At 70.9% G+C, this 113732-nt stretch carries 99 protein-coding genes, 1 tRNA gene and 1 pseudogene (2 of these 101 only partly in view); 51 read left to right on the top strand and 50 right to left on the bottom strand.

Going from position 1 to position 113732, the window contains the following annotated elements:
- The 6 genes from pknB to ACFXOA_RS00750 form a co-directional block, all read right to left on the bottom strand.
- Positions 1-1650, bottom strand: the 5' portion of a protein-coding gene (gene pknB, locus ACFXOA_RS00775; RefSeq protein ID WP_385020368.1) for a Stk1 family PASTA domain-containing Ser/Thr kinase. It extends 336 nt beyond the left edge of the window; 1650 of the gene's 1986 nt are visible here — the first part of the coding sequence; it begins with the start codon at positions 1648-1650; its stop codon lies beyond the left edge, outside the window.
- A 171-nt stretch (positions 1651-1821) separates the two neighbouring features.
- Positions 1822-3276 carry a peptidoglycan D,D-transpeptidase FtsI family protein gene (locus tag ACFXOA_RS00770; protein ID WP_385020363.1) on the bottom strand — a complete coding sequence of 485 codons (1455 nt, stop codon included), beginning with the start codon at positions 3274-3276 and terminating at the stop codon, positions 1822-1824.
- On the bottom strand, positions 3273-4682 hold the full coding sequence (locus tag ACFXOA_RS00765; protein WP_385020360.1) for an FtsW/RodA/SpoVE family cell cycle protein: 1410 nt from the start codon (positions 4680-4682) through the stop codon (positions 3273-3275). The genes ACFXOA_RS00770 and ACFXOA_RS00765 overlap by 4 nt, the downstream gene beginning before the upstream one ends.
- Before the next feature lie 21 nt (positions 4683-4703).
- Positions 4704-6176, bottom strand: coding sequence for a Stp1/IreP family PP2C-type Ser/Thr phosphatase (locus tag ACFXOA_RS00760; RefSeq protein WP_385020357.1), 1473 nt, complete (start codon positions 6174-6176; stop codon positions 4704-4706).
- Positions 6177-6305: 129 nt separating this feature from the next.
- Positions 6306-6821: an FHA domain-containing protein gene (locus ACFXOA_RS00755; RefSeq protein WP_385020354.1), complete on the bottom strand. Its 516-nt coding sequence runs from the start codon at positions 6819-6821 to the stop codon at positions 6306-6308.
- 10 nt (positions 6822-6831) lie between these two features.
- Positions 6832-7689, bottom strand: a complete 858-nt coding sequence (locus ACFXOA_RS00750) for an FhaA domain-containing protein (RefSeq protein ID WP_385020351.1) — start codon at positions 7687-7689, stop codon at positions 6832-6834.
- A gap of 315 nt (positions 7690-8004) precedes the next feature.
- Here ACFXOA_RS00750 and ACFXOA_RS00745 point away from each other — a divergent pair.
- A tRNA-Leu gene (locus tag ACFXOA_RS00745) sits at positions 8005-8087 on the top strand.
- Between the two features lie 509 nt (positions 8088-8596).
- On the opposite strand, the gene ACFXOA_RS00740 is transcribed toward ACFXOA_RS00745, so the two are convergent.
- Positions 8597-9208, bottom strand: a complete 612-nt coding sequence (locus ACFXOA_RS00740) for an FMN-dependent NADH-azoreductase (protein WP_385020348.1) — start codon at positions 9206-9208, stop codon at positions 8597-8599.
- A 152-nt stretch (positions 9209-9360) separates the two neighbouring features.
- On the opposite strand from ACFXOA_RS00740, the gene ACFXOA_RS00735 reads away from it, so the two are divergent.
- The 4 genes from ACFXOA_RS00735 to ACFXOA_RS00720 all read left to right on the top strand — a co-directional run bounded on the left by ACFXOA_RS00735 (position 9361) and on the right by ACFXOA_RS00720 (position 12947).
- Positions 9361-9705: a winged helix-turn-helix transcriptional regulator gene (locus ACFXOA_RS00735; protein ID WP_385020346.1), complete on the top strand. Its 345-nt coding sequence runs from the start codon at positions 9361-9363 to the stop codon at positions 9703-9705.
- A 288-nt stretch (positions 9706-9993) separates the two neighbouring features.
- Positions 9994-11448, top strand: coding sequence for a DUF2252 domain-containing protein (locus ACFXOA_RS00730; RefSeq protein ID WP_385020343.1), 1455 nt, complete (start codon positions 9994-9996; stop codon positions 11446-11448).
- An 83-nt stretch (positions 11449-11531) separates the two neighbouring features.
- The gene (locus ACFXOA_RS00725; protein WP_385020340.1) at positions 11532-12557 is read left to right on the top strand and encodes a J domain-containing protein; all 1026 of its coding nucleotides are present in this window, start codon (positions 11532-11534) and stop codon (positions 12555-12557) included.
- Positions 12558-12602: 45 nt separating this feature from the next.
- On the top strand, positions 12603-12947 hold the full coding sequence (locus ACFXOA_RS00720) for a rhodanese-like domain-containing protein (protein WP_385020337.1): 345 nt from the start codon (positions 12603-12605) through the stop codon (positions 12945-12947).
- 288 nt (positions 12948-13235) lie between these two features.
- Here ACFXOA_RS00720 and ACFXOA_RS00715 read toward each other — a convergent pair whose 3' ends face one another.
- From ACFXOA_RS00715 to paaA, 5 genes are read right to left on the bottom strand one after another with little or no spacing between them, the layout of a single operon-like run.
- A complete protein-coding gene (locus ACFXOA_RS00715; protein WP_385020334.1) occupies positions 13236-14297 on the bottom strand; it encodes a 2Fe-2S iron-sulfur cluster-binding protein in 1062 nt (353 codons plus the stop codon).
- Positions 14298-14798 (bottom strand): 1,2-phenylacetyl-CoA epoxidase subunit PaaD, encoded by a 501-nt coding sequence (paaD, locus tag ACFXOA_RS00710; protein WP_385020331.1) that lies wholly within the window; start codon positions 14796-14798, stop codon positions 14298-14300. It abuts the gene before it with no gap.
- On the bottom strand, positions 14792-15493 hold the full coding sequence (gene paaC, locus ACFXOA_RS00705) for a 1,2-phenylacetyl-CoA epoxidase subunit PaaC (RefSeq protein ID WP_385020328.1): 702 nt from the start codon (positions 15491-15493) through the stop codon (positions 14792-14794). Before paaC ends, paaD begins: the two co-directional genes overlap by 7 nt.
- Positions 15490-15780, bottom strand: coding sequence for a 1,2-phenylacetyl-CoA epoxidase subunit PaaB (gene paaB / locus ACFXOA_RS00700; RefSeq protein WP_385020325.1), 291 nt, complete (start codon positions 15778-15780; stop codon positions 15490-15492). The genes paaC and paaB overlap by 4 nt, the downstream gene beginning before the upstream one ends.
- A complete protein-coding gene (gene paaA / locus ACFXOA_RS00695) occupies positions 15777-16796 on the bottom strand; it encodes a 1,2-phenylacetyl-CoA epoxidase subunit PaaA (protein ID WP_385020323.1) in 1020 nt (339 codons plus the stop codon). The genes paaB and paaA overlap by 4 nt, the downstream gene beginning before the upstream one ends.
- 105 nt (positions 16797-16901) lie before the next feature.
- On the opposite strand from paaA, the gene ACFXOA_RS00690 reads away from it, so the two are divergent.
- Genes ACFXOA_RS00690 through ACFXOA_RS00680 form a run of 3 tightly spaced genes read left to right on the top strand, consistent with a single transcriptional unit; the run spans position 16902 to position 19803 of the window.
- The gene (locus tag ACFXOA_RS00690) at positions 16902-17786 is read left to right on the top strand and encodes a DUF5819 family protein (RefSeq protein WP_385020320.1); all 885 of its coding nucleotides are present in this window, start codon (positions 16902-16904) and stop codon (positions 17784-17786) included.
- Positions 17783-19096, top strand: coding sequence for an HTTM domain-containing protein (locus tag ACFXOA_RS00685; protein ID WP_385020317.1), 1314 nt, complete (start codon positions 17783-17785; stop codon positions 19094-19096). Before ACFXOA_RS00690 ends, ACFXOA_RS00685 begins: the two co-directional genes overlap by 4 nt.
- Complete coding sequence (locus ACFXOA_RS00680; RefSeq protein ID WP_385020314.1) at positions 19093-19803, top strand: TrmH family RNA methyltransferase; 711 nt, start codon at positions 19093-19095, stop codon at positions 19801-19803. The genes ACFXOA_RS00685 and ACFXOA_RS00680 overlap by 4 nt, the downstream gene beginning before the upstream one ends.
- A gap of 54 nt (positions 19804-19857) precedes the next feature.
- On the opposite strand, the gene paaN is transcribed toward ACFXOA_RS00680, so the two are convergent.
- Complete coding sequence (paaN, locus tag ACFXOA_RS00675; RefSeq protein WP_385020311.1) at positions 19858-21558, bottom strand: phenylacetic acid degradation protein PaaN; 1701 nt, start codon at positions 21556-21558, stop codon at positions 19858-19860.
- Positions 21559-21680: 122 nt separating this feature from the next.
- Here paaN and ACFXOA_RS00670 point away from each other — a divergent pair, with 122 nt between their 5' ends.
- Positions 21681-22271 carry a TetR/AcrR family transcriptional regulator gene (locus tag ACFXOA_RS00670; protein WP_385020308.1) on the top strand — a complete coding sequence of 197 codons (591 nt, stop codon included), beginning with the start codon at positions 21681-21683 and terminating at the stop codon, positions 22269-22271.
- 116 nt (positions 22272-22387) lie between these two features.
- Here ACFXOA_RS00670 and ACFXOA_RS00665 read toward each other — a convergent pair whose 3' ends face one another.
- On the bottom strand, positions 22388-22909 hold the full coding sequence (locus ACFXOA_RS00665) for an Lrp/AsnC family transcriptional regulator (RefSeq protein ID WP_385020304.1): 522 nt from the start codon (positions 22907-22909) through the stop codon (positions 22388-22390).
- Positions 22910-23120: 211 nt separating this feature from the next.
- Here ACFXOA_RS00665 and pdhA (ACFXOA_RS00660) point away from each other — a divergent pair, with 211 nt between their 5' ends.
- From pdhA (ACFXOA_RS00660) to ACFXOA_RS00630, 7 genes are all read left to right on the top strand, one after another.
- Positions 23121-24281 (top strand): pyruvate dehydrogenase (acetyl-transferring) E1 component subunit alpha, encoded by a 1161-nt coding sequence (gene pdhA / locus ACFXOA_RS00660; RefSeq protein ID WP_385020301.1) that lies wholly within the window; start codon positions 23121-23123, stop codon positions 24279-24281.
- Entirely contained in the window at positions 24278-25309 is a 1032-nt protein-coding gene (locus tag ACFXOA_RS00655) for an alpha-ketoacid dehydrogenase subunit beta (RefSeq protein ID WP_385020298.1), read from the top strand. The genes pdhA (ACFXOA_RS00660) and ACFXOA_RS00655 overlap by 4 nt, the downstream gene beginning before the upstream one ends.
- Complete coding sequence (locus tag ACFXOA_RS00650; RefSeq protein WP_385020294.1) at positions 25309-26652, top strand: dihydrolipoamide acetyltransferase family protein; 1344 nt, start codon at positions 25309-25311, stop codon at positions 26650-26652. Before ACFXOA_RS00655 ends, ACFXOA_RS00650 begins: the two co-directional genes overlap by 1 nt.
- 474 nt (positions 26653-27126) lie before the next feature.
- Positions 27127-28002, top strand: coding sequence for a DUF6457 domain-containing protein (locus ACFXOA_RS00645; protein WP_385020291.1), 876 nt, complete (start codon positions 27127-27129; stop codon positions 28000-28002).
- Between the two features lie 476 nt (positions 28003-28478).
- Positions 28479-30017, top strand: a complete 1539-nt coding sequence (locus ACFXOA_RS00640; RefSeq protein WP_385020702.1) for a molybdopterin molybdotransferase MoeA — start codon at positions 28479-28481, stop codon at positions 30015-30017.
- Complete coding sequence (locus ACFXOA_RS00635; RefSeq protein WP_385020288.1) at positions 29975-31120, top strand: potassium channel family protein; 1146 nt, start codon at positions 29975-29977, stop codon at positions 31118-31120. The genes ACFXOA_RS00640 and ACFXOA_RS00635 overlap by 43 nt, the downstream gene beginning before the upstream one ends.
- A 563-nt stretch (positions 31121-31683) precedes the next feature.
- A complete protein-coding gene (locus tag ACFXOA_RS00630) occupies positions 31684-32670 on the top strand; it encodes an NAD(P)H-quinone oxidoreductase (protein ID WP_385020285.1) in 987 nt (328 codons plus the stop codon).
- Between the two features lie 464 nt (positions 32671-33134).
- Here the strand turns inward: ACFXOA_RS00630 and ACFXOA_RS00625 are convergent, their stop codons facing one another.
- The 3 genes from ACFXOA_RS00625 to ACFXOA_RS00615 all read right to left on the bottom strand — a co-directional run bounded on the left by ACFXOA_RS00625 (position 33135) and on the right by ACFXOA_RS00615 (position 36489).
- Positions 33135-33680 carry a bacterial proteasome activator family protein gene (locus tag ACFXOA_RS00625; RefSeq protein WP_385020282.1) on the bottom strand — a complete coding sequence of 182 codons (546 nt, stop codon included), beginning with the start codon at positions 33678-33680 and terminating at the stop codon, positions 33135-33137.
- A gap of 105 nt (positions 33681-33785) precedes the next feature.
- Positions 33786-34025, bottom strand: a complete 240-nt coding sequence (locus tag ACFXOA_RS00620; protein WP_385020279.1) for a hypothetical protein — start codon at positions 34023-34025, stop codon at positions 33786-33788.
- Between the two features lie 847 nt (positions 34026-34872).
- Positions 34873-36489 (bottom strand): protein kinase, encoded by a 1617-nt coding sequence (locus tag ACFXOA_RS00615; protein ID WP_385020276.1) that lies wholly within the window; start codon positions 36487-36489, stop codon positions 34873-34875.
- Between the two features lie 295 nt (positions 36490-36784).
- On the opposite strand from ACFXOA_RS00615, the gene ACFXOA_RS00610 reads away from it, so the two are divergent.
- Positions 36785-38401 (top strand): protein kinase, encoded by a 1617-nt coding sequence (locus ACFXOA_RS00610; RefSeq protein ID WP_385020273.1) that lies wholly within the window; start codon positions 36785-36787, stop codon positions 38399-38401.
- A 170-nt stretch (positions 38402-38571) separates the two neighbouring features.
- Here the strand turns inward: ACFXOA_RS00610 and ACFXOA_RS00605 are convergent, their stop codons facing one another.
- The 3 genes from ACFXOA_RS00605 to ACFXOA_RS00595 form a co-directional block, all read right to left on the bottom strand.
- A complete protein-coding gene (locus ACFXOA_RS00605; RefSeq protein WP_385020270.1) occupies positions 38572-39627 on the bottom strand; it encodes a phosphotransferase in 1056 nt (351 codons plus the stop codon).
- Position 39628: 1 nt separating this feature from the next.
- Positions 39629-40156 (bottom strand): pyridoxamine 5'-phosphate oxidase family protein, encoded by a 528-nt coding sequence (locus ACFXOA_RS00600; protein ID WP_385020267.1) that lies wholly within the window; start codon positions 40154-40156, stop codon positions 39629-39631.
- 297 nt (positions 40157-40453) lie between these two features.
- On the bottom strand, positions 40454-41113 hold the full coding sequence (locus ACFXOA_RS00595; protein ID WP_385020264.1) for a response regulator: 660 nt from the start codon (positions 41111-41113) through the stop codon (positions 40454-40456).
- A 344-nt stretch (positions 41114-41457) separates the two neighbouring features.
- Between ACFXOA_RS00595 and pdhA (ACFXOA_RS00590) the strand changes: the two genes are divergently transcribed.
- The 3 genes from pdhA (ACFXOA_RS00590) to ACFXOA_RS00580 are packed head-to-tail and all read left to right on the top strand — an operon-like array spanning position 41458 to position 45021.
- Positions 41458-42606: a pyruvate dehydrogenase (acetyl-transferring) E1 component subunit alpha gene (pdhA, locus tag ACFXOA_RS00590; RefSeq protein ID WP_385020261.1), complete on the top strand. Its 1149-nt coding sequence runs from the start codon at positions 41458-41460 to the stop codon at positions 42604-42606.
- Positions 42607-42608: 2 nt separating this feature from the next.
- On the top strand, positions 42609-43589 hold the full coding sequence (locus ACFXOA_RS00585) for an alpha-ketoacid dehydrogenase subunit beta (RefSeq protein ID WP_385020258.1): 981 nt from the start codon (positions 42609-42611) through the stop codon (positions 43587-43589).
- 10 nt (positions 43590-43599) lie between these two features.
- Positions 43600-45021, top strand: coding sequence for a dihydrolipoamide acetyltransferase family protein (locus ACFXOA_RS00580; protein ID WP_385020255.1), 1422 nt, complete (start codon positions 43600-43602; stop codon positions 45019-45021).
- Positions 45022-45201: 180 nt separating this feature from the next.
- On the opposite strand, the gene ACFXOA_RS00575 is transcribed toward ACFXOA_RS00580, so the two are convergent.
- On the bottom strand, positions 45202-46104 hold the full coding sequence (locus tag ACFXOA_RS00575; protein ID WP_385020253.1) for a D-alanyl-D-alanine carboxypeptidase family protein: 903 nt from the start codon (positions 46102-46104) through the stop codon (positions 45202-45204).
- 309 nt (positions 46105-46413) lie between these two features.
- On the opposite strand from ACFXOA_RS00575, the gene ACFXOA_RS00570 reads away from it, so the two are divergent.
- Positions 46414-47106, top strand: a complete 693-nt coding sequence (locus ACFXOA_RS00570; protein WP_385020250.1) for a GntR family transcriptional regulator — start codon at positions 46414-46416, stop codon at positions 47104-47106.
- Positions 47103-48410 (top strand): nitrate/nitrite transporter, encoded by a 1308-nt coding sequence (locus ACFXOA_RS00565; RefSeq protein ID WP_385020247.1) that lies wholly within the window; start codon positions 47103-47105, stop codon positions 48408-48410. Before ACFXOA_RS00570 ends, ACFXOA_RS00565 begins: the two co-directional genes overlap by 4 nt.
- A 72-nt stretch (positions 48411-48482) precedes the next feature.
- Here ACFXOA_RS00565 and ACFXOA_RS00560 read toward each other — a convergent pair whose 3' ends face one another.
- Positions 48483-49307 (bottom strand): maleylpyruvate isomerase family mycothiol-dependent enzyme, encoded by an 825-nt coding sequence (locus tag ACFXOA_RS00560; RefSeq protein WP_385020244.1) that lies wholly within the window; start codon positions 49305-49307, stop codon positions 48483-48485.
- Positions 49308-49506: 199 nt separating this feature from the next.
- Here ACFXOA_RS00560 and ACFXOA_RS00555 point away from each other — a divergent pair, with 199 nt between their 5' ends.
- Positions 49507-50304, top strand: a complete 798-nt coding sequence (locus ACFXOA_RS00555) for a carbon-nitrogen family hydrolase (protein WP_385020241.1) — start codon at positions 49507-49509, stop codon at positions 50302-50304.
- An 80-nt stretch (positions 50305-50384) separates the two neighbouring features.
- Here the strand turns inward: ACFXOA_RS00555 and ACFXOA_RS00550 are convergent, their stop codons facing one another.
- Positions 50385-50876, bottom strand: coding sequence for an LURP-one-related/scramblase family protein (locus tag ACFXOA_RS00550; protein ID WP_385020238.1), 492 nt, complete (start codon positions 50874-50876; stop codon positions 50385-50387).
- Between ACFXOA_RS00550 and ACFXOA_RS00545 the strand changes: the two are divergent.
- The 3 genes and pseudogenes from ACFXOA_RS00545 to ACFXOA_RS00535 all read left to right on the top strand — a co-directional run.
- Positions 50875-51057 (top strand): annotated as a pseudogene (locus tag ACFXOA_RS00545) (hypothetical protein); the annotation flags it as partial. The gene ACFXOA_RS00550 and the pseudogene ACFXOA_RS00545 overlap by 2 nt on opposite strands.
- 48 nt (positions 51058-51105) lie before the next feature.
- Positions 51106-51396, top strand: a complete 291-nt coding sequence (locus tag ACFXOA_RS00540) for a recombinase family protein (RefSeq protein ID WP_385020699.1) — start codon at positions 51106-51108, stop codon at positions 51394-51396.
- Positions 51389-51571: a hypothetical protein gene (locus ACFXOA_RS00535; RefSeq protein WP_385020235.1), complete on the top strand. Its 183-nt coding sequence runs from the start codon at positions 51389-51391 to the stop codon at positions 51569-51571. Before ACFXOA_RS00540 ends, ACFXOA_RS00535 begins: the two co-directional genes overlap by 8 nt.
- A gap of 164 nt (positions 51572-51735) precedes the next feature.
- Here ACFXOA_RS00535 and ACFXOA_RS00530 read toward each other — a convergent pair whose 3' ends face one another.
- A complete protein-coding gene (locus ACFXOA_RS00530; protein ID WP_385020232.1) occupies positions 51736-52452 on the bottom strand; it encodes a hypothetical protein in 717 nt (238 codons plus the stop codon).
- A 74-nt stretch (positions 52453-52526) separates the two neighbouring features.
- Here ACFXOA_RS00530 and ACFXOA_RS00525 point away from each other — a divergent pair, with 74 nt between their 5' ends.
- Positions 52527-54377, top strand: a complete 1851-nt coding sequence (locus tag ACFXOA_RS00525) for an NHL domain-containing thioredoxin family protein (RefSeq protein WP_385020229.1) — start codon at positions 52527-52529, stop codon at positions 54375-54377.
- A 52-nt stretch (positions 54378-54429) separates the two neighbouring features.
- On the opposite strand, the gene ACFXOA_RS00520 is transcribed toward ACFXOA_RS00525, so the two are convergent.
- The 3 genes from ACFXOA_RS00520 to ACFXOA_RS00510 form a co-directional block, all read right to left on the bottom strand.
- On the bottom strand, positions 54430-54651 hold the full coding sequence (locus ACFXOA_RS00520) for a DUF6458 family protein (protein ID WP_327116942.1): 222 nt from the start codon (positions 54649-54651) through the stop codon (positions 54430-54432).
- Positions 54652-54752: 101 nt separating this feature from the next.
- Entirely contained in the window at positions 54753-56051 is a 1299-nt protein-coding gene (locus tag ACFXOA_RS00515; protein WP_385020224.1) for a M18 family aminopeptidase, read from the bottom strand.
- A gap of 162 nt (positions 56052-56213) precedes the next feature.
- Entirely contained in the window at positions 56214-58040 is a 1827-nt protein-coding gene (locus ACFXOA_RS00510; protein ID WP_385020221.1) for an acyl-CoA dehydrogenase, read from the bottom strand.
- A 172-nt stretch (positions 58041-58212) separates the two neighbouring features.
- On the opposite strand from ACFXOA_RS00510, the gene ACFXOA_RS00505 reads away from it, so the two are divergent.
- Entirely contained in the window at positions 58213-58653 is a 441-nt protein-coding gene (locus tag ACFXOA_RS00505; protein ID WP_385020218.1) for an SseB family protein, read from the top strand.
- Positions 58654-58814: 161 nt separating this feature from the next.
- Entirely contained in the window at positions 58815-59771 is a 957-nt protein-coding gene (locus ACFXOA_RS00500) for a pirin family protein (protein WP_385020216.1), read from the top strand.
- A gap of 37 nt (positions 59772-59808) precedes the next feature.
- Here the strand turns inward: ACFXOA_RS00500 and ACFXOA_RS00495 are convergent, their stop codons facing one another.
- Entirely contained in the window at positions 59809-61755 is a 1947-nt protein-coding gene (locus ACFXOA_RS00495; protein ID WP_385020213.1) for a serine/threonine-protein kinase, read from the bottom strand.
- 277 nt (positions 61756-62032) lie between these two features.
- Between ACFXOA_RS00495 and ACFXOA_RS00490 the strand changes: the two genes are divergently transcribed.
- The gene (locus ACFXOA_RS00490) at positions 62033-63133 is read left to right on the top strand and encodes an AI-2E family transporter (protein ID WP_385020210.1); all 1101 of its coding nucleotides are present in this window, start codon (positions 62033-62035) and stop codon (positions 63131-63133) included.
- Here ACFXOA_RS00490 and ACFXOA_RS00485 read toward each other — a convergent pair.
- Entirely contained in the window at positions 63128-65251 is a 2124-nt protein-coding gene (locus ACFXOA_RS00485; protein WP_385020207.1) for a SpoIIE family protein phosphatase, read from the bottom strand. The genes ACFXOA_RS00490 and ACFXOA_RS00485 overlap by 6 nt on opposite strands.
- Before the next feature lie 186 nt (positions 65252-65437).
- Here ACFXOA_RS00485 and aspS point away from each other — a divergent pair, with 186 nt between their 5' ends.
- From aspS to ACFXOA_RS00470, 3 genes are all read left to right on the top strand, one after another.
- Positions 65438-67255: an aspartate--tRNA ligase gene (aspS, locus tag ACFXOA_RS00480; protein ID WP_385020204.1), complete on the top strand. Its 1818-nt coding sequence runs from the start codon at positions 65438-65440 to the stop codon at positions 67253-67255.
- Positions 67256-67564: 309 nt separating this feature from the next.
- A complete protein-coding gene (locus ACFXOA_RS00475; protein ID WP_385020201.1) occupies positions 67565-68329 on the top strand; it encodes a hypothetical protein in 765 nt (254 codons plus the stop codon).
- Positions 68330-68522: 193 nt separating this feature from the next.
- Positions 68523-68690 (top strand): hypothetical protein, encoded by a 168-nt coding sequence (locus tag ACFXOA_RS00470; RefSeq protein WP_385020198.1) that lies wholly within the window; start codon positions 68523-68525, stop codon positions 68688-68690.
- Positions 68691-69010: 320 nt separating this feature from the next.
- Here the strand turns inward: ACFXOA_RS00470 and ACFXOA_RS00465 are convergent, their stop codons facing one another.
- The 3 genes from ACFXOA_RS00465 to ACFXOA_RS00455 all read right to left on the bottom strand — a co-directional run bounded on the left by ACFXOA_RS00465 (position 69011) and on the right by ACFXOA_RS00455 (position 73198).
- The gene (locus tag ACFXOA_RS00465) at positions 69011-69478 is read right to left on the bottom strand and encodes a hypothetical protein (RefSeq protein ID WP_385020195.1); all 468 of its coding nucleotides are present in this window, start codon (positions 69476-69478) and stop codon (positions 69011-69013) included.
- Between the two features lie 148 nt (positions 69479-69626).
- On the bottom strand, positions 69627-71240 hold the full coding sequence (gene metG / locus ACFXOA_RS00460) for a methionine--tRNA ligase (protein WP_385020192.1): 1614 nt from the start codon (positions 71238-71240) through the stop codon (positions 69627-69629).
- A 209-nt stretch (positions 71241-71449) separates the two neighbouring features.
- Positions 71450-73198 carry a VWA domain-containing protein gene (locus tag ACFXOA_RS00455; RefSeq protein WP_385020189.1) on the bottom strand — a complete coding sequence of 583 codons (1749 nt, stop codon included), beginning with the start codon at positions 73196-73198 and terminating at the stop codon, positions 71450-71452.
- Between the two features lie 279 nt (positions 73199-73477).
- Here ACFXOA_RS00455 and ACFXOA_RS00450 point away from each other — a divergent pair, with 279 nt between their 5' ends.
- The 3 genes from ACFXOA_RS00450 to ACFXOA_RS00440 all read left to right on the top strand — a co-directional run bounded on the left by ACFXOA_RS00450 (position 73478) and on the right by ACFXOA_RS00440 (position 77969).
- The gene (locus tag ACFXOA_RS00450) at positions 73478-75535 is read left to right on the top strand and encodes a PhoX family protein (protein WP_385020187.1); all 2058 of its coding nucleotides are present in this window, start codon (positions 73478-73480) and stop codon (positions 75533-75535) included.
- Positions 75536-75826: 291 nt separating this feature from the next.
- Positions 75827-77527 carry a hypothetical protein gene (locus tag ACFXOA_RS00445; RefSeq protein ID WP_385020184.1) on the top strand — a complete coding sequence of 567 codons (1701 nt, stop codon included), beginning with the start codon at positions 75827-75829 and terminating at the stop codon, positions 77525-77527.
- A 37-nt stretch (positions 77528-77564) separates the two neighbouring features.
- A complete protein-coding gene (locus tag ACFXOA_RS00440; protein WP_362549750.1) occupies positions 77565-77969 on the top strand; it encodes an RNA-binding S4 domain-containing protein in 405 nt (134 codons plus the stop codon).
- Positions 77970-78083: 114 nt separating this feature from the next.
- Here the strand turns inward: ACFXOA_RS00440 and ACFXOA_RS00435 are convergent, their stop codons facing one another.
- From ACFXOA_RS00435 to ACFXOA_RS00425, 3 genes are all read right to left on the bottom strand, one after another.
- Positions 78084-78329, bottom strand: coding sequence for a DUF2630 family protein (locus ACFXOA_RS00435; RefSeq protein WP_385020181.1), 246 nt, complete (start codon positions 78327-78329; stop codon positions 78084-78086).
- 97 nt (positions 78330-78426) lie between these two features.
- Positions 78427-79368, bottom strand: a complete 942-nt coding sequence (locus ACFXOA_RS00430) for an NADP-dependent oxidoreductase (protein ID WP_385020178.1) — start codon at positions 79366-79368, stop codon at positions 78427-78429.
- Positions 79369-79453: 85 nt separating this feature from the next.
- Positions 79454-80341 (bottom strand): hypothetical protein, encoded by an 888-nt coding sequence (locus tag ACFXOA_RS00425; RefSeq protein WP_385020175.1) that lies wholly within the window; start codon positions 80339-80341, stop codon positions 79454-79456.
- Positions 80342-80462: 121 nt separating this feature from the next.
- Between ACFXOA_RS00425 and ACFXOA_RS00420 the strand changes: the two genes are divergently transcribed.
- From ACFXOA_RS00420 to ACFXOA_RS00410, 3 genes are all read left to right on the top strand, one after another.
- Positions 80463-80873 (top strand): hypothetical protein, encoded by a 411-nt coding sequence (locus tag ACFXOA_RS00420; protein WP_385020171.1) that lies wholly within the window; start codon positions 80463-80465, stop codon positions 80871-80873.
- Between the two features lie 266 nt (positions 80874-81139).
- A complete protein-coding gene (locus tag ACFXOA_RS00415) occupies positions 81140-82111 on the top strand; it encodes an ATP-binding cassette domain-containing protein (protein WP_385020168.1) in 972 nt (323 codons plus the stop codon).
- On the top strand, positions 82108-82968 hold the full coding sequence (locus tag ACFXOA_RS00410) for an ABC transporter permease (protein WP_385020165.1): 861 nt from the start codon (positions 82108-82110) through the stop codon (positions 82966-82968). Before ACFXOA_RS00415 ends, ACFXOA_RS00410 begins: the two co-directional genes overlap by 4 nt.
- Before the next feature lie 49 nt (positions 82969-83017).
- Here the strand turns inward: ACFXOA_RS00410 and ACFXOA_RS00405 are convergent, their stop codons facing one another.
- The 3 genes from ACFXOA_RS00405 to ACFXOA_RS00395 form a co-directional block, all read right to left on the bottom strand.
- Positions 83018-83440 (bottom strand): universal stress protein, encoded by a 423-nt coding sequence (locus tag ACFXOA_RS00405; protein ID WP_385020162.1) that lies wholly within the window; start codon positions 83438-83440, stop codon positions 83018-83020.
- 88 nt (positions 83441-83528) lie between these two features.
- Positions 83529-84188, bottom strand: a complete 660-nt coding sequence (locus ACFXOA_RS00400) for an FMN reductase (RefSeq protein WP_385020159.1) — start codon at positions 84186-84188, stop codon at positions 83529-83531.
- Positions 84189-84193: 5 nt separating this feature from the next.
- Entirely contained in the window at positions 84194-85288 is a 1095-nt protein-coding gene (locus ACFXOA_RS00395) for an LLM class flavin-dependent oxidoreductase (RefSeq protein WP_385020697.1), read from the bottom strand.
- Positions 85289-85727: 439 nt separating this feature from the next.
- Between ACFXOA_RS00395 and trpS the strand changes: the two genes are divergently transcribed.
- Complete coding sequence (trpS, locus tag ACFXOA_RS00390) at positions 85728-86786, top strand: tryptophan--tRNA ligase (protein ID WP_385020694.1); 1059 nt, start codon at positions 85728-85730, stop codon at positions 86784-86786.
- A 111-nt stretch (positions 86787-86897) separates the two neighbouring features.
- Here trpS and ACFXOA_RS00385 read toward each other — a convergent pair whose 3' ends face one another.
- From ACFXOA_RS00385 to ACFXOA_RS00370, 4 genes are all read right to left on the bottom strand, one after another.
- Positions 86898-88898 carry a potassium channel family protein gene (locus ACFXOA_RS00385; protein WP_385020156.1) on the bottom strand — a complete coding sequence of 667 codons (2001 nt, stop codon included), beginning with the start codon at positions 88896-88898 and terminating at the stop codon, positions 86898-86900.
- Between the two features lie 34 nt (positions 88899-88932).
- Complete coding sequence (locus ACFXOA_RS00380) at positions 88933-93852, bottom strand: DNA repair ATPase (RefSeq protein ID WP_385020153.1); 4920 nt, start codon at positions 93850-93852, stop codon at positions 88933-88935.
- 148 nt (positions 93853-94000) lie between these two features.
- Positions 94001-96148, bottom strand: a complete 2148-nt coding sequence (locus ACFXOA_RS00375; protein ID WP_385020150.1) for a flotillin family protein — start codon at positions 96146-96148, stop codon at positions 94001-94003.
- A gap of 150 nt (positions 96149-96298) precedes the next feature.
- Positions 96299-96937 carry a hypothetical protein gene (locus ACFXOA_RS00370; RefSeq protein WP_385020147.1) on the bottom strand — a complete coding sequence of 213 codons (639 nt, stop codon included), beginning with the start codon at positions 96935-96937 and terminating at the stop codon, positions 96299-96301.
- Positions 96938-97238: 301 nt separating this feature from the next.
- On the opposite strand from ACFXOA_RS00370, the gene ACFXOA_RS00365 reads away from it, so the two are divergent.
- Positions 97239-98303, top strand: coding sequence for a PucR family transcriptional regulator (locus tag ACFXOA_RS00365; RefSeq protein ID WP_385020144.1), 1065 nt, complete (start codon positions 97239-97241; stop codon positions 98301-98303).
- 23 nt (positions 98304-98326) lie between these two features.
- Here the strand turns inward: ACFXOA_RS00365 and ACFXOA_RS00360 are convergent, their stop codons facing one another.
- Both ACFXOA_RS00360 and ACFXOA_RS00355 read right to left on the bottom strand, forming a co-directional pair.
- Complete coding sequence (locus tag ACFXOA_RS00360; protein ID WP_385020141.1) at positions 98327-99580, bottom strand: cation:proton antiporter; 1254 nt, start codon at positions 99578-99580, stop codon at positions 98327-98329.
- Between the two features lie 2 nt (positions 99581-99582).
- Positions 99583-100053, bottom strand: coding sequence for a TrkA C-terminal domain-containing protein (locus ACFXOA_RS00355; RefSeq protein ID WP_362549800.1), 471 nt, complete (start codon positions 100051-100053; stop codon positions 99583-99585).
- A 181-nt stretch (positions 100054-100234) separates the two neighbouring features.
- On the opposite strand from ACFXOA_RS00355, the gene ACFXOA_RS00350 reads away from it, so the two are divergent.
- Together ACFXOA_RS00350 and ACFXOA_RS00345 are read left to right on the top strand one after the other, a co-directional pair.
- Entirely contained in the window at positions 100235-100798 is a 564-nt protein-coding gene (locus ACFXOA_RS00350; protein ID WP_385020138.1) for a Uma2 family endonuclease, read from the top strand.
- A 49-nt stretch (positions 100799-100847) separates the two neighbouring features.
- Positions 100848-101276, top strand: a complete 429-nt coding sequence (locus ACFXOA_RS00345) for a DUF6892 domain-containing protein (RefSeq protein WP_385020135.1) — start codon at positions 100848-100850, stop codon at positions 101274-101276.
- A 22-nt stretch (positions 101277-101298) separates the two neighbouring features.
- Here the strand turns inward: ACFXOA_RS00345 and ACFXOA_RS00340 are convergent, their stop codons facing one another.
- Positions 101299-102051, bottom strand: coding sequence for a type 1 glutamine amidotransferase (locus ACFXOA_RS00340; protein ID WP_385020132.1), 753 nt, complete (start codon positions 102049-102051; stop codon positions 101299-101301).
- 248 nt (positions 102052-102299) lie between these two features.
- On the opposite strand from ACFXOA_RS00340, the gene ACFXOA_RS00335 reads away from it, so the two are divergent.
- Complete coding sequence (locus ACFXOA_RS00335) at positions 102300-103400, top strand: hypothetical protein (RefSeq protein ID WP_385020129.1); 1101 nt, start codon at positions 102300-102302, stop codon at positions 103398-103400.
- Positions 103401-103471: 71 nt separating this feature from the next.
- Here the strand turns inward: ACFXOA_RS00335 and ACFXOA_RS00330 are convergent, their stop codons facing one another.
- The 3 genes from ACFXOA_RS00330 to ACFXOA_RS00320 all read right to left on the bottom strand — a co-directional run bounded on the left by ACFXOA_RS00330 (position 103472) and on the right by ACFXOA_RS00320 (position 106118).
- The gene (locus ACFXOA_RS00330) at positions 103472-104920 is read right to left on the bottom strand and encodes a flotillin family protein (RefSeq protein ID WP_385020126.1); all 1449 of its coding nucleotides are present in this window, start codon (positions 104918-104920) and stop codon (positions 103472-103474) included.
- An 85-nt stretch (positions 104921-105005) separates the two neighbouring features.
- Positions 105006-105527: a hypothetical protein gene (locus ACFXOA_RS00325; RefSeq protein ID WP_385020124.1), complete on the bottom strand. Its 522-nt coding sequence runs from the start codon at positions 105525-105527 to the stop codon at positions 105006-105008.
- Between the two features lie 105 nt (positions 105528-105632).
- A complete protein-coding gene (locus ACFXOA_RS00320) occupies positions 105633-106118 on the bottom strand; it encodes a peroxiredoxin (RefSeq protein WP_385020121.1) in 486 nt (161 codons plus the stop codon).
- A 162-nt stretch (positions 106119-106280) separates the two neighbouring features.
- Between ACFXOA_RS00320 and ACFXOA_RS00315 the strand changes: the two genes are divergently transcribed.
- From ACFXOA_RS00315 to ACFXOA_RS00305, 3 genes are all read left to right on the top strand, one after another.
- Positions 106281-107021: an alpha/beta hydrolase gene (locus ACFXOA_RS00315; protein ID WP_385020118.1), complete on the top strand. Its 741-nt coding sequence runs from the start codon at positions 106281-106283 to the stop codon at positions 107019-107021.
- Between the two features lie 66 nt (positions 107022-107087).
- Positions 107088-108776 carry a SpoIIE family protein phosphatase gene (locus ACFXOA_RS00310; protein WP_385020115.1) on the top strand — a complete coding sequence of 563 codons (1689 nt, stop codon included), beginning with the start codon at positions 107088-107090 and terminating at the stop codon, positions 108774-108776.
- 52 nt (positions 108777-108828) lie between these two features.
- Positions 108829-109230: a hypothetical protein gene (locus tag ACFXOA_RS00305; RefSeq protein WP_385020112.1), complete on the top strand. Its 402-nt coding sequence runs from the start codon at positions 108829-108831 to the stop codon at positions 109228-109230.
- A gap of 31 nt (positions 109231-109261) precedes the next feature.
- On the opposite strand, the gene ACFXOA_RS00300 is transcribed toward ACFXOA_RS00305, so the two are convergent.
- Entirely contained in the window at positions 109262-109480 is a 219-nt protein-coding gene (locus ACFXOA_RS00300; RefSeq protein WP_385020109.1) for a hypothetical protein, read from the bottom strand.
- A gap of 242 nt (positions 109481-109722) precedes the next feature.
- A complete protein-coding gene (locus ACFXOA_RS00295) occupies positions 109723-110307 on the bottom strand; it encodes a hypothetical protein (protein ID WP_385020106.1) in 585 nt (194 codons plus the stop codon).
- Positions 110308-110775: 468 nt separating this feature from the next.
- Here ACFXOA_RS00295 and ACFXOA_RS00290 point away from each other — a divergent pair, with 468 nt between their 5' ends.
- The 4 genes from ACFXOA_RS00290 to ACFXOA_RS00275 all read left to right on the top strand — a co-directional run.
- Positions 110776-111120, top strand: coding sequence for a MerR family transcriptional regulator (locus ACFXOA_RS00290; protein ID WP_385020103.1), 345 nt, complete (start codon positions 110776-110778; stop codon positions 111118-111120).
- 305 nt (positions 111121-111425) lie between these two features.
- Entirely contained in the window at positions 111426-111629 is a 204-nt protein-coding gene (locus tag ACFXOA_RS00285) for a cold-shock protein (RefSeq protein ID WP_018522223.1), read from the top strand.
- 288 nt (positions 111630-111917) lie between these two features.
- Complete coding sequence (locus ACFXOA_RS00280; RefSeq protein WP_385020100.1) at positions 111918-113489, top strand: DEAD/DEAH box helicase; 1572 nt, start codon at positions 111918-111920, stop codon at positions 113487-113489.
- Positions 113490-113685: 196 nt separating this feature from the next.
- Positions 113686-113732, top strand: partial view of a hypothetical protein gene (locus ACFXOA_RS00275; RefSeq protein WP_385020097.1) — the beginning only. 154 nt of this gene lie beyond the right edge of the window; the window shows 47 of its 201 coding nt (coding positions 1-47); it begins with the start codon at positions 113686-113688; the stop codon falls past the right edge of the window.

Below are 113732 nucleotides of genomic sequence, written 5' to 3'. Positions count from 1 at the left end.
TTCCTGCGAGTCGACGTCGGTCCTGGAGACGTTCTCGAAGCCGACACCCTTGATCTGGGCCTCGGCGTCGGCGAACTGCTTGCCGACCACACCCGGGACGTTCTGGGTGGCCTTCTTGGCCACGGTGATCGTGATCTCGCTGTCCTTCTCCACCTTCGAACCGCCTTCGGGGTCCTGGGAGATGACGGTGTTCTCGGTCTTGTCGGACTCCTCGGTCTTCACGTTGACCGTGAAGCCCTTGTCCTCGAGTGCCTGGCGGGCGCTGTCCGCGGACTTCTCCAGGACGTCCGGAACCTCGACCTTGGGGGCGCCGGTGGAGACGACGACGGTGACGGTCCCGCCCGTCTCCATCCGGGCGTCCGGCTCAGGCTGCTGGCTGCAGATCTCGCCCTTCGCCTGGTCCTCACACGGCTCCTTGGAACCGACTGCGAGGGTGACCTCGGAGTTGTCCGCGAGCCTCTGTGCCTCGGCGACCGTCGAGCCGACCATGTTCGGGGTGTCGATCTTGCCGTCCCCGCCGTCGGAGGAACTGAAGACCGCCTGGCCGATGAGGATCGCGCCGATGAGCACCAGGACGCCTGCGACGACCAGGAGGATCGTCGAGGTGTTGCTCTTCTTCTGACGCCGGCGGTCGGGCCGGTCGTCGTAGCCGCCGTAGCCGCCGTCGTCCGGGTTGACGGGGGGCAGCATCGACGTCTGTGCTCCGCCGTGGTCCGCTGCGCGCAGAGCCGTGGTGGGCTGGTCGTTGTTGTAGCCGTCGTACCCGCCGCCGTAGCCGGCCGCGCCCATGGCGGCCGTCGCCGCGACCGGCCTGCCGTCGAGGCAGGCCTCGATGTCGGCGCGCATCTCGTCGGCCGACTGGTAGCGGTAGTCGGGGTCCTTGGTCAGCGCCTTGAGGACGATGGCGTCCATCTCGGGCGTGATCTCGGGGTCGAAGTTGCTCGGGGGCTGCGGTTCCTCGCGCACGTGCTGGTACGCCACCGCCACAGGCGAGTCCCCGACGAACGGCGGCCGGACCGCGAGCAGCTCGTAGAGGAGACAGCCGGTGGAGTACAGGTCGGACCGGGCGTCGACCTGCTCGCCCTTCGCCTGTTCCGGGGAGAGGTACTGCGCGGTGCCGATGACCGCGGCGGTCTGGGTCATCGTCATGCCGGAGTCGCCCATGGCGCGGGCGATGCCGAAGTCCATCACCTTGACCTGACCGGTACGGGTCAGCATGACGTTGGCCGGCTTGATGTCGCGGTGGACGATCTGCGCGCGGTGCGAGTACTCCAGGGCCTGAAGGATCCCGACCGTCATCTCGAGGGTCCGCTCCGGCAGCAGCTTGCGGCCGGAGTGCAGAAGCTCCCTGAGCGTCGATCCGTCGACGTACTCCATCACGATGTACGGGATGGAGACCCCGTCGACGTAGTCCTCGCCGGTGTCGTAGACGGCGACGATCGCGGGGTGGTTGAGCGATGCGGCGGACTGGGCCTCACGGCGGAACCGTGCCTGGAAGGACGGGTCGCGGGCGAGGTCGGCCCGCAGCGTCTTCACAGCGACGGTGCGGCCGAGCCGGGTGTCGTGCGCGAGATAGACCTCGGCCATGCCACCACGGCCGAGCACCGAGCCCAGCTCGTACCGGCCGCCGAGGCGACGCGGCTCTTCCATAACTGATCCAGCCCTCTCCGTCAGTCCCGACCGCACCCGTGTGTGGTCCGGCGGTGCGCTGCTCGCGCTAACGCTACCGGGCACCCCCGGCGTGATCGGCCCGCACCCGTCAGCTGATATCCGACCGGTATCCCAATGTGCTGGTGCGGACAGAAGTTGTGACGGGTGTCACTACTTTCCGTCGAGTACCGCCTTCATCACGTTCTTGGCGATGGGTGCTGCCAGGCCGCCGCCGGAGATGTCGTCCCGGTTGGCGTTGCCGTCCTCGACCACGACGGCGACGGCGACGGGTGAGCCGCTGTCGGTCTTGGCGTACGAGATGAACCAGGCGTACGGCTTCTCACTGTTGTTGAGGCCGTGCTGGGCGGTGCCGGTCTTGCCACCGACGGTGACGCCGTCGATCTGGGCGTTGGTTCCCGTGCCCTCCTTGACCACGGTCTCCATCATCTGCTGCACCTTCTGGGCGTTCTCCGCCGAGAGCGGCTCGCTGAGCTGCTTCTTCTCGTGGGTGTAGATGACGTCCAGATTGGGGGCCTGGCGCTGGGCCACCATGTACGGCTCCATGAGCTTGCCGTCGTTGGCGATGGCCGAGGCGACCATGGCCATCTGGAGCGGCGTCGCACGGTTGGATGCCTGGCCGATGCCCGCCATGGCGTTCTGCGGCTTGTTGTCCTCGGGGTAGACGCTGGCGTCGGCCCGGACCGGCGTGAAGACTTCCTTGTTGAAGCCGAACTTGTCGGCCTGCTCGATCATCTTCTCGTTGCCGAGGTCGTCGCTCATCTTGCCGAAGACGGTGTTGCAGGAGTAGCGAAGGGCCACCCGGAGCGAGGCGTCCTTGCAGGGGATGTTGCCCTCGTTCTGCAGCAGGTTGGTCGACTGCGGGAGCCGCCAGGGCAGAGGGGAGTCGGTCTTCGCGTCGATGTCGGTGTAGAGGCCGTTCTCCAGCGCGGCCGACGCCGTGACGACCTTGAACGTCGAGCCCGGCGGGTAGGTCTCCCGCAGCGCCCGGTTCAGCATCGGCTTGTCCTTGTCCTCAAGGAGCTTCTGCCGGGCGTCGGAGTCCTTCATGGAGTTGCCGGCGAAGACCGAGGGGTCGTACGACGGGGTGCTCGCCAGCGCCAGGATCGCGCCGGTCTGGGGGTCGAGCGCCGCGACGGCGCCCTTCTTGTTCCCGAGCCCTTCGAAGGCGGCCTTCTGGGCGGCCCCGTTCAGCGTGGTGACGACGTTTCCGCCGGTCTTCTTCTCGCCGGTGAACATCGACAGGGTGCGGTCGAAGAACAGCTGGTCGCTGTTGCCGGTGAGGATGCCGTCCTCGAGGTTCTCCAGCTGCGAGGAGTCGAAGGCCTGCGAGGAGTATCCGGTGACGGGCGCCCACATGGGGCCGTTCTTCCAGACGCGCTTGTACTTGAAGTCGCTGTCCTTGGTCTCCACCGAGCCGGTCACCGGCTCACCGTCGACGATGATGTTGCCGCGCTCGTGGGCGTAGCGCTCGATCTCGACGCGTCGGTTGTGCTCGTTCGAGTTGAGCTCGTCGGCACGGACGTACTGGAGGTAGTTGGTGCGGATCAGCAGGGCCAGGACGAGGACGCCACAGAAGATGGCGATCCTGCGGAGCGGCTTGTTCACGGTCGGACCACCTGGGTCATCTCGGCGTCCGGGGACGGTGCGGGTGCAGGTGCGGGCCGGCGGGCGGTGTCGCTGATTCTGATCAGGATCCCGATCAGCGCCCAGTTCGCGATCACGGAGGAACCACCTGCCGCGAGGAACGGCATGGTCATACCCGTCAGCGGGATGAGGCCCATGACACCGCCTGCGACGACGAACACCTGGATCGCGAACGCGCCGGAGAGCCCGATGGCGAGGAGCTTGCCGAACGGGTCACGGGCGGCGAGGGCGGTGCGGACACCGCGCTCGACGACGAGGCCGTAGAGCAGCAGAACAGCCATCATTCCCGCCAGCCCCAGTTCCTCGCCCACGGTCGCGAGCACGAAGTCTGCGTTGGCTGCGAAGCCGATCAGGTCGGAATTGCCCTGCCCCCAGCCCGCTCCCAGCGTTCCGCCGGAACCGAATGACATCAAGGACTGCGCAATCTGGTCTGTCTGCGCCAGGGTCTTGTCGGAGAAGGGGTCAAGCCATGCGTTAACGCGCTGCTGGACATGAGGTTCGAAGGTTGCGACGCCAGCCGCACCGACGGCAGACATCAGCAGGCCGAAGACGATCCAGCTGGTCCGCTCCGTCGCCACATACAGCATGATCACGAAGAGGCCGAAGAACAGCAGTGATGTACCCAGGTCTGTTTCGAACACCAGGATCAGGATGGACAGTGCCCAAATAACCAGGATCGGTCCGAGGTCACGCCCACGCGGCAGGTACATACCCATGAAGCGGCGGCTCGCCAGGGCCAGGGCGTCGCGCTTGACCATGAGGTAGCCGGAGAAGAACACGGCAATAATGATCTTCACGAACTCGCCAGGCTGGATGGAGAAGGGGCCCAAACTGACCCAGATCTTGGCGCCGTTCACGGCGGGGAAGAACATCGGCAGGATCAACAGAACCAGCGCAACAACCATCGAGATGTAGGTGTAACGCTGGAGGATGCGATGGTCCTTCAGAGCCAGCAGCACACCGACGAACAGTGCAACGCCGATTGCTGAGTACATCAACTGCTTAGGCGCATCCGGGCTGAATGAACCGAACAGTGTCTCGGCACGTTGGATCAGTCGAGGTGACTGGTCCAGGCGCCAGATCAAAACCAGGCCCAACCCGTTCAACAGCGTGGCGAGCGGTAGCAGAAGTGGGTCCGCGTAGGTCGCGAACCTACGGACGACCAGGTGTGCCACGCCGCCGAGAAAGATGAGACCAAGTCCGTAACCGAACATGCCGGACGGCAGAGTGCCGTCCATGGCAAGACCGACATTGGCGTACGCGAAGACAGAGATGGCGATGGCGAAGCCAAGCAATGCCAACTCGGTGTTACGGCGGCTTGGCGCGTCGATCGCGCCGATGGTCGTGGTGTTGGTGACAACGCTCATGTGCTGAAGGCCCCCTACGGCTTACTGCTTACCGCACTGCAGGGCCAGCTTCTTCTCTTCCTCCGAGAGGCTGGGGCCGGGAGTGGGAGTCGCGGTCTTGGTCCCCTTTTCGGGGGACGTGGCGGAATTGCTGTCGGCGGCCTCGTTCTGGTTCTTGGCGGCTTCCGCCTCGGCCGCGCGACGTTGCGCGTCCTTCTTGCAGGCCGACGCCTGTGCGTCCAGCTCGCTGATCTTCTCGCGGGCGTCGGCCAGGTTGCCCTGAGAGATGGTGGCCTCGACGCGCTTGCGCCAGTAGGGCGGGAGGTACTTGAGTTCGATCTTTGTGTCCTCCTCGACCTTCGAGAGGGACACCCAGCCGAGGTCCTGGCTGATCCCGCGGTACAGCGCGACGTTGTCGTCCTTCGCGCCCACGTAGAACTGGGTCTGGGTCCAGCGGTAGCCGCCGTAGACTCCACCGCCGACCACGGCCAGCGCCAGCACGATGTAGAAGGAGCGCTTCAGCCACCTGCGGCCTTTGCGCGGCTTGACGAAGTCGTCGTCCGTGTAGCCGTCGAAGGAGCCGTGCGGCGCCGCTCCGTAGCCCATGTCGTCGCCGCTGCCGGGAGGGCCGAAGCCACCGGCCGGCGGGGGCACCGGGCGGCCGAGACCGGAGGCGCGGCCGGCCGGTGTCTCCATGGCGCGGCCGTCGTTTGCCTGGGCGGCCTGGTTCTCCGCGACCGCGCCGACCACGACGGGGGTGTCGCTGAGGTGTCCGGCCAGGGTGTCGTTGCTGTCGACGTCCAGGACGTCGGCGACGATGCAGGTGATGTTGTCGGGACCACCGCCGCGCAGGGCGAGCTGGATGAGGTCCTGGATGGTCTCCTGCGGGCCCTGGTAGCTGGCCAGGGTCTCTTCCATCGTCTGGTGGGAGACGACGCCGGAGAGGCCGTCGGAGCAGATCAGGTAGCGGTCACCGGCGCGGACCTCCCGGATGGAGAGGTCGGGTTCCACGTGGTCGCCGCTGCCCAGGGCCCGCATCAGCAGGGAGCGCTGCGGGTGGGTGGTGGCCTCCTCCTCGGTGATCCTGCCCTCGTCGACGAGACGCTGCACCCAGGTGTGGTCCTGGGTGATCTGCGTGAGCACTCCGTCGCGGAGGAGGTACGCACGGGAGTCGCCCACGTGGACGAGGCCGAGACGCTGACCGGTCCAGAGCAGGGCTGTGAGCGTCGTGCCCATGCCCTCGAGCTGGGGGTCCTCCTCGACCATGACGCGCAGCTGGTCGTTGGCCCGCTGCACGGCCGTGCCGAGCGAGGTGAGGATGTCGGAGCCCGGCACGTCGTCGTCGAGCTGGACGAGCGTGGAGATCACCTCGGAGCTGGCGACCTCTCCGGCCGCCTGGCCGCCCATGCCGTCGGCGATGGCGAGGAGGCGGGGGCCGGCGTAACCGGAGTCCTCGTTGCCCTCCCGGATCATGCCCTTGTGCGATCCGGCGGCGAAGCGCAGGGACAAGCTCATGCGCACCTCGCCCGTCGGTTCGGGGTACAGCCGGTCTCGAGCCACACTGCCCACCCTCCGGTCGGGAGCCGGGCCGGGTCCTTCGTCAGGCCCGCCGCGGCTCGCTCGCTCCGCTCGCTCATTGTCGTACTACTTCCGCAGCTCGATGACGGTCTTGCCGATGCGGATCGGCGCGCCCAGCGGAACAGGTGTCGGGGTGGTGAGCCGGGTCCGGTCGAGATAGGTGCCGTTGGTGGACCCGAGATCCTCGACGATCCACTGGCCGTCACGGTCCGGGTAGATCCTGGCATGCCGACTGGACGCGTAGTCGTCGTCCAGCACGATCGTTGAATCGTGCGCCCGGCCCAGGGTGATGGTCTGGCCCTGGAGGGCGACCGTGGTGCCGGTGAGTGTGCCTTCGGAGACGACCAGCTTCGTGGGTGCCCCACGGCGCTGGCGTCCGGACTGCTGGCGCTGCTGAGGCGGCGCCACCTGCTGCTGGCGCCCCTGCTGCGGGCGGGTGTCACTCGCAGTGCGGCGTGAACCGCGCTGTGTGACACGCGTACCGAACAGGTCGCTGCGAATGACCTGGACGGCCACGATTACGAATAGCCACAGAACAGCCAGGAAACCTAGCCGCATGACCGTCAGGGTCAGCTCTGACATTGCCCCCGCTTCACCCTTCGGCTTGCCGGTAAACGATGGTGGTGCTGCCCACGACGATCCGCGAGCCGTCGCGGAGCGTAGCGCGGGTGGTGTGCTGCCCGTCCACCACGATGCCGTTGGTGGACCCGAGATCCTGGATCGTCGAGGGCGTTCCGGTCCGGATCTCACAGTGCCGGCGGGATACGCCGGGGTCGTCGATCCGCACGTCGGCGTCGGTGCTTCGTCCCATCACCAACGTCGGGCGGGAGATCTGATGGCGTGTGCCGTTGATCTCGATCCAGCGCCGTACCTGGGCGTTCGGCGCGGAGCCGGACGCGGCCGGCGGGCGCCAGTCGCTGGAGGGGCCTCCCGGCCGCCCGGAGCCAGGCGGTGCCTGAGGCATGGGCGGGGCGGAGGCCGGTGGGTAGCCGTAGCCGCCCTGTCCCTGGGGACCGGGCCGGTTCGGCTGTGCGTACGGGGCGGGCCCGCTCTGCTGGCCCTGCTGCTGTGACGAACTCGACGCCAGGGTCCTGCTGCGTACCCGGTAGAGACCCGTGTCCAGGTCGTCCGCCTTCTCCAGGTGGACCTTGATCGGTCCCATGAAGGTGTACCGCTGCTGCTTGGCGTAGTCACGCACGAGGCCGGACAGTTCGTCGCCGAGCTGCCCGGAGTACGGGCTGAGCCGCTCGTAGTCCGGCGTGCTCAGTTCGACGATGAAGTCGTTGGGCACGACGGTCCGCTCGCGGTTCCAGATCGTCGCGTTGTTGTCGCACTCGCGCTGGAGGGCGCCCGCGATCTCGACCGGCTGCACCTCGGACTTGAAGACCTTGGCGAAGGTGCCGTTGACCAGACCTTCGAGACGCTGCTCGAAACGCTTCATGACTCCCATGGGGCACCTCCTCCGGTGTCGTCATCCCTGTACTGCTTACTGATCGTATCCACGCGTCGGGAAATCGGCTGGTTCCCCTTGTCTGCACAGTGGATGAGTGTCACCCCTCACACGGATCGTAGAGGTGGCCTCCTCACAGTGTCCCGCACTCCGGGTGCACTCAGAAGGAGTGGGGGCAGGCGCTCCGCGTTCCCGGCTTCCCCTCGTCGCTCCCGCGAAACAACGGATGTGAATCCACCCTGCCCAGCGTGCTAATCTTCCGTTGTCGCCAGGCGCTCGCACCACACGGTGAGAGAGTCTGAAAGCACCACTCATGCGCGAGTGGCGGAACGGCAGACGCGCTGGCTTCAGGTGCCAGTGTCCTTAGGGACGTGGGGGTTCAAATCCCCCCTCGCGCACAACGGCAGTTGCTTGCAGCTGCTGGGCAGGTTCGACAGAACCCCCGCACCGACAGTGTCGGTGCGGGGGTTCTTCGTTGTGATGGGTCGTTGGTGGATCCGTGGTGCCTCGGGAGCGTGCCGGCCTCTGTCTCCGTGGCCCCTCGCTGTGTGTTCGGGGTCTCCTGGAGTTCGGGGGCGTCCGTGTCCTCCTTCACGTGTGACGTGCTCGATGAAGAGGTTCGCGGCAGCGCGCGGGTGTTGGCTGTTTCACGTGAAACGTCGCAACCGTCCGGTTCGGCCGGCGCCTCTCTCGTCACGTTCTTCGGTCGACCGCTTGTGCCGGTCTTCCTGATCCACTGCGATCGACTTGCTTCGATTCGGCTGCTTCGATTCGGCTGCGGCGGGTTCGTGTTGCGGTCGACGTGCAACGGCCGGTGGATTCCGGCGGGCGGCCCTGCGCCGAGTCGGCCGGGGGGTGCGCCCCCCGGCCGACCGCTGTGGCGGTGGTTGTGCGGTGGGTGCTGGTGTCAGGCCGCCAGGCGGGCGGCCAGGGCCTTGGCCTTCTCCGTCGCCTCGGTGAAGGCCCGGGTCCGGGAGGCGTCTGCGAGCGGGATGAGCTCTGCCATCTCCGGCTTCGAGTGGGCCAGTGTCAGTTCGGGGACGATGAAGTCGACTTCGGCGCCCAGCATGCCGGTGAGCACCTTCTCCAGGTAGTTCTGGACGAACTCGAAGTCCTCGCGCGGTGTGCCTGCGGCGTAGGAGCCTCCTCGGCTGGCCACCACGGTGACGGGCGTGCCCGCCACCGGGCTCTCGGGGCCGGCGTTGTGGCCGACGATGATCACCTGGTCCAACCATGCCTTCAGGGTGGAGGGGATCGAGAAGTTGTACATGGGTGCGCCGATCAGTACGGCGTCCGCGGCGGCCAGCTCTGCCGCCAGGGCGCCACGCAGAGCGTCGGAGGCGCCGGCGGCGACCGCGGTGGCGTCCAGATGGGGCAGCGGGTCCGCGGCGAGATCCCGGTAGACGACCTCGCCGTCCGGATGCTGCTCGCGCCACGTCGCGACGAAGGCGGCGGTGACCTCGCGGGAGGTGGAGCCTTCCGGGAAGACGGCTGAGTCGAGGTGAAGAAGCGTGGCCATGGGGTTCTCCGTCGGGAAGTGTGCCGATCGGCTCGATCCTGCGGCGCGGGGTCGTCGAGGGATGGCAGCCGGGTAATTTCCGTACGCTCCTATTGATAACACAGTCGCTTACTTTAAATAAGTCCCTCGGGGAGGCGCAGTACGCTGAGGACGTGGCGGAACACAGCGAGCAGGCTTGTCGGCGGGTGGACGTGGGCATCACGCGTGTCTTCGAGCTGTTCGGGAAGCGCTGGACGGGGCCGATCGTGTCGGTGCTGATGGCGCAGCCGGTGCACTTCGCGGATCTGCGGCGCGCGATTCCGGGCATCAGCGAGCGGATGCTCTCCGACCGTCTGTCCGAGCTCGGGGCGGCAGGTCTTGTGGTGCGCGAGGTCGATGAAGGACCCCCGCTGCGGGTGGCATACAGGCTGACGGCGGCCGGAGCCGCGATGGAGCCGGCGCTGAAGGAACTCGGCCGCTGGGCGGACACCTATCTGTCCGGGCCGGGGCGCTGCTGATTCCGCCTGGCGCCGGCTGATCTGCCTGGACCCCGCCCCGCTTGTCCGTCTCGGGTGGGGTCTGTGAGGACGGCTGGATGGCCGGAGGATTCCATGGCCACGAGCCGGATGCGGCATCCCGCTACGGGACCGGCCCGTGGCCCGGCCCGTCCGGTGGCGAAGGCTTTCCACAGACGATCCCAAGTTGTCCACAGGGGAAGACGGTTGTGTTGACGCGGCTGTACCGTCGTCGGCAGTTGATGTTGCTCGTGCGGAACGGCTGAACAAGGGCGGGGGAGGCGACGCTCCATGGGCGAAGTCGAGGCGGCGGTGCCGGTGCAGCGGACAGCGGGGGGCGTGAGGATTCCGGTCGTCCCCGGGTTCGCGCGCCGCATGCCCCGAAGCGCGGGGCCGGTGGACGGTGGGGCGCTCTCCCCGAAGGCGGCGGGTAAGGCGCTGAGACTCAAGGTGCCTCGCTCCGCGCACAGTTCACTCTCGCTTCCGCCCGGACGACCGGACGCGGTCCAGGCGGTCGAGGAGTCGAACCAGGGCCGGGTACCGGGTCTGACGCCCATACGCGTGGGCCGGATGGCTGCGACGCCCTTCGCGTTCCTGCGGGGTTCGGCCGGTCTGATGGCGCATGACCTGGCCGGCACACCGGTCACGGGTGTAGGTGCCCAGCTCTGTGGTGACGCCCACGCGGCCAACTTCGGTCTGTACGGCGACGCCCGCGGCAGTCTGGTCATCGATCTGAACGACTTCGACGAGACCGTCTTCGGACCGTGGGAGTGGGACCTGAAGCGCCTGGCCACCTCGCTGGTGCTCGCCGGCCGGCTCGCGGGAGCGGACGAGGACACCTGCCGACAGGGCGCGTACGACACCGTGGGTGCCTACCGGCGCACCATGCGGCTGCTGGCCAGGCTGCCCGCGCTCGACGCGTGGAACGCCATAGCGGACGAGGAACTCGTCTCCCACACGGACGCGCGTGACCTGCTGGGGACTCTGGAGCGGGTCTCCGAGAAGGCACGCAACAACACGAGCGCCCGCTTCGCGGCTCGGTCCACGGAGGAGTGCGAGGACGGCCGCCGCTTCGTCGACGCTCCGCCGGTTCTGCGTCGCGTGCCGGACGGGGAGGCCGCGGCTGTCGCGGCGGGGCTCGAGGGCTACCTCCGTACCGTCTCGGAAGACAGGCTTCCGCTGCTGGCCCGCTACGCGATCCACGACGTGGCCTTCCGTGTCGTCGGTACGGGGAGTGTCGGGACCCGGTCGTATGTCGTGCTGCTGCTCGACCACCGTGGCGAGCCCCTGGTGCTGCAGGTGAAGGAGGCACGTCCCTCGGCGCTCTCCCCGTATCTCCCGCAGGCCGGTTTCGACGTGCCGGAGGTGGTGCACGAAGGGCGCCGGGTGGTGCTCGGACAGAAACGGATGCAGGTCGTCAGCGACATACTGCTCGGCTGGGCCGATGTGGACGGCAGGCCTTACCAGGTACGCCAGTTCCGGAACCGGAAGGGCAGTGTGGATCCCGCCGCCCTCGCCGCGGACCAGGTCGACGACTACGGACGGATGACGGGAGCGCTGCTGGCCCGGGCGCACGCCCACAGTGCCGACCCGCGACTCCTGGCGGGCTACTGCGGCAAGAGCGCCGAGCTGGACGAAGCGGTGGCCGGCTTCGCCGTGACGTACGCGAACCGCACCGAGGCTGATCACGCCGAGCTCGTCCGTTGTGTCCGCTCCGGGCGGATAGCGGCCGAACTGGGCGTCTGAACGGTACGGCCCGAGGGGTGGAGCGCGGGCCTCGCGCCTGACACGCGTCCTCACGGCGGGGGCCATGGCCATACGCTGGACGGGTGACCCACGAAGCCGCCGGGGTGCCGACCACCCGGAACGACGAAGACCCGCAGGACCAGGACCGGCAGGACGCGCCGCAGCAGGACCTGGACGCGCCTCAGGACGACCTGCGGGCCGAGCAGGACGGTGCGCCGCGCCCGGGCGGTGGCGAGGGGGAGCCGGGCGGTGGCTCCGCTGCTTCCGAGCCCGGTGCCCGGTCCGGTGGATCCGGCGACCGGTCCGATGCTGGAGACGCGGGCGGAACCGGTGCCCCCCGGCCCGAGGAGCGGCTCGCGAAGGCGGTCAGAGTGGCCGAGCAGGCGCTGATCGAGTTCGAGATCGCCGTGGAGACCTTCAGGGTCGAGGTGGAGAACTTCTCCCGGCTGCATCATCAGAAGCTCGGTCCGATGTACGCGCGGCTGGACGAGCTCGACGCGCAGATCGCGGAGGCGCGGGCCGCGAAGACCGGTGACCCGGAGGATCTGCGCAAGGCCCAGGAGGCACGGGCGATCGTCATGCCGATGCCAGGTGTGGACGAGCTCTTCCATGACTGGATGGATTCGGACGGTCTCTCTCCGGAGGCTTCGGCGATGCTCACCGAGCAGCCGGTCAGGCCGCCGAAGCGGGTCAGGCCCAGCGACGAGGCGCGCAAGCTCTACAGGGAGCTCGCCCGGCAGGCGCACCCGGATCTGGCACCGGACGAAGCGGAGCGGGCTCGTCGCGACGAGTTCATCTCGCGCGTCAACGCGGCCTACGGCCGTGGCGACGTGGCGGAGCTCAAGGAACTGGTCGCCGAGTGGGCGGCAGGTCCTGCGGCGCCGGAGCTGCGTCTGAGCGAGAGCGAGGAGCTCTACGCGCGGCTGGACTGGCTCAGCCGCCGCAAGGAGCTGCTGACGGTGCTGGCGCAGGAGCTGGAGGGGAGCGCGATCGGCTCGATGCTGCGCATGGCACCTGACGACCCGGACCGGTTGCTCGACGACATCGCGGAGAAGCTCCTCGCCGATGTGGCCCAGCGCGAGAGCGAGCTGGCAGCGCTCGTGCAGTAGCGTTCCGGATGACTCAGGCGTGTACGTACGAGAGAAGGCCCTTTCATGAATTTCGCTCCGCTGCCCTCGGTGGACGTCGCGGCGGTTCCGTCGGACGGCCTCGTGCTGGACGTACGGGAGGACGACGAGTGGGCGGCCGGGCACGTCGAGGGTGCGCTGCACATCCCCATGAGTGACTTCGTCGGCCGTTTCGGCGAACTGACCGAGGCTGCTGAGGACGGTCGGCGTGTACATGTGATGTGCCGGGTGGGAGGACGGTCCGCCCAGGTCACCCAGTACCTGGTGCAGCAGGGGCTGGACGCCGTCAACATCGAGGGCGGCATGCTGGCCTGGGACGGCGCGGGCCGTCCCATGGTGACCGACGACGGAACCTCGGCGTTCGTCCTCTGACGGCTTCTTTCACGGGCGTTCCGCAGGGGCGCCGCGCTGACGCGCCTGGCCCCGGTATGCGTCGGCCTCCACCGCCGGATGTGCGGCGGTGCCAGGCGTCCGGGGGACCGGAGAGGGCGGAAGCCGGCGAGCCGGGAGCGCTGAGCTGCCCCCGCTCGGCTGCTGAGCGGGTCCGGGAGGGTGGGGCTGTCCCCCCGGAGGGCTGGGCTGTGCCTGGAGGCCCCTGGAGGCGGAGCGGTCCCGTGAGCTGAGCTGGTCTCCGGAACACCTCGGTGGTCCCCAGGCGAGTCAGCGGTCGAAGTCGAGCTCGACCTCCGGGGTGACGGGGTGCGACTGGCAGGCGAGCACGAAACCGGCTTCCGTCTCGTCCGGCTCCAGGGCGAAGTTGCGGTCCATCCGGACTTCGCCGGAGACCAGGAACGCCCGGCAGGTCCCGCACACTCCGCCCTTGCAGGCGTACGGGGCGTCCGATCGGCTTCGCAGGACGGTCTCGAGCAGGGATTCACCGCCCTCCACCGGCCAGCTGCCCGATCGGCCGTCGAGCGTCGCGGTGAGGGTGCTGCTGGACGGGGTGGTGATCCTCGCCGCGGTCGTCGGTGTTCCGCTCTCCTCGGCGACGTGGAAGATCTCCTGGTGAATGCGCGAGCGGTCGGCGCCGAGCGCGCGCAGGGCGCTCTCAGCTCCTCGGACCAGGCCCAGTGGTCCGCACAGGAACCAGCCGTCCACGTCCGGTACGGGCAGGAGCGTGGGCAACAGGCTGACGAGCCGCTCGCGGTCCAGCCGGCCCGAGGGGAGACCGGCGGCCTGTTCCTCCCGTGACAGAGCGGTCACCAGCTGGAAGCGGTCGGGGTAGCGGTCCTTGAGGTCTGCCACTTCGTCGAGGAACATCGTCGAGGCGGCCGTCCGGTCGCTTCGGAGCAGGCAGAAGCGGGCGAGGGGTTCCCTCGCCAGTACGGTGGCGGCCATCGAGAGCACCGGTGTGATGCCGCTGCCCCCGACGATCGCCGCGAAGTGACCAGGACGCGGAGTCAGGACGAACCGGCCGGTCGGTGCCATCGCCTCCACATGGTCGCCGACCGCGAGTTCCTTCAAGGCGTACGTCGAGAACGCCCCGCCGTCGACCATGCGGATGCCGACCCGGAGCGCCGGGACACCGGGCTGTTCGGTGGCAGGTGCGCAGATCGAGTACGAGCGCCGGATCTCCTCCCCGCCGATGCGGTAGCGGACGTTCAGGTGCTGGCCCGGTGAGTGGCGGAAGGTCTCACGCAGATCCGGCGGTACGGCGAAGGTCACGGCCACCGCGTCGTCCGTGGTCCGTTCGATCGCGCTGACCCGGAGCGGATGGAACATCTACAACTCCTTGAAGTGGTCGAACGGTTCACGGCACGCCACACAGCGGCGCAGGGCCTTGCAGGCCGTGGAGGAGAACCTGCTCAACAGCTCGGTGTCCGTGGAACCACAGTGCGGGCAACGGACGGAGAGTGTGAGGGGGACGGGTCCGCCCGGTGCTCCCCCCGGTCGTGGCGGTGCTATGCCGAACTCCGCCAGTTTGCGGCGCCCTTCGGCGCTCATGTCGTCGGTCGACCAGGCGGGCGAGAGGACCGTGACCACGGACACCTCCGTGACGCCGTGGTCCCGCAGCACGCGTTCGATGTCGTCGGACATGGTCCTGATGGCCGGGCATCCGGTGTACGTCGGCGTGAGACTCACCGTCACCTTGCCCTGCGAGTCCGCCTGCACCCCGCGGAGTACGCCGAGTTCTTCGAGGGTGAGTACCGGGAGCTCGGGATCGGGTACGGCCCCCGCCAGTCGGTGCAGCTCCGCCTCCAGGGGGGTTTCCGTGGTCACCATGACGCCCCCGGGTGGCTGCGGTGCAGATGCTGCATTTCGGCGAGCATCCGTCCGAACGGTTCGGTGTGTACTCCCTGTCGTCCGGCCCCGGCCGCCCATGCCCCGCTCTGCGGTCCCGAGGGAAGAGTCAGAGTGGCGCGAGTGACGACTGCTCCGACGGCTTCCAGCCAGCGGGTCCGCAGAGGCTCGGCGTCGGTGGCCAGGCCTTCGACTGGCTCGAACAGCTCGCCGGTGAACCGCCACAGCGCGTCCAGCGCTCGCTGCATGCGCTCATGGCTTTCCGGGGTGCCGTCCCCGAGCCGCAGAACCCACTGCTCCGCGTGGTCACGGTGGTACGCCACCTCTTTGACGGCCTTCGCCGCGAGATCCGCGAACTCGGATTCCCCGGCCGCCAGCGCCTCGTACAGCAGGTGCTGGTACACCGAGAAGTAGAGCTGACGGGCGATGGTGTGGGCGAAGTCGCCGTTCGGCTGTTCCACGAGCTGGACGTTGCGGAAGGCGCGCTCCTCGCGGAGGTATGCCAGCTGGTCCTCGTCCCCGACGAAGGACAGCAGGATCCGGGCCTGGCCGAGGAGGTCCAGGGCGATGTTGGCGAGGGCGACCTCCTCCTCGAGGACGGGTGCGTGGCCGGCCCACTCCCCCAGCCGGTGCGAGAGCACCAGCGCGTCGTCGCCGAGGGCGAGGGCCGCGGTCACAGGTGCTTCACCCCTTCGGGGATCTCGTAGAACGTGGGGTGCCGGTACGGCTTGTCACCGGCGGGCTCGAAGAAGGAGTCCTTCTCGTCGGGCGAGGAGGCGGTGATCGCCGACGACGGCACCACCCAGAGGGAGACGCCCTCCGAGCGGCGGGTGTACAGATCGCGGGCGTTGCGCAGGGCCATTTCGGCGTCCGGCGCGTGCAGGCTGCCCGCGTGGGTGTGCGAGAGCCCGCGGCGGGAGCGCACGAACACCTCCCACAGAGGCCAGTCGGTCGAGCTGCTCATGCGGTCGCCTCCATGGGGTGGGCAGCCGGTCCGCTTCCACCGGGCCGGGCCGCGTGCTTGTCTGCGTAGGCCGCCGCTGCCGCGCGGACCCAGGCACCCTCTTCGTGAGCCGAGCGCCGCTGGGTCAGCCGCTGCTCGTTGCACGGGCCGTTTCCCTTGAGGACCTCCTGGAACTCCGTCCAGTCGATCTCGCCGAAGTCGTGGCGACCGAGTTCTTCGTTCCACCGGATGTCGGGATCGGGCAGGTCCAGTCCCAGTGCCCGCGCCTGCGGGACGCAGATGTCGACGAACCGCCGGCGCAGCTCGTCGTTGGAGTGTCGCTTGATCTTCCAGGCCATCGATTGTTCCGAGTGCGCCGAGGAGTCGTCCGGGGGGCCGAACATCATCAGGGAGGGCCACCACCAGCGGTTCACCGCGTCCTGGGCCATTTCGTGCTGGGCGGGGGTGCCCTGGCTGAGCGCGAGCAGCAGCTCGTAGCCCTGGCGCTGGTGGAAGGACTCCTCCTTGCAGATGCGGACCATCGCGCGCGCGTACGGTCCGTAGGAGCAGCGGCAGAGCGGCACCTGGTTGGTGATCGCTGCGCCGTCCACCAGCCACCCGATCGCTCCGACGTCCGCCCACGTCAGGGTGGGGTAGTTGAAGATCGACGAGTATCGCTGCCGGCCGGCGTGCAGCTTGTCGAGCATCTCCTCGCGGCTGGTGCCCAGCGTCTCCGCGGCGCTGTACAGGTAGAGGCCGTGTCCCGCCTCGTCCTGGACCTTCGCCATGAGGATCGCCTTGCGGCGCAGGGACGGCGCCCGTGAGATCCAGTTGGCCTCGGGTTGCATCCCGATGATCTCGGAGTGGGCGTGCTGCGCCATCTGGCGGATCAGGGAGGCCCTGTAGGCGTCCGGCATCCAGTCCCGGGGCTCGATCCGTTCGTCGGCGGCGAGGGTGCGGTCGAACGCCGCCAAGCGGCCGGCATCCGCCGCGTCCGCCGTCCCCTGCTTGGTGTGGTCCGCAGTCACTGCCGCCATCCCGGGCTCCCTACCGACCGATCGTTCGGTTCCTTGGGTTCAATGGTGAGTCCACGGCCCGTAGGGTGTCAACCCTGTGGATGACGGAGCGGTGATCGGGGCGGCATGGACGCGGACCACAGTGGGCCAACCGAAGCCGGGAAGAAGCCTTCCCGTCCTGGAGCGGCGAGCAGTGCTCCGCCGGTGGACGAGACCGACACCAGGGCAGCACCTCCGGAATCCGTGGAAGCGGGCCTGATCCAGGCACAGGGCGCCGTGGGTCCTTCGGCGGATTCCGCCGTCGCGCCCGCTCGGGTGCCCGACAGGAGCCGTCCGGCGAGTGGGATCGCCGCGCTCTCGTTGCCGTACCAGATCGCCGCGGCGGTCGCGCTCTCCGTCATAGGGCTGTGGTCCTGCGTGCACATAGCCATGGTCTTCCTGCACGTCGCGCCGTCCAACACGCTGACGAAGCAGCACGGCGAGGCCGTCGACCGCTGGATCTACCCCGAGTTCGAGCAGAACTGGAAGCTCTTCGCACCCAACCCCCTCCAGCAGAACATCTCCGTACAGGTGAGGGCGGAAGTGACCGGCGGAGGTGCCGACGGAAGCAGGACCACGCGCTGGATCGACCTCTCGGGTGACGACGGCGAGGCAATACGCGGAAACCCCCTTCCCAGCCACGTCGAACAGAACGAGCTCCGCCGCGCCTGGGACTTCTTCGTCGGGTCCCATGACAGCGAGAACCGGGCCAACGGCCTGCGGGGCGAGTTGTCGGAGCGCTACATCCGCCGCATCGTCATGCTGCGCCTGGACGAGCACGGATACGGCGGGACCGTCGAACGCTTCCAGGTGAGGTCGTCGACGCGTTCCGTCGGAGCACCCCCGTGGAGCGACGAGAAGATCAGCACGGAACCGGAGTACCGGGAGCTCCCTTGGTGGACGGTCACCGAATCCGACCTGTCCGGTACAGGCCGGGATCAGGTCTCAGCGGTCCGGAAGGCGGAGGGATGAGCGCCTCGATTCCGCCGGCCACCTCGTACCTGCCCCCGCCCGGGCCGACGGTCCGTGGCCGGGAGCGTGCCTCGGCGGCCGCCTCCGGGCTCGCCCGTGCCGTACAGCGGGTCACCGCCGCGCCGCTCGGTGCCCACCAGAGCGCCGTCGTCCGGATCGGTGTCTCCGCGACCTGCCTGCTGTTCCTGCTGCGTGAGCTGCCCCACCGTCACGAGCTGTACGGCCCCGACGGGCCGTGGAGCTGGGGCATGGCGGAGCGGCTCATCGCCAACAACGGCGCCTTCACCGTCCTGATGTGGTCGGACAGCGCGATCTGGTTCGAGGCCGTCTACACGCTGACGCTGGTCTCGGCCGTGTTGCTGATGATCGGCTGGCGGACCCGGGGTACGTCGGTGCTGTTCATGGTGGGTGTGCTCTCCCTCCAGAACCGCAGCATCTTCATGGGGGACGGTGGCGACAACGTCATCCATCTGATGGCGCTGTACCTGGTCCTGACCCGCTGCGCCCGTGTCTGGTCACTCGACGCACGCCGTGCGGCCCGGGACGAGGCACGGGTCGCGGGCGGCGAGCGGCCGGCCCGTGACGTAGCGGGTCCGGTGCTCTGGGCCGTGCTCGGCGGCTTCCTCCTGCCCGCCACTGTCATGGGTGGACTCGGTGGCACCTGGTGGCTGCCTTCGCTCCTGTGGGTGCTCTGGCTGGGCAGCGGGGTCCGATGGGCGCTGGGGCGGTACGCGCCGGGGCATGAGCTGCGCGTCCTCCTCGATGTCGTCGCCCATCTCGCTCACAACGCGGCGCTCTTCGTGATCATGGCGGAGGTGTGCCTGATCTACGCCACGGCCGGCTGGTACAAGATCCAGGGCTCCCGCTGGCAGGACGGAACCGCGCTCTACTACCCGCTGAAGCTGGAGTACTTCGCCCCTTGGCCCGGGCTCTCGGGCTTCATGGCCTCCAGCGCCCTCCTCGTCATGGTGCTCACGTACCTGACGGTCATCGTGCAGGTCGCCTTTCCCTTCACGCTCTTCAACAGGCGGGTGAAGAACGTCCTGCTCGTCCTCATGATCGGTGAGCACGCGGGGATCGCCGTACTGCTGGGGCTTCCCTTCTTCTCCATGGCCATGATCGCGGCGGACGCCGTCTTCCTGCCGACGGCATTCCTGGTCTGGCTCGGCAGCCGGGTGACGCGGGCCCGCCGACAGCTGTTCCCACGGACGGGGGGAAAGCTCTCCCTGCCCGGTCAGCGCAGGCCGCGGACGACCGGCGCGGAGGCCGCGCGCACTGCCGAAGGCGATGGCCATACGCTCATGCGGTGACCAGCGAGACCGGCAGTACAGAAGAGCCCATGGCGGAGGCGGCCCCCGACCCGTCGGCCGAACCCCTCCAGTACGACGACGGCTACGGAGCGGAGATCGGCGTCGGGCCCCATCCGCTGCCCTGGCCGGAAGGGGAGCGCTACGATCCGGAGCTCCTCGCCGAAGGGGACCGGCGCAATGTGGGCGACGGCTACCGGTACTGGACGAGGGAGGCGATCGTCGCCGATCTGGACCTGCGGCGGCACGACTTCCATGTGGCGGTGGAGAACTGGGGCCACGACTTCAACATCGGCTCGGTGGTGCGCACCGCCAACGCCTTCCTCGCCAAGGAGATCCACATCGTGGGTCGGCGCCGCTGGAACCGCCGGGGCGCGATGGTCACCGACCGCTACCAGCACGTCCGGCACCACCCCGACACGGCCGATCTGACCGCGTGGGCCGAGAGCGAAGGGCTGCCGATCATCGGGATCGACAACCTGCCCGGGGCCGTGCCCCTCGAACGGACGGAGCTGCCGCGCAGATGCGTGCTGCTCTTCGGCCAGGAGGGCCCCGGGCTGACGGAGGAGGCGCGCCGGCACGCCTCGAAGGTGTGCTCGATCGCGCAGTTCGGCTCGACGCGATCGATCAACGCGGGCGCGGCGGCGGCCATCGCCATGCACGCCTGGGTCCAGCGGTACGCGGACATCCCGGATCCGCGAGAGGGATGACCGGTGGAGCGTCACCGCTCCACCGGCTGCCCGACAGCGGTCGACCGCACTCGCTCAGGCCTGGCGGCGGACCTCCACCACCCGGAAGCGGTTGGACACGAACGCCCCGTCACAGAGAGCCGCGTTGGCCGCCGGGTTGCCACCCGAACCGTGGAAGTCGGAGAAGGCCGCGGTCTGGTTGACGTACACGCCACCGGTGAGATTCAGCGAGAGCTGTGCCGACTCGTCGAAGCAGACCTCCTCCACCGCGCGCTCCACCTCGGGGGAGGTGGTGTAGGCGCCCACGGTCATGGCCCCCTGCTCGCGAATGGTGCGGCGCAGCAGCGCGAGCGCGTCCTCGGTCGAGTCGACGGCGACCGCGAAGGAGACCGGGCCGAAGCACTCCGAGAGGAAGGCCGCGCCGTCGTCCCGCTTGGCGCCGTCGACCTTCACGAGGGCAGGTGTCCGGACGACGGCCTCGGGGAATTCGGGGTTGACGACCGGACGCGAGGGGAGCGCGACGTCGCCGAGTCCCGATGCGCCTTCCAGCCGGTTCTTCACGCCCTCGTTCACCAGGGCGCCGAGCAGGCCGTTGGCCCGGGCGTCGTCGCCGAGCAGCGCGGACACCGCGGCGGCGATGTCGCCGACCACGTCCTCGTAGGACTTCGGGCCCGCGTCCGTCGTGATGCCGTCGCGTGGGATGAGCAGATTCTGCGGGGTGGTGCACATCTGGCCGCTGTAGAGGGAGAGCGAGAAGGCCAGGTTGCCGAGCATGCCCCGGTAGTCGTCCGTGGAGTCGAGCACGACCGTGTTGACGCCGGCCTTCTCCGTGTAGACCTGGGCCTGCCTGGCGTTGGTCTCCAGCCATTCGCCGAAGGCGCTGGAGCCCGTGTAGTCGATGATCTTGATTTCGGGGCGGAGGGCCAGGGCCTTGGCGATGGCCTCCCCGGGCCGCTCGGCCGCCAGCGCCACGAGATTCGGGTCGAAGCCCGCCTCGGCGAGCACCTCGCGGGCCAGCTGGACGGTGAGCGCTAGCGGCAGGACGGCACGCGGGTGCGGCTTGACCAGGACGGGATTGCCGGTCGCCAACGAGGCGAAGAGACCCGGGTAGCCGTTCCATGTGGGGAAGGTGTTGCAGCCGATGAGCAGCGAGATGCCCCGTCCCACCGCCGTGTACGTCTTGTGGAGCCGCAGCGGGTCGCGCTTTCCCTGAGGCTTCGACCATTCGGCGCCGAGGGGTGTGCGTACCTGCTCCTCGTAGGCGTAGGCGACGGCTTCCAGGCCGCGGTCCTGGGCGTGCGGTCCGCCGGCCTGGAAGGCCATGACGAACGCCTGGCCGCTGGTGTGCATCACGGCATGGGCCATCTCGTGCGTGCGCGCACTGATCCGGGCGAGGATCTCCAGGCAGACCAGCGCCCTGGTCTCGGGGCCGGCTCCACGCCAGGAGCCCATGCCGGCACCCATGGCGGGCAGCAGGACGTCCATGTCGGCGTGCGGGTACTCGACGCCGAGCTCCGGTCCGTACGGCGAGATCTCGCCGCCGGTCCAGCCGTCGGTCCCGGGCTGGCCGAGCTCCAGCCTGGTGCCCAGGACGGCGTCGAACGCGGCTTTGCCCTCAGCCGCGCCGAGGCTGCCGGGGAGTCCTTCGTCGCCGTAGGCCTTCGGGTGCTCGGGATGAGGGGACCAGTAAGCGCGTGTGCGGATCGTCTCCAGAGCCCGGTCGAGCGTCGGGCGGTGGATCTCGGACAGCTTGCCGGGGGAAAGTTCGGCGGTCATGGGCACCAACTCCTCGTCGAGCCGGGCGGAAATGCGCGGACGGAGTTAGAGTAACCGAACGATCGGTCGGGACAAGGGGCCCCGAGGCTCCTGTGGACAACTCATGGGGGAGGATCGCGGACATGACCACGGCCAAGCGGGACACGTACACCCCGGAGACACTCCTCACCGTCGCCGTCCGCGTCTTCAACGAGCGCGGTTACGACGGCACGTCCATGGAGCACCTCTCCAAGGCGGCGGGCATCTCGAAGTCGTCCATCTACCACCACGTGGCCGGCAAGGAGGAACTCCTGCGGCGGGCGGTGAGCCGGGCCATCGACGGACTGTTCGGCATCCTCGACGAAGCCGGTGCGATACAGGGCCGGGCGATCGCCCGGGTCGAGTACGTCACGCGCCGCACGGTCGAGGTCCTCGTCGCGGAGCTGCCGTACGTCACGCTGCTGCTGCGGGTGCGCGGCAACACGGGGACGGAGCGCTGGGCGCTGGAGCGGCGACGTGAGTTCGACCAGCGGGTGTCCGATCTGCTCAAGGCCGCGGTGGCGGAGGGCGATCTGCGGGCCGACGTCGACATACGCCTGGTGACCCGGCTCATCTTCGGCATGGTGAACTCCCTGGTCGAGTGGTACCGCCCGCAGCCGGGTGGGGCTCCGGACGTGGACCAGCTCGCCGACACGGTCGTGCGGCTCGCCTTCGACGGCATGCGGGCCGGCTGACTCCTGCGGCAGGACCGTGTGTCAGGCCGTCTGGGCCGGGACCGCGCGACAGGGACGGGTGCCGGATCGGGTCATGAGGCGCGGCCTCGCGGGCAGGGGCCGCAGGGATCGTCGCGTCACGCGAGCTCGGACGGGCGGTCCGGATACGGGTCCAGGTCGGTCTCCTCGAACACCAGCAGGGTGCGGGTCGACAGCACCTCCGGTATGGCCTGGATCCTGGTCAGCACCAGCTCACGGAGGGCCTGGTTGTCAGGCGTGTGCACCAGGAGCAGTACGTCGAAGTCCCCGCTGACCAGCGCGATGTGCGTGGCGCCTGGCAGGGCCTGGAGCTGTTCACGCACGGTGCGCCACGAATTCTGGACGATCTTGAGCGTGATGTAGGCGGAGGCGGCCTGCCCGGCGCGTTCATGGTTCACCCGTGCGCTGAAGCCCCGGATGACGCCGTCCTCCACGAGCCGGTTGATCCGCGCGTAGGCGTTGGCGCGGGACACGTGGACGCGTTCGGCCACAGCTCGTATCGATGCGCGGCCATCCGTCTGGAGGATGCGCAGGATGGACCGGTCGATGGCGTCCAGCGGCCGTGCGGGAGGGGTGCGGCCAGGCGTGCCGGGTCCGTCGGCCATTTGTTCAGCTGTCATCGGCGCGCGCCTCCCTGTTGTGGACGACCTGCCCCTATCCCAGGCTGTGGATAACCGTTTGTCCACAGGCTGGAGGTGCCTGTAGCCAAAATGCGCCCGCGACCGAACAATCGGTAGGTGAGGCACGCCACAGCGGAGCCTCGCCCGTGCTCCACATTCCTGGGGGATCTCGACACCCCTCGATCTGTCTCGATGCCAGGAGGTGCTTGTCATGACGGTCCAGGAGCTGCCCGGCGCAGCCGCCTACCGGCCCACGCCGCCCCCGGCCTGGAAGCCGCTCACCGACCCCGCGCCGCTGCTCCCGGACCCTGAGCCGTTCCGTGTGCTCGGTACGGAGGCCGCGGCCGGTGCCGATCCCGAGCTGCTGCTGAGGCTCTACGAGGAGCTGGTGCGCGGCCGCCGGTACAACGCCCAGGCGACCGCGCTGACCAAGCAGGGCAGGCTGGCGGTGTATCCGTCCAGCACCGGCCAGGAGGCCTGCGAGGTATCCGCGGCGCTCGTGCTGGAGGACAGGGACTGGCTTTTTCCCAGCTATCGGGACACCTTGGCGGCGGTGGCGCGCGGACTGGACCCGGTCGAGGCCTTGACCCTGCTGCGGGGGGACCGGCACACCGGGTACGACCCGCGGGAGCACCGCATCGCCCCTCTGTGCACCCCCCTGGCGACTCAGCTGCCGCACGCGGTGGGCCTGGCGCACGCCGCCCGGCTCCAGGGTGACGACGTGGTGGCCCTGGCGATGGTGGGCGACGGGGGGACGAGCGAGGGGGATTTCCACGAGGCGCTGAACTTCGCGGCGGTGTGGCGGGCCCCGGTCGTCTTCCTGGTGCAGAACAACGGCTTCGCCATCTCCGTGCCGCTGGCGAAGCAGACCGCGGCACCGTCGCTGGCCCACAAGGCCGTGGGCTACGGCATGCCCGGACGGCTGGTGGACGGCAACGACGTGGCGGCGACGCACCAGGTGCTGAGCGAGGCAGTGGCGCGGGCGAGGCGTGGCGGGGGCCCGACGCTGGTGGAAGCGGTGACCTACCGCATGGACGCCCATACGAACGCCGACGACGCGACGCGCTATCGCGGTGACAGTGAGGTGGAGGCGTGGCGGGCGCACGACCCGATCCGGCTGCTCGAGCGTGAGCTCACCGCGCGTGGCCTGCTGGACGAGGACGGCATCGAATCGGTCCGGGAGAGGGCGGAGCGGATGGCCGAAGGGCTGCGGGAGCGGATGAACACGGACCCTGTCCTCGATCCGGCGGATCTGTTCGCCCATGTCTACGAGGTGCAGACCGGCCAGCTGCGGGAGCAGGCCGCCAGGCTTCGGGACGAACTGGCCGCTGAGCACGGCACGGACGAGAGCGGCGCGGAGGCAATGCGATGAGCACCGCTGCGGTGGCGGCCGGTGAGCGGGCCGGCAGGGCCAGGCCCTCGACGATGGCGCAGGCCCTCGGGCGGGCGATGCGCGACGCCATGGCGGAGGACCCGACGGTGCACGTCCTGGGCGAGGACGTCGGCACTCTCGGTGGCGTCTTCCGTGTGACGGACGGCCTGGCGAAGGAGTTCGGGGACGCGCGCTGCACGGACACCCCGCTGGCCGAGGCGGGCATCCTCGGGGCCGCGGTGGGGATGGCGATGTACGGGCTGAGGCCCGTGGTCGAGATGCAGTTCGACGCCTTCGCGTATCCGGCCTTCGAGCAGCTGGTCAGCCATGTGGCCAAGATGAGGAACCGGACCGCCGGCGCCATGCCGTTGCCGATCACGGTGAGGGTGCCTTACGGCGGAGGAATCGGCGGGGTCGAGCACCACAGCGACTCCTCGGAGGCGTACTACATGGCGACCCCCGGCCTGCACGTCGTCATGCCGGCCACGGTCGAGGACGCCTACGGACTGCTGAGGGAGTCGATCGCCTCCGACGACCCGGTGGTGTTCCTGGAGCCGAAGAGGCTCTACTGGTCCAAGTCGGACTGGTCGCCGGAAAGGCCGACGGCGGTCGAACCGATCGGGCGGGCGGTGGTCCGGAGGTCAGGGCGCAGCGCGACCCTGATCACGTACGGTCCCTCCCTGCCGGTGTGTCTGGAGGCCGCGGAGGCCGCCACCGCCGAGGGGTGGGACCTCGAAGTGGTCGACCTGCGTTCGCTTGTGCCCTTCGACGACGAGACGGTCGCCGCGTCGGTCCGGAGGACGGGACGGGCGGTCGTCGTCCACGAGTCGTCCGGATTCGGCGGTCCCGGCGGAGAGATCGCCGCGCGGGTGACCGAGCGGTGCTTCCACCACCTGGAGGCCCCGGTCCTGCGTGTGGCCGGGTTCGACATCCCCTATCCGCCGCCCATGCAGGAGCGGCACCATCTTCCGGGTGTGGACCGGGTGCTCGACGCGGTCGCACGTCTTCAGTGGGAGGCCGAGAGCTGATGGCGCAGGTGCTCGAATTCAAGCTGCCGGATCTGGGCGAAGGGCTGACCGAGGCGGAGATCGTGCGCTGGCTGGTGGAGGTCGGCGACGTCGTCGCCGTGGACCAACCGGTCGTCGAGGTCGAGACGGCCAAGGCCATGGTGGAGGTTCCGTGCCCTTACAAGGGTGTGGTGACCGCCCGGTTCGGTGAGGAGGGATCTGAACTCCCGGTCGGCGCGCCGCTGCTGACGGTAGCTGTCGGATCGGTGGATCCCGCATCCGGCGGCGAGGCACCTGAAGGCGCCCCGTCCACCGAGGAGGACGGGGCCTCCGGGAACGTGCTGGTCGGCTACGGCACGGCGGCCCCGGCCGCGCGCAGGCGCAGACTCCGGCCCACACCGGCGCCGGCCACCCCCGCCCGCCGAGGCCCGGCCACTCCGGCGTCCCCGGCCCCGGCGCACACGGTGGTGGCTGTGCAGGGCCCCGTCGCGGTCATCTCGCCTCTGGTCCGGAGACTCGCCCGTCAGCACGGTCTGGACCTCGGTCAGGTCGTGGGGACCGGCCGGGACGGGCTGATCCTCCGTACCGACGTGGAATCCGCGATCCGGGCTTCGAGCGGTGCCGGAGCGGTCGGCGAAGCCCCTGTCAGCCCGCGGGTGGATAAGGACGGCGAGCGGGTCCCCCTGCGAGGTGTCCGTGGAGCTGTGGCGGAGAAGCTGTCGCGGAGCAGACGGGAGATCCCGGACGCCACCTGCTGGGTCGACGCCGATGCCACCGAACTGATGGCTGCACGGGCCGCGATGAACGCCGCAGGTTCTGTGTCGGGGCCGAAGATCTCGGTACTCGCCCTGCTGGCCCGCATCTGCACGGCGGCTCTGGCTCGCTTTCCCGATCTCAACTCGACGGTGGACACGGAGGCCCGGGAGATCGTCCGGCTCCCCGAGGTCCATCTGGGATTCGCCGCTCAGACGGAGCGAGGCCTGGTCGTTCCGGTCGTGAGGGATGCCCACCAGCGGAGCGCGGAGTCGATCGGCGAAGAGATCAGCCGGCTGACGGAGGCGGCCAGGGAAGGAAGGCTGACCCCGGCGCAGCTCACAGGCGGGACGTTCACGCTGAACAACTACGGGGTGTTCGGTGTCGATGGTTCGACGCCCATCATCAACCACCCTGAGGCGGCCATGCTCGGCGTCGGGCGTATCGTCGCGAAGCCCTGGGTGCACGAGGGCGAACTGGCCGTACGGCAGGTCGTACAGCTTTCGCTCACCTTCGACCACAGGGTCTGCGACGGTGGTACGGCGGGGGGCTTCCTGCGGTACGTGGCCGACTGCGTGGAGCGGCCTGCCGTTCTGTTGCGCTCTCTGTAGCGGGTTGGCCGGCCCGGAGAGGCGGGGTGCCGGCCGACGCGGGTCGGCGGACTGCCGTACCGGCATGTGACACCGGGCGCGGCACGGCCGGGAGACTGCCGGGCTGCCGGGCTACCGGATTGCCGGGCTGCTGGGCTGACGGACTGCGCGGGGCCGCCTGGGGCTGGGGACCGTCGGAGGCGCCCGGCTGTGCGAACTGTCCGTGCATCCGGTCTGCCGGATGGTCCGCGCATCCGGTCTGCCGGGTGGGTACGGGTTGTCGGGGTGGTCCGGGCTGCTGACGGGCGGTTCGGGCCGGACGCCGGGTAGGCGCACGCCCCGGGCTGCCGGGTTGCCGGGTGGTCCGGGCTGTATGACGGGTTCGGGCCGGACGCCGGGGCGGTGCACGCCCCGGCCGGGTGCACGCCTCAGCCCGGCTCCTTGAGGAGCTTCCCCAGGAGACGTCGGCACGCGGGGCCCCGCATACTCGAGGGCATGACCGCCTATGACGCCATCGTCCTCGCCGGCGGGGCCGCCAACCGCCTCGGTGGTGCGGACAAGCCCGGTCTTCGCGTGGGTGGACGTGCGCTGCTCGACCGGGTCCTGGCCGCCTGTCCGGACGCGGGGTCCACCGTTGTCGTGGGCGGACGCAGAGCAACCGTCCGTCCCGTCACGTGGACACGCGAAGTCCCGGAGGGCGGAGGCCCATTGGCAGCTCTTGATGCCGGAGTGCGTCGCACCGGGGCCGACCGCCTCCTGGTGCTCTCCGCGGATCTTCCCTTCCTGGGCGGGAGGACAGTCCGCACCTTGCTGGACGCGGCGGATGCTGTGGACCTTGAGGGAGCGCTCTGCACAGACCGGGAAGGGCGGGACCAGCCACTCGTCGCCGTCTACCACGCGGAGCCGCTCCGCCGGGAACTGGCCCTTCTCGCAGCCGAGTACGGGAGCCTGGCGGGCCTTCCACTGAGGCTGCTGACCGCTGAGCTCGACTTGGCCCGGGTGGAGGCCGATCCCCTGGCCTCCTTCGACTGCGACACCTGGGAGGACATTGCTGCCGCCAGGGCGCGGATCAGGGAGCATGGGACCGTGCTGGATGAATGGATCACCGCAGTCAAGAATGAACTGGGCATCGAACTCGACGTCGACACCGCCGTCCTGCTCGATCTGGCCCGCGACGCCGCGCACGGGGTTGCACGGCCCGCCGCCCCGTTGACCACCTTCCTCGTGGGGTATGCGGCGGCGATGGCGAACACCGGCAGGAGCCCGGAAGAGGGGGCCCGGGCGGTTGCGGAGGCATCCCGTAAGGCGACTGCCCTCGCGCTCAGGTGGGAGGAGGAAACGCAGGCGGACAGCGGGCCCGGTACGCCATGACCGCAGACCGAGGCAACGCGCGCACCGCCGAGGGGCAAATCGCTGCGGAGACCCGGGCTGTGGAGGCCAGGGCCGCAGCGGCGAGGGACGCGGAGGAGGAGCGAGCGGTCGAGCAGGCGCTGGCGCTCGTCGCGCATCAGACGTCCCGGCCCGCGCCCTGGGCGAACGCATCCGGGCCGGGGGCATCGGTGGCGGCGACGAACGAGTCCTCCTCACAGGCACCAGCAGAGACGGGCGAGACCGCCGCCGGGGCGGCGTCGGATCGGGCCTCGGGCGCAACGCCCCGATTGAGCAGCGGCGCTGACCCCGACACCTTCTCCCGCGAGAGTTCTCCCCTGGAGCCCTCTCTTCCTCGCGACTCAGACTCCGGCTCCGGCGGCCACTCCGTCGGCGACCACTCCCTCGGCGGCTCCTCCGTCGGGGACTCCGCCAACGGGGGCTTCCGCGGAGGGATCCTTGCTCCGGACATCTTCGGGATCGGCGTCCCGGGGACCACAGCTGCGGACCGATCCGCTCCGGCAGGTGACGTCCCGGGGCGTCACGGAGCGCACGACTCCTCGGCGCATGACTCGTCCGCGCCACACCCGGCGTCACCGAGTTCGGCGTCACCGGGCTCAGCCTCACCGGGCTCAGCCTCACCGGGTTCAACGGCACCGGGTTCAACGGCACCGGGCTCAGCGTCAGCGGGTTCGGCGTCACCGGGTCCTGCGACGTCACACTCGTCGTCGCCGCGCCTTCCGTCGTCGGGTTCGGCGCCGTCGGATCGTTCGTCGTCAGGTCCTCCGCCGCATGGCCGACGTGCCAGGGCAAGCGCATGGGAGGAGGCGCGTGCCGTCGCCGACCGTCTTGGTCGGTCCTCCCCCCTGGCGGCTCACAGGCTCCCCCTGGACCGGGCGCTGGGGCATGTGCTGGCCGAAGCCGTAGTCGCGCTCACCGATCTGCCCTCGTTCGACACCTCGGCCATGGACGGATGGGCCGTCGCCGGCCCAGGCCCCTGGAAAGTATGTGAAGGACAGGGGATTCTCGCCGGGCGTGAAGCCGTGGAACCCCTCCCCGACGGCCACGCAGCGCGGATCGCCACCGGTGCGCGCCTTCCGGCGGACGCCACTGCGGTGATCCGTAGCGAGCACGCCCTGAACGACGAGGCGAAGGGACTTCTGCACGCCACCCGGGAGGTCGTCCCGGGGCAGGACATCAGGCCGAGGGGGCAGGAGTGCCGGTCCGGCGACGAACTCCTGCCTGTCGGAACCGTCGTGACCCCTCCGGTACTCGGTCTGGCCGCTGCCGCGGGGTACGACGCTCTGATCGTCGTACCCCGTCCGCGTGTGGACGTGTTCGTTCTGGGTGACGAACTGCTCACGGCCGGGCTACCGCGTGATGGGCTGATTCGTGACGCTCTCGGTCCGATGCTGGCGCCTTGGCTGCGCTCCCTCGGTGCCGATGTCACAGAACCCCGGCGCCTCGGAGACGACGCCGAGGTGCTTCGCAGGGCCCTGCTCTCCTCCGACGCCGATCTTGTGATCACCACCGGAGGAACGGCTGCCGGGCCCGTCGACCATGTGCATCCGGTGCTGGCGGAGGTCGGGGCAGAGCTGCTGGTCGACGGCGTGGCGGTACGTCCGGGCCATCCGATGCTGCTGGCCAGGCTCGCCGGGCACGGACCGTGCCTCGTGGGCCTGCCCGGCAACCCGCTGGCGGCGGTGTCCGGATTGATCACGCTGGCCGAGCCCCTGCTCCGGGGGATCTCAGGACGGCCCGTCCAGGACCGGTGTCGTGCCCCCGTCCATGAAGAGGTCCACGGACATCCGCATGACACCCGGCTCATCCCCGTAGTCCATCGAGACGACACGGTCGTGCCCCTCCACTACAACGGGCCCGCGATGCTCCGGGGAATCGCCGCTGCGGACGGGCTGGCCGTGGTGCCTCCCGGCGGGGTACGGTCCGGCACCGAGGTAGAGATTCTCGATCTACCGTGGGCCTCGGCTTCGCCGTGGACGGAAGGGTGTTTCACGTGAAACTTCCCGGCCACGATGCGATGGCCAGGCGAGCCGACGAACATGTCGTTCCCACCCGGGTGCTTCTGCCTCGGCGCGTGGTCGACCGGCCGCTCCGACAGGTGGCCAAGCGGCTGGCCATGGCGCTCACGGTGCTGGCGCTCACGGTGTTCATCGTCTGGGCGGACCGGGGCGGGTATCACGACAACGCCGACGAGCAGGTCGACTTCCTCGACGCCGTCTACTACGCCACGGTGACGTTGTCGACCACCGGTTACGGCGACATCGTCCCGTACAGCGACCCGGCCCGGTTCGTGAACGTGGTTCTGGTGACGCCCCTGCGCGTGCTCTTCCTCATCATCCTGGTCGGCACCACCCTCGAGGTCCTGACGGAGCGGACCCGGGAGGACTTCCGGCTGAACCGTTGGAGAACCAACTTGCGTGAACACACCGTTGTCGTCGGCTTCGGCACCAAGGGCCGTTCGGCGATCCAGACGCTCTGCGCCACCGGTCTGAAGAAGGAACAGATCGTTGTCGTCGACCCGGCGGGGAAGGTCATCGAGGCCGCGAACGCCGAGGGCTTCGTGGGTGTACTGGGCGATGCGACCCGCAGTGATGTGCTGTTGCGCGCCGAGCTGCAGAAGGCCCGTCAGATCATCATCGCGACACAGCGGGACGACACGGCGGTGTTGGTGGCACTGACCGCGCGTCAGCTCAACCGGGGTGCCAAGATCGTGGCCGCCGTGCGTGAGGAGGAGAACGCACCGCTGCTACGGCAGTCCGGGGCCGACGCCGTGATCACGAGCGCCAGCGCCGCAGGGCGTCTGCTGGGCCTGTCCGTCCTGAGCCCCAGCGCGGGCACGGTGATGGAGGATCTCATCCAGCAGGGCAGCGGGCTCGACCTCGTCGAAAGGCCGGTCATAAAGGCCGAGGTGGGTAAGAACGTCAGGGAGACCGACGATCTGGTCGTCAGCGTGCTTCGTGGCCATCGGCTGCTCGGCTACGACGATCCGGCCGCGAGCCCTCTGCAGCTGACGGACAGGGTGATCACGATCGTGCGCGCCACACCGCTCCATCCGGCACAGCCGCACCACCCACAGCAGCCTCACCAGCAACTGCCCTGACGGGGACGCCGGGTCGGCTGCCCAGAGCACGGTTGCTCCGCCGTCCGGGAGCACGCCGCCTTCTTGGCGCCTCCTGGCAGGGCTCCATGAACGGCTACAGCGTCCAGGGAGTCCTGGGCGGCTCCGGGGATCTCAGGGTTTCTGGCCGCCGAGCCTTCAGAGCGTGTGGGCTGCAGCCAGGAACCTTCCCCCAGGTGGCGGGTTCCCAGCCACGGAAGCGCCGCGGTGGTTGCGGCGGGTCCCGGCCGCTGAGCCTCCCGTCGCGCGTCCCGGCCTCACAGCGCCCGGCGCGTGGCGGGGTTCCTGTCATCGAGCCTGTCCGGCGTCGCGGGGTTCCCGGCCGCACGGCCTTCCCGGCGCCCCGGGGGCCGTCTCGGAGAGGTCTCCGGGCCCGGGCCCATCCCCCGGGCCTCCTCTCCTCCGGGCCCTCCCCTCCGGGCCGTCTCCTCCGGGCCCCGCTGAGGCTGTCTGCTCCGATGGTGCGGGGATTTCCAGGGCGAGGTTCGGGTGCGGCCCAGCAGGTCCCGTCCTGCCACGGGTGTCCACGGAGTAGCCTCGCGGCCATGCATGCGATCACGATCCCCGAACCAGGTGGCCCCGAAGCGCTCGTGTGGGCAGAGGTGCCCGACCCCGTACCCGGCGAGGGTGAAGTCCTCGTCGAGGTCGTGTCCAGCGCGGTCAACCGGGCCGACGTCCTGCAACGGCAGGGGTTCTACAACCCGCCGGCAGGAGCCTCCCCCTACCCCGGACTGGAGTGTGCGGGCCGGATCGTGGAGATCGGTCCCGGGGTGAGCGGATGGTCCGTGGGCGACGAGGTGTGCGCGCTGCTCGCCGGCGGCGGTTACGCGGAGAAGGTGCCGGTGCCCGCCGGCCAGTTGCTGCCGGTGCCCGACGGGGTGGACCTGGCGCAGGCCGCTGCGCTCCCCGAGGTGGCGGCGACGGTCTGGTCCAACGTGTTCATGGTGGCGCACCTGCGCCCTGGTGAGACCTTGCTGGTCCATGGTGGGTCCAGCGGCATCGGCACGATGGCGATCCAGCTCGCCAAGGCCGTCGGAGCACGGGTGGCGGTGACCGCGGGCAGCGCGGAGAAGCTGGCACGCTGCAAGGAACTCGGCGCCGACATCCTCATCGACTACCGCGAGCAGGACTTCGTCGAGGAACTGCGCAAGGCGACGGACGGTGCCGGCGCGGACGTGATCCTCGACATCGTCGGGGCGAAGTACCTGGAGCGGAACGTGCGGGCGCTGGCGGTCAACGGCCGTCTCGCCATCATCGGCCTTCAGGGCGGCGTCAAGGGCGAGCTGAACCTGGGTGCCCTGCTGAGCAAGCGGGCCGCGGTCACGGCGACATCGCTCCGCGGCAGGCCGCTCGTGGAGAAGGCCGCGATCATCGCGGCGGTCCGTGAGCATGTCTGGCCGCTGCTGGCCGACGGCGTCGTGCGGCCCGTCGTGGACCGCACGCTTCCCATGGAGGACGCCGCGGAGGCACACCGCCTGATGGAGTCCAGCAGCCACATCGGGAAGATTCTCCTGGCCGCACCGCAGGTCTGAGACGGCACACGGACCCGGCTCCTGAAGCCGGGTCCGTGCCGGGCCTCAGCCGTAGACGTACGGGGCTCCGCCGGTCTGCCCGGCCCAGCCCGAAGGCGCTGCCCGGCTCGACCCGGCTGGGGCGACGCCACGGGGCACGTTCCCCACGACGTCCACCCGTGCCGGGAGACACTCCCCCCAACCCCGCCGGATCGGCCCGCCAACGCCCTCGGTCCTCGTAACCCCACAGATCGTGGGTGTTACGAGGACCGAGGGAGCCCGAGGCGCGTGTGCCGGTCCCCGGACGTCAGGCGTGGATCCACTCGCGGCCGAACCGCCGATAGCGTGGATCCACTCGCGGCCGAACCGCCGATAGCGTGGATCCACTCGCGGCCGAACCGCCGATAGCGTGGATCCACTCGCGGCCGAACCGCCGCGGGCCGCTGTCGCCGGCCGGAGTGACCGCGTTTCTGCCTGCAGACCTCCTACAGATACGGGCCGGAACGTGCCGGTCCGTGCGGATCGATGCCGCCTTCCTCGTCCTCGTGCCCCACTCCCGGGGGCAGGGCCCGGCGCATCTGCTCCAGCTGCGCGCGGGCCGCCATCTGCTGGGCGAAGAGCGCGGTCTGGATTCCGTGGAAGAGCCCTTCCAGCCAGCCGACAAGCTGAGCCTGGGCGATCCGCAGCTCGGCCTCGGAGGGGACGGACTCCTCGGTGAACGGGAGGGAGAGGCGCTCCAGCTCCTCCACCAGCTCGGGCGCGAGCCCGTCCTCGAGCTCCTTCACCGAGCTGGCGTGGATCTCCTTGAGCCTGACCCGGCTGGCCTCGTCGAGAGGAGCGGCCCTGACTTCCTCCAGAAGCTGCTTGATCATGCTGCCGATGCGCATGACCTTGGCGGGCTGCTCCACCATCTCGGTCACCGGGACCTCACGCGACTCGTCGTCGCCTCCGCCGCCGATGGCCATTCCGTCCTGTCCCACCACGAGGACTTGGGGGTGCTCCTGCGACCGTTCATTCCTCGGCATCTCCATGCTGACATTGTCGCGCACACGGCCTTCACCAGATGGTGGTGCCCCCGGATCGGGTTGATCACCCCTGGAAGCCGGTGCGGGGCCCTGCTGCCCGCGCCGCTCCCGTCAGCGTGTACGGCGCAGCCGGAACCCGAGAAACCCCAGCCCCAGCCCCACCATGACGATGCCGGCTCCCAGCGAGACGTCCCGCACCTCTCGCAGGGCGGGACCGTCCAGCGCCTGCCGACGCTGCCGCGCAGTCTCCCCGGGCTCGGGGAACGCATCAGGAGGCGGCGTGAAGGCGGGTACGTCGACGGGGTCCGGCTCCGGCGGCATCTCGTCCTCCGCGGCCTCCGAGTCCGCCACCTCGACCGGGGAGAGCGAACGCCCGGGCCTCGCGCGTCCCTGGCCTGCCTCTCGGCCCGCCAGGGAGGACTCCTCGGCGGAGGGCCGTGCCTTGGGGGACGACGAATCAGAAGGGGCCTCGAGAGCGGGGCCGCCCTCTGCGGACCGGTCCTCTGCGGACCTACCGGGTGCCGGCCGGCCTTCCTGGGGCTGACGGGTGCCGGTGCGGCCTTCCGCGGGCGAGCCGGACGCGGTAGGCCGCACCTCTACGGACAGGCGGGGGGCGGGGCGGGTGTCCAGCTGATTCGCGGGCGCCTGCCGTCCCTCCAGGGGTCTCACGGATGTCGGATGCCGCCCCGGGAGGTCCGGTATGGGGGCGCCGGTGTGGCCGTATGCCCCGCCGGACGGACCGAGAGCCACCCCGAGGGCCATCACCAGGCAGGCGACGCACCGTGACGACCGTGGAACCGGGAGTCCTGGAGGCATGAAATCAGAGTCACATGCCCCGTTTTATCCGGCATCCTGGGTGCCGCCGGAGGATTCAATGCCTCAGCTGCAGCTGCACTTCAGCGCCGTGGCCCCGGGACCCGGCACCGCAGCCGCAGCTGTACCGGGGCTCCGCCCGGTGACCACACCCGGTGACCACACCCGGCGAGTGCCCCGACACCACCCCTGGCGGCATCCTTGTGCCACGCCCCGGCGCCGCTACCCCCTGCGCCGTGCCCTGATGGCCCGCCGCTGCCCCCGGACAGGCAGCCCCGCCCGTAGTCGCCTGGACATCCCCGGGGAGATCGCCTCCGCTCTGCAGGCGGAGCGGAGGCGCCGAAGGAAACGGGCGCCGGAGGAACGCGCGCCGGAGGAACGGCCGTCAGGCGGGGTCGCCCGTGGCGATCTGTAGCTCGAAGTGAGCGCCCCGCTCGGCCACGGCCGTGCCGGGGGTGGGGAACTGGCCGATGACCTGGTCCTCGGCGTAGGTGTTGCCCTTCTCCTTGATGACCTTGACCGTCCATCCCTGGGCGGCGATGCAGGCCTTCGCGGAGAGGACGTCCTTGTAGACGAAGTTGGGAGCCTGCACCTTGGCCGGGTCGTCCGTGTCCTCCTGGGCGTCGGTGCACTCATCGGTATCCATCGTCCGGTTGCGCTCCGGCGGCTTGTGCTCGGTGGCCACGCTGGACGACTCGGAGGTGGTCGGGTCGCCGCCCTTGCCGGATTCGTCGTCCTGCATGCTCAGGAAGGTGACGAGGCCGCCGATCGCGACCAGGGCGACCACGATCGCACCCACGATGACGGGCATGTTGCGCCCCGAGCCGCCGTTGCCGCCGGATCCCGTCGAGGTCTGCGGGGACATCGTGTACGGCGGCGGGGTCTGGTGCCCGAGCTGTCCCGGCGTCGTGTACGCCTGCGGGTAGCCGTATCCCGGGGTGGGTGCGGGTGTCGCGTAGGGGCCCGGCTGGTGCTGCTGGTGAGTGTGCGGCTGGTACGGCATCTGCACGCCCTGCGGGGCCGGGGTGCTCTGGTCCACGGGCGGGAAGACCGCCGAACCGACGCCCGAGCCGCTGTTCGCCGGACCGCTGCCACCGGTGATCACCGGGGCGCCCGCCGGGCCGCTCGCGCTCAGGACGCGGGTGATCTCGTCCTGCATCGCGGCAGCGCTGGGGAAGCGCTCGTTCGGGTTCTTTTTCAGCGCGCGGGCGACGAGGGCGTCCATCGCTGGGGTGATCGACCTGTTGATGCTCGACGGGGCGACCGGCTCCTCCTGCACATGCGCGTAGGCGATGGCGAGCGGGGAGTCCGCGTCGAAGGGGAGGCGGCCCGTGAGCAGCTGGAACAGCATGATGCCGACCGAATACAGGTCGGAGCGCGCGTCGACGCCGCGGCCGAGCGCCTGCTCGGGGGAGAGGTACTGCGGGGTGCCGACGACCATGCCGGTCTGGGTCATCGAGGTGACACCGGACTGCATGGCGCGGGCGATACCGAAGTCCATGACCTTGACCACGCCGCGCTTGGTCATCATGACGTTGCCGGGCTTGATGTCGCGGTGGACCAGGCCCATCTCGTGGCTGGTCTCCAGCGCGGCGAGCACGTCGGCGGTCACCTTGAGGGCCTTGTCCGCCGGCATCGCGCCGTACCGCTGGATGTCCGCCTGGAGTACGGAGCCGAGCGGCTGCCCCTCGACGTACTCCATGACGATGTACGGCATCAGCGCGCCGCCGAGCTCGTCCTCACCCGTGTCGAACACCGAGACGATATTGGTGTGCTGCAGCTTCGCGACGGCCTGCGCCTCGCGCCGGAAGCGCTCACGGAAGGACTGCTCACGCCCCAGTTCCGTGTGCAGGGTCTTGATCGCGACCTGGCGGTCGAGCGCCGAGTCGTACGCCAGGTAGACGGAGGCCATGCCCCCCTCACCGAGGAGGTCGCGCAGCTGGTAGCGGCCACCGGCAACGGATCCGCCCGCGTAGCGCCCCTGTGCGCCGTCGTGGCTCATGAGCTTGCATCCCCCTCGGCGCCCGACGGACGCGGTCATCCCTGTTTCGGGCCAAGTCTGCCCGAGGGGTACGACACGTCAAGCCAGGTGCCCGTTCCGTGACCCTACGCACAAGAAGCGTCTCGGAAGCGTTACAGGAAGCGCATGGAATTTGCGCGTACGGCGCGCGAGCCGATTGGATGGCCGGTCACTCAGGAAACCGGCCTGCCGGACAGAGCCTGTAGCGTGACACGGCGATGCAGCAAGGCACCGTGAGAACCCGCAGACGTGCGGACAGATACGACGGCGAGGACTGATGGCACCCGAATCCGAAGCAAACGGCGGCGGAGTTTCGGATGGCACCGACTCCTGGGGTGTCGGTGGCGTGGTCGGGGACGGCCGTTACCGCATGACCCATCGCCTCGGCCGTGGCGGTATGGCCGAGGTCTACGCCGCGGAGGACGTCCGTCTGGGCCGTACGGTGGCGGTGAAGCTGCTCCGGTCCGATCTGGCGGAGGACCCGGTCTCCAAGGCCCGTTTCACGCGTGAGGCGCAGTCGGTCGCGGGGCTCAACCACCACGCGATCGTCGCTGTGTACGACTCCGGCGAAGATGTCGTGGGCGGGGCGACCGTGCCGTACATCGTCATGGAGCTCGTCGAGGGCAACACCATCCGCGATCTGCTGCTGGAGGCCGAGGCGCCGCCGCCGGAGCAGGCGCTGATCATCGTCTCGGGTGTCCTGGAGGCCCTGGCCTACTCCCACCAGCACGGCATCGTGCACCGTGACATCAAGCCGGCGAACGTGATCATCACGCACTCCGGCGCCGTCAAGGTGATGGACTTCGGCATCGCCCGTGCCCTGCACGGCGCGCAGTCGACGATGACGCAGACCGGCATGGTCATGGGCACGCCCCAGTACCTCTCCCCGGAGCAGGCGCTCGGCAAGGCGGTCGACCACCGTTCCGACCTGTACGCCACCGGCTGCCTCCTCTACGAACTGCTCGCGCTGCGGCCTCCGTTCACGGGTGAGACCCCGCTCTCGGTGGTGTACCAGCACGTCCAGGACATGCCGGTGCCGCCCTCCCAGGTCGCCGGTTCCGTCCCGCCCGAGCTGGACGGCCTGGTCATGCGTTCGCTCGCGAAGGATCCGGACGACCGGTTCCAGAGTGCGGAGGAGATGCGCGGACTCGTCCAGTACGGCCTGCAGATGCTGCAGGTCCAGGGCGGGCACACCGGCACGTGGAACACCGGCCCGGTCGATCTGAACGACAGCGGCCGCACCGCGGCGATGAGCCTCGGTGGCAGTACGGCGGCGATGGCGCGTCCGATGCACGGGGACACCTCGCAGGGGCCGATCCTGCCACCCATGAACCCGGACGACGGGGCGTACGCGGGCGGTCACCACGACGGCGGCGGCCGCGGGAAGATGTGGCTGTTCGTCGTCCTGGCGCTGATCGCGATCGGTGCGGGCGTCGCGTTCGCCCTCCAGGCGGCCGACGACAGCGGCGGCGGCAAGAAGTCCCCGGTCTCGCCCTCCAGTTCGGTCTCCCCTTCGGAGCGCGAGTCCTCGCCGGAGCCGACGGACGACCAGTCGGAGGAGTCCGAGGCACCGGACGACTCCTCGGGCGGTCAGACGTGGGAGACGAGGGAACCGTCGTACACGCCGTCGGACGACCCGACGCAGCCGACCCAGGAGCCGACCCAGACGCCCACGTCACCCGCCCCCGGAACGGGCGGGACCTCCGACGGGGGGACGACCACGGACGGTGGGACCGGCGACGACGGCGGCACCGGTGACGACGGTGGGTCCGGTGACGACGGCGGCAGCGGTGACGACTCGTCGGGGACGTCGGAGGGAACCACCTCGGGCGGTACGCCGGCCGGGACCGCGGCGGGTGCCGCGACCGGTGCGACGGCGGGCACGACCCCCTGACGCCGGTTCGGCGGTCCGGCGAGAGGTCCGGACTCGTGCCCGAGGGCGCACACGGGACCGGCGCAGGGGCACCGGCGTCGATCACCAGGCGCAGGGGTACCGGCGTCGATCGACCGGGTGCTCCCACCGCGCGTGGGCCGGCGGGCGACGGCCGGTGACGGTCGCCGGCCTCACTCCGTGAAGGCCTCGCCGACGGCTTCGTACTCGCGCGTCCACCACACCGCCAGGGCCGACACCGCGGGGAACTGCGGGTCGGCCCTGCGGTCCTGGAGGCGGTAGCGCCAGCGCAGTATCCAGAAGTCGTTGAGGCGTTCCCACCACACCCTGTGCACGGCCGCCGCGAGCTCGGCGGCGCCCACTCCGGCCGAGCGCCGGTAGGCGCGGGCGTACGCCCGGACCTTCTCCAGCGCGAGCCTCCCGTCCGGCCGCACGAAGAAGATCGCCGCGGCCCTCACCGCCTCCTCGGCGCGCGGCTGGACCCCGAGCCGGTCCCAGTCCACGATCGCCACCGGGTCGGCGTCCCGGTAGAGCAGGTTCAGCGGGTGGAAGTCGCCGTGCACCCACCCCCGGGCTGAGACCCCGGGTGTCGGCGGTCGGCGGTGCGCGTGCCGTTCGAGCAGCGCGCGGCGTTCGACGAGGCGGTGTACGGCGAGCTCGTCGAAGGCGTCCCGGGGGCCCAGCCGCCGCGCGGCGGCCAGCAGGTTGTCGATGAGCGCGAAGGTGTCGGCGGGATCGGGGCTCTGTCCCCGTGCCGGGGGCGCCTGATCCTCCTCCATGACCTGTGCCAGGCCCGTGTGCACGGTGCCGAGCAGAGCCCCGAGCCGACGTGACTGGGCCGTGGTGAGCTGGGTTCCGTCACGATGCAGTCCGTCCACCCATCGGTGCAGGGCGTAGCGCTGTCCGTCGATCACCGAGACCGTGTCACCCTCTGTGCCCACGAGGGGTGGAGCGACCGGCACCCCGAGGGAGTGCAGCTGCTGGGTCGCCCGGTGCTGCCGGACGATCGTCGCGTGGTCACCGCTGGCGTCGTCGAGGTGGTGCTTGTCGAGGTGGTGCTTGAGGAAGTACGAACCTCGGGTGGTGGACACGCGGTAACCGTGGTTGAGCAGTCCTTTGTCGACGGGTTCGCAGGCGAGGGGTTCGCCGGCGTCAGGGTAGCGGCGCAGGACCTCGCCGATCGGGGGAACAGGCGGAAGGGTCACAGATGAGCGCAGCACCCGCCACATGTTAGGTGACGCTATGTGTCCGGACTGACGGGGTTGCGTCGAAGCCGAGAGTGTGCATGTGGGTGAGGTGGGGCTCGACCCTGAGGTACACGGGGTCGAACTCCTCACCGTTCACCTCGGAAGGTCCTGACCCGAAACGGTCGCGCTGCCGGCGGTCGGGTCGCACGATCTCGGCCGGGCCGGTGAACTGCACCGACCAGAGGTCCGCGGTGCCGTCGGGCTCCGGCGAGCCGAAGTTGTCCGCCCCGTACGCCACGACGCTTCCGTCGCAGGAGGAGTGGAAGCCGAGGCCCCGGTGGATCCGCAGTACGACCCCGCCCTCGATCACCAGGTGCCGTGCCACCGCGAGAAAGGGCAGCGCTCGCATGCTCAGGGCGAGCCGGCCGAAGGGGACGCTGCCGAGCAGTTCCATGGCGTGCAGCTTCTCCGTGGCGGCGGACGCCTCGGGACAGGGCCGTCCGGCCGGCGCGGCGCCGCCGGAGCCTGTCGCGGGGCAGGTGTCCGTGCCGGTGGGGCGGGAGGAGAACATGGCTTCCACTCTCCGCCACAGGTAGGAGCCGCGTAAGGGTCCGGGGCCCCGGAGCGCAGGGACCAAAGTCCCTGCCCGCTCAGCCCGTCCCAGGCGCCCCGCCCGAAGCGCCGCGCCTGAAGCGCCGCGTCCCAGGCCCTCTGCCCCCGAAGGACCGCGTCCCAGGGGCTCCTGAACCCCGCGCCCCGACCCCTGCACCCCCGGCCCCAGCGCGTCGGCCCCCGCGCCCCCGCTCCTGCGCCCCTGCCCCCCCGCCCCGGCGCCCCGGCGTGGGCACGTCCGTCCCGCCGCTGCAGCTCAGCGCTTCTCGGCCTGGAGCCTCGCCACGTAGGCGGCGGCCTGTGAACGGCGCTCCATGCCCAGCTTGGACAGCAGGCTGGACACGTAGTTCTTGATGGTCTTCTCCGCGAGGTGCAGCCGCTCCCCGATCGCCCGGTTCGTCATGCCCTCACCGATCAGATCGAGGATCTTGCGCTCCTGGTCCGTCAGGCCGGAGAGCCGGTCGTCGCTCCTGGCGTCCTTGCCCTCCCGCAACCGCTCCAGCACCCGGGCGGTGGCCGCCGGGTCCAGCAGGGACTTGCCGGCTGCCACGTCGCGCACCGCGCCGAGCAGCTCGTTCCCGCGGATGGCCTTCAGCACGTATCCCGAGGCGCCCGCCATGATCGCGTCGAAGAGCGCCTCGTCGTCGGCGTACGAGGTGAGCATCAGACACTTGACGGATTCGTCCCTGGAGCGGACCTCCCGGCAGACCTCCACCCCGCTTCCGTCCGGCAGCCGTACGTCCAGGACGGCCACATCGGGCCTGGTCGCAGGGATGCGCGCGAGCGCGTCCGCCGCGGTTCCGGCCTCGCCGACGACCACGATGTCGTCCTCCGCGGACAGCAGCTCGTGAACGCCCCGTCGGACGACTTCGTGATCATCGAGCAGGAATACCGTGATTTTTCCTTCTTCGCGCACATTCGAAGTCTCACACACTCCTTTACCGTCCGCCCTTCCCTGGCGCTGGTGACCGGGATACCGTGCCGTTGTTCCGGCCACCTGTCGGGGCGTTACCGACGCTGTGACCAGCAGGACTTCGCGATTTTTGCGATTTACTTGGAAATCCAAGCAAAATTGCAGGTCACAGGGTGTTTCGCAGTTATGCGAAGCACTGGGTAACGTGCTTATGACAGGCCGCTCGCCGGGGCACCTGTACGTCTGTTCCGACCGAGCCGCACCCACCCCGTGCGCGGGTCCGGACACAGGCGAGCCGCACTGGTTCCCGGCCATCCCGGGGGCCGGACCGACGGAGGAGCACGCACGTGACCGTGGAGAGCACTGCCGCGCGTAAACCGCGACGCAGCAGCAAGCGGACCAGCGCCGCCAAGGCGCCGGACAGTTCCGGCCCCCAGCTGGTGCAGCTGCTGACGCCCGAGGGCGAGCGGGTCGAGCACCCGGACTTCGAGATCGACCTCAGCGCCGACGAGCTCCGGGGCCTCTACCGGGACATGGTCCTGACGCGTCGCTTCGACGCCGAGGCCACCGCACTGCAGCGCCAGGGCGAGCTGGGCCTGTGGGCCTCGCTGCTTGGCCAGGAGGCCGCTCAGATCGGCTCCGGCCGCGCGCTGCGCGACGACGACTACGTCTTCCCGACGTACCGGGAGCACGGCGTTGCCTGGTGCCGGGGCGTCGACCCGACGAACCTGCTCGGGATGTTCCGCGGCGTGAACCACGGCGGCTGGGACCCCAACACCAACAACTTCCACCTCTACACGATCGTCATCGGCTCGCAGACCCTGCACGCCACCGGCTACGCCATGGGCGTCGCCAAGGACGGCGCGGACTCGGCCGTGATCGCGTACTTCGGTGACGGCGCGTCCAGCCAGGGTGACGTCGCGGAGGCGTTCACCTTCTCCGCCGTCTACAACGCCCCCGTGGTGTTCTTCTGCCAGAACAACCAGTGGGCGATCTCCGAGCCGACCGAGAAGCAGACCCGGGTGCCGCTCTACCAGCGCGCACAGGGCTACGGCTTCCCCGGCGTGCGGGTCGACGGCAACGACGTCCTGGCCTGCCTGGCGGTGACCCGCCGCGCGCTGGAGCGTGCCCGGCGGGGCGAGGGCCCGATGCTGGTCGAGGCCTTCACCTACCGGATGGGCGCGCACACCACCTCCGACGACCCGACGAAGTACCGGGCGGACGAGGAGCGGGCGGCCTGGGAGGCCAAGGACCCGATCCTGCGGCTGCGCACGTACATGGAGAAGCAGGGCCTCGCCGACGCGGCGTACTTCACGGCGCTGGACGAGGAGAGCGAGACCCTCGGCAAGCGGGTGCGCGAAGCGGTACGGGCCATGCCCGACCCCGAACCGCTGGCCATCTTCGACCACGCGTACGCCGACGGCAGCCCGCTCGTCGACGAGGAGCGCGCCCAGTTCGCCGCCTACCAGGCATCGTTCGCCGAGGAGGGCAACTAGCCATGGCCACCGAGAAGATGTCCATCGCGAAGGCGCTCAACGAGTCGCTGCGCAAGGCTCTCGAGACCGACCCCAAGGTCCTCATCATGGGTGAGGACGTCGGCAAGCTCGGCGGGGTCTTCCGCATCACGGACGGGCTGCAGAAGGACTTCGGCGAGGACCGGGTCATCGACACCCCCCTCGCCGAGTCCGGGATCGTCGGTACGGCGATCGGACTGGCCCTGCGCGGATACCGCCCGGTGGTCGAGATCCAGTTCGACGGCTTCGTCTTCCCCGCGTACGACCAGATCGTCACGCAGCTGGCCAAGATGCACGCCCGTGCGCTCGGCAAGGTCAAGATGCCGGTCGTCGTCCGCATCCCCTACGGCGGCGGCATCGGCGCGGTCGAGCACCACAGCGAGTCCCCCGAGGCCCTGTTCGCCCACGTGGCGGGTCTGAAGGTCGTCTCGCCCTCCAACGCGAGCGACGCCTACTGGATGATGCAGCAGGCCGTCCAGAGCGATGATCCGATCATCTTCTTCGAGCCCAAGCGGCGCTACTGGGACAAGGGGGAGCTCGACACCGAGGCGATCCCCGGCCCGCTCCACAAGGCCGCCGTGGCCCGCGAGGGTTCCGATCTGACGCTCGCCGCCTACGGCCCGATGGTCAAGGTGTGCCTGGAGGCCGCCGCCGCGGCTCAGGAGGAGGGCAAGTCGGTCGAGGTCCTCGATCTGCGGTCGATGTCCCCGATCGACTTCGACGCCGTACAGACCTCCGTCGAGAAGACCGGCCGGCTCGTGGTGGTCCACGAGGCACCGGTGTTCTACGGCTCCGGGGCCGAGATCGCCGCCCGGATCACCGAGCGCTGCTTCTACCACCTCGAGGCCCCGGTGCTGAGGGTGGGCGGCTACCACGCGCCCTACCCGCCCGCCAGGCTGGAGGACGAGTACCTGCCGGGTCTCGACAGGGTGCTCGACGCCGTCGACCGCTCGCTGGCGTACTGAGGAGAGGGCTGTGACGACGATGACCGAAACGTCTGCTCGTTTCCGCGAGTTCAAGATGCCCGACGTGGGCGAGGGGCTGACCGAGGCCGAGATCCTCAAGTGGTTCGTCCAGCCCGGTGACACCGTCACCGACGGCCAGGTGGTGTGCGAGGTCGAGACGGCCAAGGCCGCCGTCGAGCTGCCGATCCCCTTCGACGGGGTGGTGCACGAACTGCGCTTCCCCGAGGGCACCACCGTGGACGTCGGCCAGGTGATCATCGCGGTGGACGTGGCACCCGGCAGCGGTGACGTCCCGGCCGCTCCGGCCGCGGAACCCGCCGGCCGGCCGGAGACGGCACCGGAGGCCGAACCGGAGGAGCCCAAGGGCCGTACGCCGGTCCTCGTGGGATACGGGGTGGCCGAGGCATCCACCAAGCGCCGGGCCCGCAAGGGCGTCGAGATCCCCGGCCCGGCGGCTGCCGCGATCCAGGCGGAGATGAACGGGCACGCCGCCCCTGCGGCCCCCGAACCGGTGTCGCCCGGCACGCGGCCGCTGGCCAAGCCGCCGGTGCGCAAGCTGGCGAAGGACCTGGGCATCGACCTGGCGACGGTCACCCCGACCGGCGAGGGCGGGATCATCACCCGCGAGGACGTCCACGCGGCCGCCGCGCCGGCGCCCGAAGCCGCCCCCGCGCAGCCCGTGGCCCCCGCCGTGGCGCCCGCACCGGCCGCCGTGCCGGTGGACGCGGCGGGCCGGGAGACCCGAATCCCGGTGAAGGGGGTGCGCAAGGCGATCGCACAGGCCATGGTCGGCAGCGCCTTCACCGCTCCGCACGTCACCGAGTTCGTGACCCTCGACGTGACGCGCACGATGAAGCTGGTGGCGGAGCTCAAGGAGGACAAGGACATGGCGGGGGTGCGGGTCAACCCGCTCCTGATCATCGCCAAGGCCCTCCTGGTCGCCATCAAGCGGAACCCGGAGATCAACGCCACCTGGGACGAGGCCAACCAGGAGATCGTCCAGAAGCACTACGTCAACCTGGGCATCGCCGCGGCCACCCCGCGCGGGCTGATCGTGCCGAACATCAAGGACGCGCACGACAAGACGCTCCCCCAGCTCGGCGAGGCGCTGGGCGAGCTGGTCACCACGGCCAGGGAGGGCAAGACCTCCCCGGCCGCGATGGCCGGCGGCACGGTGACGATCACCAACGTCGGTGTCTTCGGCGTCGACACCGGTACGCCGATCCTGAACCCGGGCGAGTCCGCGATCCTCGCGGTCGGGGCGATCAAGCTCCAGCCCTGGGTTCACAAGGGCAAGGTGAAGCCCAGGCAGGTGACCACGCTGGCCCTCTCCTTCGACCACCGGCTCGTCGACGGGGAGCTCGGCTCCAAGGTGCTCGCGGACGTCGCCGCGATCCTGGAACAGCCGAAGCGGCTGATCACCTGGGCGTAGCCGCCGGGGTGGTACGTGGACCGGGTGGGCCCGCGCGGAGTACGCGCGGGCCCACCGGCATGTCCGGCCCCGCCGCGCGGGAGGCGTCCGTGCCCGGTCTGCGCGGGCGGCGGCCGTGACCACGGTGTCGGGGGTTGACCGCCGGTACCGTGCGGCCCGCCCCCGGCACCGTCGTGCGGGCTACTTCTTGAAGGCGTAGTCCAGCAGCTTCTTGGTGTCCGCGGTCCGGGTGGTCGCGGACGTCGAGGTGAGTACGGTGCCGATCAGCGTCTTGCCGTTGCGCGTCGCGGCGAAGACCAGGCAGTACTTGGCGGTCGGGCCGGAGCCGGTCTTCACGCCGGTCATCCCGCTGTAACTGCCCAGCATGGCGTTGGTGTTGGACCACGACATGTAGCGGTAGCCGCCGCTCTTGGTGGTCACCTTCTGCTTCGTCGACTTCGTCTTCACGATCGCGCGGAACGTGGAGTTCTTCATCGCGCTGCTCGCGAGCTTCGTGAGGTCGCGCGGGGTGGAGTAGTTGGAGCCGCCGCCGATGCCGTCGAACGAGTCGAAGTGGGTGTTCGTCAGCCCCAGTGCCTTCGCGTCGGCGTTCATCTTGCCGATGAAGGACTTCACCCGGGCCGCCCGGGTCGAGCCGCTGCCGAACTTGTCGGCCAGGGCGTACGCCGCGTCGCAGCCGGAGGGCAGCATCAGACCGTAGAGGAGCTGGCGCACGGTGACCTTGTCGCCGACGATCAGGCGGGCCGACGACGCGGTCTTCGAGACGATGTAGTCGCTGTAGGCCTTCTGGACGGTGACCTTGGTGTCCAGGTTCAGGTTCTTCTGCGCCAGTACCACCTTGGCGGTCATGATCTTCGTGGTGGAGCCGGTGGAGCGGCGGGTGTCCGCCGTCTTGCCGTACAGGACCTTCTTGGTGCCGTCGTTCATCACGAATCCGCCTTTGGCGGTGATCGTGGGTACCGGTGGGGCGGCGGCCGCCTGTGCCGTGGAGGCGAACGCTCCCGCCGCGAGGACGGCTCCCGCCGTCAGGGCGACCGTCGCCGCGACGGAAACGCGACGGGTGACCGTGGTGCCGTGTTTCAAAGTAGACGCTCCAAAGTGTCCGTTGGGGCGGCGCGTGGGAAGGCTGCCCTGATGTGAGACGCGTGGGGACGTCGAAGGGCTGCTCACCCTAATGGGTGAAATCGTGCCCTGTGGAGTGTGAGGTGAGGGCGGTCACTCCGTACGGCCGCCCGACCCCAGGAAGCCCCGGAACGCCGTGCCTTCGGATCCGGGACACCTCTTCGTCGCGACCCCGGTGGTCACGGGCGTCGGGGTCGGCGGCCCCACCGTGCGCGGTCCGGATCGCGGACATGTCAGCAGACGTACACATCTTGTATCTATGCTGTGTGCATGCCTGCAGCGCCCACCGCTTCATCCGCCCCGCCCACGGTCCGCAAGGCCGATCCCAAGCCGCCGCCCGCAGCCGAGCGCGTCTACGCGCACATCAAGGAGGCGGTTCTCGACCGCCGCTACGAGGGCGGCACGCTCCTCACGGAGGGCGATCTCGCGGAGGCCGTCGGGGTCTCCCGTACGCCGGTGCGCGAGGCGCTCCTCCGCCTGGAGGTCGAAGGGCTGATCAAGCTCTACCCGAAGAAGGGCGCCCTGGTGCTCGCGGTCTCCGCGCAGGAGATCTCCGACGTCGTGGAGACCCGGCTGCTCGTGGAGGAGTTCGCCGCCCGCAAGGCCGTACCCGCCCCGCCTCAGCTGATCGCCCGCCTCGAACAGCTCCTGGACGAACAGCGCGAGCTCGCCGAGGTGGGCGACCTGGCCGCGGTGTCCGTCAAGGACCGCTGCTTCCACGCCGAGATCGTGAAGCACGCCGGCAACGAGATCCTCTCCCGGCTCTACGACCAGCTCCGGGACCGCCAGCTCAGGATGGGGGTCGCCGTCATGGAGGCCCACCCGGACCGGATCGCCGCCAACCTCACCGAGCACGGCGAACTGCTCGAAGCCATCAGGGCCGGCGACGCCGAGGGAGCCGCCCAGGTCGTGCGCCGCCACGTCGGCCGGGTCAGGGTCCTGGTCCGGGGGGAGGACCGATGACCTCCGCCGCACCCTCCCTCTCGCTGCCCGGAGACCCGCCCGGCGGCCGTCGGGCCGTCTGGATCTGGGGAATCGGTGTCGCCGTCTACTTCGTCGCCATCATCTTCCGCACGAGTCTGGGCGTCGCCGGACTGGACGCCGCCGACCGTTTCCACGTCAACGCCTCGGCGCTCTCGACGTTCTCCATCCTGCAGCTGCTCGTCTACGCCGGCATGCAGATCCCCGTCGGCCTGATGGTCGACCGGCTCGGCACCAAGAAGGTCCTCACCCTCGGGGTGGTGCTCTTCACCGTGGGACAGCTGGGCTTCGCCCTCTCCCCCTCGTACGGCACGGCACTCGCCTCGCGTGCGCTCCTCGGCTGCGGTGACGCGATGACCTTCATCAGCGTCCTGAGGCTCGGGGCACGCTGGTTCCCCGCCCGGCGCGGCCCGCTGATCAGCCAGGTGGCGGCGCTCTTCGGGATGGCGGGCAACCTCGTCTCGACGCTCGTCATCGCCCGCGCCCTGCACGGTTTCGGCTGGACCACGACCTTCGTCGGCAGTTCGCTGGCCGGCGTGGTGGTGCTCGTCGTGATGCTGCTCTTCCTGAAGGACCACCCCGAGGGATACGAACCGCCCCCGGTCGAGCACGCCGGAGCTGCGTACGTACGGAAGCAGATCGCCGCCGCGTGGAGGGAGCCCGGGACCCGGCTGGGGATGTGGGTGCACTTCACCACCCAGTTCCCCGGGATGGTCTTCCTGCTGCTGTGGGGGATGCCGTTCCTGGTGGAGGCGCAGGGGCTGAGCAGGGGCACCGCCGGTGAACTGCTCACCCTGGTGGTGCTGTCCAACATGGTGGTCGGGCTCGTCTACGGCCAGATCATCGCCCGTCACCACGCCGCGCGCGCTCCCCTGGCCCTCGGCACGGTCGCGTTGACCGCGCTGGTGTGGGCGGGCACCATCTTCTACCCCGGTGACCACGCGCCGATGTGGCTGCTCGTCACCCTGTGCGTGACCCTCGGCTTCTGCGGTCCCGCCTCGATGATCGGCTTCGACTTCGGGAGGCCCGCCAACCCCCCGGAACGCCAGGGAACGGCCTCGGGGATCGTCAACATGGGCGGCTTCGTCGCCTCGATGACGACCCTGTTCGCGGTGGGCGTGCTGCTGGACGCGACCGGTGACAACTACCGCGTCGCGTTCGCCTCCGTCTTCGTCCTGGAGGCACTCGGCGTCGCGCAGATCCTGCGGCTCCACGCCAGTGCCACGCACCGGGAGCGGGACCACCATGTCGTCAGCCGCGTGGAGGCGGTACACGTCCCCGTGTGACCGGTCTGCCTCGCCCGCCCCGCCGGCGCGCCCTTCGACGGGCCGCCGGCGGACCGGTTCCGTCGGCCGGTACTACGGAGTGACGGCGAAGTTGCGCAGGATCTCGGCGGCCAGCTCCTGGTCGCCCTCGATCTTGATCAGGTCCTGCACGGCCTGGGCCCGCACCCGGCCGCAGGCCAGCCGGTAGTACGTCTCCCAGTCCATCGAGAGCGTCGCGGCGGGCCCCAGGGACGGTGCGCCGTCGACCGACCCGCGTCCCTCGGCGTCGACCCTGACCGTACGCAGGAACTCCAGCGGTCCGTGCACATCGAAGACCACGGCCGAGTGTGGCGGCGCCGCCGCGTCCTTGGCCACCACCTTCGCCAGGCCGGCCAGCAGGGTGTCCCGGACGACGAGGGCGCCGGGGGAGTCCAGGTTGCCGGGCCGGCCCAGCGTCATGCGCAGGTCCTGCTCGTGGATCCAGACGTCGAAGGCACGCATGTGCAGTGCCAGTTCCAGGGTCTGTTCGGCACCGAGGGGTGCCCGCACCATCGTGTCGGGGGCGCGCGTCTCGTTGCGCAGCTGGCGCATGCGCCGGATGAGCGTGTACTCCAGCTCCGAGGTCATCTCCGGCGCGGTGTGGTGGCGTCGGACGTCCACCTGCATCTCCATGTAGCGCTGGTGGTCGTTCTGCACGTGGTAGAGGTCGCGCGGCAGGGTGTGGATCGGACGGGGGTCGCCGAGCTGTTCGCATTCCATGCCGATGATGTGCGAGACGATGTCCCTGACCGACCAGCCCGGGCAGGGCGTCCGGCGGTTCCACTCCCCGTCGGCGAGTGGCTTGACCAGCTCGGATATCGCCTCGATGGAGTGGGTCCAGGCATCGGCATAGGTCTGGAGGCTGGGATGGACGGTCACGGGACCCCTCGTGCGGTTCTGCGGTGCATGGGCTGGAGAGCAGGGAGTGCCGACGGGAGGGCCGGCACCGACGGTGCTGTCTGCGGGCTGCGTGGGAGGTTCGCTCGCTAAGTTACGCTGCGAGCAGGCACCCCGGCAGTGCTTTCGTGTGACGATCGTAGGCCCGTGTTGACGGCTCTCATGCCAGGACGGTGGTAGTGTGCGCGCCTCTCTCATCCAGATCGCAGTAAACCCGGATGAATCGGTCAATTCCCGTAGAGAACGCGCGGCTTCGCTGGTCGTCGGCCAGCGTGGCGCGGACCTGGTGATCCTTCCGGAACTCTGGCAGGTCGGCGCGTTCGCCTACACCGCGTTCGCCGACGAGGCGGAGCCGCTGCACGGGCCCACGCACGAGATCATGGCGAAGGCGGCCTCCGAGGCCGGGGTCTGGCTGCACGCCGGATCGTTCGTCGAGCGCGCCGAGGACGGCACCCTCTACAACACCTCGCTCGTCTTCTCTCCCGAGGGCGAGAGGGCCGCTTCCTACCGCAAGATCCACCGGTTCGGCTTCGACAAGGGCGAGGCGGTGATGATGGGTGCGGGCGAGGAACTCGTCACCGTCGCGCTGCCCCAGACGGTGCTCGGTCTCGCCACCTGCTACGACCTGCGCTTCCCGGAGCAGTTCCGCGGGCTGGTGGACGCGGGGGCCGAGACCCTGGTCGTCGCGGCGGGCTGGCCGGAGCGGCGGCGCTCGCACTGGACCCTGCTCGCCCAGGCCCGCGCGGTGGAGAACCAGGCGTACGTCCTGGCGGTCGGCTGCGCCGGCACCCACGCGGGCGTCGAGCAGGCGGCCCACAGCATCGTCGTCGACCCGTGGGGCGAGGTGCTCGCCGAGGCGGGTGCGGGCGAGGAGGTCCTCACCGTGGAGTTCGACCCGGCGAAGGCCACCACCACCCGTGAGCAGTTCCCCGCACTGAAGGACCGCCGGCTGGGCCTCGCCCCGCGCCGACTGGCTTGAGAGCGCCGTCCGCCCGGTTTCCCCGTTTCACGTGAAACGGGGGAACCGGGAGGCCGAGCCGGACGGCGGCGCCCAGGTTTTCAGTCCTCGCGCTCCTTGTCCGCGAGGACGATCACGCAGACCGCCACCGCGATGAGCAGCGGCACATCGGCGTCCTCCCGCACGATGTCCACGCCGTAGGTGTCGCGGACGCTCAGCCGGCGACGTGAGATCTGGGCCAGCAGCTCGCCGTCGTACTCGATGGCGAACTCGCGGTCGAGGATCTTGCCGCTGACGTCCAGTTCGGTGCCGTCCGCCATGGTCACCCGGTAGTGGTTGCGCAGCAGCGAGAGCCGCTTGCGCTTCACCTTGGCGAGCCCTTCGCCCTCCCGCTCGATGACCATCGTGTCGCGGAGGCTGACCAGCTTCTCGCGGACCTCGACCAGTACCCGGCCGTCGGCGTCCTTCAGCTCGAAGGTGTCGCGCAGCCGCATGGCCTTGCCGTCCACGAGGAAGAGCTTGTGCCCGTCCGCGTCCTCGATCCAGTAGTCGTCGCCGATGCCGAAAAGGCGTTCACGCACGAGAAGTCTCATGGATCACAGGTTCCCCGACGCCCCGGCGGAATGCGGGCAGGCGGCGTTGCTGTCGACTGGTGTCATGACAGCACGTGCACGTGTCCGCGCCCCCGAACTGATCGGCAAGGGCGGCTGGCTCAATACAGGCGACCGGCAGTACACCCTTGCTGAGCTGCGGGGACGGATTGTCATTCTCGATTCTTGTGATTCGACAACGGACCACCGAACTCCTGGTCACGCTGAGTGTGTGCACCAAGACACGATCTGTGACCTGTACCTCCGTCTGTCTCTTGACCGGGCCGGCAAGACCGCAATCGAACGGCAGGAAGCCGACTGCCGTGCCTGGGCCGAACGCAACGGACTGACCGTACGCAAGGTCCACATGGACAGAGGGCGCTCCGGATACAAGACCGTTGAGCGCAAGGGCTTCGACGCCGCGCTGGCGGCCGTCACGGCGGGCGTCGTCGGCACGCTGATCGTCTGGAAACTGGACCGCCTGTCTCCCCATGCCGTCGGTGGACGTGTCACCGATGCTTGACGGCCTCACCCTGCGTGAGGAGTGGGCTGAGGCGACGAACGAAGATCGGCGCGGCCGGTTGTCACTCGCCATGGACCGGGTTGAAGTGACCAAGGGAGTGCGCGGACAGCGGATCATCCCTGAGCAACGCATCCAGATCCATTGGGCGAAGCCGGGAAGCGACAACACCACCTGAAGCACCAGGGTAAGTCCCCCGGTGCCTGAACCCGGACTGCCAGTGGACTGCCGCGCCGACCGGGAACGCGGCGGTGTGCACCGACATGTGCATCGAGCACACGGGCCGGACCGGGCACATGACCTTCCTGCGCGAGTTCTCGGAGGTTGCCGTGGTGGAGCGTGTCAGTCACCGACCTGGTGTTCCACGCGGTGGCGGATGTACTCGTCCGGATGGGACCGGGCTATCGCCACGGCCGCGTCCACCAGATCGTGCAGCTCCGGCGGATAGGCCGACTTCCGGAGCGGCAGGCCCGGCAGAATGCAGCGCCGGACGTATAGGTGCTCGTTGCTCACGAACTCGCGTAGCGCGGTTTCGTACCACTCGGTCGCCACGGTTGGGGCGTGGTCGGGCTCCGCCGGACCGGTGGCTGCGGGGTGTTCCGCCCGTACGGTGGGCATACGCAGGGGTAGAGCGGACCAGTACCAGGCATTCGCCGCGCCCGCCCGCTCGACGTCCGTGCCCGCCCGCAGGTATCCGAGCAGCAAGGCTTGGACCCGCCTGTACCCGAACGCGTTCAGCGCCGGCTCGAGGAAATGGCGGTTGAAGCTCGGGTCGGGGTCGTAGACGGCTGCCTTGATCAGCGTCTGGAAGGACTCCTCGGAAAGGATCAGGTCCCGGCGGCAGGCCTTGTACAGCGCCGTTCGCGCATGGGTCACCCAGGTTCGTGGATCGCCGGGCTGCGGCCCGTGAGCGACATCGAGCCCGAGGACCCGGACGACCTCCGCCACACATCCGGCGAACACCTCCCTGCGGTCCTCCACGGGCCCCGGCAGAGCCATGAACCCCTGCACCGTCCGCGCCGTCTCGCCGACAGCCGTGTCGTCCTCGTCCGGAGCCAACCCTCGTTCCCCTGTCGTAGGTCCTGCCGTACGCGTGTGATCCGACGTTCATACCAGGATGGCAAGCTTGAAGGATGAACGATGCTGCCCCGGCGCCCACCCCCGCGCCCGCACCCCGCAAGCGTGCCCGTGTCCGTGCCCCCGAGCTGATCGGCAAGGGCGGCTGGCTGAACACCGGCGGCAACGAGCTCACCCTCGCCGACCTGCGAGGTAAGTGCGTTGTTGTGGATTTCTGGACCTTCTGCTGTGTGAACTGCCTGCATGTGCTCGACGAGCTGCGCGAGCTGGAGGAGAAGCACCGCGACACCGTGGTGATCATCGGTGTCCACTCGCCGAAGTTCGTCCACGAGGCGGATCACCAGGCCGTGGTGGACGCCGTCGAGCGGTACGAGGTGCATCACCCCGTCCTCGACGACCCCGAGCTGGCCACCTGGAAGCAGTACGCGGTCCGCGCCTGGCCGACGCTGGTCGTCATCGACCCCGAGGGGTACGTCGTCGCCCAGCACGCCGGTGAGGGGCACGCCCACGCCATCGAGAAGCTGGTCGAGGAGCTGGAGGCCGAGCACGCGGCGAAGGGGACGCTGCGCCGCGGGGACGGCCCGTACGTGGCACCCGAGCCGGTCGCCACCCACCTGCGCTTCCCGGGGAAGGCGCTGGCGCTGCCCGGGGGCGGCTTCCTGGTGTCGGACACCACCCGGCACCGCCTGGTGGAGCTCGAGGCGGACGGTGAGACGGTGCGGCGCCACTTCGGCGCGGGTGAGCGGGGGTTCGCGGACGGCTCCCCGTCCGACGCGCGGTTCAGCGAACCGCAGGGCCTGGCCTTCCTGCCGGACGGCCGGGTCGCCGTCGCGGACACGGTGAACCACGCGATCAGGGCGCTCGACCTCGCCACCGGGGTGACGACCACGCTGGCCGGGACCGGCCGGCAGTGGTGGCAGTCCTCCGCGACCAGCGGCCCCGCCACCGAGGTGGACCTGTCGTCGCCGTGGGACATCGCCTGGTTCGGGGACCGGCTGTGGATCGCGATGGCGGGTGTGCACCAGCTGTGGACCTACGACCCCGCCGAGGGCACGGTGCGGGTGGCCGCGGGCACGACCAACGAGGGCCTGGTGGACGGCCCCGGCGAGGAGGCGTGGTTCGCGCAGCCCTCGGGTCTGGCCGCCGCCGGCGACCGCCTCTGGGTCGCCGACTCGGAGACCTCGGCGCTGCGGTACGTCGACGAGGCGGGAGAGGTGCACACCGCCGTGGGTACGGGTCTCTTCGACTTCGGGCACCGTGACGGACCGGCCGGCCAGGCGCTCCTCCAGCACCCGCTGGGCGTCACCGCGCTGCCGGACGGTTCGGTGGCGGTGAGCGACACCTACAACCACGCGCTGCGCCGGTACGACCCGGAGAGCGGCGAGGTCACCACGCTGGCCACGGACCTGCGGGAGCCGAGCGACGCGGTGCTGGTGGACGGCGATCTGGTCGTCGTCGAGTCCGCGCGGCACCGGCTGACCAGGCTGCGGCTTCCGGAGGAGGCCGTGCGCGTCGCCGACCGGGCGCACCGCACCCGGCGAGCGGCCACGGAGGTGGCGCCCGGGGCGCTGCGGCTGGACGTGGTCTTCCAGGCTCCCGCCGGGCAGAAGCTCGACACCCGTTACGGGCCGTCGACCCGGCTGCTTGTCTCCTCGACCCCGCCGGAGCTGCTGGCCGAGGGATCCGGTCAGGGTACGGACCTGGGCCGTGACCTGGTCCTCGCGGACGGGGTCACGGAAGGGGTGCTGCACGTGTCCGCCATGGCGGCGTCCTGCGACGACGACCCGGAGAACGAGTACCCGGCCTGCCATGTCCACCAGCAGGACTGGGGCGTCCCGGTCACGGTCACCGCCGGCGGGGCGTCCAGGCTTCCCCTGGTGCTGGCCGGGATGGACGAGCAGGCCTGACACCTCCGTGCCGTCTGCCCGGCGTCAGCCCGGGCAGACGGTGCGCGCTCCCTTACTGGTAGCGGCGCTCCTCCTCGGTGACCACCGTGGTGGTGGGCGGCACGACCATGCGCCGGCGACGCGCGATGCTCACGTAGACGAAGACCCCGACGAGGCCGACGAGCATCATGATCCAGCCGACCAGGTCGACATTGACGGTGTCCATCTCCCAGTCGGTGGCGAACGCCAGAATCGCCCCGGCACCGATCAGGAGAATGCATCCTCCGAGTCCCATGATTTCCGCCTCCTCGACGGCCCGGTGACTCCGGGCCGGTGTACGGGTCGCGTACCCGGCCCGGCAACAAGCATGTCCGGGAAGGCGGTTGGGATACGGGATCAGTCCGTGAGGAAGGCCGCCAGGGAGTTGGCCAGGAGGTACGGGTCGTCGGCGCCGCAGAGTTCGCGCGCGCTGTGCATCGACAGGATCGCCACACCGATGTCGACGGTCCGGATGCCGTGCCGGGCCGCGGTGATCGGCCCGATCGTGGTGCCGCACGGCATGGAGTTGTTGGACACGAAGGTCTGCCACGGCACGCCGGCCTTCTCGCAGGCCGCCGCGAAGACCGCGCGGCCGCCGCCGTCGGTCGCGTACCGCATGTTGACGTTGACCTTGAGGATCGGTCCGCCGTTGACCACCGGGTGGTGCGTCGGGTCGTGGCGCTCGGCGTAGTTGGGGTGGACGGCGTGGCCGGTGTCCGAGGAGAGGCAGACCGTCCCGGCGAAGGCGCGCGCCCGGTCCTCGTAGGAACCGCCGCGGGCGAACACGGAGCGTTCGAGGACGGTGCCCAGCAGCGGGCCGTCGGCGCCGGTGTCGGACTGGGAGCCGTTCTCCTCGTGGTCGAAGGCGGCCAGCACGGGGATGCAGGAGAGTTCCGCGTCCGGGCGTGCGGCCACGGCGGCGAGTGCGGCGGTGCCGGCGTGTACGGAGAGCAGGTTGTCCATGCGCGGTCCGGCGAGCAGTTCGCGGTCCCGGCCGAGGTAGGAGGGGGCTTCGACGGGGTGCGGCATGAGGTCCCAGCCGGTGATCTCCGCGGCGTCGACGCCGGCTTCCCCGGCGACGAAGTCGATCAGGTCGCCCTCCCGCACCTCTCCGAGTCCCCAGATCGGCTGCATGTGCTTCTGGCGGTCGAGCTTGAGGCCGTCCGGGTTGGCCGAGCGGTCGAGGTGGACGGCGAGCTGGGGCACCCGGAGCAGCGGACGGTCGATGTTCACCAGCCGGTGCGTGCCGTCGCGCAGCGAGACGCGCCCGGCCAGACCGAGGTCCCGGTCCAGCCAGGTGTTCAGCAGGGTGCCGCCGTAGACCTCGACGGCGACCTGCCGCCAGCCGTGGGCGCCGGTGTCCGGCAGCGGCTTGACCCGGAGGTTGGGGGAGTCGGTGTGTGCTCCCACGATCCGGAACGGCGTGTGTGCCGTCGCGCCCTCGGGCACGTACCAGGCCACGATCGCGCCGCCCCGCAGGACGTACTTCCCGCCCTTGGAGCCGTCCCACGCGTCGGTCTCCTCGACCTGCCGGAACCCGGCCTCCTCCAGCCTCGCGGCTGCGGTCGCCACGGCGTGGTACGGGGAAGGGGAGGCCATCAGGAAGGCCATCAGGTCGTCGGTGTGGCCGCGGTCGAAGCGGATGGGAGAGCTCATGCTCCTCACCTTAACGAGGCGGAAGCGTCCGGAATGCGACCGGTCGTGTTCCGTCGAACGGACGGTCCCGTCGTCCGCCGGGACGGATCACGGGCCGGGTACGAGGCCGCCGCCACCCGGATCCCCGGACGGCGGCGGCTGTGCGACGGGCTGGGCGGGTGGCTAGAACGCCGCCTCGTCCAGCTCCATCAGCGAGTTGTCGACGTTCTCGGCGAGCGCGCGCTCCCCGGAGACGCCGGGCAGGACGTTCGCGGCGAAGAACTTCGCGGCGGCGATCTTGCCCTGGTAGAAGGCGGTGTCCTTGGCGGAGGCGGTGCGCAGCTTCTCGGAGGCCACGGCCGCGCCCTTGAGCAGGAGGTATCCGACGACGACGTCGCCGGAGGCCATCAGGAGGCGGGTGGTGTTGAGGCCCACCTTGTAGATGTTCTTGACGTCCTCGCCGGTCGCCGTGAGGTCGGTGATCATCGTGCCGACGATCGCCTCGAGGTCCACGGCGGCCTTGGCGAGGTTGTCCAGCGAGCCGGACAGCTCCTCGTCGCCCTGGGCGCTCGCGAGGAACTTCTTGATCTCCTCGGACAGGGCGTTCAGCGAGGCGCCCTGGTCGCGGACGATCTTCCGGAAGAAGAAGTCCTGGCCCTGGATCGCCGTCGTGCCCTCGTACAGGGTGTCGATCTTGGCGTCGCGGATGTACTGCTCGACCGGGTACTCCTGGAGGTATCCGGAGCCGCCGAAGGTCTGGAGCGACTGCGCGAGCTGCTCGTAGGACTTCTCGGAGCCGTAGCCCTTGACGATCGGCAGGAGCAGGTCGTTGAGGCCGTTGAGCGCCTTGGCGTCCTCGCCCGCGGCCTCCTTCACCTGGATCGCGTCCTGGACGGAGGCGGTGTAGAGGACGAGGGAGCGCATGCCCTCGGCGTACGCCTTCTGCGTCATGAGGGAGCGGCGCACGTCGGGGTGGTGCGTGATGGTGACCTTGGGGGCCGTCTTGTCCATGAACTGCGACAGGTCGGTGCCCTGGACGCGCTCCTTGGCGTACTCCAGAGCGTTGAGGTAGCCGGTGGAGAGCGCCGCGATGGCCTTCGTGCCGACCATCATGCGGGCGAACTCGATGATGCGGAACATCTGGCGGATGCCGTCGTGCTTGTCGCCGATCAGCCAGCCCTTGGCGGGGTGCTGGTCGCCGAAGGTCATCTCGCAGGTGTTGGACGCCTTGAGGCCCATCTTGTGCTCGACGTTCGTCGCGTACACGCCGTTGCGCTCGCCGAGCTCGCCGGTGGTCCAGTCGAAGTGGTACTTCGGGACCAGGAAGAGGGAGAGGCCCTTGGTGCCGGGGCCGGCGCCCTCGGGGCGCGCCAGGACGTAGTGGAGGATGTTCTCGGACATGTCGTGCTCGCCCGAGGTGATGAAGCGCTTCACACCCTCGATGTGCCAGGAGCCGTCCTCCTGCTCGACCGCCTTGGTGCGGCCGGCGCCCACGTCCGAACCGGCGTCGGGCTCGGTGAGCACCATCGTCGAGCCCCACTGCTTCTCGACGGCGATCTCGGCGACCTTCTTCTGCGCCTCGTTGCCCTCGTCGAAGAGGATCCCGGCGAACGCGGGGCCGGAGGAGTACATCCAGACCGCCGGGTTGGAGCCGAGCAGCAGCTCCGCGTAGCCCCAGATCAGGGAGCGCGGGGAGGTGGTGCCGCCGATCTCCTCGGGCAGGCCGAGGCGCCAGTACTCGGAGTCCATGAACGCCTGGTACGAGCTCTTGAAGGAGGCCGGGACCGGGGCGGTGTTCGTCGCGGGGTCGAAGACCGGCGGGTTGCGGTCGGCGTCGGCGTACGAGTCGGCGAGCTCGTTCTCGGCGAGGCGGGTGACCTCGTCCAGGATGCTCTTCGCGGTGTCGACGTCCATCTCCGCGAACGGGCCCGTGCCGTACAGCTTGTCGCGCCCGAGGACCTCGAAGAGGTTGAACTCGATGTCGCGGAGATTCGACTTGTAGTGCCCCATGGGAAGGCTCCGTAATCAATAGCAGTGGCGCGCAGCGCCCCGGGGAGGAGAGTGAGGATCGGGCGGCGGACGGCCGGCGCGGGTATATCACCTGACCCCTCCGATGATGCTACCCGTCAGTAATAAGACGCAACCCCCCGAGGCACAGATGTGTCCGATTACTCTTTGCGGCATGTATGGCTACGACCAGAACCCGGGCGCGCAGCAGCAGATGGGCGGCGGCTACGGCGGGCAGCCGTTGTACCCCGAGCCCTCGCCGCCGTCGCTGGCCGATGCGGTACGGGCCTTCACGACCGGTTCGATGCCCGCCGAGGACTTCCAGCAGATCTTCGCCACGGCGAAGGTCTACTGCCCGCGCGGCGACAACCCCGGCTTCCTGGCGCTCCACAACACCCAGCAGCCGGTGATCCCCATGTTCACCACGCTCAAGGAGCTCAGGAGGTACGCGGGCAAGGAGTCCAAGTACTTCGTGATCACCGGTGCGGAGGTGATCGATCTGCTGCCCACCGGCTACGGCTTCGTCCTCGACATGGAGGGCGACCACCGCATGGTCTTCGACGCCAAGGCCGTCGAGCAGATGGTGGACTTCGCGATGCGCCGCATGTACGGCTGACGGCCGGACGCGACACCCTGGGCCGAGGGCCCGCACCACGCAGGTGCGGGCCCTCGGTGCTGTCCGGGGCGCGTCCGGGGCCGGGCGGGAATGGATACCGCCTTGCAAGATGTTCACTGTTCAACTAAATTGGTCGCAGAAGACTCCCGGAGGTGGCTCCCATGCCCGCAGTGACCGTCGAAAACCCGCTGACCCTGCCGAAGGTCGCGGCACAGGCCGATGCCGTGGCCCGCCCCGTGCTCACCATCACGACCGCGCCCAGCGGCTTCGAGGGCGAGGGGTTCCCCGTCCGGCGCGCCTTCGCGGGGATCAACTACCGGCACCTCGACCCGTTCATCATGATGGACCAGATGGGTGAGGTGGAGTACGCGCCCGGCGAGCCGAAGGGGACTCCCTGGCACCCGCACCGCGGCTTCGAGACCGTCACCTACATCATCGACGGGACCTTCGACCACCAGGACTCCAACGGCGGTGGCGGCACCATCACCAACGGCGACACCCAGTGGATGACGGCGGGTTCGGGTCTGCTGCACATCGAGGCGCCGCCGGAGTCCCTCGTCATGTCGGGCGGTCTCTTCCACGGCCTCCAGCTGTGGGTGAACCTGCCGGCCAAGGACAAGATGATGGGCCCGCGCTACCAGGACATCCGGGGCGGCAGCGTCCAGCTGCTCACCTCGCACGACGGCGGCGCGCTGCTCCGGGTGATCGCCGGTGAGCTGGACGGGCACCAGGGCCCGGGCATCACGCACACGCCCATCACCATGGTCCACGCGACGCTCGCGCCGGGTGCCGAGATCACGCTGCCGTGGCGTGAGGACTTCAACGGCCTGGCGTACGTCCTCGCGGGCAAGGGCTCGGCCGGTGCCGAGCGCCGGCCCGTCCACGTCGGCCAGACCGCCGTCTTCGGTGCGGGCGGTTCGCTGACCGTACGCGCGGACGAGAGCCAGGACTCCCACACGCCGGACCTGGAGGTCGTCCTCCTCGGCGGCCGGCCCATCCGTGAGCCGATGGCCCACTACGGCCCGTTCGTCATGAACACCCGCGAGGAGCTGCAGCAGGCCTTCGAGGACTTCCAGAAGGGCCGCCTGGGCACCGTCCCCGCCGTGCACGGGATGTGAGCACGAAGGCCGGCCCCGGCTTCCGGGGCCGGCCCGCTCAGCGGACGTAGTGGTAGCCGTCCCCCTGGGAGGGATGGTCGAGGTGGTAGATGCCGCCTTCGGACCCGATGTAGATCACGGCCGCGTCCATGGGGTCGCAGACCATCCCGGTGGACTTCGCCTTGTCCGCCGGGGCCGAGGTGACCTCCAGGCGGCTGCCCGCGTTACTGACCCCGTCCAGCCTGCCGACCCACTCGCAGTGGCCGATGAAGGGCAGGTCGGAGATGTAGCGGACGACCCGTCCGCCCTCGGACGCCCGGTTGACGGTGATGGTGTGGGGCTGGTTGCCCGACATCCCGTCGAACTTCCAGGTGCCCACGAAGTACGCGGGAACGGCGCCGGCGGAGCCCCCGCCACCGGTCGACCCGCCCGACGTGCTCGACCCGCCCGACGTGCTCGATCCGCCTGTCGAGGACGATCCGCCCGACGTGCTCGATCCGCCGGCGGAGGACGACCCGCCGGACGGTGATCCGCCGCCGGTGGCGGACGACGAGCCGCCGCCCGTGGAGCCGCCCGTGGAGCCGCCGCCCCCGGAGGCTGCCCGCGCGCCCCCGGACGCCTCGACCGGACCGGGGTTCCCGCCGTCCTTCCCGCCCTCGTCCTTCCCGGCTCCCTTGCTCCGCGACGGCGAGGGCCCGGCCTTCCGGGACGGCGTGGCCGAAGCGGGCCCCGGCACCGCCGGAGCGCTGCTCGGCGTGACCTTCTCCGCGGCGTCCGCGTCCCCCTTGTCGCCCCAGGAGGGGCCGAGCACCACCGCGGTCCCGCCGCCGACGGTGACCACGACCACCAGGGGGATCGCCACGAACCAGTTGCGCCGCCGCTTCCCGCGCCCCGGGTCCGTACGCGGCTCGTCGGCGGCGGGCGTCACGTCCGCCCCCGCCACGGAAGCGTCCTTCGGACGGAGGACGTACGTCTCCCGGTCGCGCGGCTCCTCGCGCAGGGGAGCCGCGTCGACGTCGAGCAGCCGGGCCGAGCGGTCCGCGAGCTGGGCGATGACATCCGGGGGCAGCCATGCCCCGTTCGCCGGCGCCGAAAGGGCGTCCCCGTCGTCGGCCAGCAGCGCTGCCACCGAGGGCCGGCCGTCCACGTCCTTGGTCAGGCAGCGTGCGATCAGCTCCCGCAGGGCCGTGTCACCCACCCGTTCGAGGTCGGGCTCGCTCTCGACGGCGTGGTAGTTGACGGCGTGCGGATGGGCACCGGGCGGGCCGAAGGCCAGCTGGCCCGTGACCGCCCACGTCAGGACGCAGCCCAGGGAGAAGACGTCGCTCCTGGGGCCGATGTCCTGTCCGCGGATCTGCTCCGGCGACATGAAGCCCGGCGAGCCGACGATCAGCCCCATGCTGGTCAGCACCGATCCGACCGAGGTCTCCAGGGCGCGGGCGATACCGAAGTCGATGACCCGCGGGCCGTTGACGGTGAGCATGATGTTCGACGGCTTGAGGTCCCGGTGGACGATGTCGGCCCCGTGGATGTCGTCGAGCGCCTTCAGCAGCCCCCGGGCGAGCGCCCGTACGGACGACGGCGGCAGAGGGCCGTGGCGGCGCACGACCTCCTCGAGGGAGAGCCCGGGGATGTAGCCGGTGGCGACCCAGGGGAGGGCGGCGTCCGGGTCGGCGTCGAGGACGGGAGCCGTGTACCGCTTGCCCACCCGCCGGGCGGCGTCGATCTCGCGGCGGAAGCGTGCCCTGAACTGCGGGTCGGCGACGTGCTCCTCGTGCACCACCTTCACCGCGACCGTACGCCCGCCCTCCGAGCGCGCGAGGTACACCCGGCCCATGCCGCCAGCCCCCAGCCGCCCGAGCAGCAGGTACGGGCCTATGCGCGGGGGATCCGATGCGGTGAGGGGCTGGAGCCCTTCGACGCCGTCGCCGGTGCGCGGGTCCTGCCCCGACGCCTCGCGCTCCTGCGGACCGTCGTCCCGTTCTCCGCCGTGGGCACTGGCCATGCCGGTCCGGCCTCCTCTGGTGGTCGTCTGCTGAGCCGGGGGGCTCCTCCGGCCGGCCCGCCTGGACCCGGCTCGGTGCCCGCTCAGGACAGGACGAGCGGAAACTGTAATTCGGTTCTAGTCAACTGCACTTATTGTGAACGGCGTTGGGTGTGTGGCTCAAGGTGGTTGCCCCGGGCGCGCATCGCGAGGTGACGCGGCGTCGGGTCCGCCAGGGCCTTCACCCGTACGGTCCTCCGGGAGGGCCGCGGCCCCCGGTCCGTGATCGGCTGGGACGGTGCCTACCCGGAAGCCCCTCCTGCCCGACGTCGCGCGGCGGACGGCCGCCTGGTGCGGCGTCCTGCTCCTCGTCGCCGGTGTGGCGGCGGTGGCCGTCTGGTTGTGCGTCGAGCTCAAGACCGCCGTCACCCCGGTTCTCCTGGCGCTGCTCGGCACGGCCCTGCTCGGTCCGGTGCACCGCTGGCTGACGGCGCACCGGGTCAACCGGTCGGTGTCCGCCGGACTCACCTGCGTCGCCCTGGTGGCGGTGGGCGGCGGCGCCGGGTACATCGTCGTCACCGCGCTCGTCGACACCGGTGACCAGATCGTGGAGTCCTTGAAGGACACCGTGCAGTGGGTCATCGACCACTTCGAGATCGAGGGGGTCGCCGATGTGGACGACCTGGCGGACAACGCCAAGTCGCTCGTCGAGAAGTTCGGTGCGAGCGCGGCGGGCGGGCTGCTGAGCGGGATCAGCCTCCTCGGGTCGCTCGTCACCACGGGGGTCCTCGCACTGCTGCTGACCTTCTTCTTCCTGCGCGACTCCGACCGCGCCGTCCACCTCGCCCACTCGATCGCCCCGCGCGGGACGGGTGACCTGGTGGAGGCCATGGGCCGCAGGGCCTTCGAGGCCGTCGAGGGCTTCATGCGCGGCACGACCTTCATCGCCCTGATCGACGCGCTCTGCATCACGGTGGGCCTGCTGATCCTGCGGGTACCGGGCGCGGTGGGACTGGGGGCACTGGTCTTCGTGGGCGCCTACATCCCGTACCTCGGCGCCTTCCTGTCCGGTGCGGTGGCCGTGCTGGTCGCGCTCGCCGACCGGGGCCTGGTGATCGCGCTCTGGGCCCTGGGCGTGGTGCTCGCCGTCCAGGTGCTGGAGGGGCATGTGCTGCAGCCGGCCATCCAGAGCCGTACCGTCCAGATGCACCCCGCCATGATCATGATCGCGCTGACCGCGGGAGCGAGCGTGGCGGGCATCCTGGGCATGCTGCTCGCTGTGCCCCTGTGCGCGGCGGCGTTCGGCGTGATCGGGGTGCTGCGCAGCGGGTACGAGGCCGAGGGCGGGAGCCACGTGGCCGGTGCCGAGGCGCACGGGGCGCCGGACAGCGGTTCATGAACCCCCGGCGGCCGTCAGTTCCACCGGATCCGCCGACTCGTACAGCTCGAACCAGATCGACTTGCCCTCGCCCCGCGGGTCCACGCCCCAGGCGTCGGCGAGCATCTCCATCAGGACGAGGCCGCGGCCGCTGGACGCCATCTCCCCCGGCCTCCGCTTGTGCGGCAGCTCGTCACTGGTGTCCGCGACCTCGACCCTCAGCCGCCGCTCGCCCTTCTCGCCCGAGACCTCGGCGACGAGGAGCGCGTCCCCGTCCGTGTGGACGAGCACGTTGGTGGCCATCTCCGAGACCATCAGCTCCGCGGAGTCGACCTGTTCCGAGTCCGCCCAGTCGTGCAGCAGCTCCCGCAGCTGCTGCCGGGCGGCGGCGACCCTCTCCGGTTCGGCCTGGGCGATCGACATCGCGGAGCGCCGGCCCGGGGTCCTGCGCGTCCGGGCGGCCTCGCGGCGCAGGACCACGAGTGCGATGTCGTCCTCGCGGCGGTCCACCAGCGGCCCGGTCGTGTAGTGCGATCCGGGGCCGTGCACCGTCTGCACGAGCGCCTCGGCGAGCTCCTCCAGATCCTCCACGGGCTGCTCCAGGACCGGCCGGAGCCGGGTCCATCCGGTGGCCATGTCGTGTCCACCGGTCTCGATCAGCCCGTCCGTGCACAGCATGATCGTCTCGCCCGGGCTCAGGACGACCCTCGTCGTCGGGTAGTCGGCGTCCTCCTCGACCCCGAGGGGCAGTCCGCCCGCCGTCTGCCGGATCACCGCGGTGCCGTCGACGCTGATGACCACGGGGTCGGGATGCCCGGCCCTGGCGATGTCGAGGGTGCCCGTCTCGGGGTCGGCCTCCGCGTACAGGCAGGTCGCGAAGCGCGTGGCGTCGGCGGGCTCCTCGCCGTCGGTCAGGTCGTAGGTCTCGGTGAGCCCGGACAGGAAGCGTGAGGCGCGGGCGAGCACCGCGTCGGGACGGTGCCCTTCGGCGGCGTACGCGCGCAGGGCGATCCGCAGCTGGCCCATCAGACCCGCGGCCCGCACGTCGTGGCCCTGGACGTCCCCGATGGCGAGGGCGATCCGGCCGTTGGGGAGCGGGATCACGTCGTACCAGTCGCCACCGACCTGGAGGCCCCCGCCGGTGGGGATGTAGCGGGCCGCCACCGTCAGGCCGGGCACGCCGGGGCCGAGGGAGGGCTTCATCGCCCGCTGGAGGCCCAGGGACAGCGCACGCTCGGTCTCGGCCGCTCCGGCACGCGCCAGCGCCTGTGCCAGCATCCTGGCCACCGTCGTGAGCACGGAGCGCTCGTCGGGGGAGAAGGCGACGCTGTGGCGGAACCCCGCCATCCAGGCCCCCATGGTGCGCCCGGACTCGATCAGCGGGAGGAAGGCCCAGGACTGGCGCCCGAACCCCTTGGCCAGCGGCCAGGTGGCGGGGAAGCGCCGCCGGTACTCGTCCGGCGAGGCGAGGTAGATGGCCTGGCCGGTCCGTACGACCTCGGCGGCCGGGTAGTCCGTCTGCAGGGGCATGTCGGTGAACGGCTTCTCGTCGCCCTCGTTGTGCCCGTGATGCCCGATGACCGTCAGATGCTCGCCCGACACCCCGAACACGGCGAGGCCGTCCGGCGAGAAGCCCGGCATCGAGAGGGAGCCGGCGACCCGGAGCACCTCCTCGGTGGAACCCGCCTCGGCCAGGGCCCGTCCCGCGTCCAGCAGGAACGCCTCGCGCGACCGGCGCCAGTCGCCCGTGAGCGGGGTGTGCGCCGCCGTGGACCCCGGGGGCTCGACGACCTCCTGGAGGATCCCCGTCAGGACGTACGCGTGGCGGCCCGGGGTGTCCAGCGGGATCGGCTTGGACCTGCTGCGCACCGTGCGTACGACGGCGCCGTGCTCGTCCACGATGCGCATCCTGGCCTCGGCCACCGTGTCCTCCGCGATCGCGTAGTTCACGACGCCGAAGATCTCGTTCCAGTCGGCGGGGTGGAAACGGGGGCGCACCTCGTCGCCGGGGCGGGACACGGCCTCCGCGGGAAGTCCCACCAGCCGCGCCGCCTCGGCGTCGAGCGTGACCGTGCCCGACGAGCTGTCCCAGCTCCACAGGCCGGTCCCGATCGCAGCCAGGATCTCCTCGGTGCGCATTGCCCCACTTTAGGAAGGTTCTCTTCTTCGTCGCCACCGAGGAGGCGGCACCCGGCGCTCACCCTCCGGGGGTGCCCGCACGCCCCTCGGACGGCCGTGCGGCGGTAATCCCCCGCAGGTGGTACCTCCGCGGGCGGTAGCCTGGGGTGTCAATCCACCCCGACCGCGAAGACTGGATGAACGACGATGCATCGGTACAGGTCCCACACCTGCGGCGAGCTCCGCGCCTCTGACGTCGGCACCGACGTCCGGCTGAGCGGCTGGCTGCACAATCGCCGAGACCTGGGCGGCATCCTCTTCATCGATCTGCGCGACCACTACGGCCTGGTGCAGCTCGTGGCCCGCCCCGGTACGCCGGGCAACGAGGCCCTGTCGAAGCTGACCAAGGAGACGGTCGTCCGGATCGACGGCAAGGTCTCCGCGCGTGGCGCCGACAACGTCAACCCGGAGCTGCCGACCGGCGAGATCGAGATCGAGGTCTCCGAGGTCGAGGTGCTCGGCGAGGCCGGCCCGCTGCCCTTCACGATCAACACCGAGGACGGCGTCAACGAGGAGCGGCGCCTGGAGTACCGCTTCCTGGACCTGCGCCGTGAGCGCATGCACCGCAACATCATGCTGCGCTCGGCCGTGATCGCCTCCATCCGCTCCAAGATGGTGGCCCTCGGCTTCAACGAGATGGCGACCCCGATCCTCACCGCGACCTCCCCCGAGGGCGCCCGTGACTTCGTCGTCCCGTCCCGGCTGAACCCCGGCAAGTTCTACGCGCTGCCGCAGGCCCCGCAGCAGTTCAAGCAGCTGCTGATGATCTCGGGCTTCGACCGCTACTTCCAGATCGCGCCCTGCTTCCGCGACGAGGACGCCCGCGCGGACCGTTCGCCCGGCGAGTTCTACCAGCTCGACGTCGAGATGTCGTTCGTCGAGCAGGAGGACGTCTTCCAGCCGATCGAGAAGCTGATGACCGAGCTCTTCACCGAGTTCGGCAACGGCCGTGAGGTCACCTCGCCGTTCCCGCGCATCCCGTTCCGCGAGTCGATGCTGAAGTACGGCAACGACAAGCCCGACCTGCGCGCCAAGCTGGAGCTCGTCGACATCTCCGACGTCTTCGCCGACTCCGGTTTCAAGGCGTTCGCCGGCAAGCACGTCCGCGCGCTGCCCGTCCCGGACACCGCCGGTCAGTCCCGCAAGTTCTTCGACGGCCTCGGTGAGTACGCCGTCGAGCACGGCGCCAAGGGCCTCGCCTGGGTCCGCGTCGGCGAGGACGGCACGCTGGCCGGTCCGATCGCCAAGTTCCTCACCGAGGCGGACGTCAAGACCCTCACCGAGCGGCTCTCGCTCGTCCCGGGCCACGCCGTCTTCTTCGGCGCCGGCGAGTTCGACGAGGTCTCCAAGATCATGTCGGCCGTCCGGGTCGAGGCCGCCAAGCGCGCCGGCCACTTCGAGGAGGGCGTCTTCCGGTTCTGCTGGATCGTCGACTTCCCGATGTACGAGAAGGACGAGGAGACCGGCAAGATCGACTTCTCGCACAACCCCTTCTCGATGCCCCAGGGCGGCCTGGCCGACCTGGAGGAGAAGGACCCGCTGGACATCCTCGCCTGGCAGTACGACATCGTCTGCAACGGCATCGAGCTGTCCTCGGGCGCCATCCGCAACCACGAGCCCGAGCTGATGCTGAAGGCGTTCGAGATCGCCGGTTACGACCGCGAGACCGTCGAGCAGGAGTTCGCGGGCATGCTGCGCGCCTTCCGTCTCGGCGCCCCGCCGCACGGTGGCATCGCCCCCGGCGTCGACCGCATCGTGATGCTGCTCGCCGACGAGCCCAACATCCGCGAGACGATCGCCTTCCCGCTCAACGGCAACGCCCAGGACCTGATGATGGGCGCACCGACCGTGCTGGAGGAGACCCGTCTGCGCGAGCTGAACATCCAGCTGCGCAAGCCGGTCGCGGCGGCCAAGGACAAGGCCGAGGCAAAGGACTCCGTGGCGCGGGACACCGGCGCCAAGTAGGACCCGAGGTTCCGCTTCGGTTCCACGTGAAACAGTCCCCGGCCGTCCGGCCGGGGACTGTTCGCGTTCCCGCCGGGCTCACCGGCGGCGCACGACGGAGCCGTCTGCGGCGGCCGTGCTCCGCCCCGGGCCCGGAACCGCTCAGGTTCCGGGCCTTCTTGCTGCGTACGGGTGAGACGTGCCGAACGCGCCGATCGGGGGTACGCGGTCCGGGTACATCCGGATGGCACCGGTTCAGGTGGGGCACCGCCCGCCCCGGCACATGGCACCGGAAGTGCTCGCCCGCCCGCCACCGAGGAGTTGCGCACCGTGTCCGTCCCGCGTCGCCCGTACGTCCTTCTCGTCGCCCTCTTCCTGCTGGTCATCGGCTGTTCCGCCGGAGCCGTACGGAGCTCCGACGACCCCTCGGGGCCCCGGGGGGCGTCCGGGCCAGGGGCGTCACCCGCGCCTTCCCGCACGGTCGAGCCCTTCGTCGCTCCCGCCGAGATCCCGGGGCTCGGCCCGCAGACCCTGGCGCAGCTGCCGGCCACCGCCCGTCAGGCCGTCGTGGTGACAGGGCAGGGCCCGGACTCCAACCGTTCGGCGGTGGAGCTGTACAGCCGCGATGACACCGCCCGGGGCTGGCGCCCTCTGGCCGGTCCCTGGCCGGCCCACAACGGGATGGAGGGCTGGACCGACCGCCATCTCGCCGACGACCTCAGGTCACCGATCGGGGTCTTCGGCCTGACGGACGCGGGCGGCAGGCTACCGGACCCGGGCGCGCTGCTTCCCTACGACGAGGAGCACGGTTTCGCGGTGAGCGGCGAGGGCTTCCTCGGGGAACCGCTGGAAGGTTCCTTCGACTACGTGGTGGCCATCAACTACAACCGTGTCGCCGGCACCAGCCCGCTGGACCGCACGCGGCCCATGGGTGCGGAGCGGGGCGGCGGCATCTGGATCCATGTGGACCACGGCGGGCCCACACAGGGCTGCGTCTCGCTGACGGAGGACCGGATGCGCGAGCTGCTGCTCACCCTGGACCCGGCGAAGGAGCCCGTGATCGTGATGGGGGACGTGGCGTCGCTGGCCCGCTGATTCCCGGGTAAACACGGTGTCCCGGGCCGTACTCCGGAACAGTCTCCCCGGTTCGCCAGGGGGCCGTCGTGAGCGTTGTCGAAGAGAACGTCCTCACTCAGGACGTCTTCGAGGATCCGGCCCGTCACGCCGTACGCGCGGATGAAAGCCCTGAGGCTGGAATTCGTGAACGGGAAGGATGGGGGTCAAGGCGGTGCCGGACGGGGATCGCGGGCGGATCATCGCCTGGCTGACACGGATCTGCATCCAGGCGGACGCGAGCCGCTGGTTCTTCGGCGAGCAGGGCCTTCGCATCGAGTCCTACCGCAAGGGGAACGCCCGTGCGGACGCCGGTCTCGCCCCCAGGGCCTCGGCGAAGTAGCGCTTCTTCCAGATTGATGATCATGGGCCCGAGGAGTGCGAGGGGCCGGTGAGGGCTTCCCGCGATATGTCGCAGGTCGGCGGCGATGTTTCGCAGGTACTCACCGCGGCCGCGCTGGGGGCTGTGGCTTCCGAGGCTGGATGGGGATGCTCCGGAAACCGCAGCACGGGCGGCACCGCACGTGACGCGGCGCGCCCCGCCCGTCCTGGCGGTCACCGATACGATCGAGGCGTTCCGCCCGTCACCACCGTGGCCCGCGAAACCCGCCCCCCGCCGCACGGACGCTCTCCCTGGCCCGGCGGCCGTTACAGCCGCCTCCCTCATGCTTCTGCGGCGGAGGAATCCAGTGCACCTGCGCTTCCGGGGTCGTCCCCTTCTCGGACAGCGTCGGTGTAATCAGCTCCGGGACTCTCGCCGGTGGCGGGCCGGCCCCGGAGTCCGTTGACCACCAGTCCGAAAGCGGCTGCGGCAATGACCGCGGCGGCGACGGCGGGTAGGGCTCCGGCCTGCCAGTTGTCGAGTACTGCCCCGCCGAGCGTCGCCCCGGTGGCGATACCGAGGTTGAGCACGGTGATGCCGATCGCCCCGGAGGCGGCCTCCCGGCCGGGGGAGGCGATCCGCAGCAGGTGCATCTGGAAGACCGGCGGCAGCAACCCGATGAGTACGCCCCAGCCTGCGATCACCACGACCGCCACGGAGAGATGGAGATCCAGCAGGAGCAGTGAGGCGGCGCTGCCGGCGAAGACGGCGCTGGGCGTCCTCGACCACCGCGGGCAGCTGAGCTTCATAGCCCTGCAACCCGCCGGCCATGACAGTGTCGCGGCCGGCAGCTCTCGAGCCCGACGTCGGACACGCCGGCAGGCTCGCCGCACGTACGAAGGAGCCCGGGCCCCGATGTGATCGGGTCCGGGCTCCTCGGTGTGTGCGTACGGCCGCTTACGCGGGCTTCTCCTCCAGGCGCGGGAAGAGCACCGCGCCCTTGGTGACCGTCGCGCCGGCGGGCAGCCGGCCCCAGCGGCCCGCGTCCTGGACCGGCTGAGCGGCGAGGGCGCCGAGCGGCGCCTCGGCGCCCAGGGAGTCCCACAGCTTCTGCGAGGTCTCCGGCATCACGGCGTTGAGCAGCACGGCGACGCCGCGCAGCGACTCGGCCGCCGTGTACAGGATGGTCGCGAGGCGTGCCTGGCCCTCGGGGGAGGTGTCCTTGGCGACCTTCCAGGGCTCCTGCTCGGTGATGTAGCCGTTGACCTGCTTCACGAAGTCGAAGATCGCCAGGATGCCGCCCTGGAAGTCCAGCTCATCGCCGATCTTCCGGTCGGCGATGGCGACGGCCTGCGCCAGACCCTCCTGGACCGCCCGCTCCGCCTCACCGGCCGCCGTGTCCTCAGGCAGCGCGCCGCCGAAGTACTTGCCGACCATGGCCGCGACGCGCGAGGCGAGGTTGCCGTAGTCGTTGGCGAGCTCGGAGGTGTAGCGCGCGGTGAAGTCCTCCCAGGAGAAGGAGCCGTCGCTGCCGTACGCGATGGCGCGCAGGAAGTACCAGCGGTAGGCGTCCACGCCGAAGTGGGAGGTCAGGTCCTGGGGCTTGATGCCGGTGAGGTTCGACTTCGACATCTTCTCGCCGCCGACCATCAGCCAGCCGTTGGCGACGACCTTGCCGGGCACCGGGAGGCCCTGTGCCATGAGCATGGCCGGCCAGATCACCGAGTGGAACCGGAGGATGTCCTTGCCGATCAGGTGGACGTTCGCCGGGAAGGTGCTGTCGAACTTCTCCTGGTTGGCGCCGTAGCCGACCGCCGTCGCGTAGTTGAGCAGCGCGTCGATCCACACGTAGATCACGTGCTTCGGGTCCCACGGCACGGGGACGCCCCAGTCGAAGGTGGAGCGCGAGATCGACAGGTCCTGGAGGCCCTGCTTGACGAAGTTCACGATCTCGTTGCGCGCCGACTCGGGCTGGATGAAGTCCGGGTTGGCCGCGTAGAGCTCCATGAGCTTCGGGCCGTACTCACTGAGCTTGAAGAAGTAGTTCTCCTCCTTGAGGAGCTCCACCGGCTTCTTGTGGATCGGGCACAGCTTCGTGCCGTCCTCGGACTCGATCAGGTCGCCGGGGAGCTTGTACTCCTCGCAGCCCACGCAGTACGGGCCTTCGTACCCGCCCTTGTAGATCTGGTCCTTGTCGTACAGGTCCTGCACGAACTCCTGCACACGGTCCGTGTGCCGCTTCTCCGTCGTGCGGATGAAGTCGTCGTTCGCGATGTTCAGGTGCTCCCAGAGGGGCTTCCAGGCCTCCTCGACGAGCTTGTCGCACCAGGCCTGGGGGGTGACGTCGTTCGCCTCGGCCGTGCGCATGATCTTCTGACCGTGCTCGTCCGTGCCGGTGAGGTACCACACCTTCTCGCCGCGCTGGCGGTGCCAGCGGGTGAGCACGTCGCCTGCGACGGTCGTGTAGGCGTGGCCCAGGTGAGGAGCGTCGTTGACGTAGTAGATGGGGGTCGATACGTAGAAACTCTTCACGCCGTCGCCCCCTTGCTTCTCGGATCCAGTGGCCGCCATGGTCGAAATCCTAACGGCCCGTGGATGATCCACTCACATCGATAAGGGCCGCCCGCCTCCGGAGCGCCTCGCGGACCATCCGTTCCCGCGCCGACGGCGCATTCCGGGAGAAGCGGACGGGGGTGCGAGGCGGGCGCTCACGGCGGTACGGGCACGGCGCCGCCCGGCCCCGAGGGCGGGCGGCGCCGTGCCCGTACGGCTGCCTGTGGTCAGCTTTCGACGATCCCGCGCGCGGCCGCCCAGGCGGGCAGCCCGGCGAGCACCTCGCGGTAGAAGGCCGCGTCGGGAACCTCGCGGGGAGCGGGGCCCGCGTGGAAGAACCCGGCGTTCGCGGCGTCGAGCCGGCGCAGGAAGTCGAAGCCCTTCGCGTCCTCGTCGCCGAACGCGACGAACTGGAAGAACAGCGGGAGCCGCGCCGCGTCCGTCAGTGCCTGCTTGGCGGCGACCTTGGCGTCCGGGGCGCCGTCCGTCTGGAAGACGACCAGGGCCGGTCCGGTGGCCCCGGACTTCTCGTAGTGGGTGACGACCTCCTCGACCGCGCGGTGGTAGTTCGTACGGCCGAGGCGGCCGAGTCCGGCGTGCAGCTCGTCGATCCGGCCCTCGTGGGCGGTGAGGTCGATCGCGCCGGTGCCGTCGATGTCGGTGGAGAAGAAGACGACCTGCACGGTGGCGGAGGTGTCCAGGTGCGCGGCGAGTGCCAGGGTGCGGTCGCCCAGGTGCTGGGCGCTGCCGTCCTTGTAGAAGGGCCGCATCGACCCGGACCGGTCGAGGACCAGGTACACGGTCGCCCGCAGCCCGGTCAGCCCCTGGGCCTTGAGCGCGGCCTGTGCGGCCTTGTACGGAGTGACCAGTTCGGGGGCGGAGCCCTTCACCCGGGCCAGGGTCACGGCGGGCCTGCCCACGGCGGCGGCCTTGGGCGCGGGCGCGGCCTCCGGGGCGGCTGCGGGCGTCGCCTCCGCGACGGGGGCGTCGGTGCCCGGGACGGCGGTCGGCTCGGCGGCCTCGGGTGCGGGCTCGGCGGCGGCCGGCTCGGTCTCCGGGACGGCCGAGGCGACGGGACCGGCCGTCACAGGGGTGGCCTCGGCGGACGGCACCTGCTCGGGGGCGGTCTCGGGCTCGGCGGCGACCGGCGTGGGTTCGGCGAGCGGCGCGGCCCGGACGTCCTCGGCGGCGGGAGCCTCGGCCTGGCCCGGAGCGGTGGGCTCCTCCGAACCGGCGGGCGCCTCGACGACTGGCGTGGTCTCAGGCGCCTCAGCGGCGGGAGCCTCGGGTGCGGGAGCCTCGGCGGCGGGAGCCTCGGGTGCGGGCGCCTCCGTGGCGGGAGCCTCGGTGGCCGGTGCGGGCACCACGACCTCGGCAGCGGGCGCCACGGTTTCGGCCGCGGTTGCCTCAGTGGCCGGTTCCGGTGACTCCGGCGACTCCGTGCCGGTGGCGGCCGGTGCGGTGACAGCGTCGGCCGCGGTGTCGGCCGCGGTGGGCTCGACGCCCGGCTCCGGCTCCGGGTCGTCCATGTCGATCGTGATCGGGGCCGGCTCGGTCGTGCCGGAGCTCCCCGCCGCGTCCTCGACGGCATCCACGGTTTCCTCGGAGACGACCGTGGCATCCGTGGCACCCGTGGTGCTCCCGGCGGGCTTCGCCTCAGGGTCCGAGCCCTGGGCGGGAACCCTGGGCGCGGGCGCGGCGGCCGGTGCGGTCACCGAGGACACGGCGGGCTTGTCGAAGGCAGCCGCCACCAGGTCCGAGGCCCGTGAGTCGTCGTGCCCGGCATCGGCGGACCGGTCCGGGGAGGAGGCGGGAGCCGGTACCGATGTCTGCGCCGACTCGGCCGCCGAAGTGGCGGTCTCCTGCTCCGCCTCCGTGGGCTGGGTGCGCTCGGCCTGGGGCGGGACGGTGGCCGTGGTCGGCTCGTCCTGCTCCGTCCGGCCGAACACCTTGCGCAGCAAGCTCCGAATGCCCATGAGCGAGGCCTTTCGCATGAGTTGGGTGCGATAAATGTCCGTACTGCGGGAATTGATCCCTGGCCAGGGCGGATACGTAAGGTTAGCGGCCGGATCCGGCCGTTCGGCGGCGCGGCCCGCCCCCGCGTCAACCGAGCTCCAACCGGGTCGGAACCGAGTCCTGGCGGGCCGCGAGGGCAGCGGTGGCCGGGACTTCACCGTCTGTTCACCAGCAGTCCCACGTATGGCGTGGACGCGCACCTACCGTCACGCGTGACACACAGACGGAGGGACGAAAACGTGCGCAAAATGCTGCCGCTCATCGGCTCGCACCCGGGCGGGCGCTCTGCGCTGACCTGCCGCTACCGCTGCGGTGACGCCTGTTTCCAGGAGATTCCCAACACCAGCGACAACGAGTACGCGGGCGACATCATCGCCGGTGCCCTGTCTCGCCGTTCGATGATGCGCGCCGCGGCCGTGGTGACCGTGGCCGCCGCCGGAACCGCCACCCTCGGCGGTCCGTCCGCGCCTGTCGCCGAGGCTGCACCTCTCGCCGGCCGTACGGGCGGCAAGCAGAAGCCCACCCTTTCGGGTGCCCGGGGACTGCGGTTCGGCGCGGTGGCTCCCAACCGGGACGACAAGGTCACCGTCCCCGACGGGTACGGCCAGAACGTCGTGATCCGCTGGGGCGAACCGATCCTGCGCGGTGCTCCGGCCTTCAACCCGGACAAGCAGTCCGCGAAGGCCCAGGCCGGTCAGTTCGGGTACAACAACGACTTCCTCTCCCTGCTCCCCCTCAAGGGCGAGCACGGCCGTCAGGTGCTGGTCGCCAACCACGAGTACACGGACGAGATCCTGATGTTCCGTGGCTACGATCCGGCCAACCCGACGCGCGAGCAGGTGGAGATCGCCTGGGCGGCCCACGGACTCTCCGTGGTCGTCGTCCAGGAGGAGAACCGCACCGGCAGGCTGACCCCGGTCAACCGCCACCCGCTGAACCGCCGCCTCACCGCGACCAGCGAGTTCCGGATCACCGGACCGGCCGCCGGGAGCCCGCTGCTGCGTACCTCGGCCGACCGCACCGGCAGCAGGGTCCTCGGCACCCTCAACAACTGCGCGGGCGGCACCACTCCGTGGGGCACCACGCTGCACGGCGAGGAGAACTTCAACCAGTACTTCGCCAACGGCTCCAGCGACACCGACAAGCGCTACGGCATCGGCACCGCCGCGACGGAGCGCAAGTGGGAGAGGTTCGACAAGCGCTTCGACCTCGCCCAGGAGCCGAACGAGGCACACCGCTTCGGCTGGGTGGTCGAGCTCGACCCGTACGACCCGGACTCCACCCCCCGCAAGCGGACCGCGCTCGGCCGCTTCAAGCACGAGGCCGCGCAGCCCCGGCTGACCGCGGACGGCCGCCCGGTCGTGTACATGGGCGACGACGAACGCTTCGACTACCTCTACAAGTTCGTCTCCAGCAAGCAGATGCGGAAGGGCAACTCGCGGGCCGCCCGCGAGCACAACCTGACGCTGCTGGACGAGGGCACGCTGTACGTCGCCAAGCTGACGGGTGACTCCCCCGCCACCGAGTTCGACGGCACGGGCAAGCTTCCCTCGGACGGCGAGTTCGACGGAAGCGGCGTCTGGATCCCGCTGGCGACCGGTGACACCTCGCACGTGCCCGGCATGACCGCCGACGAGGTCTACGTCTTCACCCGTCTGGCCGGTGACAAGGTCGGCGCGACGAAGATGGACCGCCCCGAGGACGTCGAGCCGTCGCCGCGCACCGGCCGGGTGTACGTCGCGCTCACCAACAACACCGACCGCGGGAAGGCCGGCAAGGCGGGTGCCGACGAGGCCAACCCGCGCAACGCCAACAAGCACGGACAGATCCTGGAGCTCGCGGAGAACTGGGACGACCCGGCCGGTGACGGCTTCGCCTGGCGGCTCTTCCTCGTGGCGGGCGACCCGGAGGACCCGGCCACGTACTTCTCGGGCTTCCCCAAGGACAAGGTCAGCCCGATCTCCTGCCCGGACAACGTGGCCTTCGACAGCCACGGCAACCTGTGGATCTCCACGGACGGCAATCAGCTCGGCTCCCACGACGGGCTGTTCGGGGTCGCCACCCAGGGAGAGCGGCGGGGTGAGCTCAAGCAGTTCCTCACGGTGCCGGCCGGTGCCGAGACCTGCGGCCCGCTGATCCAGGACCGCCGGGTCCTGGTCGCCGTGCAGCACCCGGGCGAGGTCGACGGCGCGTCCGTCGAGAAGCCGGCGAGCACCTGGCCCGACGGCCCCGGCAGGATCGTCCGCCCGGCGGTCGTCGCCGTCTGGCGCAAGGACGGCAGCGACATCGGCGTCTGAACCTGCCGGAGCCGGAGCCGGAGCCGGGGCGTCGGTCGGAGCCGGACCTCCGCCCCGGTCGGCGCCGGACCCGGTCGGGAGCGTCCGGCCCGCGGAGGCCCGGGAGAGCGAACTCCGTGAGAAGCGGATGCCGCCCTCCGGACGTGCCGATCCCGTGGGGACGATGTTCCCGTCCCAAATAGATGCGATGCGAACGTAGTTGCCTTGCTAGCGTGCACGGCCGGTGTCCTGACGTCAGGTCAGCGACACCGGCCGTACACGTTTCAGCACAGCACTACGGAGGATTTCCGCATGGGACGACGAACTCGCAGAACCCGCCTCGCGGCCTGTGCCGTGGTGGCGGGTGCGCTGCTGTCGGCACTGGTGCCGGCCGCGGGCGCCGCCGCCACCCCGGCCGCAGCACCCGGTGCCGTCACCGCCGACGACCCGGTGCCCGGCCACGAGGGCATGCCGGACGACGGATTCGCGGACGCCCCCGAGGGGGAGCAGGACGACTTCGCGGGGCCCGACGGCTCCACTCCGGCCACCGGGTCCGCCGAGGCGCCCTCCGCGCGGTCCTCCGCGGGCACCCTGGCCGTGGTACCCGGCCGGGCGAGCGACTTCAACCTGACCGCGGGCAGCAATCTCACGGGGATGGTCGACCAGCTCTACAAGGCTCTGCCGACGCAGGGCCTCACGGCACTCATGGAGCAGGCCAACCGCGACTCCCTGTGGAACTCCGCGTGCGGGACCACCGGGATCTACGGCTCCGACCTCGGCAACCACGCGCGGGTCTGCTGGCAGAGCAAGGACGACGCGATATCCACCGAGTGGATCCCGCAGGCCATCACCGGTGTCTCGGACGCGCAGGAGGACGAGAACTGGGGTGACTCGGACTCCGATCCCATCGCGGTCGCCAGCTACGACAACGAGAACCCGGGCCGCAGCAACTACGCCTCCGGGCGCGACAACTGCGTACAGTCCTCCGCCTCCGACGCCTGCAACGAGAAGGGCATCCGGGTCAGCTTCTTCAACAAGGCCACCGGCAAGTACCGGCACGTCCTGCTGGTCTGGCCGTACGTGAACTCCAAGGACCACATCTCGTTCGACGCCCTGCACGCACGCGAGGGCAAGTGCACGAGCAGCGTGACGTCGTCCTGTGCGGCACAGAACGGCATCCACGCGGGCGGCATGGTCTGGTACGGCAACTACCTGTACGTGGCCGACACCGCCAACGGAATGCGGGTCTTCGACCTCCGCCGGATCATGGACCTCAACCCGGACAACGACAGCTCGGTCAACGACCCGACCCCCGACGGCCTGGTCAGCGATGTCGAGAACAAGAAGCAGGTCGGCCGGCAGAGCAACGTCTGGTACGCCTACGGCTACCGGTACGTCATGCCCCAGGTCGCCACGCTGAAGTTCACCACGGCCAAGAACACCGGGACGACCGCGGGCAACCAGTGCTACGCCACCGGCCGTCCGAAGGCGTCGTACATCTCGCTCGACCGGACCGGGACGGACCACATGGTCCTGGGTGAGTACTGCAACTACAACAACGGCGGCACCAGCCACGGCCGGGTCGGTACCTACCCCATGACGGCGCTCACCGCTGCGGTCGAGGGCACCCAGGGGACCAACGCGGCGGCCGACCTCGCTTACGGGCTGCCGGACTCCGGCACCTTCGGCAAGGAAGCGCTCTGGCACAAGATCCAGGGAGTCATGCGCTACGAGGGGAAGTGGTACTTCCACCGCAGCAACGGCTACGACAACGGCCGGCTGCTGCAGGCGACGCCGCAGACCGTGGACGGCACCTCGCAGCTCGTCGGCAACTCGAAGATCCTGGAGAGCTCGTACGGCCCCGAGGACCTCTACCTCGAGCACGGCAGGGGCAACGGTGTCGCCCCGCAGCTGTGGTCGCTGAGTGAGCACGCGCCCAGCAAGTGCGGTGTCTGCAAGCGGGAGCTGTACAGCTACGGCATGAGCGAGGTCATCAGCGCCTTCGGTTCCTGACCGCACGGCGGCGCCTCACCGGACTAGAGTCGGACCCATGGTTTCCGGTGAGGCGCCGCAGGCGGAGGGCAGTGTCCGGGTCGACGCGTGGATCTGGTCGGTCCGGCTGACGAAGACGCGCTCGCAGGCCGCCGCCGCCTGCCGTGCGGGCCACGTCCGGGTCAACGGCGAGCGCGCGAAGCCCGCCCAGAACCTGCGTACGGGCGACGAGGTACGGCTGCGCCACGCGGGCCGGGACCGGATCGTGGTGGTCTCGAAGATCGTGCGGAAGCGGGTCGGGCCACCGGTCGCGGCCGAGTGCTTCGTCGACAACAGCCCGCCCCCGCCGCCGCGTGAGGCGGCGATCCAGGTCCCGGTCCGTGACCGGGGCGCGGGCCGGCCGACCAAGCGGGACCGGCGGGAGATGGAACGCCTCCAGGGCCGGGGCCCCGACCAGGGCTGACCCGCCAGTTCCGGTATCCCTCCACCCGGCGGTCAGCTGCGGTATCCCGCCAGCCGGCGGTCAGCTCCGGTATCGATCCACCCCGCCGGTCCGCTCCGGTATCCACCCCGCCGGTCAGCTCTGGTACCCCTCCACCTGGTCGGCCGGGCGTACCCGGGCCTTCGAGGGGTCCTCGCCGTACTCGCCGAGCGCACGCCGTCGTCGCAGCAGGTCCCAGCACTGGTCGAGCCGGACCTCCACCTCGCGCAGCCGTGAGCGTTCCTCGGCGGTCAGCCCCAGGTTGGCTGTGGAGCGGTCGCGCAGGGCGCGTTCCTCGGTGACCAGCTGGTCGATGTCGTCGAAGATGTCCTGGTCGGCCATGTGTCTCTCCTCGTCCGTGGTCCCCGTGCGGCCGCGAGCGTCAGGACGCCCGGGGCGAGGCGCGGCGGTCGGTCGCGGTAGCGCCACGCGGGTCGCCTCAGACGCTGAAGACGGTCTTGCCGCGCGCGCCGCCCGCGCGGTTCTGGGTGAGTGCCTGCGGGGCCTTCTCCAGCGGCAGCTCCATGTCGACCGGGACCTCCAGCTCCCCCGCGGCGACCGCCGCGGCCAGTTCGTCGAGGAGCGCGGTGCTCGGGGCGAGCCGGTAGTCGGTCCACGCCACACCGGGTGGCGCGGGCGCGCCCCTCGTGGTCACCGTGACGCCGCCGTCGCGGACCAGGGCGACGTACGGGGCGAAGGAGGCGGCATCGTCCGAGACGAGGTCGACGAGGGCGTCGACGCCGTCCGGGTAGAGGACGCGTACCGCCGCCTCCACCGCTTCCGGGCCGAGAGTCGTGTCCACGGTGGCGGCGGCGCCGAGCGCCGCCATCCGCCGTCCCTCGTCGCCCCGCACGGCCGCCACTACCCCGGTGCCCCGCCCTGCCGCCAACTGGGTGAGGAAGCTGCCGACACCCCCGGTGGCCCCCACCACCAGCAGGCTCAGCCCGCTGCGCACGGCGGTGCTCGACAGGATCTGCGCCGCGGTGGTCCCGGACGTCGGGAGCGCGGCCGCGGTCCGCAGGGGCAGCTCGCCGGGGACCAGGGCGACAGGGGAGTCCTGAGGGACGCACAGGTACTCGGCGTACGCCCCGCTGCGTCCGAGGGACGGCGCGGTCACGCGGCCGAAGACCGGGTCGCCGACGCGGAACAGGTTGTCGCCGCTGCCGATCATGTCCACCCGGCCCGCGAAGTCGGTACCCAGGACGTGGGGGAAGGCGAGCGGCGCGCCGGGGGCGGGTGCGCCGTCCGCGGTCTGCCAGTCGAGCGGGTTGAGCGCGGCGTACTCGACCTTGACCCGGATCTCTCCTGGACCGGGTTCCGGCTTGGGCACCTCGACGAGACAGGGCTCCGTACGGAAGGCGCTGACAGCGATGGCTCGCATACGGCAGACCTCTCAGTCGCCCCCCTGCGCTCACGCGTCCCACTCTCGCCCGGCCCACGCGCCCGCGCATGTCGGGCCAGGCGCCTCAGCCGGCGCGGGGGCGCGGTACGGGGCTCCGGGCGCGGCGGGCGGTCAGCGTCCGGCCCGCGATCCCGGCGACGAGCAGGACCGCGCCCACCACGAGCACCACCCACACCGTCGTACGGAGGGAGGCGGTCAGCGCGTCGTAGACCGCGGCGGCCGCGTCCCGGTCGGTGCCCGGTACCTCGTCGAGCATCCGGTCCCGCCCGACGGCCACCGCGATCCGCAGGAGGGTGGCGCCGAGGACGAGCCCGCCGCCCACCACGGCGGCCGCCGTCAGCCCCGCCCGGGCGCCTCCGCGTACGAGGGTGAGCCCCAGCACGAGGACGAGCAGCACCGCCGTCCCCACGGCAGGCCAGACGCTGCAGTACCGCAGCCACCTGAACGCGTCGCGGAGGCCGTCCGCCCGGTCGGCGGGCAGCACGGTGATCGAGGTCTCCTGGACCGGGATCTGCTCGGCGAACGGCACCCGGGCGTCGACCAGGTCCTTCTTGACGTCCTCGATCACCGGGGCGAGATCGATGGTCACCGCCTGCCCGTCGTCGCCGTGCAGCGAGGCGGAGACGGCCTGGTGCGCCGCGCGGTTCGCACTGTCCCAGGCGCGCTGGAAGGCGTCCGTCGCGGTGAAGGAGAGGGCGGCCTCGTGCAGGAACTGTTCGGCGCTGTCCTGGAGCGGTCCGAGGTCGACGTTCTTCATCGTCTCGTCGGTGACCAGGGTGGCGACGGTGTCGCGTACGTCCTCGTCGGACGCCAGGGGGGAGACGGCGGCGAGGTAGCGGTCGGTGTCGTCGAGCTCCAGGTCGACCCATGCGGAGAGGGCGCTCACCGGGACCAGCACGGCGAGCAGGACGAGCAGGAGCGCCGACAGGGCGGCTGAGAGGTAGGTCCGCACGTCCACCAGCCAACCGCCCGTGGCCGGGGTGCGCCGTGGGCCGTGGGCCATTCGAGTTGCCGGGTGGCCCGGCCGGGTGTGCGCTGGGAGGTGCACGGGGTGACGGAAGGAGCTGTGCGCCATGGCCACACACGCGACGATGCCGGCGCGACGACCGGCGCGTACCCGCACACCGGTGCGCCATGGGCGCACCCCCCTGGCCTGGGCGGTGCCCCTCGCGCTGGGGGTGATCCTCGGTTTCTGGGCCTTCTTCATCACGCGGGACGGGGGCACGACCACCGACAGCCAGATCTGGCGCGGTGTGATCTCCGGGGCCGCGTTCGCGGTGCTCTGCTTCGCGCTCGCGCGGGTGAGGTGGTCCCTGCCGCGCGAGCTGCGGGCCGGTGCGTTCGGGGCGCTCACGGGAGGCGCGATCGGCTACCTCTACAGCCTGAACGAGAACAGCGTGCTGGCGTCCGGGCTGCTCGGGCTGGTCGTCGGCGCGGGTATGTCCGCCGCGATGTTCTACCTCTACTACACGCGCGAGGACTGACCTGGCAGCGCACCCGCGAGGGCTGAACGGCGACGCATGCGGACGCGAGGGCTGACCGGTCTCCCGCGGTGGCGGGGAACCCGGTCTCCGCGGTGGCGGGGAAGGCGCCCCGGCCGTCGTGTGCGCACCGATGGGCGCGGCCGCCGGAGGTGATCCGGCTGCCGCGCGCGCCCGTTTCACCCAATCCGTCCGTTTCGGCACTGTGCCGCCCCGTACCGTGCCATCGTGGCCCGTACCGCCCTCCGTAATCCGGCAAGGAAGGGACCATGAGCGCTGAACTGGCCATCGAGACCGAGGGCTTGGTGAAGGTCTTCGGTGAGAACCGCGCGGTGGACGGCGTCGATCTCGCCGTGCCCACCGGCACCGTCTACGGGGTCCTGGGCCCCAACGGGGCGGGCAAGACCACCACCGTCCGGGTGCTGGCCACGCTGCTGCGGCCGGACGAGGGCCGGGCGCGGGTCTTCGGGCACGACGTGGTGAGGGAGGCCGACACGGTCCGCAGCCGGGTCAGCCTCACCGGGCAGTACGCCTCGGTCGACGAGGACCTCACCGGTACGGAGAACCTGGTGCTGCTCGCCCGGCTGCTGGGCCACTCCAAGCCGGCCGCCCGGGACCGCTCGGCGCAGCTTCTGGAGGCGTTCGGGCTGAGCGAGGCGGCGGGCAAGCAGGTGAAGAACTACTCGGGCGGCATGCGGCGGAGGATCGACATCGCGGCCTCCATCCTGAACACACCGGACCTGCTCTTCCTGGACGAACCGACGACCGGGCTGGACCCGCGCAGCCGCAACCAGGTGTGGGACATCGTGCGGGCGGTCGTCGCCCAGGGCACCACGGTCATGCTGACCACCCAGTACCTCGACGAGGCCGACCACCTGGCTTCCCGGATCGCGGTGATCGACCACGGCAAGGTGATCGCCGAGGGGACGAAGGGCGAGCTCAAGGCATCCGTGGGTGCGGGCTCCGTCCACCTCCGGCTGCGTGATCCGGCGCAGCGGCCCGAGGCGGAACGCGTGCTGGCACTGGTGCTGGACGCGACGGTCCAGCTGGACCACGACCCGGTGGCGCTGACGGCGACGGTCGGCGGCCACGGCACGGAGAAGGGGGCGGCGGAGCAGGCCGCCCGCGCGCTGGCCGAGCTGGCCAGGGCCGGCATCCAGGTGGACAACTTCGCGCTCGGCCAGCCCAGCCTCGACGAGGTCTTCCTGGCGCTCACGGACAAGAAGGGGGTGGCGGCGTGAGTACCGCGCCCACCCGGACCACCGAACACGACGACGCCGGGCTCGCCGCTCCGGACGCGCGGACGCTCGCGTCGCTGCTCGTCGGGCAGGAGCGTCCGCACCGGCCGAGCGCGCTGTCCGCGTCGTTCACCTTCGGCTGGCGGGCGATGCTGAAGATCAAGCACGTGCCGGAGCAGCTCTTCGACGTGACGGTCTTCCCGATCATGATGGTGCTGATGTTCACGTACCTCTTCGGAGGTGCGCTGGCGGGCTCGACCGAGAGCTACATCCAGTTCCTGCTGCCGGGGATCCTCGTGATGAGCGTCGTGATGATCACGATGTACACGGGGTTGGCGGTCAACACCGACATCGAGAAGGGGGTGTTCGACCGCTTCCGCACGCTCCCGATCTGGCGGCCCGCGCCGATGGTCGGCTATCTGCTCGGCGATGTCGTGCGCTACCTGATGGCCTCGGCGGTGATGCTAGTCGTCGGGATCGTCATCGGTTACCGGCCGCAGGGCGGGGTGCTCGGGGTGCTGGCGGGCGTCGCGCTGCTGCTGGTGTTCTCGTTCGCCTTCTCGTGGATCTGGACGATGTTCGGGCTGATGCTGCGCAGCGAGAAGTCGGTGATGGGCGTCAGCATGATGGTGATCTTCCCGCTGACGTTCCTGAGCAATGTCTTCGTCGACCCGTCGACGATGCCCGGCTGGCTGCAGGCGTTCGTGAACAACAGCCCGGTGACCCATCTCGCCGCGGCGGTACGCGAGCTGATGGCCGGGAACTGGCCGGCAACGGACATCGCCTGGTCGCTGGGGTGGTCGGCGCTCTTCGTCGTGGTGTTCGGTGCGGTGACGATGAGGCTCTACAACCGGAAGTGAGGGTTCGGACCACCTGGGCGCCCACCCGGTGGTCCGTCCGGTGCCGGTGTCAGCCGTGGACGACGGTGACCGGGCAGGTGGCGTGCTGGGTGACGTGGAGGCTGACCGAGCCGAGCAGGGTGGCCTTGAGGCCGCTGCGGCCGCGGGCGCCCACGACCAGCAGGTTCGCACCCTCGGCCCGGTCCAGGAGGGACTGGGCCGGGTTGCCGATCACGACGATCTTCTCGACGGCCGCCGCTCCCGCCGCGCCGAGGGCCTCCTCGAGCGCCTCGGTGAGCGCCACCGTCGCGACGGCCTGCGGGTCGAAGTCCTCCGGCATGCCCGGCATCATGGACGCCCAGCTGGTGGCGGGGTACTCCCAGCTGTTCACCGCCTCGACGGTGTCCCCGGTCAGCTCCGCCTGGCGTACCGCCCAGTGCAGCGCCTTGAGTGACGCGTCCGATCCGTCCACGCCCACGACGATCCTGCCCATGTCTGCCTCCAGAGTGTTCCAGCATGCCGGACATACCGGGATCAACTGTAGTCAGACCTCGTGTGACGGGCGGGTGCTCCGAGCCGGGTCAGCCGGTCCGCAGCGCCGCGAGCTGCTGCTCGAACGGGACCACGGCGTCCTCGCCGTCGTCGAGCGTGAGAGCCCGTGAGGCGCCGGAGACCGTGCGCCCGGTGACGGCGGAGGCGAGTTCGCCTCCCGCGCGCCGGATCCGGGAGGGCAGGCCCTCGGTGTACTCGTCGCCGTGGGAGCCCCAGTCCTCCGACGCCGCGTAGACGGAGGTCGGCAGGGTGACCGCGCGGAGGTAGGCGAAGAGCGGGCGCATCGCGTGCTCCAGGACCAGCGAGTGCCGGGGTGTCCCGCCGGTCGCCGCGACGACGACGGGCTTGCCGGTGAGCGCGGTGTTGTCGACCAGGTCGAAGAAGGACTTGAACAGGCCGCTGTACGAGGCCGTGAAGACCGGCGTCACGGCGATCAGTCCGTCCGCCGCGGTCACCGCGTCCAGGGCCCTCTTCAGGGCGGCCGGCGGGAATCCCGTGACCAGGTGGTTCGCGATGTCCACGGCGAGGTCGCGGAGCTCGACGACCTCCACCTCGACGCGCCGGTCCTGCTCGGCCTCCAGCCGTTCCCGGGTGGCCTCGGCGAGCCGGTCGGCCAGCAGCCGGGTGGACGAGGGGCTGCTCAGGCCCGCCGCGACGGCGACGATCCTCAGCGGGGCGGTGACGGTCACGGTGCTCAGAGCTCCTTCAGGTCTGCGGTGGCGCGGGCCGCGGCTACCGCGGGGTGGACGGGCGCGTCCGGCACTCCGGCCGGGCGCAGGCGGGCGAACTCCTTGCGCAGCACGGGCACGACCTCCTCGCCCAGGATGTCGAGCTGCTCCAGGACCGTCTTCAGCGGGAGCCCCGCGTGGTCCATCAGGAAGAGCTGGCGCTGGTAGTCGCCGATGTCCTCGCGGAAGGAGAGGGTGCGGTCGATGACCTCCTGCGGGGAGCCGACGGTCAGCGGGGTCTGGCTGGTGAAGTCCTCCAGGGAGGGGCCGTGACCGTAGACCGGCGCGTTGTCGAAGTACGGGCGGAACTCCCGTACCGCGTCCTGAGAGTTCTTGCGCATGAACACCTGGCCGCCGAGGCCGACGATCGCCTGCTCGGCGGTGCCGTGCCCGTAGTGGGCGTAGCGGCGCCGGTAGAGGTCGACCATCTTCTTCGTGTGCTCCATGGGCCAGAAGATGTTGTTGTGGAAGAACCCGTCGCCGTAGTACGCGGCCTGCTCGGCGATCTCCGGGGAGCGGATCGAGCCGTGCCAGACGAAGGGCGGTACGCCGTCCAGGGGGCGCGGGGTGGAGGTGAAGGACTGCAGCGGGGTGCGGAACTTCCCCTCCCAGTCGACGACGTCCTCGCGCCACAGCTTGTGGAGCAGCGCGTAGTTCTCGATCGCGAGCGGGATGCCCTGGCGGATGTCCTTGCCGAACCAGGGGTAGACCGGTCCGGTGTTGCCGCGGCCCATCATCAGGTCGACGCGGCCGTCCGCCAGGTGCTGGAGGGTGGCGTAGTCCTCCGCGATCTTCACCGGGTCGTTGGTGGTGATCAGGGTGGTGGACGTGGAGAGGATCAGCTTCTCGGTGCGGGCGGCGATGTAGCCGAGCGTGGTTGTCGGCGAGGACGGGACGAACGGCGGGTTGTGGTGCTCGCCGGTCGCGAAGACGTCCAGGCCCACCTCCTCGGCCTTCAGCGCGATGGCGAGGGTCGCCTTGATCCGCTCGTTCTCGCTGGGCGTCGTACCGGTCGTGGGGTCGGTGGTGACGTCCCCGACGGTGAAGATCCCGAACTGCATGGCGCCCGCCTCCAAGGTGTCGATCATTGGTTGAACGTTGAACTATGTGAACACCCTACAACGGAGCACCCACCCCTGGTATTCCGTCCGTCGCCGGGGTGGTGCGGCCGGGGCGCCTGCTTCCAGTTCTACGGCGGGGGCCGCTTCGGCGGGTAGCGGATGCGCGACGGGCGGTTGCCCGTGCGTGCACGGTCGCCGGGGCGGCCCGGCGCGGCCCCGACCGGCCGACCCCCGCGGAACCCGGCCCGGGGGGAGCCGGTGGGCGCTAAACTCGCGCAATGACCTCCGTACCGTGCCGTAACTGGTGGCGCTCCTCCTAGGAGCGGCCACCTCCCTCAGCGCGGACCAGGGCCGTTCGATCTTCGGACGGCCCTTCTCGCTGCCTCGGCACCTGTCGCGGGCCGTCCTCCACCGGTGCACCACCAGCGAGGAGAGTCCCGTGACCGTCACCACCGATCCGTCCGTCAGTCCGGCCGTGCGCCGCAGCGCCGAACTGGAACAGCAGCTGGCCCTCGACCCCGCCCGCTTCCGCGTCCTGACCGGGGACAGGCCCACCGGTGCGCTGCACCTCGGGCACTACTTCGGGACCCTCCGGAACAGGGTGCGGCTCCAGGACCTCGGCGTGGAGGTCTTCGTCCTGATCGCCGACTACCAGGTCCTCACCGACCGGGACGTCGCCGAGCGGCTCGACGAGCACGTGGAGGGCCTGCTCCTGGACTACCTCGCCATCGGGGTCGACCCCGCCCGCTCGACCGTCTTCAACCACAGCGCCGTGCCCGCGCTGAACCAGCTGCTGCTGCCGTTCCTGTCGCTGGTGTCCGTCGCCGAGCTGGGCCGCAACCCCACCGTGAAGGACGAGATCGCGCACTCCCGCCAGTCCGCCGTCAGCGGCCTCATGTACACCTATCCGGTCCACCAGGCGGCCGACATCCTGTTCTGCAAGGGAAACCTGGTGCCCGTGGGCCAGGACCAGCTGCCGCACCTGGAGCTCACCCGCACCGTCGCCCGCCGCTTCAACGAGCGGTACGGGGCCGTCTTCCCCGAGCCGGACGCGCTGCTCTCGGCCGCGCCCCTCCTGCTCGGCACCGACGCCACCAAGATGAGCAAGAGCCGCGGCAACTCCATCGCCCTGGGCGCGGACGCCGACGAGACCGCCCGGCTGATCAAGGGCGCGACCACCGACGCCGACCGGTACGTCACCTACGACCCCGAGTCGCGCCCCGGTGTGTCGAGCCTGGTCCTGCTGGCGGCGCTCTGCCTGGACCGCGACCCGCACACGGTCGCCGAGGAGATCGGGAACGCCGGAGCGGCCGGTCTCAAGCGCACGGTCACCGAGGCCGTGAACACCCACCTCGCCCCGGTCCGCGCCCGGCGGGCGGAGTACGCGCGGGACATGGGGTACGTGCGCGAGGTGCTGCGCGCCGGGAACGAACGGGCGACCGCCGTGGCCGAGGCGACCCTGGACGAGGTGCGCGAGGCCATGGGAACGCCGCGCTGAGCCGCGCTCCACGCGGTGCCCGCCCGCGTACGGACACGTACGCGGGCCCACCGCGCCCGGCCGCGCGTGCGGGCCCGGGCCACCGCCGCGCACGGTCGCGCCCCGCCCCGTTCAGCCCGGGACCGGCACCCCGCGTCCGCGGAGCAGCTCCGCCAGGCCGCGCCGGGTCGCCGCGATGACGACACGGTCGCCCCGGCGCAGCACATAGCCGGGGTGCAGGTCCCAGACCAGGCCGGAGGCCCGGTCCGAGGTGCCGGCCGAGGCCGGGGCGAGCGGGTCGAACGGAGGTGTGGCCGAGAGGTCGGGCAGCCGGTCGGCCGGCGGTGTCGCGTCCAGGGCGAGGACCCGCCAGGAGCCGGCCCTGAAGGCCTGTTCGACCGTGCGGCCCTCCAGCTGGGGATGGCCGTCGACCACCAGGGCGGCGAAGAGCATCACCTTCCGCTCCACCGGGATCGCCCCCAGGATCTGGCGCCCCATCATGGCGCCCGCGAAGGCGGGAGCGGCCAGGTGGGTGACGGACCGGGAGCGGGTCACCGCCCCCGGGTGCGCGGTACGCAGGGTGCGGTAGACGGCCGTGGCGAACTCGTCGTCGTACAGGCGCAGGGCGACGTGCAGGTCGGGCGCGACGGAGCGGGCGTACAGCGTCGCCTCCAGGTTCGTCGTGTCGGCACTCGTCAGGGCGAGGAACGCCCGGGCCCGGTGGATCTTGGCGGCCTCCAGCACACCCTCCTGGGTGGCGTCCCCGATGACCGTGGGGACCCGCAGGACGCGGGCCAGCGGGACGCCGCGCGCCTCGGGGTCCTCCTCCACGGCCACCACGGGGATGTTCATCTCGCGCAGCCGCACCAGCACCCGGGAGCCGATCTTGCCGAGGCCCAGCAGCACCACGTGACCGGACAGGCCGCGCGGGGGGCGACGCAGCGCGGACGCGCCGCGCAGGGTGCCGAACGCCTCCAGGACGGCGGCCACCAGCAGCGGCAGCAGGAGGAGGCCCGCCGTCCCGGACAGGAGCTGGATGATCTGGCGGGACATGGGGGCGTCGTCGGGCGCGGGATCGCCCATGGCCAGCAGGTCGAGCAGGGTGAGGTAGGTGGCGTGCAGCGGGCTGTCCCCGTTGGTGAGCACCGAGGCGACTGCCAGGCCCACGACGGCTGCCATCACCCCCGCCGCCGACCAGCGCAGCCTGCGGGAGAAGACTCGGCTCAGCGGCGCGCCCCGGCCGCCCATGCGGCGGGGCTCCCGCTCCGGTCCGGCCTTGCTGACGGCTTCGAGGACGATCGTGCCGCGGCCCGTGGCCGCCTCGACCGTCGCCCGGTCCGGCAGCAGCCGGGGCCCCTCGGCGCCGCTGCTGTCCGAGCCCTCGGTGCCCGCGGGGTCGTGGGAGGTGGAGGAGAGCAGGGCCAGCGTGCAGAGCCCGGGGTCGGCGAGCGCGCCCGCCCGCGGCGGCGGCCGTTCCGCCGCCCGCAGGAGGAGCCCCTCGGCCTGGATGACCTTGCTGCTGCCGGTCACCGCGGTGGCGGCCAGGGCGGGCGCCGCGGTGTCGGCGTCGGAGAGGACGGTCGTCGACGCGTCCAGTGCGGCGGGGTCGATGCCCGGGACGGCCAGGGCCGCCGCCTGGTCCAGGAGCGTCTCCAGGTGCTGGCCGAGCTTGCGGTTGTAGAGCCGGATGACGAGCCGCAGGCGGGGGTTGAGCCGGCGGGCGGTCAGCGCGGCACGGATGTTGCGTTCGTCGTCGTCGTACACGAGGGCGAGCGCCGCCGCCCGGTCCGCGCCGGCCTCCTCCAGCACCTCGTCGGAGGGCTCGGAAGCCTCGATGATGCGTACGGCCTCCACCCCGGCCGCGGTGTCGTCCCCGCCCGGGGCCCCGTTGCGGTTCATCGCGGCCGACATCCGGCCGAACAGGGCCGCCGCACGCGCCCGTTGGGTGAGCGGCAGCTCGGGGCGCGCCGCGTCCCGGCCCGGTGGGAGGACCAGCGTGACCCGCTCGCCGTACACGTAGCGCAGCTCCACGGCCAGCCGCCGGGCGAGCGCGTCGTCACCGCATACGACCATGTGCCCGGCGCGAGGCGGGCGTTGGGGCTGCTGTGGAAGAGGGGGCACGAAACCCAGCATGCCTGGTGGTCCTTCCTGACGGGGCGTCCGGGGGTCAGGCCTCCCGGGCGGTGGCATGGGGGCAGGGCGGCGGGGAGGCGAGCAGGCGGCGTGGGTCCGCGGCGCGCTCGATGGCGCTCTCGACGGCCGCGATCCGGTCGGCGAGCAGCCCGAGGGCTCCGACCGCCCGGGTGGCGGGGTCGCCGTCCGGGCCGCCGAGGGCCTGGGAGCGTGCGTGGCCGGAGAGGATCGCGGCCCTGCGTTCGGCCTGTGCGGGGGTGAGTGTGCCCCGCAGCGCTGCCAGCTTCAGCAGGTTCGACTCGGCGCCGGTGGTGAGGGTCTGGGCCTCTGCCGTGTAGTGGTCGGTGATGACGGCGGCCACCTCGGCGTCGTTCATGGCCGGCACGATCCGCTCCGCGATCTTGTTCATGTCGCGGTACGAGCCCTGGAGCCGGAAGGGCGGCTCGGTGCGGGTCTCCTCCGACTGCGCGGCCGAGGCGATGTACGCGGCGTTCACCGCGAGGACGGTGTCCCGGGCGGTCAGCAGGTGGCGCAGGACGGAGACGATCCGTTCCAGCTCGGCGGGGGCGTAGCCGTGTTCCAGCCGGTCCGTGCGGGCCGGGCTCGTGCCGGCGGCCATGCGTACGAGAACGTCGAGGTCGCCCCTGGAGCTCCCGGCGAGCGGGGCGAGCACCGGGTTGGCCGTCAGGGCGTTCTCGACGAAGCTCAGCGCGAAGACCTCGTCCCGCCCGCTCAGCACCTCGCCGAGATTGCGGACGTCGGCCCGGTTGGCGAGCATGTCGGGAATCCGGAAGCGGGCCCCGGACTCGGTGTACGGGTTGCCCGTCATGACCACCGCGAACCGCTTGCCCCGCAGGTCGTAGCTGCGCGGCCGCCCGTCCCGCACCCCTTCCACGCGTCGGGTGGCGTCGCAGAGCGGGATGAACTTCTGGAGCAGCTCGGGCGAGGTGTGCTGGATGTCGTCGAGGTGGAGCAGGGTGTTGGAGCCCGACTCGAACGCGAAGTTGATCTTCTCGACCTCCTGGCGGGCCGTCGCCCCGGGCGCCAGGGCGGGGTCGAGCGAGGTCACCTCGTGGCCGAGGTTCGGTCCGCTGACCTTGACGAGGACCATGCCGAGCCGTTCCGCCACGTACTCCATGAGCGTCGTCTTGCCGTAACCCGGTGGGGAGACCAGCAGCAGCAGGCCCTGCGAGTCGGTGCGCCGGTCCGCGTCGGCGGTCCCCAGCTGCTTGGCCAGGCTGTCGCCGATGAGCGGGAGGTACACCTCGTCCAGCAGCTTGCTGCGGACGAACGCGGGCATGGTGCGCGGCCGGTGGTCGTCCAGCCGCAGCCTGCTCCGCTCGGCGTCGACGAGACGGGTGCGCAGCCGCTGGTACGCACGGAATCCCGGTACGCCGTTCGCGCGGAACTCCGCCGTGCGCGTGAGGAGTTCGTCCAGCCGGATGGTCAGGCGGCCCTGGACCACCCGGGGGTGGTCGCCGAGCAGTCCTTCGACCGTCGCGCTCTGGGGCGCGTCGGATCCGTACCGTTCCAGCCCCGGGCAGAGCTCCACGGCGACCGCCTCGGCGAGATCCCCGCCGTCGGTCTCCCGGCCGTGCGCCGCGGTGTACGCGGAGAGCCAGGCCTCCACCAGCCTGCGGCGGGCTGGGAGGTCGCCGGCGAGGGCGGCCAGGTCCTCGTCGTACGCCGCAGCGCCCGGGGTGCGGCGGAACGCGGCGAGGAGCGACCGGGCCCCGGCGCTCGTGACGAACCCGGCGGGGCCACCGGCCAGTTCCTCGAAGAGGTACTCGGCGGCGGCGGCCTCGCATGCCATGGCCGACGCCCACTCCCGCTGGAGCGTGGTGACCGCCGGCGCGAGCCCGAAGGTGTCGCGCGCCCGGGCCAGCGAGCGGGCCTGGAGCGTCCACGAGGCCCGCAGCGCCTCGTCGGTCCGGTGGGCCCAGAAGAACTGCGCGGCCGCCCTGACCGAGGACGGGTACCGGAGCAGGCCCGCCTCCGCGTGCAGCCGCAGCAGGACGGTCAGGACGGCGAGCGCGTCCTCGTCGTGGACTCCCCGCTGGTACCCCTCGTCGTACGCCGCCGCCGCGGCCTCCCGTACGAGCGAGGGGAGGTCCGCCCGGGCCAGTGCGTCCGCGCCGTGCTCGGCCAGCAGCCGGGCCGCCAGGTGCTCGGCGCGGTAGACCTCCGGGGATTCGGAGGGCAGCGACCGGCCCCAGTGGGCGCGGGCCCCCTCGAACTCCGGGTCGGTGACCGGGGCCCGGTAGTCCGTACCGGTCAGCGCGAAGGCCACGCCGTCCCCGGAGGGGACCAGGGTCAGGTCGAAGGGCTTGTCGTTCACCGCGAAGCGGTGGCGGCCCAGCCGGATCACCGCGCCGCCGTCCGAGTAGAGCTCGCCCCGGTCGCGCAGGGCGCGACCCGCCTCCTGCCGGGCGGCCTTCAGCCGGCCGTCCAGCTCCTCGGCGCGCACCGGGTCGCCGAGCGCGCGCAGCTCCTCGGAGGTGCGGCGGACCTTGGCGACCATGGGGTCGGAGGCGAAGTACGTGTGGACGGCGTCCAGGTCGTCCAGGGCGGCCAGCCGCCGGGAGACCGTCTCCAGGACACGGGCCGCGGACTGGGCCAGGCGCTCCGCGCGCCGGGCGCGGGTGTCCTGGAGGATCTGCTTCCGGCCGGAGAACGCCTCGTACACCTCCGTACGGCGCTCGGCGATCCGGGCGAGGAAGTCGTCGGACCCTCCGAACCGCGACTCCAGGTTCTCCAGCCGGAGCAGTACCCCCGCCAGTTGCTCGTCGCAGGCCTCGGGGGAGTCTACGGACCCCAGGGCCCCGGTGACAGCCTGCCCGAGCAGGGCGGACTCGGCGGCGAACTCGGCGTGCCCCTCCCGGGAGACGAGTTCGCCGCGCCGGGCGTCGAGGACCGCCCGGGTGCGGTTGGCGCCGCCCAGGACCTCGGCGATGCGTTCCACGACCGCGGTGCGCACGGTGGTGTCGCCGATGTCCAGTGAGGCCACGACCTCGGTGACGGCCCCGAGTCCGTCCGTGATCTCCGTGAGCCGGCCGGTGGCCGCCTCGGCGTCGGCCACGGTCTTCAGCCCGGTCGCTTCCTCGGTGAGGCGTGCGAGGTCCTCGTGGTACGGGGCGAAGGCGTCCGGACCGGAGAGGAAGGTGACGGCGCGCCGGGCGGCCGCCTCCAGGTCGCGGGACGCCTCCTCGGAGAGGGCGGAGACGCGCGCGGTGTCGGCGTACCGCATCTCCGCGAGCGTGGCCAGCCGGCCGTGGGCCCGGCGCAGGCCGGTAAGGCTCTCGACCCAGGCGGTGGCCGAGCGGGGGGCCTCGCCCCGGATGCGACGTACGAGTGCGGTGAGTTCCGCGGCCGCCTCGTCGAGCGCGGCGGTGGCCTGCCCGGTGAGCTCCTGGACGGTGTCGAACTCGTCGACGATCCGGTGCGCGGTGGCCCTCAGCTCGTCCAACGGTTCGGCGAGTGCGCCGAGTTCGGGATCGGAGAGCCAGTGGTAGCGGTCTCCCGCCCGGGCACAGTCCGCTGCGAGCCTGCGGTACACGGCAGCGGTCGGCGCCATGTCGCGCACCCCGTGCGCCAGGGCCAGGCAGTCGGAGATCCCGCGCACCAGGTCGGCGTTGCCGGTCCGGGCGAGCGGGCCCGTCCCGGCGGGGCGGGCTGCGGCGTGGGTGTCGGAGACGTACGGGGTCTCCCAGCGCTGCACGGTGTGGACGCGGCCGGGACCGTCCTCGCCGCCCTTGAGCAGGATCAGCGTGCCGTCGTCGAGGAGTGCGTGACCCCGTGCCGTCAGCGGGGTGGCGACCTCCTGGCGGATCACGTTGTACGGCAGGAGCAGGGAGCGGCCGCCGTCCCTGGAGCGGAAGACGTAGAGCACGTCCTCGCCGTTGGGCGAGCGGACCGCCCCCTCGAAGACCGGGTCGTCGAGCTGCTGGACGGTGTCGAAGGTCCTGGTGGTGCCGGTGGTGAGGTGGTATCCGCCGGAGAAGATGATCCCCTGGTCCTCGGGGAGGCGGTGGCAGGAGGTGCCGATCCCGTCGAGGCGCCGCACGTCGGACAGCAGGGTGTTGAAGACCAGGTGGCGCCAGGCGTCCTCCTTGTACGGGCGCACCCGGAGCAGGATCAGCGGACCGGCGGAGGCGTACTCGACGGAGGCGTCCGCCAGCGACTGGAGCGGCTCGTCGACGGGCTCCTCGTAGATCCCGTCGGGGGACTCCGTGTCCGGGGCGGTCCTGATGGTGAGGGTGCCGCCGAGGGTGTCGACGAAGACGGTGTCCAGCACCGCGACGCACGGGTGACGGCCGGGGACGTGGGCGTCCCGTGCCACGGGGATCCAGTCGAAGTCGTGCGAGGGCGGGAACACGTGGTCGCGGTCGCCGCGTGCGTCCAGGAAGGCCCCGGGTGATCCGTCCGGTCCCAGCGCCCAGCGCAGTACCCGGATGTCCTCGGCGGTCTCGCCCGTGCGGAACACGGCCAGCAGGCGGCCGTCGACCCGCCGCAACCGGAGCAGCCGGGCGTCGCGGTAGTAGCGGTGCAGGGCGGCGAACTCCCTGACGAACGCCGCGTCCTCCAGCAGCCCCGCCCCGTCCGGGCCTCCGGGCGCGTCCGGTCGGTCCGTGGGCGGGGCGGGGTACCCGGGCCCGGACCCGCGCAGGAGGAGCACGTCGCCGACGTCCGCCTCCCCGCGCGCCCCGGGTCCCCGCTCGAAGCCGAACAGCAGGTGCCCGCCCACGGCCACCACGTCGCGGGCCACCGAGGCGGCCTCGGTGGCCACCTGCCCGGTGTCGAGCAGCCGGAGTCCGGCGGAGCCGAACTCCTCGGTCCGCCGCGCGTTGAGCGCCTCGGCCCGCCGGACGAGCTCGCCCGCCTGCTCCCGGAGCCGTCGGCCGAGCACCTCGTACGCGCCGGCGTCGGGCTCGGTGGGGTTGAGGTCGCTGTCCATGCGCAAGGCTCCCTACGGGATGGCGTTCGGGGTGACGCTCTGCTGCCGGGACCGGCCGGCACCCCGTGTCCGGCCGGTCCCTGGTCTCTCCTGACCCGCGCTGTCCCGCCGCCCAGCGGCGAGGACCGCGAGCGGTGCCGTACCGCCCTCAGACGAGGGCCGTGCCGTTGTGCGGAGCCGTCCCGTTCGGCGACGGCGCTCCCGGGGCCGTCCCGGTGTCCGCTGGTCCCGCGCCGGCCAGCGAGGAGACGGTCATCCCCGCCAGCCCCAGTTCCTCCGCCGCGGCGAGCAGCTGCCGCACCTGCCCCGAGGCGGCTCCCGGCGCCCGCATCAGCTGGGTGAGCAGGGCGGACACGGTCAGGTTCCGCACGTCCCCGGTGGAGAAGGAGCCCAGCACCCGGGTCAGGTCGTCCGTGAAGGAGGCGCTCCCGTCGAGCCACGGGCCCGCGAGGGCCTGCGCGGTCCGGGAGTTGTCCACGAATCCGTCGATGCTGCGGCCGAGCGACACCGAGGACACCAGACGGTCGAAGAAGACGGAGTCCCCTCCCACGATGTCGATGTCCGCGTTCTCAAGACCCGTCGCCAGTACCGTCGCCTGGGCCTCGGCGACCTGCCTGCGGACGTCGAACTCCGCGAGCCGGATCTCCTTCTCGGCGTCCAGCCGCAGCCGGTACTCCTCGTGCCCGCGCGAGGCGTCGTCCAGCGCGGCCATCGCCGCGGCCTTCTCGGTCAGGCCCTCGGCCTCGGCCTTCAGCTTCTCGCCGATCATCGCCGCGTCCGCCTCGGCCTGGGCCCGGGTGCCCTCGGCGGCCGCCAGGGCCTTGAGGCGCGCGCCTTCCGCCTCCGCCCGGAGCCTGGCCTCGGTGGCCTGGGCCTCCGCGCGGCCGGCCTTCTCCGTGACCTCGGCCTCCGCCTCCCGGACCTGGACGTCCGCGAGACCGGCGGCGGCGGTCTCCGCCTGGACACCCTCGGCGAGCCGCAGCTTGGCCTGGGCGTCGAGGTCGGCGGACTTCAGCCGGGCCTCCGCGAGGGTGAGCTGCTCGGCGGCCAGGTGGACCGCGGCCGCCTCGGCGGCCTCGGCCGCCTTGATGTCCTTGACCAGCTTCTCCTGGGCCTCCGCCTCCGCGGCGATGATCACGGACCTGCGGGTGCGCTCGGACTCCTCGACGGACCGCAGTGTCAGGATCGACTCCTCCTGCTCGGCGACCGTGCGGTCCACGGCGATCCGCTCCCGGATCACGTCGGCCACCTCGCGGCGCTCGGCCTCGACCTCCTTCGTCGCGGCGATTCGGTTCAGCTCGGTCTCGCGCTCCCGCCCGATGACCTCCAGCAGCCTGTCCTTCTCGATGCGCTCGTTCTCGACGGCGATGACCCGCTCGCGGTTCTTCTGAGCGACGGCGACCTCGCGGGCCTGGTTCTCCCGCTGGATGCCCAGCTGCTCCTCGGTACGGATGAACGCGCTCTGCGAACCGAGCCGCTCCTCCTCCTGCACCCGGGCGGTGGCCGCCTCCTCACGGGCCCGCAGCGTCTCGATCTCGCGGCGCTGCTTGATCTCCGCCTCGGACTGCCGGCGCTCCAGCTCCAGGATGGTCTCCCGGGCGTCGACGTCCTGCCGGGTGATCTCCTTCTGCTCGGTGCGCTGGAACTCGTTGGTCCGCACGTGCTCGATCGCCGTCAGCTCGGTGATCTTCCGGATGCCCTGGGCGTCCAGGATGTTGGCGCCGTCGAGCTGCGCCATCGGCGTCTGCTCCAGGAAGTCGATCGCCGCGTCGTCCAGGTGGTAGCCGTTCAGGTCGGTGCCGATGACCCGGATGATCCGGTCCCGGAACTCCTCGCGCTTGGTGTAGAGGTCGACGAAGTCGAGCTGCTTGCCGACGGTCTTGAGCGCCTCGGAGAACTTCGCGGCGAAGAAGTCCTGGATGGCCACCTTGTCGCTGGCCCGGTCGGTGCCGATGGCCTGCGCGACCTTGATGACGTCCTCGACGGTCTTGTTGACCCGGACGAAGAAGGTGATGTGGATGTCGGCGCGGATGTTGTCCTGGCAGATCAGGCCCTCGCGCCCGGTGCGCCGGATCTCGATGGTCTTCACCGAGATGTCCATGGTCTCGGCCTTGTGCAGCACCGGCAGGACCACGGCACCGGTGAAGGTGACGTCGACCTTCTTGGTCTTGGAGATGATCAGCGCCTTGCCCTGCTCGACCTTGCGGAAGAGCCGGGTGACGACGAAGACCAGGGCGATGAGGATGAGCAGGACAACGGCGACGACTACGCCGATGCCCCAGGAGATTGCGTCCATGGCGGTCCTTGACGGCTGGTGGGGCGTACGTGGATGGGTCAGGCACCGCACGAGGGCGTGCGGAACCACGGGCCCGACGGGGGCCCGGAAGAGGTCCGGAAGAGGCCGGAAGAGGCCCGGAAGAGGTCCGGGTGAGGGGCGCGGTGCGGGTCAGCCCGGGGTGCGGGGCAGCGGGCGCGGGGCGAGTGCCGCGTCGTAGGGGGAGACCCAGAAGAACTCGCCCTCGGCGTCGTAGGCGTAGAGGAGCCCCGTACTGCCGGAGCGGAACACCTCACCCCGGCCGGTCGGGGAGGGCTGCTGCCGCACCTGCACGATGGCGGTGGAGCCGTCCGCCGCCGCGACCTCCGCCTGCCCGAAGTCGGCGCTGACGGACCCGGTGCGGATCGTGCAGACCTCGCCCACGAAGTCCTCCCGGGACGGCGGAGGTTCCGCGGGGAAGTACCGGCGGAAGCGGCGTACGAGCATGCGGACCACCCCCCAGGCGATCAGGAGCGCACCGGCCAGGACGGTCAGGTGCAGTGCGGCCCGTGAGGTGCCCGTGACTCCGCTGCGGAGCACCAGGACCGAGCCGGTCAGGCCGGAGAACCAGGCGATGACGACGAAGAGCGAGACCGACACGGAGACCGGCACCCCGCCGAAGCCGACCGCCTCGGAGTCGAGGTCGGCGTCGAACGAGTCCGGAGCCGCCGCGCCCGCCAGCACCAGGAGCCAGAAGCCGACGACGACCACCAGGGCGGCGCCGAGGACGACCGCCGGGAAGGCGGCTGCCGCGGAAAGGAATTCGGTCACCCGTTCCACCCCCTGCGTCGGGACACGCTGTACGGTCCGGGAGGCAGGGTGTCGGCGGACAGCGGTGGGGCACCGGAGCCGCGGCACCGCAAGTGGTGCCGCGACGACCGGTTCCTTCCCCCGTGTTCCCCCGTAACCCCCGTGATTCCCCCGTGTGTTGCAGGACCGATCCTGACAGCCGGCGCCCTCGCGGCGCACTGCCGGATTCCGGCAGGGTTCGCGGGACCTGCCTGCCGGGCACCGGCACGTTCCGGTGTGCGGGGATGATTGCAGAGCTGACGACGTACGGAGGACGTGCACGGTGGAGCCCGAGATACCCGAGAGGTTCCTGGAGGGCTATGCCCGCATCCTGTCCGAGGTCGCCCGGACCGGCCGCCGGCTCACCCGGGAGGAGTTGGAGGCCCGCCGGATACTGGGACGCGAGGCGGCGGAGGCGGGCCACCAGCTGCGGGCGCTGGTGCACAGCCACCTCGTGGTCACCCGCGCCGACTGGCCCCTCCCGGCGGCGGACGCCGGCGGCGCGGACGCGGTGCTGCGCGCCGTCGAGCAGGCGGTCGACGCCTTCGCCGAGGGCTTCGAGCGGGCCCAGCGCCTCACGGTGCGACGCGAGGAGGCGGCGAGACGGGAGTTCATCGACGACCTGCTCTACGGCCGCAGCGACCTGGGCAGGCTCGCCGAGCGGGCCACCCGCTTCGGGCTGCGGCTCTCCCGGGCCCATGCCGTCGCCGTGGCCGCGGGCCCCGACGCGTACACCGAGTCCGACCCCGTGGCCCGCAGCGTGGAGTCGGCCCTGCTCGCGCGGTTCGACGGCCGGAAGATCCTGCTGACGACCAAGGACGGGCGGCTGGTCTGCGTAGCCCCCGGCAGCCAGCCGGACGTCCTGCGGTACTTCGCGAAGCAGGCCCACGCCGCGACGGACGGCGGGCAGGTCGCCGTCGGCCGGCCGCACCGGGGCCCGGGCGGGGTCGTCCACTCGTACGACGAGGCTCTCGACGCGCTGGACCTGGCACGGCGGATGGCGCTCGACGACCCGGTCCTCTACGCCGCTGACCTGCTGGTCTACCCGGTGCTGACCAGGGACCGGCAGGCGATGGCCGACCTGGTGCGCAGCGAGCTGGGCCCGCTGCGGCAGGCGCGCGGCGGCGCGGAACCCCTGCTGCGGACCCTGTCGGTGTACTTCGACGCGGGCTGCGTCGCCGCCGAGACGGCCCGCCGTCTGTCGCTGAGCGTGCGTGCGCTGACGTACCGGCTGGAGCGGATCCACCAGCTGACCGGCTCCGACCCGGCCGACCCCGCGCACCGCTACACGCTGCAGACGGCGGTGATCGGGGCCCGGCTGCTCGACTGGCCGGCGAACGAGCTCTGAGCGGTGGGTGCGCGGACGGCGCGTCAGTCCGCGTCGCGCCCGGCGTGCTCCGGTGTGAGGTCGTCGTGCGACGGCATCGGCGCGGGCCGCTCCACCGCGGGGGCGGCCTGCTTCCGCCTCCCGGCGAGGGAGGCCTGCAGCTTCGTGGCCACCGGTTCCGTCCACCGGGCGGTGAGCGGTCCGGCGATGACGAGGATCAGCACGTACGCGGTCGCGATGGGACCGATCCTCGGTTCCGTCGCCACGGCCAGACCGGCGATGACGACTGAGAACTCCCCGCGTGCGACGAGCGTGCCGCCGGCCCTCCACCGTCCCCGGGGACCGATCCCGGCGCGCCGCGCCGCGTACCAGCCGGTGCCGATCTTCGTGAGGACCGTGACGATCGCGAGGAGTGCCGCCGGGAGCAGCACGGGCGGGATCTCGGCCGGATCGGTGGACAGCCCGAAGAAGACGAAGAAGACGGCCGCGAAGAGGTCCCGCAGCGGAGTCAGCAGCTTGCGCGCACCCTCGGCGACCTCGCCCGACAGGGCGATGCCCACGAGGAACGCGCCGACCGCCGCCGACACCTGGAGCTGCTGGGCGACCCCGGCCACCAGGACGGTGAGTCCGAGGACGACGAGCAGCAGCATCTCCGGGTTGTCGGAGGACACAGCACGGCTGATGAGCCGTCCGTGGCGCAGTGCCAGATACAGCACGAGCCCGACGGTGCCGAGCGCGATCAGCAGCGCGATGCTGCCCCCGGCGAGACCGACCCCGGCGAGCATCGCGGTGAGCAGCGGCAGGTAGACGGCCATGGAGAGGTCCTCGATGACGAGGACCCCGAGGATGACGGGCGTCTCACGGTTGCCGAGCCGTCCCATGTCGGTCATCACCTTGGCGATCACGCCGGACGACGAGATCCAGGTGACCCCGGCCAGGGCGACGGCGCCCACAGGACCCCAGCCGAGCATCAGCCCGGCCGCCGCCCCGGGCGTCGCGTTGAGGACGAAGTCGACGGCCCCGGACGGGTACTGCGTCTTGAGGCTGGTGACGAGTTCCGAGGCGCTGTACTCCAGCCCGAGCAGGAGCAGCAGCAGGATGACGCCGATCTCCGCCCCGATGGCGGTGAACTCCTCGCTGGCGCCGAGCGGCAGCAGGCCGCCGTCACCGAAGGCGAGGCCGGCCAGGAGGTAGAGGGGGATGGGCGAGAGCCCTATCCGCCCGGCGAACCTTCCGATGATGCCGAGTCCCAGGATGACGGAGCCCAGCTCCACGAGCAGTGCGGTCGTGTCGTGCACGGTCAGCCCTCCGCGATGATCTCGGAGAGCGTGTCGACGCCCTCACGTGTTCCGACGACGACGAGCGTGTCCCCGATGGCCAGCCGGAAGTCCGGCCCCGGCGAGGGGTGCGCGCTGTGCGTCCGCAGGACCGCCACGATCGACGCCCCGGTCCTCGTCCGCGCCCGGGTGTCCCCGAGCAGCCGGCCACCGTAGGGGGAGCGGGTCCCGAGCGGGATGTGCTCGGTGACCAGGTCGATGCCCTCGGTGCGTACGGCGTCGATGGGCGCCGCGTCGATGAGGTGCGCGAGCCCGGTCGCCTCGGCGGTCGTCAGCGGTACGGAGAGCACGCACGAATCTGGGTCGTCGTGTTCGTAGAAGCCGAGGAACCGGCGCCCGTCGTGGTGGACGACGACGGAGATGTGCTGCCCCGACTCGGTGGTGTAGTCGTACTGGACGCCGACTCCTGGCAGCGATGTGCGGTGGGTTCCCATGACGTCCTCCCGAGGGCGCGCGGTGGCGGGCACGCTTTTGATCATTTCTTTAGCCACCCATTACCCTAACGGCCCACTGTTTCCGGCCGGTGGGCGTCCCGCGTCGGGACGTGGGCCGCGAGAAGGCCGGACGTTGCATGATGCTGCTAGCCACAGTCCTCGAATGGACGGAGCCGAGCCGATGACGAGTGCGCCTGACTACAGCAGAGGGGTCGACGCGGAGCGTGCCCTCAAATTCGCTGTCCAGCGTTTTCGCGGGGACCGTGTCCAGATCATCGAAGGGATCATCGAGCCGGTGACACCGACCTGGGACCACGAGCGCGCCGCCCGGCTGGTCCGCCGCCAGATCGAGGACCGCGTGGACGAACTGGGTTGTGTGGAAGGCTCGGGCAATCTCGATCTTCCCGGATCGTCGAACTGGTACATCCCTGATATCGCCGTGGTGCCTGAGGAGTTGGCCAAGGGCGGAGGCGCGCTCCTTCCGGACCAGACGCTGCTGATCGTGGAAGTCACGTCCGAGTCGAACGCTGAGACCGACCGTGTGGTCAAGCGTCGCCGGTACGCGGAGTACCGGGCGCCGCTCTATCTGCTCGTGGACCGGATGGAAGGCAGTGCGACCCTCTTCTCCGAGCCGGGGCGGCTGGGCTACACGCACGTGGACGGCCCGCACCCCTTCGGCGCCGTGCTCCGCCTCCCCGAGCCCTTCGACCTCGACCTCGACACCGGTGGCCTGGCTCCTGCCTGAACCTCCCGGGCAAGGTACGACTGTCGTTGCCGGGTGGTATCCATGCGGCATGGCCCAGTTCAAGGACTTCAACTTCAAGCTGCTCGTCGTCGAGAAGCTCATGTACGAGGACGAGACGCTGACCCCGGCGTTCAGCATCGACGAGCGGATGCGGGACCGGGGAATCACCGACACGGTCACGTACGTGTACGACAACGACCTGGCCTTCTCCGTGCTCGAGGAGTCCCGCGCCTACTTCGAACAGCTCGAGATAAGCGACGAGTTGCTGGCGAGCGTCGATGAACTCCTTCTCGACGGAGGGCACCAGGTCTACTACGAGTGCTCGCCGGTCTGGGACGGCGAGGACGACCTCTTCGACGTCCGCTCCCTCGACGACCTGGCGCTCCTGCCGAACCTCAGGCTGATCGACAACGCGGACATGCTGACGCTCCCCGACGCCGAGGGCCAGCTCGCCGCCCGGGGGATCGAGGCGGGCTGACCCAAGGCGGGGAAAGGCGAGCTCAGCCCCTACGGGCCCCCGGGGGTTCCGCCTTAGCGGTCACCACGTCCGCGAAGCGGTGGGCGACGGTGCGCCAGGTGTCGGTGGCCGCCGGTTCGTCGCGCAGGGCCTGGGCCAGCAGGGTTTCCGGGGCGGGGGCGCCGTGGCGGGTCAGCCGGTCGCGGTTCCAGCCGAGGATGCGCTCGGCCGTCGTCTCCGGGTGGAACTGCACGCCCCACGCGGCGGGGCCGACGCGGAAGCCCTGGTAGGGGCAGTGCTCGCTGCGGATCAGCCAGTGGGCTCCGGCGGGCAGCGCGGTGACGGCGTCCACGTGGTTCTGGATGGCGTACGGGTGCTCCGGCAGGTCACCGAAGAGAGGGTCGGTGGCCGCCTCCGGGCGGAGGCTCAGCCGGGTGGAACCGAACTCGGGCGTCCCGTGGTTCCCCCGTACCTCGCCCCCGGCGACCTGGGCGAGCATCTGGCCGCCCAGGCAGATGCCGAACATCGGGCTTCCGTCGGCGAGTGCCTGGCGTACGAGGTTCCTTGTCGCGGGCAGCCACGGCGCGTTCGCGTCGTCGTCGGGGAGGTAGGCGCCGCCGAGGACGATGAGCGCGGTGTGCTCCAGCCGGTCCGGGACCGTCTCCCCCTCGTGAGCGAGGACGATGTGCGGGCTCACTCCACGCTCCGTCAACCAGGCTGTCCAGCGGCCGAGTCCGCCTCCGCCCTGGTTCTGGATCACCAGTGCCGTGGTCGCGGTCGCGGTGCGGGTGTCCATGAGGTGCCCCTGCCGTCGGTCGTCGCGTCGCCCTCGCCGGTCGTCGGGGATATGCCCCCGTCATGTGATGATCCCCCGTCACTCCCTGGTGTGAACGTTGTTGCTCAGGTCAGGCGAGGGGTTTGGGCTGCGGTAGCGTAATCGCGTCATCACGCTGTGTGTGCGTACGTGCGCATATGGCGCGGTCCCCGGGGTGTTAGCAGCACCGGCCGAGGACCTTCACCGCCAGTGGAACGGACCCACCAGAGATGCTGTGGAATGCTATCGCGCCCTCGCGCGGCTACACCAAGGCCGCGAATGAATTGGTGCGCACCCCGCGTCTGAGCAGTGACGCGAAGATCCTTCTCCTCTATGTGCAGGGGCTCCCCGACGACCGTCGCGGCGTGGCCCTCAGCGAGCACGCGCGAGCCCTCGGGATCACCGGTCGGGCCTACCAGAAGGCCAAGAAGCTGCTGGTCAGCTGCGGTTATCTCCATGAGCGTCGGCAGCAGGGCGGGCGGGGTTTCTGGACCACCGAGCAGCTGCTGAGCAATGTCCCGCTGACTCCGGAGGAGGCGAAGGCTGCCCGAGCTGCGGAGTCCGCGATCCCGGCCGAAGCTCCGGCCGTGTCTCCGGGTGAGCGGTTTCCGACGGTCGGTGATCCGGGCAGTCGGGACATCGGTGGTCAAAAACCCGAGGAAGAAGAACGGGGGAAGAACACTCCCCACCCACCCACCGAAACGCAGGCGGAGGAAACCGGGTTGGAGCCCTCCGACGCCGAAGCGGCCGAGGCGGAGCGGGTGTTGCTCTCGCTGCGTCACACGCACCGCTCGCTGCGGCTCGGGGTTCCGGAGGCTCGCAAGCTGGTGAAGCTCGCGGTGGTGTGGCTGCGGCGCGGTGTCACCGCCGCCGAGATGCGCAGGGTGCTCACCGGGGACCTGCCGGGCCAGGGGGTGCGCTCGGCGGTCGGCTTCCTTCGCCATCGGCTGATGGCGAAGATGCCGGAGGAACCGGCCCCGGTGCCGCCCCCGGTCCAGGCCCCGCCCGTGCCGCCGCTGCGGACCTGTGCCACGCCCGGGGACGAGCACCTGTTCCGGCCCGTCCCGGGTGAGGAGGACGAGACCCTGTGCGGACCGTGCCGCCTCGACGCCGCCCGTGCCGCCTGGGCCGAGAAGCGGGCCGCGCAGATCGCCGCCGAGGAGGCGGAGCTCCGTAAAGCAGGGCTCCCGGACGCCGCACCCGCCGTCACCGGCCCGCCCCTGGCCGGCTCGCCCGTGGCCGATCCTCCTGCCGATGACGTCGATGTGTACGCCCACACCCCCTGGCGGGAGAGGGTCGCCGCCCTGCATGCGGCAGCGGAAACCGACTGAGGTGAGGGGGCGGACATGAGCGTGCCCGGCCGGTGAGAACCGCCGGCCGGGCACTCGCGAGGCGTGGTCGGTCAGTCCTTGATCTCAATCTTCTCGGACTCGGCCTTCTCCCCGCCCGAAGGGGCGGGCACGACCGGCTTCGCGGAGCCCTCCGCCTTGCCCTGGAGGTTCCGGAGCACGGCTCCGAGGTCGACGCCGGTCGTGGAGCTGAGGAGTTCCAGCCCCTGGGCCACGTTGTCGGTGACCGTGCGGGACAGCTGGCTCGCGCCGTCCGTCGAGATGACCGTCATCTTGTCGATCGCGCTCAGCGGCTCGGACGCCTTGGCGACTACCTGCGGCAGCACCTCGACGAGCATCTGGAGGACGGCCGCGTCGCCGTACTGCTTGAAGGCGTCCGCCTTCTTCTGCATGGCCTCGGCCTCGGCGGCACCCTTCGCGGCGATCGCGGCGGCCTCGGACTCACCCTCGATGCGTACGGCGTCGGCGAGGGCCGAGCGGTGCAGCTTCTCACCCTGACCCGTCAGACGGGAGCGCTCCGCGTCGGCCTCGGCCTCCTTGACCTGGGCGATCCTGCGGGCCTCCGCCTCCTGCTCCGCCTGGTAACGGGCGGCGTCGGCGGGCTTGCGGACCTTGGTGTCGAGCTCACGGTCGGTCAGGGCGGCCTGGCGCTCGGCGACCTTCTCCTGTTCGGCGAGCACCTCCTGCTGGCGGGCCGCCTCGGCGAGCGGGCCTGCGGCGTTGGCCTTGGCCGCGGCGGCCTCGGTCTCGGCCTTGATCTCGGCCTGCTTGAGGTAGAAGGTCCGCTCCGCGATGGCGATCTCCTCGGCCGCCTTCAGCCGGGCCTGCTCGGAGGCGCGCCGTGCGATGGCCTCCGCGATGTCCGCCTCCTGCTTGGCGCGGGCGGCCTCCGGGCGTCCGAGGTCCTCGAGGTAGGAGCCCTCGGTGGTGATGTCCTGGATCTGGAAGGCGTCCAGGATGAGGCCCTGGCCCGAGAGGCTGGCCTCGGCCTCCTCGGCGACCTGTCCGGCGAAGGCCGCCCGGTCCCGGATGATGTCCTCGACGGACATCCGGCCGACGATGGCGCGCAGCGCCCCGGACAGGACCTCCTGGGTGAAGCCGACGATGCCGTTCTGCTGCTGCAGGAAGCGCTGCGCGGCGGCGCGGATCGCGTCCTCGCTGCCGCCGACCTTCACGATGGCGACACCCTCGAGGTTGGACTTCACCCCTCGCAGCGTGACCGCGCCGCGCACCGCGACGGGGATGTGCCTGCTGGACAGGTCGAGGGTGAACTTCTGCTGGACGAAGGGCACGACGAAGACACCGCCGCCCACGACGACCTTCTGGCCGCTGTTGTCGATGCTGGTGCGGCCGGTCACCGGGTCGACGGACTTCTTGCCCCGGCGGCCGGTGATGATGAACGCCTGGCTGGGCCCGGCGACCTTGTACCGGGTGATGACGACGAGCGCCAGGAGCACGATCAGTACGACGGTTCCGACGATAGCGATCAAGACTGGACTCATGAGACAGGTCCCCCTGGCCGCCCCGGGCCGGGGCGGCGGTGTTCGGCGGTACGGGCACTGGAGAAGACGGGTGGTGCGGGTGCGGTCAGCGCTCGACGGGTCGGACCGTGACCGAGGTCGTCGACAGCGTGGCCTCCACCCAGACCTCGGCTCCGCGTTCGATCGGGACAGAGCTCTTCGCGGCGAACTTGACGGTCTGGCCCGCGAGTCGCAGCAGGACCTCGCCGTATCCGTCGCTGGGGATCGGCGTGACCACGGAGCCAGATGTGCCGACCAGGTCCTCGCCCCGCGGCGTGGCCGTGGTCTGATCCGCCATCAGGGCCTGGCTGAGTTTCCAGGTCAGCCAGGCCGCGACGAGGCCCGCCCCGGCGCCCGCCGCGATCGCGACGGGCGTGCCGGCGCCGGTGGTGCCGAGGACGATCGCCCCGCCGAAGCCGAGCATCGAGAGGAAGCCCGCGATGACGGGCAGGGAGAGCAGACCGTCGAAGAAACCGTCCAGCACTCCGCCCAGCACGTCCCCGAAGAGTCCTTCGAGGATCCCGTCGAAGATCAGGGACAGGGTGAGGAGAGCGATTCCCGCAATGCCGAGACCGAGAAAGACGGTCACGCGATCACTCCCCCGATGTACCGATTCCCCCGAAATGGTTCCGCCGATCTGGCTGCATGGTCCCACACCGTGCCCGCCGTGGGTACTGCCGGAGTCCGGCAGTTTTCAGGCCGAGTTGATGCCGGAAAGCTGCGCGGCGAGAGTGTCGAGGGACTGGAAGGTGGCCCCCAGCAGGGCGACGTGCTTCCACCGCAGGACACCGTCCGGTCCGATCAGGAAGACGGACCGGCGTACGCCGATGCCGGGCGCCGCGACCCCGTAGGCGCGGGCGGTCTCCCGGCCCGTGTCGGCCAGCAGCGGCATGCGCAGGTCGTGGCCGCGGGCGAAGGACTCATGGCTGTCCACACCCTGTGGACTGATTCCCCAGACCTCGGCGTCGAGCCCTTCGAAGGTCTCCATGCCCGAGGAGTAGGAGCAGAGCTGCTTGGTGCAGACCGCGGTGTTGTCCCCCGGGTAGAAGGCGAGCACGACGGCCCGTCCGCGCGCGGCGGAGAGCGTGTAGTCGCTCCGCTCGAACCCGTCCTTCGTCAGGACGCCACCGGGGAGGGTGAAGTCGGGTGCTGTCGTGCCGGTAGCGGGTCCTGACGCCATGTCAGATACTCCTCGCGTCGTAGGGGGAAACCGAGTGTGTGCCTCGTACAGTGAACGGCACTTTCCGCGCATCGACACGTTCGACCCATCCGTGAGGCCCCCGGCCCCGAATATGGGGTGAGTGGGCGGGCGAGGGCCCCGCGCACCGATCAGGAGGTACGTGTGGCCGGAAGACCGTCGGCAGCGGTGCTCATCCTCCACGGCGGCTACGAGACGGGTCTGGAGGCACCGGCGCCCGGCGCCCTCAACCTGCCGGGGCTGCGGATGCTGCCGTTCGCCCGTGTGGTCTCCCGCGCGGTGCGCGGTGACGCCGGGGTGCGGGTCCAGCGGGTCCGCTACACCCACCGCGGCTGGAACGGTCACCGCGAGGACCCCCTGCACGACACGGTGCGGGCGCTGGACGCCCTGCGCAAGGAGGCCGGGGACATCCCCGTGGTGCTGCTCGGCCACTCCATGGGCGCCCGTGCCGCCCTGCACGCCGCCGGTCACCCGCTGGTCCGCTCGGTGGTCGGCCTCGCCCCGTGGTGCCCGCCCGGCGACCCCGTGACACAGCTCGCGGGACGCGACGTCGTGCTCCTGCACAGCACCCGGGACCGTGTGACGAGCCCTCTGGCGTCCCAGTCGCTGACGGCCAGGGCGCGTCGTGCGGGCGCCCGCACCTGCCTGGTGACGATCCCGGGCAGTGACCACGCGATGATCCGCCGGGCTCCCGCCTGGCACCACCTGGCCGGACTGCTGGTGAGCGGGCTGCTGGGCCTGACCCCCGTCCCCGAGCGCGTCGAAGCGGCGTTCGAGCTGCCGCCCGGCGCCACGGCCTCCGAGGGCACCCTCCCGCTCGGCGGCCTGGGCACCGCCGATCCCGGCCCCCGGAGATGCGGGGCGGGGCGCGTCGGCAGAGGATGAAGAACCGGGCGGAAGCACCTGGTGCGTGAGGGCCGGCCGGACGCCCGTACCCCTCTGGAGGCTCCGTTGCAGGCCGAAGAGCACGCCGACCCGCCGGGCCTCGACGTCGCCGGCCTGGCGGCGACGCTCGCAGGCAGCCCCGCGGGTGTGGTCGTCCTCGACACGGAACTCCGCTACGTCTACGTGAACCGGGCCTTCGAACGGCTCAACGGGATCCCGGCCGCCGACCACCTGGGCAGGACGGTGGACGAGGTCCTCTCCGCCGTCGACATCCGGGCCGGAGTGGTGCGCCAGGTCCTGGCCGACGGCAGGGCCAGGGTCGGAACCGTCGGCGTGCGGGCGCAGGCGGAGCACGTGGTGAAGCGGCGGTCCTGGCGCATCGCCTACCACCGCGTCGAGAGGGACGGCAGGGTGCTGGGGCTGGTCGGCATCGCCCAGGAGATCACGGCCACCGACGACGAGCAGGAGGAGCTCAGGCGCGCGAGGAGCTACCTCAGGCTCCTCGACAGCGCGGCGGCCATCGGCACCACCCTCGACGCGGACGCCACCTGCCAGGAACTGGCGGAGTTCGTGGTGCCGGTGATGGCCGACGTCGCCGTGGTCGAGGTGCTCCCCGGGGACCGTGCGACGGGCAGCGACGCGCCGCCCCCCGGGATGGTGCGCCTGCGGCGCGCCGGGCTGGCGTCCGTCCCCGACCTCGCCGAGGGCATCCGGCGCTTCGAAGGGCCGGGCGAGGAGATCGACTACGCGCCGGGTGCCGCGGTGTCGCGCTGCCTGACGACGGGCGAACCCGTGATCGAGAACCTGGTCGACGACGCGTGGTTCGAGCGTTCCGCACCCGGCCCGGAGCGCGTCGCCGTGTACCGGGCCCTTCGCTTGCACTCCGTGGTCGCTGTCCCGCTCACCATCGGGGACCGGACGCTCGGCGTCCTGAGCATGGTCCGCGCCGGGGTGTCACCGCCGTTCGCCCAGGGGCTCGACGTCGTCGTCGCCACGGCCCTGGCCGGCCGGGCCGCGGTCGACGTGGACCACGCACACCGGTACGCGCAGGAGCACCGGGTCGCCAGGGAGCTCCAGCGTTCCCTGCTCTCCGAACCACGGGGGCCGAACTCGGGCATCGAGATCGCGTCGCTCTACCTGCCGGCGGGCGCCGGGGCGGTCGTGGGCGGCGACTGGTTCGACGCCATCCCGCTGACCGGCGGGCGCCACATGAAGGTGATGGGCGACGTGATGGGCCACGGGGTGGAGGCCGCCGTCGCCATGAGCAACTACCGCTCGATGCTGCGCATCATGGCCGTGGACGACCTCCCGCCGCACGAGGTCCTCGACCGGCTCGACAAGGCCGTCGAACAGTCCGGCCTCGACCGGGCCGCGACGTGTGTGGTCGCCGTCGTCGACCGCCGTGAGGGGGTCTGCGAGATGGCGAGCGCCGGACACCCGCCACCGGTCCTCATCGACCCGGGCGCCTGCGGAAGGGTGGCCGACATCCCGGTGGGGCCTCCGCTGGGCACGGGCATGGGCGGCTACCGGACGACGGTGCTGCCGTGCAGCCCCGGAACCGTCCTCTTCATGTACACGGACGGACTGGTCGAGCGGCGCGGCGAGGACATCGACGTCTCCATCAGCCGGCTCACGACTCTCCGGGCCCCGGAGAGCGGGCACCTGGAGGACCTCCTGGACGAGGTCGTGGAGCGGTTCGCCGCCGACGCCGAGGACGACATCGCCGTCCTGGTCTCACGGAGCAAGGGCTACTGAACGCCACAGCGCCGCAGGGGCGTTGTCAGAGGCGGATGCCAGGATCGGGTACATGGGACCTCTGCTCCTCACCGACATCGAAGCCGCCGTCCGCAGCAGCTGGGACGCGGACACCACCACCCCCGAGTACCGGGACCGGTGGAACCCCGGCAATCCGGCCCGTGACCAGTGCGGGGTCACCGCCATGGTCGTCAACGACCTGCTGGGCGGGGAGCTGATCCGGGGAGAGGTGCTGGTCGACGGCGTGCGCGTCGACTACCACTGGTGGAACCGGCTGGGCATGGGCGTCGAGATCGACCTGACGCGGGAGCAGTTCGAGGCCCACGAGATCGTGAGCGGCGGCGTCGTCATCGAGCGCCCGCAGGAATTCGTCCGCCTCCGTGAGGAGTACGAGCTGCTGCGGGCACGGGTGCTGGAGCGGCTCCGCGGGCGGATCCCCCAGGCGACTGCCTGAACAGCCGCCCGGTGACGCCGGGCCGCCCGCGTCACCGGGCCGGCTGCCGGCTGTGTCCGCGCAGGCGGCGCAGCACGATCAGCGCCGAGGTGATCAGGGGCAGCAGCCCGGCGACGGCATTGGCCATCTCCAGGTTGTCCTGTTCACCTCGTGTCTTGCGCATCCGGTTGACGGAGCGGATCACGGCGATCGTGCTGCTGCCGAGGCTCAGGAGCAGGCCGACCTTGGAATTCGAGGACTTCCTCGCCATGTGGTGCCTCCCGGTGACGGAGCCGCGCCCCCGGCTCCACGTAACCGGCTCACGGCCCGGTGCGCAATCGGGGACGTACCCGGCGCGGCGCCCGGGACCTCCCGGACCGGCCGGCGTGGGCGAGGCGGGCGGTCCGGGAGGTACCTTGCGACTCGGAGAACGAGCAGGACGGCTCGGCGAAACCGTGCGCTGACGCCTCGCACGAACGCGCGGACTCCTCGGCGAAACCGTGCGCGGACGCCTCAGACGAAGAGGAACCCCGCGGCCGTGGACGCCCCCACCGCCGCACCGGCGAGCGTCTGGGCCACCGAGTGGTAGCGCAGCGCCACCCGCGACCAGCACACGGCGGCGGCGGGGACACCCGCGCAGAGCCACCACGGGGAGTGCGTGGCGCTGAGCAGAGCGACCACGGCAGCCGCGACGGCGGAATCCACCGAGATCTTCCAGAGCGTGTTGACGGCCAGGAGCACCGTGGTCATGACCCACAGGCAGATCATGGCGACCAGAATGCCGAGGGGCGCGTGCCCCAGGACCATGATCAGCGCTCCCGCGCCGAGCGAGCCCAGGATGACGAGGAAGATCGGCCCCCGCTGCGTCCGGTCCACCACGTGCCGGTCCCCCCAGGTGCCACGGCCGCGCTCCCACTCGATGTAGCCGGCGGGGACGAGCCCGGCGCACAGGGCGCCGAGGAGGCCCCAGGGAAGCCCCGTCCAGTCACCGGCGGAGGCGAGTCCGATGGCGAGCATCCCGGCCAGCAGGACGTTGCGGGGCTGCAGGACGTCCGTGACCGTACGAGCCACGGCCGTGGTCCTGTCCGTGGTGTTCATACGGTGGGTGCTCCGGATGGAAGTGGGCGGCACCGGCCGAGCGACGGGGGCCGGGCGTAGACGTAGCCCTTCACGACGGGGGATGCGTGAAGGGCTACGTGTGCAGTATGACCGTTCGCAGGTCCGGCGACAACTGACCGGTCGGTCAGCGGTGTTGGGGTGGTCGCACGGACACACGGAGCGGCGGGGAGGGGTGGGCGAGCGCCGCTTCCCGCGCCCTCCTCGCGCCGTTCCCCACGGCGCCTCCGCCTCGCGGGGCGAACGCCCGGCCGTCCTTCGTCACCGGGGGGCACCACCTCGACCGGCGCGCTCCGGGTCCGCTCCGGGCGCGTACCGATCCGCCGGACCGGCCTTCCGGGCGGGCGGAAACCTGTTCCGGCGGCGATAGACATGGCCCATCCCTGCGCCTAGGGTTTCTTGTGCATCCAGGTCACATCAGGGGCCCGGTGCGCAGCAGAGAAGGTGCAGATGCCCCCGGAGCCCCCGTCGCACGCGACGGACCGTCTCGACGACGACGACTACCCCGCGTACACGATGGGGCGGGCCGCCGAGATGATCGGTGCGACTCCCGGTTTCCTCCGGGCGGTCGGCGAGGCCCGCCTGATCACACCCCTGCGGTCGGAGGGCGGACACCGCCGGTACTCGCGCTACCAGCTGCGCATCGCCGCCCGCGCCCGCGAACTGGTGGACGGCGGCACGCCGATCGAGGCTGCCTGCCGCATCGTGATCCTGGAGGACCAGCTCGAGGAGGCCCTGCGCCTCAACGAGGAGCTGCGAAGGTCCGCGTCCGGCCGGAGCGCCACCGATTCCTGAGCGGCGCGCGGGTGTATATCTGTATCGGCGGGCACAGAAATACGCGCAATGCGCGGTGAGGGTTTATCCCCTGTGCGTCGCGGTGCGCGCGCAGTGATATGGCGTACTGCTCACTTGTGCCCGAATCATGCTACTGTTGATCTCAGTTGCAGTTGTGGTTCCCAAAACTTCAAGTGCTCTCACCGTTTTCACTCCGGTGGGCGCGCTTTTGTATTTCCGGTCTCTTCCGGACGGGGCAATCATTTGCGGCGACGTAGGGTCCACACGGTGTGGGCCCACGGGCAACGCCCCGAAGGAGATATGACATGGCTACCGGCACCGTGAAGTGGTTCAACTCGGAAAAGGGCTTCGGCTTCATCGAGCAGGACGGCGGCGGCGCTGACGTCTTCGCCCACTACTCGAACATCGCCTCCAGCGGCTTCCGCGAGCTCCAGGAAGGCCAGAAGGTGAACTTCGACGTCACGCAGGGCCAGAAGGGCCCGCAGGCGGAGAACATCACCCCTGCCTGACGGCTCGGGTAAGTGACACAGCTGGGGCCCGCACCTAGGGGTGCGGGCCCCAGCTCGTTGTGTTTTCCGGCGTCCGCCGGCCGTCTCGCGCCCGTGGGCGCCGCCCGCACGCGCTGCGGCCGTCCGCAGCCGTACGAAGTGCTGAATCCCGTGGGCCGACGCCCCGCCGGCCGCACTTCGCATCTTATTCAATTCACCGGCTCGTTCTTGCGATTCTCGGCGCCGTGCACACTGCGGCCGCCCCGAAGGGAATCCCTCGACCGTGCCATTCGAGGGAAGGGTTCTGCATTGAACCGAGATCGCACAGCTCGCACGAACGACCGATTTTCCCGGACGCGTTCCGGCGGTTCCGCCGGCAGCCGTACCGCCGACGGATTCCGCTCCGCCGGGTCCGCACGTCAGGGCGCCCCGGGGGCGCGCGGTCGCTCCGGCGGACCGAAGCGCCCGGGCGGCAACGGCCGTCGCACCTCGTCCGCCACGGCCGAATTCGCCCTGCCGGTGACCGTGACCCCCGCGCTGCCCGCCGCCGAGTCCTTCGCGGACCTGGACATGCCCGCGCCGCTGCTCGCGGCGCTGGCCGCGGAGGGCGTCACCGTGCCCTTCCCGATCCAGGCCGCCACCCTGCCGAACTCGCTCGCAGGACGCGACGTCCTGGGCCGCGGGCGCACCGGTTCCGGCAAGACGCTCGCCTTCGGTCTGGCGCTGCTGGCCCGAATCGCCGGCCGCCGGGCCGACGCCCGGCGCCCGCTGGCCATGGTCCTGGTCCCCACCCGTGAGCTGGCCCAGCAGGTCACCGACGCGCTCACCCCGTACGCCCGGTCCCTGAAGCTCCGTACGGCCACCGTCGTCGGCGGGATGTCCATCGGGCGCCAGGCGAGCGCGCTGCGCGGCGGTGCCGAGCTCGTGGTCGCCACCCCGGGCAGGCTCAAGGACCTGATCGACCGGGGGGACTGCAAGCTCGACCGGGTCTCGATCACCGTCCTCGACGAGGCCGACCAGATGGCCGACATGGGCTTCATGCCGCAGGTCACCGGGCTGCTGGACCAGGTCGGCCCCGACGGCCAGCGGATGCTCTTCTCGGCCACCCTCGACCGGAACGTGGACCTGCTGGTCCGCCGCTACCTGAACGACCCGGTCGTCCACTCCGTGGACCCCGCGGCCGGCGCGGTGACGACGATGGAGCATCACGTGCTCTACGTCCAGGGCGCGGACAAGTACGCGACGACCACCGAGATCGCCGCCCGCGACGGCAGGGTGATCATGTTCCTGGACACCAAGCACGCGGTCGACAAGCTCACCGCCCACCTGCTGCACAGCGGTGTACGTGCGGCCGCGCTGCACGGCGGCAAGTCGCAGCCGCAGCGCACCCGGACCCTGGACCGGTTCAAGACCGGCCAGGTGAACGTGCTGGTCGCCACGAACGTCGCGGCCCGGGGCATCCACGTCGACAACCTCGACCTCGTCGTCAACGTCGACCCGCCCACCGACCCCAAGGACTACCTGCACCGTGGTGGCCGCACCGCCCGGGCCGGGGAGTCCGGCAGCGTCGTCACGCTGGTGCTGCCCAACCAGCGCCGTGAGATGACCCGGCTGATGGCCGACGCGGGGATCAGCCCGCAGGTCGCGCAGGTCCGGTCCGGCGAGGCCGAGCTGAGCCGGATCACCGGGGCGCGCACCCCGTCGGGCGTGCCCGTCGTCGCCGCTCCGGAGGCCTCCCCCGAGCGGGGCAAGGGCGGCGGCTCCGGTCCGCGGGGCCGCCGTGGCGCGCGTCCCGGCCAGGGGCGCCGCTCCAACGCCAACACCCCGACGTCGGAGGCGCGCGCCGCCGCGGCGCAGCGCCGGGCCAACAAGGCCGCGTAGCCGCCTCCCACACTCGCCGTACCGCGCACCCCGGGGCCTGCCGCCCCGGGGTGCGCTCGTACGCGGTGTCCGCCGAAGCGGGGACGTGCGTACCCGTGCGGCGGGACACGCCTCGTGTCCCCGAGGGTGGTCTCCCCCGGCGGGGAAGATCGTCGACGGTGCCGCACGGACGGCCCGGGCGAGGAGACGAGACGACATGAAGAGCAGGCTGACAGCGTTCGGAGCGGCAGTGCTGGCCTCCGT

Source organism: Streptomyces sp. NPDC059166 (assembly GCF_042755185.1).
Taxonomy (GTDB): domain Bacteria; phylum Actinomycetota; class Actinomycetes; order Streptomycetales; family Streptomycetaceae; genus Streptomyces.
The sequence above is the reverse complement of the archived record's forward strand: the minus strand, read 5'-3'. Positions and strand labels throughout refer to the sequence as shown.

Coding starts and splice junctions, on each gene's coding strand:
- ACFXOA_RS00765 (WP_385020360.1), bottom strand. CDS start 4,682: ATGAGCGTTGTCACCAACACCACGACCATCGGCGCGATCGACGCGCCA.
- ACFXOA_RS00760 (WP_385020357.1), bottom strand. CDS start 6,176: ATGAGCTTGTCCCTGCGCTTCGCCGCCGGATCGCACAAGGGCATGATC.
- ACFXOA_RS00755 (WP_385020354.1), bottom strand. CDS start 6,821: ATGTCAGAGCTGACCCTGACGGTCATGCGGCTAGGTTTCCTGGCTGTT.
- ACFXOA_RS00750 (WP_385020351.1), bottom strand. CDS start 7,689: ATGGGAGTCATGAAGCGTTTCGAGCAGCGTCTCGAAGGTCTGGTCAAC.
- ACFXOA_RS00740 (WP_385020348.1), bottom strand. CDS start 9,208: ATGGCCACGCTTCTTCACCTCGACTCAGCCGTCTTCCCGGAAGGCTCC.
- ACFXOA_RS00730 (WP_385020343.1), top strand. CDS start 9,994: ATGGGCGAAGTCGAGGCGGCGGTGCCGGTGCAGCGGACAGCGGGGGGC.
- ACFXOA_RS00720 (WP_385020337.1), top strand. CDS start 12,603: ATGAATTTCGCTCCGCTGCCCTCGGTGGACGTCGCGGCGGTTCCGTCG.
- ACFXOA_RS00715 (WP_385020334.1), bottom strand. CDS start 14,297: ATGTTCCATCCGCTCCGGGTCAGCGCGATCGAACGGACCACGGACGAC.
- paaD (WP_385020331.1), bottom strand. CDS start 14,798: ATGGTGACCACGGAAACCCCCCTGGAGGCGGAGCTGCACCGACTGGCG.
- paaB (WP_385020325.1), bottom strand. CDS start 15,780: ATGAGCAGCTCGACCGACTGGCCTCTGTGGGAGGTGTTCGTGCGCTCC.
- paaA (WP_385020323.1), bottom strand. CDS start 16,796: ATGGCGGCAGTGACTGCGGACCACACCAAGCAGGGGACGGCGGACGCG.
- ACFXOA_RS00690 (WP_385020320.1), top strand. CDS start 16,902: ATGGACGCGGACCACAGTGGGCCAACCGAAGCCGGGAAGAAGCCTTCC.
- ACFXOA_RS00685 (WP_385020317.1), top strand. CDS start 17,783: ATGAGCGCCTCGATTCCGCCGGCCACCTCGTACCTGCCCCCGCCCGGG.
- paaN (WP_385020311.1), bottom strand. CDS start 21,558: ATGACCGCCGAACTTTCCCCCGGCAAGCTGTCCGAGATCCACCGCCCG.
- ACFXOA_RS00670 (WP_385020308.1), top strand. CDS start 21,681: ATGACCACGGCCAAGCGGGACACGTACACCCCGGAGACACTCCTCACC.
- ACFXOA_RS00665 (WP_385020304.1), bottom strand. CDS start 22,909: ATGACAGCTGAACAAATGGCCGACGGACCCGGCACGCCTGGCCGCACC.
- pdhA (WP_385020301.1), top strand. CDS start 23,121: ATGACGGTCCAGGAGCTGCCCGGCGCAGCCGCCTACCGGCCCACGCCG.
- ACFXOA_RS00655 (WP_385020298.1), top strand. CDS start 24,278: ATGAGCACCGCTGCGGTGGCGGCCGGTGAGCGGGCCGGCAGGGCCAGG.
- ACFXOA_RS00650 (WP_385020294.1), top strand. CDS start 25,309: ATGGCGCAGGTGCTCGAATTCAAGCTGCCGGATCTGGGCGAAGGGCTG.
- ACFXOA_RS00645 (WP_385020291.1), top strand. CDS start 27,127: ATGACCGCCTATGACGCCATCGTCCTCGCCGGCGGGGCCGCCAACCGC.
- ACFXOA_RS00630 (WP_385020285.1), top strand. CDS start 31,684: ATGCATGCGATCACGATCCCCGAACCAGGTGGCCCCGAAGCGCTCGTG.
- ACFXOA_RS00625 (WP_385020282.1), bottom strand. CDS start 33,680: ATGGAGATGCCGAGGAATGAACGGTCGCAGGAGCACCCCCAAGTCCTC.
- ACFXOA_RS00615 (WP_385020276.1), bottom strand. CDS start 36,489: ATGAGCCACGACGGCGCACAGGGGCGCTACGCGGGCGGATCCGTTGCC.
- ACFXOA_RS00610 (WP_385020273.1), top strand. CDS start 36,785: ATGGCACCCGAATCCGAAGCAAACGGCGGCGGAGTTTCGGATGGCACC.
- ACFXOA_RS00605 (WP_385020270.1), bottom strand. CDS start 39,627: ATGTGGCGGGTGCTGCGCTCATCTGTGACCCTTCCGCCTGTTCCCCCG.
- ACFXOA_RS00600 (WP_385020267.1), bottom strand. CDS start 40,156: ATGTTCTCCTCCCGCCCCACCGGCACGGACACCTGCCCCGCGACAGGC.
- ACFXOA_RS00585 (WP_385020258.1), top strand. CDS start 42,609: ATGGCCACCGAGAAGATGTCCATCGCGAAGGCGCTCAACGAGTCGCTG.
- ACFXOA_RS00570 (WP_385020250.1), top strand. CDS start 46,414: ATGCCTGCAGCGCCCACCGCTTCATCCGCCCCGCCCACGGTCCGCAAG.
- ACFXOA_RS00565 (WP_385020247.1), top strand. CDS start 47,103: ATGACCTCCGCCGCACCCTCCCTCTCGCTGCCCGGAGACCCGCCCGGC.
- ACFXOA_RS00550 (WP_385020238.1), bottom strand. CDS start 50,876: ATGAGACTTCTCGTGCGTGAACGCCTTTTCGGCATCGGCGACGACTAC.
- ACFXOA_RS00535 (WP_385020235.1), top strand. CDS start 51,389: ATGCTTGACGGCCTCACCCTGCGTGAGGAGTGGGCTGAGGCGACGAAC.
- ACFXOA_RS00525 (WP_385020229.1), top strand. CDS start 52,527: ATGAACGATGCTGCCCCGGCGCCCACCCCCGCGCCCGCACCCCGCAAG.
- ACFXOA_RS00520 (WP_327116942.1), bottom strand. CDS start 54,651: ATGGGACTCGGAGGATGCATTCTCCTGATCGGTGCCGGGGCGATTCTG.
- ACFXOA_RS00515 (WP_385020224.1), bottom strand. CDS start 56,051: ATGAGCTCTCCCATCCGCTTCGACCGCGGCCACACCGACGACCTGATG.
- ACFXOA_RS00510 (WP_385020221.1), bottom strand. CDS start 58,040: ATGGGGCACTACAAGTCGAATCTCCGCGACATCGAGTTCAACCTCTTC.
- ACFXOA_RS00505 (WP_385020218.1), top strand. CDS start 58,213: ATGTATGGCTACGACCAGAACCCGGGCGCGCAGCAGCAGATGGGCGGC.
- ACFXOA_RS00500 (WP_385020216.1), top strand. CDS start 58,815: ATGCCCGCAGTGACCGTCGAAAACCCGCTGACCCTGCCGAAGGTCGCG.
- ACFXOA_RS00495 (WP_385020213.1), bottom strand. CDS start 61,755: ATGGCCAGTGCCCACGGCGGAGAACGGGACGACGGTCCGCAGGAGCGC.
- ACFXOA_RS00485 (WP_385020207.1), bottom strand. CDS start 65,251: ATGCGCACCGAGGAGATCCTGGCTGCGATCGGGACCGGCCTGTGGAGC.
- aspS (WP_385020204.1), top strand. CDS start 65,438: ATGCATCGGTACAGGTCCCACACCTGCGGCGAGCTCCGCGCCTCTGAC.
- ACFXOA_RS00465 (WP_385020195.1), bottom strand. CDS start 69,478: ATGAAGCTCAGCTGCCCGCGGTGGTCGAGGACGCCCAGCGCCGTCTTC.
- metG (WP_385020192.1), bottom strand. CDS start 71,240: ATGGCGGCCACTGGATCCGAGAAGCAAGGGGGCGACGGCGTGAAGAGT.
- ACFXOA_RS00455 (WP_385020189.1), bottom strand. CDS start 73,198: ATGGGCATTCGGAGCTTGCTGCGCAAGGTGTTCGGCCGGACGGAGCAG.
- ACFXOA_RS00445 (WP_385020184.1), top strand. CDS start 75,827: ATGGGACGACGAACTCGCAGAACCCGCCTCGCGGCCTGTGCCGTGGTG.
- ACFXOA_RS00440 (WP_362549750.1), top strand. CDS start 77,565: ATGGTTTCCGGTGAGGCGCCGCAGGCGGAGGGCAGTGTCCGGGTCGAC.
- ACFXOA_RS00435 (WP_385020181.1), bottom strand. CDS start 78,329: ATGGCCGACCAGGACATCTTCGACGACATCGACCAGCTGGTCACCGAG.
- ACFXOA_RS00430 (WP_385020178.1), bottom strand. CDS start 79,368: ATGCGAGCCATCGCTGTCAGCGCCTTCCGTACGGAGCCCTGTCTCGTC.
- ACFXOA_RS00420 (WP_385020171.1), top strand. CDS start 80,463: ATGGCCACACACGCGACGATGCCGGCGCGACGACCGGCGCGTACCCGC.
- ACFXOA_RS00415 (WP_385020168.1), top strand. CDS start 81,140: ATGAGCGCTGAACTGGCCATCGAGACCGAGGGCTTGGTGAAGGTCTTC.
- ACFXOA_RS00405 (WP_385020162.1), bottom strand. CDS start 83,440: ATGGGCAGGATCGTCGTGGGCGTGGACGGATCGGACGCGTCACTCAAG.
- ACFXOA_RS00395 (WP_385020697.1), bottom strand. CDS start 85,288: ATGCAGTTCGGGATCTTCACCGTCGGGGACGTCACCACCGACCCCACG.
- ACFXOA_RS00385 (WP_385020156.1), bottom strand. CDS start 88,898: ATGCTGGGTTTCGTGCCCCCTCTTCCACAGCAGCCCCAACGCCCGCCT.
- ACFXOA_RS00380 (WP_385020153.1), bottom strand. CDS start 93,852: ATGGACAGCGACCTCAACCCCACCGAGCCCGACGCCGGCGCGTACGAG.
- ACFXOA_RS00375 (WP_385020150.1), bottom strand. CDS start 96,148: ATGGACGCAATCTCCTGGGGCATCGGCGTAGTCGTCGCCGTTGTCCTG.
- ACFXOA_RS00355 (WP_362549800.1), bottom strand. CDS start 100,053: ATGGGAACCCACCGCACATCGCTGCCAGGAGTCGGCGTCCAGTACGAC.
- ACFXOA_RS00350 (WP_385020138.1), top strand. CDS start 100,235: ATGACGAGTGCGCCTGACTACAGCAGAGGGGTCGACGCGGAGCGTGCC.
- ACFXOA_RS00345 (WP_385020135.1), top strand. CDS start 100,848: ATGGCCCAGTTCAAGGACTTCAACTTCAAGCTGCTCGTCGTCGAGAAG.
- ACFXOA_RS00340 (WP_385020132.1), bottom strand. CDS start 102,051: ATGGACACCCGCACCGCGACCGCGACCACGGCACTGGTGATCCAGAAC.
- ACFXOA_RS00335 (WP_385020129.1), top strand. CDS start 102,300: ATGCTGTGGAATGCTATCGCGCCCTCGCGCGGCTACACCAAGGCCGCG.
- ACFXOA_RS00330 (WP_385020126.1), bottom strand. CDS start 104,920: ATGAGTCCAGTCTTGATCGCTATCGTCGGAACCGTCGTACTGATCGTG.
- ACFXOA_RS00320 (WP_385020121.1), bottom strand. CDS start 106,118: ATGGCGTCAGGACCCGCTACCGGCACGACAGCACCCGACTTCACCCTC.
- ACFXOA_RS00305 (WP_385020112.1), top strand. CDS start 108,829: ATGGGACCTCTGCTCCTCACCGACATCGAAGCCGCCGTCCGCAGCAGC.
- ACFXOA_RS00300 (WP_385020109.1), bottom strand. CDS start 109,480: ATGGCGAGGAAGTCCTCGAATTCCAAGGTCGGCCTGCTCCTGAGCCTC.
- ACFXOA_RS00295 (WP_385020106.1), bottom strand. CDS start 110,307: ATGAACACCACGGACAGGACCACGGCCGTGGCTCGTACGGTCACGGAC.
- ACFXOA_RS00290 (WP_385020103.1), top strand. CDS start 110,776: ATGCCCCCGGAGCCCCCGTCGCACGCGACGGACCGTCTCGACGACGAC.
- ACFXOA_RS00285 (WP_018522223.1), top strand. CDS start 111,426: ATGGCTACCGGCACCGTGAAGTGGTTCAACTCGGAAAAGGGCTTCGGC.